This is a genomic window from Siphonobacter sp. SORGH_AS_1065 (assembly GCF_030818595.1).
Taxonomy (GTDB): domain Bacteria; phylum Bacteroidota; class Bacteroidia; order Cytophagales; family Spirosomataceae; genus Siphonobacter.
In genome coordinates, this window is the sequence record NZ_JAUTAM010000004.1 from 3,988,501 (window position 1) to 4,103,843 (window position 115,343).

General features: G+C 43.8%; 95 protein-coding genes, 7 tRNA genes and 1 pseudogene (1 of these 103 running past the window's edge). 48 read left to right on the top strand and 55 right to left on the bottom strand.

The window, feature by feature from the left end:
• Together QE390_RS17270 and QE390_RS17275 are read right to left on the bottom strand one after the other, a co-directional pair.
• A protein-coding gene (locus QE390_RS17270) for a hypothetical protein (protein WP_307143072.1) crosses the window boundary here: on the bottom strand, window positions 1-44 show its start. It extends 160 nt beyond the left edge of the window; the window shows 44 of its 204 coding nt (coding positions 1-44); it begins with the start codon at window positions 42-44; the stop codon falls past the left edge of the window.
• A 417-nt stretch (window positions 45-461) separates the two neighbouring features.
• Window positions 462-884 carry a hypothetical protein gene (locus QE390_RS17275; RefSeq protein ID WP_307143073.1) on the bottom strand — a complete coding sequence of 141 codons (423 nt, stop codon included), beginning with the start codon at window positions 882-884 and terminating at the stop codon, window positions 462-464.
• Between the two features lie 441 nt (window positions 885-1,325).
• On the opposite strand from QE390_RS17275, the gene QE390_RS17280 reads away from it, so the two are divergent.
• From QE390_RS17280 to QE390_RS17295, 4 genes are all read left to right on the top strand, one after another.
• Window positions 1,326-1,961: an XRE family transcriptional regulator gene (locus QE390_RS17280; protein ID WP_307143074.1), complete on the top strand. Its 636-nt coding sequence runs from the start codon at window positions 1,326-1,328 to the stop codon at window positions 1,959-1,961.
• A gap of 361 nt (window positions 1,962-2,322) precedes the next feature.
• Window positions 2,323-2,763 (top strand): Arm DNA-binding domain-containing protein, encoded by a 441-nt coding sequence (locus QE390_RS17285; protein ID WP_307143075.1) that lies wholly within the window; start codon window positions 2,323-2,325, stop codon window positions 2,761-2,763.
• Entirely contained in the window at window positions 2,676-3,602 is a 927-nt protein-coding gene (locus QE390_RS17290; RefSeq protein ID WP_307143076.1) for a phage integrase SAM-like domain-containing protein, read from the top strand. Before QE390_RS17285 ends, QE390_RS17290 begins: the two co-directional genes overlap by 88 nt.
• 22 nt (window positions 3,603-3,624) lie before the next feature.
• Window positions 3,625-3,879 (top strand): tyrosine-type recombinase/integrase, encoded by a 255-nt coding sequence (locus QE390_RS17295; protein WP_307143077.1) that lies wholly within the window; start codon window positions 3,625-3,627, stop codon window positions 3,877-3,879.
• A gap of 2 nt (window positions 3,880-3,881) precedes the next feature.
• Here the strand turns inward: QE390_RS17295 and QE390_RS17300 are convergent, their stop codons facing one another.
• The 3 genes from QE390_RS17300 to QE390_RS17310 form a co-directional block, all read right to left on the bottom strand.
• The gene (locus tag QE390_RS17300) at window positions 3,882-4,769 is read right to left on the bottom strand and encodes a hypothetical protein (RefSeq protein ID WP_307143078.1); all 888 of its coding nucleotides are present in this window, start codon (window positions 4,767-4,769) and stop codon (window positions 3,882-3,884) included.
• Between the two features lie 9 nt (window positions 4,770-4,778).
• On the bottom strand, window positions 4,779-4,964 hold the full coding sequence (locus tag QE390_RS17305) for a hypothetical protein (protein ID WP_307143079.1): 186 nt from the start codon (window positions 4,962-4,964) through the stop codon (window positions 4,779-4,781).
• Window positions 4,965-5,148: 184 nt separating this feature from the next.
• The gene (locus QE390_RS17310) at window positions 5,149-6,942 is read right to left on the bottom strand and encodes a restriction endonuclease (RefSeq protein ID WP_307143080.1); all 1,794 of its coding nucleotides are present in this window, start codon (window positions 6,940-6,942) and stop codon (window positions 5,149-5,151) included.
• 205 nt (window positions 6,943-7,147) lie between these two features.
• Here QE390_RS17310 and QE390_RS17315 point away from each other — a divergent pair, with 205 nt between their 5' ends.
• Window positions 7,148-7,360, top strand: a complete 213-nt coding sequence (locus tag QE390_RS17315) for a hypothetical protein (protein WP_307143081.1) — start codon at window positions 7,148-7,150, stop codon at window positions 7,358-7,360.
• A gap of 31 nt (window positions 7,361-7,391) precedes the next feature.
• Here the strand turns inward: QE390_RS17315 and QE390_RS17320 are convergent, their stop codons facing one another.
• From QE390_RS17320 to QE390_RS17360, 9 genes are all read right to left on the bottom strand, one after another.
• Window positions 7,392-8,114: a hypothetical protein gene (locus QE390_RS17320; protein ID WP_307143082.1), complete on the bottom strand. Its 723-nt coding sequence runs from the start codon at window positions 8,112-8,114 to the stop codon at window positions 7,392-7,394.
• Between the two features lie 93 nt (window positions 8,115-8,207).
• Entirely contained in the window at window positions 8,208-8,444 is a 237-nt protein-coding gene (locus QE390_RS17325; RefSeq protein ID WP_307143083.1) for a hypothetical protein, read from the bottom strand.
• 249 nt (window positions 8,445-8,693) lie between these two features.
• On the bottom strand, window positions 8,694-10,013 hold the full coding sequence (locus QE390_RS17330) for a hypothetical protein (RefSeq protein ID WP_307143084.1): 1,320 nt from the start codon (window positions 10,011-10,013) through the stop codon (window positions 8,694-8,696).
• A 31-nt stretch (window positions 10,014-10,044) separates the two neighbouring features.
• The gene (locus tag QE390_RS17335; protein WP_307143085.1) at window positions 10,045-10,956 is read right to left on the bottom strand and encodes an SHOCT domain-containing protein; all 912 of its coding nucleotides are present in this window, start codon (window positions 10,954-10,956) and stop codon (window positions 10,045-10,047) included.
• Window positions 10,957-11,182: 226 nt separating this feature from the next.
• Complete coding sequence (locus QE390_RS17340; protein ID WP_307143086.1) at window positions 11,183-11,758, bottom strand: hypothetical protein; 576 nt, start codon at window positions 11,756-11,758, stop codon at window positions 11,183-11,185.
• Window positions 11,759-11,990: 232 nt separating this feature from the next.
• Window positions 11,991-13,481 (bottom strand): ComEC/Rec2 family competence protein, encoded by a 1,491-nt coding sequence (locus tag QE390_RS17345; protein WP_307143087.1) that lies wholly within the window; start codon window positions 13,479-13,481, stop codon window positions 11,991-11,993.
• Window positions 13,482-13,577: 96 nt separating this feature from the next.
• Window positions 13,578-14,078 (bottom strand): DUF4131 domain-containing protein, encoded by a 501-nt coding sequence (locus QE390_RS17350; protein WP_307143088.1) that lies wholly within the window; start codon window positions 14,076-14,078, stop codon window positions 13,578-13,580.
• A gap of 77 nt (window positions 14,079-14,155) precedes the next feature.
• Complete coding sequence (locus QE390_RS17355; protein ID WP_307143089.1) at window positions 14,156-15,409, bottom strand: zinc metalloprotease; 1,254 nt, start codon at window positions 15,407-15,409, stop codon at window positions 14,156-14,158.
• Between the two features lie 61 nt (window positions 15,410-15,470).
• Window positions 15,471-16,439, bottom strand: coding sequence for a PhoH family protein (locus QE390_RS17360; RefSeq protein ID WP_106634775.1), 969 nt, complete (start codon window positions 16,437-16,439; stop codon window positions 15,471-15,473).
• A gap of 199 nt (window positions 16,440-16,638) precedes the next feature.
• Between QE390_RS17360 and dnaB the strand changes: the two genes are divergently transcribed.
• The gene (dnaB, locus tag QE390_RS17365) at window positions 16,639-18,246 is read left to right on the top strand and encodes a replicative DNA helicase (protein ID WP_106634774.1); all 1,608 of its coding nucleotides are present in this window, start codon (window positions 16,639-16,641) and stop codon (window positions 18,244-18,246) included.
• 59 nt (window positions 18,247-18,305) lie between these two features.
• Here dnaB and QE390_RS17370 read toward each other — a convergent pair whose 3' ends face one another.
• The 3 genes from QE390_RS17370 to rlmD all read right to left on the bottom strand — a co-directional run bounded on the left by QE390_RS17370 (window position 18,306) and on the right by rlmD (window position 21,488).
• The gene (locus tag QE390_RS17370) at window positions 18,306-18,971 is read right to left on the bottom strand and encodes an acyltransferase (RefSeq protein WP_307143090.1); all 666 of its coding nucleotides are present in this window, start codon (window positions 18,969-18,971) and stop codon (window positions 18,306-18,308) included.
• A gap of 68 nt (window positions 18,972-19,039) precedes the next feature.
• Entirely contained in the window at window positions 19,040-19,978 is a 939-nt protein-coding gene (locus QE390_RS17375; RefSeq protein ID WP_307143091.1) for a beta-1,6-N-acetylglucosaminyltransferase, read from the bottom strand.
• 91 nt (window positions 19,979-20,069) lie between these two features.
• Window positions 20,070-21,488, bottom strand: coding sequence for a 23S rRNA (uracil(1939)-C(5))-methyltransferase RlmD (gene rlmD / locus QE390_RS17380; protein WP_307143092.1), 1,419 nt, complete (start codon window positions 21,486-21,488; stop codon window positions 20,070-20,072).
• Window positions 21,489-21,604: 116 nt separating this feature from the next.
• Here rlmD and QE390_RS17385 point away from each other — a divergent pair, with 116 nt between their 5' ends.
• On the top strand, window positions 21,605-23,827 hold the full coding sequence (locus QE390_RS17385; protein WP_307143093.1) for a gliding motility-associated C-terminal domain-containing protein: 2,223 nt from the start codon (window positions 21,605-21,607) through the stop codon (window positions 23,825-23,827).
• A gap of 51 nt (window positions 23,828-23,878) precedes the next feature.
• Window positions 23,879-24,694: an SDR family oxidoreductase gene (locus QE390_RS17390; protein ID WP_307143094.1), complete on the top strand. Its 816-nt coding sequence runs from the start codon at window positions 23,879-23,881 to the stop codon at window positions 24,692-24,694.
• A gap of 4 nt (window positions 24,695-24,698) precedes the next feature.
• On the opposite strand, the gene QE390_RS17395 is transcribed toward QE390_RS17390, so the two are convergent.
• A complete protein-coding gene (locus QE390_RS17395) occupies window positions 24,699-25,385 on the bottom strand; it encodes an SH3 domain-containing protein (RefSeq protein WP_106634768.1) in 687 nt (228 codons plus the stop codon).
• 118 nt (window positions 25,386-25,503) lie between these two features.
• Between QE390_RS17395 and QE390_RS17400 the strand changes: the two genes are divergently transcribed.
• From QE390_RS17400 to QE390_RS17430, 7 genes are all read left to right on the top strand, one after another.
• Window positions 25,504-25,576: transfer RNA gene (locus QE390_RS17400), tRNA-Lys, on the top strand.
• Window positions 25,577-25,678: 102 nt separating this feature from the next.
• Window positions 25,679-25,751 (top strand) — tRNA-Lys (locus tag QE390_RS17405).
• A 53-nt stretch (window positions 25,752-25,804) separates the two neighbouring features.
• Window positions 25,805-25,877, top strand: a tRNA-Lys gene (locus tag QE390_RS17410).
• A 53-nt stretch (window positions 25,878-25,930) separates the two neighbouring features.
• Window positions 25,931-26,003, top strand: a tRNA-Lys gene (locus QE390_RS17415).
• Window positions 26,004-26,234: 231 nt separating this feature from the next.
• The gene (locus QE390_RS17420; RefSeq protein WP_307143095.1) at window positions 26,235-27,350 is read left to right on the top strand and encodes an acyltransferase; all 1,116 of its coding nucleotides are present in this window, start codon (window positions 26,235-26,237) and stop codon (window positions 27,348-27,350) included.
• 210 nt (window positions 27,351-27,560) lie between these two features.
• Window positions 27,561-28,199 (top strand): TetR/AcrR family transcriptional regulator, encoded by a 639-nt coding sequence (locus QE390_RS17425; RefSeq protein WP_106634766.1) that lies wholly within the window; start codon window positions 27,561-27,563, stop codon window positions 28,197-28,199.
• Window positions 28,200-28,214: 15 nt separating this feature from the next.
• Window positions 28,215-29,537 (top strand): AarF/ABC1/UbiB kinase family protein, encoded by a 1,323-nt coding sequence (locus tag QE390_RS17430; protein WP_307143096.1) that lies wholly within the window; start codon window positions 28,215-28,217, stop codon window positions 29,535-29,537.
• 43 nt (window positions 29,538-29,580) lie between these two features.
• Here QE390_RS17430 and QE390_RS17435 read toward each other — a convergent pair whose 3' ends face one another.
• Window positions 29,581-30,144 carry a DUF2911 domain-containing protein gene (locus tag QE390_RS17435; RefSeq protein ID WP_106634764.1) on the bottom strand — a complete coding sequence of 188 codons (564 nt, stop codon included), beginning with the start codon at window positions 30,142-30,144 and terminating at the stop codon, window positions 29,581-29,583.
• 134 nt (window positions 30,145-30,278) lie between these two features.
• Between QE390_RS17435 and QE390_RS17440 the strand changes: the two genes are divergently transcribed.
• A complete protein-coding gene (locus QE390_RS17440) occupies window positions 30,279-30,740 on the top strand; it encodes a dCMP deaminase family protein (protein WP_106634763.1) in 462 nt (153 codons plus the stop codon).
• A gap of 69 nt (window positions 30,741-30,809) precedes the next feature.
• Here QE390_RS17440 and QE390_RS17445 read toward each other — a convergent pair whose 3' ends face one another.
• Window positions 30,810-31,325, bottom strand: coding sequence for a peptidylprolyl isomerase (locus QE390_RS17445; RefSeq protein WP_106634762.1), 516 nt, complete (start codon window positions 31,323-31,325; stop codon window positions 30,810-30,812).
• A gap of 152 nt (window positions 31,326-31,477) precedes the next feature.
• Here QE390_RS17445 and QE390_RS17450 point away from each other — a divergent pair, with 152 nt between their 5' ends.
• Together QE390_RS17450 and holA are read left to right on the top strand one after the other, a co-directional pair.
• Entirely contained in the window at window positions 31,478-32,083 is a 606-nt protein-coding gene (locus QE390_RS17450; protein WP_307143097.1) for an ACP phosphodiesterase, read from the top strand.
• A 12-nt stretch (window positions 32,084-32,095) separates the two neighbouring features.
• Window positions 32,096-33,115 carry a DNA polymerase III subunit delta gene (holA, locus tag QE390_RS17455; protein ID WP_307143098.1) on the top strand — a complete coding sequence of 340 codons (1,020 nt, stop codon included), beginning with the start codon at window positions 32,096-32,098 and terminating at the stop codon, window positions 33,113-33,115.
• 356 nt (window positions 33,116-33,471) lie between these two features.
• Here holA and QE390_RS17460 read toward each other — a convergent pair.
• Window positions 33,472-33,545: transfer RNA gene (locus tag QE390_RS17460), tRNA-Met, on the bottom strand.
• A 153-nt stretch (window positions 33,546-33,698) separates the two neighbouring features.
• On the opposite strand from QE390_RS17460, the gene QE390_RS17465 reads away from it, so the two are divergent.
• The 6 genes and pseudogenes from QE390_RS17465 (at window position 33,699) to menD (ending at window position 41,235) form a co-directional block, all read left to right on the top strand.
• Window positions 33,699-34,088 carry an START-like domain-containing protein gene (locus tag QE390_RS17465; RefSeq protein WP_106634760.1) on the top strand — a complete coding sequence of 130 codons (390 nt, stop codon included), beginning with the start codon at window positions 33,699-33,701 and terminating at the stop codon, window positions 34,086-34,088.
• Window positions 34,089-34,174: 86 nt separating this feature from the next.
• Window positions 34,175-35,650, top strand: a complete 1,476-nt coding sequence (locus QE390_RS17470; RefSeq protein ID WP_307143099.1) for an LptF/LptG family permease — start codon at window positions 34,175-34,177, stop codon at window positions 35,648-35,650.
• 59 nt (window positions 35,651-35,709) lie between these two features.
• A complete protein-coding gene (rpsO, locus tag QE390_RS17475; protein ID WP_106634758.1) occupies window positions 35,710-35,985 on the top strand; it encodes a 30S ribosomal protein S15 in 276 nt (91 codons plus the stop codon).
• Between the two features lie 266 nt (window positions 35,986-36,251).
• Window positions 36,252-38,461, top strand: a pseudogene (pnp, locus tag QE390_RS17480) (polyribonucleotide nucleotidyltransferase).
• A 91-nt stretch (window positions 38,462-38,552) separates the two neighbouring features.
• Window positions 38,553-39,416, top strand: a complete 864-nt coding sequence (locus QE390_RS17485; RefSeq protein ID WP_094810398.1) for an RNA polymerase sigma factor RpoD/SigA — start codon at window positions 38,553-38,555, stop codon at window positions 39,414-39,416.
• A gap of 106 nt (window positions 39,417-39,522) precedes the next feature.
• Window positions 39,523-41,235 carry a 2-succinyl-5-enolpyruvyl-6-hydroxy-3-cyclohexene-1-carboxylic-acid synthase gene (gene menD / locus QE390_RS17490; protein ID WP_307143100.1) on the top strand — a complete coding sequence of 571 codons (1,713 nt, stop codon included), beginning with the start codon at window positions 39,523-39,525 and terminating at the stop codon, window positions 41,233-41,235.
• Window positions 41,236-41,371: 136 nt separating this feature from the next.
• Here menD and QE390_RS17495 read toward each other — a convergent pair whose 3' ends face one another.
• Window positions 41,372-42,442: a tetratricopeptide repeat protein gene (locus QE390_RS17495; protein WP_307143101.1), complete on the bottom strand. Its 1,071-nt coding sequence runs from the start codon at window positions 42,440-42,442 to the stop codon at window positions 41,372-41,374.
• A gap of 1 nt (window position 42,443) precedes the next feature.
• On the opposite strand from QE390_RS17495, the gene QE390_RS17500 reads away from it, so the two are divergent.
• The gene (locus QE390_RS17500) at window positions 42,444-42,689 is read left to right on the top strand and encodes a hypothetical protein (protein ID WP_106634755.1); all 246 of its coding nucleotides are present in this window, start codon (window positions 42,444-42,446) and stop codon (window positions 42,687-42,689) included.
• Between the two features lie 144 nt (window positions 42,690-42,833).
• Here the strand turns inward: QE390_RS17500 and QE390_RS17505 are convergent, their stop codons facing one another.
• Window positions 42,834-44,651 carry a M61 family metallopeptidase gene (locus tag QE390_RS17505; RefSeq protein ID WP_307143102.1) on the bottom strand — a complete coding sequence of 606 codons (1,818 nt, stop codon included), beginning with the start codon at window positions 44,649-44,651 and terminating at the stop codon, window positions 42,834-42,836.
• Window positions 44,652-44,868: 217 nt separating this feature from the next.
• On the opposite strand from QE390_RS17505, the gene QE390_RS17510 reads away from it, so the two are divergent.
• From QE390_RS17510 to QE390_RS17530, 5 genes are all read left to right on the top strand, one after another.
• The gene (locus QE390_RS17510) at window positions 44,869-47,883 is read left to right on the top strand and encodes a tetratricopeptide repeat protein (protein ID WP_307143103.1); all 3,015 of its coding nucleotides are present in this window, start codon (window positions 44,869-44,871) and stop codon (window positions 47,881-47,883) included.
• A gap of 27 nt (window positions 47,884-47,910) precedes the next feature.
• Window positions 47,911-49,608, top strand: coding sequence for a TonB-dependent receptor (locus QE390_RS17515; RefSeq protein WP_307143104.1), 1,698 nt, complete (start codon window positions 47,911-47,913; stop codon window positions 49,606-49,608).
• A gap of 600 nt (window positions 49,609-50,208) precedes the next feature.
• Entirely contained in the window at window positions 50,209-51,303 is a 1,095-nt protein-coding gene (locus tag QE390_RS17520) for an SPOR domain-containing protein (RefSeq protein ID WP_307143105.1), read from the top strand.
• Window positions 51,304-51,430: 127 nt separating this feature from the next.
• Entirely contained in the window at window positions 51,431-52,369 is a 939-nt protein-coding gene (locus tag QE390_RS17525; protein WP_307143106.1) for a hypothetical protein, read from the top strand.
• A gap of 53 nt (window positions 52,370-52,422) precedes the next feature.
• Window positions 52,423-53,715: a folylpolyglutamate synthase/dihydrofolate synthase family protein gene (locus QE390_RS17530; RefSeq protein WP_307143107.1), complete on the top strand. Its 1,293-nt coding sequence runs from the start codon at window positions 52,423-52,425 to the stop codon at window positions 53,713-53,715.
• Between the two features lie 59 nt (window positions 53,716-53,774).
• Here QE390_RS17530 and gap read toward each other — a convergent pair whose 3' ends face one another.
• Complete coding sequence (gene gap / locus QE390_RS17535; protein WP_106634749.1) at window positions 53,775-54,773, bottom strand: type I glyceraldehyde-3-phosphate dehydrogenase; 999 nt, start codon at window positions 54,771-54,773, stop codon at window positions 53,775-53,777.
• A gap of 766 nt (window positions 54,774-55,539) precedes the next feature.
• On the opposite strand from gap, the gene QE390_RS17540 reads away from it, so the two are divergent.
• The 3 genes from QE390_RS17540 (at window position 55,540) to QE390_RS17550 (ending at window position 58,402) form a co-directional block, all read left to right on the top strand.
• Window positions 55,540-56,358: a 2,3,4,5-tetrahydropyridine-2,6-dicarboxylate N-succinyltransferase gene (locus QE390_RS17540; protein WP_307143108.1), complete on the top strand. Its 819-nt coding sequence runs from the start codon at window positions 55,540-55,542 to the stop codon at window positions 56,356-56,358.
• A gap of 309 nt (window positions 56,359-56,667) precedes the next feature.
• Window positions 56,668-57,099 (top strand): helix-turn-helix transcriptional regulator, encoded by a 432-nt coding sequence (locus QE390_RS17545; RefSeq protein WP_307143109.1) that lies wholly within the window; start codon window positions 56,668-56,670, stop codon window positions 57,097-57,099.
• 832 nt (window positions 57,100-57,931) lie between these two features.
• Complete coding sequence (locus tag QE390_RS17550) at window positions 57,932-58,402, top strand: nucleoside triphosphate pyrophosphohydrolase family protein (RefSeq protein ID WP_106634746.1); 471 nt, start codon at window positions 57,932-57,934, stop codon at window positions 58,400-58,402.
• 46 nt (window positions 58,403-58,448) lie between these two features.
• Here the strand turns inward: QE390_RS17550 and QE390_RS17555 are convergent, their stop codons facing one another.
• From QE390_RS17555 to QE390_RS17570, 4 genes are all read right to left on the bottom strand, one after another.
• Window positions 58,449-59,024 (bottom strand): dihydrofolate reductase family protein, encoded by a 576-nt coding sequence (locus QE390_RS17555; RefSeq protein WP_307143110.1) that lies wholly within the window; start codon window positions 59,022-59,024, stop codon window positions 58,449-58,451.
• A 280-nt stretch (window positions 59,025-59,304) separates the two neighbouring features.
• Entirely contained in the window at window positions 59,305-60,777 is a 1,473-nt protein-coding gene (locus QE390_RS17560; RefSeq protein ID WP_106634744.1) for a lipopolysaccharide assembly protein LapB, read from the bottom strand.
• A 167-nt stretch (window positions 60,778-60,944) separates the two neighbouring features.
• A complete protein-coding gene (gene gyrA / locus QE390_RS17565; protein WP_106634743.1) occupies window positions 60,945-63,590 on the bottom strand; it encodes a DNA gyrase subunit A in 2,646 nt (881 codons plus the stop codon).
• A gap of 259 nt (window positions 63,591-63,849) precedes the next feature.
• Complete coding sequence (locus QE390_RS17570) at window positions 63,850-64,134, bottom strand: hypothetical protein (protein WP_307143111.1); 285 nt, start codon at window positions 64,132-64,134, stop codon at window positions 63,850-63,852.
• Between the two features lie 154 nt (window positions 64,135-64,288).
• Between QE390_RS17570 and QE390_RS17575 the strand changes: the two genes are divergently transcribed.
• Complete coding sequence (locus QE390_RS17575; RefSeq protein ID WP_307143112.1) at window positions 64,289-65,197, top strand: cation diffusion facilitator family transporter; 909 nt, start codon at window positions 64,289-64,291, stop codon at window positions 65,195-65,197.
• On the opposite strand, the gene QE390_RS17580 is transcribed toward QE390_RS17575, so the two are convergent.
• Window positions 65,194-66,453 carry a GAF domain-containing sensor histidine kinase gene (locus tag QE390_RS17580; protein WP_307143113.1) on the bottom strand — a complete coding sequence of 420 codons (1,260 nt, stop codon included), beginning with the start codon at window positions 66,451-66,453 and terminating at the stop codon, window positions 65,194-65,196. The genes QE390_RS17575 and QE390_RS17580 overlap by 4 nt on opposite strands.
• A gap of 765 nt (window positions 66,454-67,218) precedes the next feature.
• Here QE390_RS17580 and QE390_RS17585 point away from each other — a divergent pair.
• Entirely contained in the window at window positions 67,219-67,827 is a 609-nt protein-coding gene (locus tag QE390_RS17585; protein WP_307143114.1) for an acyloxyacyl hydrolase, read from the top strand.
• A gap of 101 nt (window positions 67,828-67,928) precedes the next feature.
• Here the strand turns inward: QE390_RS17585 and QE390_RS17590 are convergent.
• Window positions 67,929-68,001 (bottom strand) — tRNA-Thr (locus QE390_RS17590).
• A gap of 193 nt (window positions 68,002-68,194) precedes the next feature.
• On the bottom strand, window positions 68,195-70,306 hold the full coding sequence (locus QE390_RS17595) for a DUF349 domain-containing protein (RefSeq protein WP_307143115.1): 2,112 nt from the start codon (window positions 70,304-70,306) through the stop codon (window positions 68,195-68,197).
• A gap of 178 nt (window positions 70,307-70,484) precedes the next feature.
• On the opposite strand from QE390_RS17595, the gene pdxH reads away from it, so the two are divergent.
• Complete coding sequence (pdxH, locus tag QE390_RS17600; protein WP_307143116.1) at window positions 70,485-71,138, top strand: pyridoxamine 5'-phosphate oxidase; 654 nt, start codon at window positions 70,485-70,487, stop codon at window positions 71,136-71,138.
• Window positions 71,139-71,202: 64 nt separating this feature from the next.
• Here pdxH and QE390_RS17605 read toward each other — a convergent pair whose 3' ends face one another.
• A complete protein-coding gene (locus tag QE390_RS17605) occupies window positions 71,203-72,330 on the bottom strand; it encodes a glycosyltransferase family 1 protein (protein WP_307143117.1) in 1,128 nt (375 codons plus the stop codon).
• A gap of 179 nt (window positions 72,331-72,509) precedes the next feature.
• On the opposite strand from QE390_RS17605, the gene ygiD reads away from it, so the two are divergent.
• Window positions 72,510-73,340, top strand: coding sequence for a 4,5-DOPA dioxygenase extradiol (gene ygiD, locus QE390_RS17610; RefSeq protein WP_307143118.1), 831 nt, complete (start codon window positions 72,510-72,512; stop codon window positions 73,338-73,340).
• Window positions 73,341-73,447: 107 nt separating this feature from the next.
• On the opposite strand, the gene bshB1 is transcribed toward ygiD, so the two are convergent.
• The 7 genes from bshB1 to QE390_RS17645 form a co-directional block, all read right to left on the bottom strand.
• Window positions 73,448-74,167: a bacillithiol biosynthesis deacetylase BshB1 gene (bshB1, locus tag QE390_RS17615; protein WP_307143119.1), complete on the bottom strand. Its 720-nt coding sequence runs from the start codon at window positions 74,165-74,167 to the stop codon at window positions 73,448-73,450.
• Complete coding sequence (locus QE390_RS17620; RefSeq protein WP_307143120.1) at window positions 74,167-75,264, bottom strand: peptidoglycan DD-metalloendopeptidase family protein; 1,098 nt, start codon at window positions 75,262-75,264, stop codon at window positions 74,167-74,169. The genes bshB1 and QE390_RS17620 overlap by 1 nt, the downstream gene beginning before the upstream one ends.
• Before the next feature lie 161 nt (window positions 75,265-75,425).
• The gene (locus tag QE390_RS17625) at window positions 75,426-76,502 is read right to left on the bottom strand and encodes a peptidoglycan DD-metalloendopeptidase family protein (RefSeq protein ID WP_307143121.1); all 1,077 of its coding nucleotides are present in this window, start codon (window positions 76,500-76,502) and stop codon (window positions 75,426-75,428) included.
• Between the two features lie 149 nt (window positions 76,503-76,651).
• Entirely contained in the window at window positions 76,652-77,626 is a 975-nt protein-coding gene (gene trxB / locus QE390_RS17630; protein WP_106634731.1) for a thioredoxin-disulfide reductase, read from the bottom strand.
• 286 nt (window positions 77,627-77,912) lie between these two features.
• Window positions 77,913-79,895 (bottom strand): OmpA family protein, encoded by a 1,983-nt coding sequence (locus QE390_RS17635; RefSeq protein ID WP_307143122.1) that lies wholly within the window; start codon window positions 79,893-79,895, stop codon window positions 77,913-77,915.
• 5 nt (window positions 79,896-79,900) lie between these two features.
• On the bottom strand, window positions 79,901-80,527 hold the full coding sequence (locus QE390_RS17640) for a 7-carboxy-7-deazaguanine synthase QueE (protein WP_307143123.1): 627 nt from the start codon (window positions 80,525-80,527) through the stop codon (window positions 79,901-79,903).
• Window positions 80,528-80,592: 65 nt separating this feature from the next.
• A complete protein-coding gene (locus tag QE390_RS17645; RefSeq protein WP_307143124.1) occupies window positions 80,593-81,657 on the bottom strand; it encodes an FUSC family protein in 1,065 nt (354 codons plus the stop codon).
• A 166-nt stretch (window positions 81,658-81,823) separates the two neighbouring features.
• Here QE390_RS17645 and QE390_RS17650 point away from each other — a divergent pair, with 166 nt between their 5' ends.
• Window positions 81,824-82,747 (top strand): glycoside hydrolase family 43 protein, encoded by a 924-nt coding sequence (locus tag QE390_RS17650; RefSeq protein WP_307143125.1) that lies wholly within the window; start codon window positions 81,824-81,826, stop codon window positions 82,745-82,747.
• A 633-nt stretch (window positions 82,748-83,380) separates the two neighbouring features.
• Here QE390_RS17650 and QE390_RS17655 read toward each other — a convergent pair.
• The 3 genes from QE390_RS17655 to QE390_RS17665 form a co-directional block, all read right to left on the bottom strand.
• Window positions 83,381-84,124, bottom strand: coding sequence for a class I SAM-dependent methyltransferase (locus QE390_RS17655; protein ID WP_307143126.1), 744 nt, complete (start codon window positions 84,122-84,124; stop codon window positions 83,381-83,383).
• 283 nt (window positions 84,125-84,407) lie between these two features.
• Window positions 84,408-86,681, bottom strand: a complete 2,274-nt coding sequence (locus tag QE390_RS17660) for an NADP-dependent malic enzyme (RefSeq protein ID WP_307143127.1) — start codon at window positions 86,679-86,681, stop codon at window positions 84,408-84,410.
• Window positions 86,682-87,074: 393 nt separating this feature from the next.
• A complete protein-coding gene (locus QE390_RS17665; RefSeq protein WP_106634724.1) occupies window positions 87,075-88,355 on the bottom strand; it encodes a citrate synthase in 1,281 nt (426 codons plus the stop codon).
• Between the two features lie 192 nt (window positions 88,356-88,547).
• Here QE390_RS17665 and pepT point away from each other — a divergent pair, with 192 nt between their 5' ends.
• Entirely contained in the window at window positions 88,548-89,801 is a 1,254-nt protein-coding gene (pepT, locus tag QE390_RS17670; protein WP_307143128.1) for a peptidase T, read from the top strand.
• Window positions 89,802-90,050: 249 nt separating this feature from the next.
• A complete protein-coding gene (locus QE390_RS17675; protein ID WP_307143129.1) occupies window positions 90,051-90,884 on the top strand; it encodes a DUF3298 and DUF4163 domain-containing protein in 834 nt (277 codons plus the stop codon).
• Window positions 90,885-90,928: 44 nt separating this feature from the next.
• Here QE390_RS17675 and miaA read toward each other — a convergent pair whose 3' ends face one another.
• The 3 genes from miaA to QE390_RS17690 are packed head-to-tail and all read right to left on the bottom strand — an operon-like array spanning window position 90,929 to window position 93,362.
• On the bottom strand, window positions 90,929-91,849 hold the full coding sequence (gene miaA / locus QE390_RS17680; protein WP_307143130.1) for a tRNA (adenosine(37)-N6)-dimethylallyltransferase MiaA: 921 nt from the start codon (window positions 91,847-91,849) through the stop codon (window positions 90,929-90,931).
• 1 nt (window position 91,850) lies between these two features.
• Entirely contained in the window at window positions 91,851-92,687 is an 837-nt protein-coding gene (locus QE390_RS17685; RefSeq protein ID WP_307143131.1) for a hypothetical protein, read from the bottom strand.
• Window positions 92,688-92,744: 57 nt separating this feature from the next.
• Window positions 92,745-93,362, bottom strand: a complete 618-nt coding sequence (locus QE390_RS17690) for an LEA type 2 family protein (RefSeq protein WP_106634719.1) — start codon at window positions 93,360-93,362, stop codon at window positions 92,745-92,747.
• An 848-nt stretch (window positions 93,363-94,210) separates the two neighbouring features.
• Here QE390_RS17690 and QE390_RS17695 point away from each other — a divergent pair.
• The 3 genes from QE390_RS17695 (at window position 94,211) to QE390_RS17705 (ending at window position 97,052) form a co-directional block, all read left to right on the top strand.
• Complete coding sequence (locus QE390_RS17695; protein WP_106634718.1) at window positions 94,211-94,867, top strand: SatD family protein; 657 nt, start codon at window positions 94,211-94,213, stop codon at window positions 94,865-94,867.
• A gap of 63 nt (window positions 94,868-94,930) precedes the next feature.
• Window positions 94,931-95,668 (top strand): DUF3307 domain-containing protein, encoded by a 738-nt coding sequence (locus QE390_RS17700; protein WP_307143132.1) that lies wholly within the window; start codon window positions 94,931-94,933, stop codon window positions 95,666-95,668.
• A gap of 823 nt (window positions 95,669-96,491) precedes the next feature.
• Window positions 96,492-97,052 carry a TonB-dependent receptor plug domain-containing protein gene (locus QE390_RS17705; RefSeq protein ID WP_307143133.1) on the top strand — a complete coding sequence of 187 codons (561 nt, stop codon included), beginning with the start codon at window positions 96,492-96,494 and terminating at the stop codon, window positions 97,050-97,052.
• A 4-nt stretch (window positions 97,053-97,056) separates the two neighbouring features.
• On the opposite strand, the gene QE390_RS17710 is transcribed toward QE390_RS17705, so the two are convergent.
• Window positions 97,057-97,770 (bottom strand): NUDIX domain-containing protein, encoded by a 714-nt coding sequence (locus tag QE390_RS17710; protein WP_307143134.1) that lies wholly within the window; start codon window positions 97,768-97,770, stop codon window positions 97,057-97,059.
• 207 nt (window positions 97,771-97,977) lie between these two features.
• On the opposite strand from QE390_RS17710, the gene QE390_RS17715 reads away from it, so the two are divergent.
• Window positions 97,978-100,797, top strand: a complete 2,820-nt coding sequence (locus tag QE390_RS17715) for a PQQ-dependent sugar dehydrogenase (RefSeq protein WP_307143135.1) — start codon at window positions 97,978-97,980, stop codon at window positions 100,795-100,797.
• A gap of 77 nt (window positions 100,798-100,874) precedes the next feature.
• Window positions 100,875-101,468: an HD domain-containing protein gene (locus QE390_RS17720; protein WP_307143136.1), complete on the top strand. Its 594-nt coding sequence runs from the start codon at window positions 100,875-100,877 to the stop codon at window positions 101,466-101,468.
• 200 nt (window positions 101,469-101,668) lie between these two features.
• On the opposite strand, the gene QE390_RS17725 is transcribed toward QE390_RS17720, so the two are convergent.
• Window positions 101,669-102,205, bottom strand: coding sequence for a pyridoxamine 5'-phosphate oxidase family protein (locus tag QE390_RS17725; RefSeq protein ID WP_106634714.1), 537 nt, complete (start codon window positions 102,203-102,205; stop codon window positions 101,669-101,671).
• Between the two features lie 910 nt (window positions 102,206-103,115).
• On the opposite strand from QE390_RS17725, the gene QE390_RS17730 reads away from it, so the two are divergent.
• Window positions 103,116-103,550, top strand: a complete 435-nt coding sequence (locus tag QE390_RS17730) for a hypothetical protein (protein WP_307143137.1) — start codon at window positions 103,116-103,118, stop codon at window positions 103,548-103,550.
• 376 nt (window positions 103,551-103,926) lie between these two features.
• On the opposite strand, the gene QE390_RS17735 is transcribed toward QE390_RS17730, so the two are convergent.
• The 6 genes from QE390_RS17735 to QE390_RS17760 all read right to left on the bottom strand — a co-directional run bounded on the left by QE390_RS17735 (window position 103,927) and on the right by QE390_RS17760 (window position 112,727).
• Window positions 103,927-105,480 (bottom strand): carbohydrate-binding domain-containing protein, encoded by a 1,554-nt coding sequence (locus QE390_RS17735; protein WP_307143138.1) that lies wholly within the window; start codon window positions 105,478-105,480, stop codon window positions 103,927-103,929.
• A 117-nt stretch (window positions 105,481-105,597) separates the two neighbouring features.
• Window positions 105,598-106,227 carry a class I SAM-dependent methyltransferase gene (locus QE390_RS17740; protein ID WP_307143139.1) on the bottom strand — a complete coding sequence of 210 codons (630 nt, stop codon included), beginning with the start codon at window positions 106,225-106,227 and terminating at the stop codon, window positions 105,598-105,600.
• A 2-nt stretch (window positions 106,228-106,229) separates the two neighbouring features.
• Entirely contained in the window at window positions 106,230-106,748 is a 519-nt protein-coding gene (locus QE390_RS17745) for a DUF4269 domain-containing protein (RefSeq protein WP_307143140.1), read from the bottom strand.
• A 101-nt stretch (window positions 106,749-106,849) separates the two neighbouring features.
• On the bottom strand, window positions 106,850-108,340 hold the full coding sequence (locus QE390_RS17750; protein WP_106634709.1) for a RagB/SusD family nutrient uptake outer membrane protein: 1,491 nt from the start codon (window positions 108,338-108,340) through the stop codon (window positions 106,850-106,852).
• 27 nt (window positions 108,341-108,367) lie between these two features.
• Complete coding sequence (locus QE390_RS17755) at window positions 108,368-111,547, bottom strand: TonB-dependent receptor (protein WP_307143141.1); 3,180 nt, start codon at window positions 111,545-111,547, stop codon at window positions 108,368-108,370.
• Between the two features lie 808 nt (window positions 111,548-112,355).
• A complete protein-coding gene (locus QE390_RS17760) occupies window positions 112,356-112,727 on the bottom strand; it encodes a helix-turn-helix domain-containing protein (RefSeq protein WP_307143142.1) in 372 nt (123 codons plus the stop codon).
• 80 nt (window positions 112,728-112,807) lie between these two features.
• Here QE390_RS17760 and QE390_RS17765 point away from each other — a divergent pair, with 80 nt between their 5' ends.
• Window positions 112,808-113,698 (top strand): NAD(P)H-binding protein, encoded by an 891-nt coding sequence (locus QE390_RS17765; protein ID WP_307143143.1) that lies wholly within the window; start codon window positions 112,808-112,810, stop codon window positions 113,696-113,698.
• 324 nt (window positions 113,699-114,022) lie between these two features.
• Here QE390_RS17765 and QE390_RS17770 read toward each other — a convergent pair whose 3' ends face one another.
• Entirely contained in the window at window positions 114,023-114,370 is a 348-nt protein-coding gene (locus QE390_RS17770) for a VOC family protein (protein WP_307143144.1), read from the bottom strand.
• An 87-nt stretch (window positions 114,371-114,457) separates the two neighbouring features.
• On the bottom strand, window positions 114,458-114,871 hold the full coding sequence (locus tag QE390_RS17775) for a DUF6157 family protein (protein WP_307143145.1): 414 nt from the start codon (window positions 114,869-114,871) through the stop codon (window positions 114,458-114,460).
• Between the two features lie 260 nt (window positions 114,872-115,131).
• Between QE390_RS17775 and QE390_RS17780 the strand changes: the two genes are divergently transcribed.
• Window positions 115,132-115,204 (top strand) — tRNA-Met (locus tag QE390_RS17780).
• Window positions 115,205-115,343: the final 139 nt, after the last annotated feature.

The following is a 115,343-nucleotide window of genomic DNA, read 5'->3' on the forward strand; positions in this document are numbered from 1 at the left end:
ATTACTGCATCGCCTGGGAAGGCGACAAAGGTGGGAAAGCTCATTTGAGTAGTACGTTAAAGAGTAAGGGGTAAAATAGATTATGGAGCGGGGAAGAAATTAGCGGCGGTTACGGCCTTTGTATCCTCGATAACGAGATCGAACAACGGGCTTCGGCTTTTTATTCTTGAATAGTGCAGACAAAAAAACCGTTAAGACAGCCATTAATAAATACATGATAATCAGTAATTTAAGACAAGTTGATTGACTTTAATTCAGAATGAAATAGCTTATGTAGAAAGACTATTTCTTCAGGGTTAACAGGGGTTCTTCTACCGTTAAGCGTGTTATCTGCCGTTGCTTTGCTCAAACAGAATTTTGCCATGTATGCCCTGATAATCCGCGATTTAAATTTCCGATGGTTGGAAAGTGTTTTACTTCGCCATAGTACCACAAGCTCTTGAATAGTAGCCATGTGACGGTTATTTATATACGTAAGGGTTTTTAGCCAGGTAAGCTTCTAGTTTTTTAGGGTTGATAAAATCCCGGATAACTAGGTTTTTTAACAGTATGCTTATGAATTCCTCAGAGCTATCAAAGCTTTGCAGGTAGAGCAGGTTGATCTTACTGTTATAGGTGGCTTGTACTTCTGGTTGTTCGTCAAATTTTACTAATAAATGAATAGTGTCCCAGGCTGCCGTAGGGGGTACTAACTTAGCGTAGCTTGAGGCAATTTGCTCTTTGTTCGGAGTCTCTAGGCCAGTCTTATCATAGATTGAAGCGGAAAGGACTTTATACGAACTATAGGTCGAAAATCCCAAAAGCTTCAAGGCTTTAATTACCTGTTCCTGAAGGATTTCATTATCAATGGTAACGGGCGTTCTAGTTGATTGTAAGGCTTCCATACGATTGAGCTTAATTATTAGGTTTCAAAAGTTTTTGACGACTCGAAATCGGTCTTTTTCTCTTCACTTTCTCAGGGGTCAATTTTTGAAGGGCTAAAACGACCCGCCTGGTTTTATCTAATCCACCCCGGTCGGCTTTCACATAACAGAGTATGTCGGTAGTAATTCCGGGATCTATGGATCTGACTTCTTTTCGCCAGTCTCGGCCCAGTCTATGGACTAAGGAATGAAATTCAGTTCGCCAGTAATCGACAGAAAAATATTCATCCCTTATATGAACCGTTGTATTGCTCATACAGCTACTCATGGGAAAATGGTTTGATTTTGGATTGTATTGTGTAATATTTACAGTGTAATTAGTACACTGTAATCGTTACACATTTCAAAAGTATAATCTGTATTTATACAAAGCAACAATTTTTATAAAAAAAATAATTTTAAATGTACAATCTGGCTAGCCGCATCAAGGACAAGCGGAAACAAAAAGGCTTAAATCAGGATGAACTGGCAAGTTTTTTAGGAAAAAAAGGAAAGCAAGTCATATCAAATTGGGAGTCTGGCAGAGCAGAGCCAAGTTTATCAGACATTTACAGATTAGCCGAAATTTTAGACACTACGCCGGGGTACTTAGTTGACGGTATAATCATAAATGATACTCCCATTCCTTCAGATGATACCGCAATCGCTTACTGGGCCAATGTTGATGTAACTGGCGGGATGGTGCAAATCGAAAATAGCTCAGAGTCAAGACCTACGGGCTATATCCATATACCAGGCTTCGAGGACTGCGAACACGCAGTACCCCACTTTGGGGATTCGATGAGTCCGTTTATTAATGGGGGTGATATAGTGCTTCTAAAGAAGTTCGAAAATTGGATGGACTATGTACCCTACGGAGAAACTTTCCTAGTAATAACCAATAGCTACAGAACAGTAAAGTATGTAAGAAAAGCGACTAGTCCAGACAAGTTTCTATTAGTTCCCCACAATGCGGCTTTCGATGCTTTTGAAATTCCAAAATCTGAAATTCTTCATATGTACCTGGTCAAAGGATCGGTACAGCGTAAACTACTCTAAATGGTCGAAAAACTACAAAAGCTAATTTAATATAGCTAAAAACGCTGACAGCTGCATTTTCGAAATGTCTCAAAAATGTCAGTGAAAAAGTGCCCATATTCAATGAATTCTAGGTTTAGGGCTTAAAACTTAAGAGTTCGAGTCTCCCCAACGTCACTCTCGTGAGGGGTAAAACCCGAGATAAACCCGATAAATCGGCTGTAAAAGCTGGGTTATCGGGTTTTCTGCGTTTAGGCCCCCTGCTGAATTTCGGATATAAACCCGGTATTATCCATGCATAGACCACACCCGCCGCCACACCCCGAAACCCTTCGCTGGTCGCTCCCGACCACACCCGAATTCAACCTCAAATTCTTACCTAATGAATATTCAATTTAAACTCCGCACGGACAAAGCTGAAAACGCTGATGGATGCCTTATTTACCTCATGTTTTATTATGCCAGTAATCGCTATACGTACTCGACTCAGTGCCGTTCAAAAGTGGGCGACTGGGATCCTGCCAAAAACCTTCCCAAAAAGAAACATCCATATTATGAGCAGGTAAAATCCCGGATTGAAACCATACAGGAACGCACGAAGCGATTGTTCTTTTTGCGAAGTCCTTTTGGTGTGCCCACCCCTGAGCAGCTACGTAAGCACCTTGATACTATAGACGTCTATGAGCTGGCTCAGCTTCGCTCCCAGTTTGTCGAGTATCCCGGCATGTTAGCTATTTGCGGGAATTTATTACGCTTCATTTATTGGATGTTACCCAGCTTACCTCTGAGCAATACCAGGCTTTTGAAAAATCGCTACGCTTAACCCATGAACATGATCATGTCGAATCATTGCTGGCTAATACCCAAACTTTACTCGAAGGGGTAGAAGAGCTGTTGGCCATTCAGGTGCCCTGTCTGCATGATAAGCCGGGACTTGATTTCTTTGCTGAGTATAAGCTGAGTATAACCGGGTTCATGGCTGACGGCATTCAGATGGGAAAGAAGGAAGGAACCATGAGGCCGTACCGGGCTTTGCTACTTCACCTGACTAACTTTGAAAACTTTGAACCGGGTAGACTCAAGATAGAAGCATATACAGCTCCGATGCATCAGGAGTTTCTTCGATACCTGATAAGCATGCGGGATTACCATCCCAATTATATTTCTGGTATCTGTAAAAACCTGACGGCTTATTTTAACTGGTGCATTCGACAAGGCTATAAGCTTCATAAAGAACATGCGAAGATTTCTCAGAAATACATCGAGCCGCCCCGCTGCGTGTTAACCATGGATGAGGTGATTCAGATCATGTCCGTCAACGTGTCCAAATACAATGAATACATTCGTTCATTAAGTGTGGAAAATAGGCTAGGGGTGCCTTCCTGGAAAACGGTGGAGCGAAGCCGGGATAGTTTCGCGTTTGCTTGCTTTACGAGATTACGCTACTGTGATCTTTTTCGCCTGGCCGAAAATCACATTTTGGCAGGCAAGGAGTACGACATTATTATTCTGCACCCAACGAAAGCAGTCACGACCCGCTCGATCAAAATTAAAAAGGTAGTCATTCCGATTACTGAGATTCCTCAAACTATACGAGAGAAGTACAAGGGCAAACACTCAACCATTCTACCCGTGCCAGCGGCTACTTACAGGTACCTTTGAGACCATTGAGTACGAGCGAAATGTGCCTAGCATTGTAGAGGTACCCAAAGCAGAAGCGATCAGCTCACACGTGGCTCGACATACCTTTGCAACTCTGCTTTCGGGACTGAATATTCCGCAAAAATTCATTCAGGATACGCTGGGGCATTCAGACCAAAGGCAGACAGCTATTTATACGCACTACGTAGAGAGTGAAGCTTCTAGACAAATTGTCCAGGCAATTAAAAAGATTGCTTCGAGTGATTTGAAAGATTTAATTCCTGGAGAAGCCTCGTAATTCTATATTGCTTTAATATCTGAAGGATTGACAATCGTTTCAGTAGTTGATACCTCTTGCTCTACTACATAATAGGTAATATTCATATTAATGATTTGGCTATACGGTATGGAAAGGAGTTTTCCTGGTATTTCATGATATTCTGATTCTAACTCTTCTGCTAAATAATCATCCTTCTCATCTTCGTCAGTAGTACTTATTTCATTCTCTAAAAGTACTCGAGAAGGCTTAGGTACCACCGTAGCGATTTTAACAAATTTTCTCTGAGCTGCCCTTAGATGTAAAGTCTTTAGGCCGCCATCCTGCTCTAGGTCAAAATCATATAAGGCCCCTGTATAGATAACATTGCCACCTTCTACTTTTGTCAATATATCTACGATTACAAATCGAATAAGTTCAGCATTAGAAATTCCGAATATGTCCTCACCGTCTTTAAATTCAACAACTTCTCCTTTTAATAGATAAAACCATTTATTGTCATATCGAAACCACTTCCATTTTCTATCTAATTTAAGCCATCTAACCAACTCGCGTGATCCCCAGCCTAAAAGAGCTCCTGTCAGAATCATAGATAAATGGTAGATGAGTATCCGCCAGAGTGATTCTTCAATTACTTTGAAGCATTCTTTAACAACATTGTCGTCTTTAGGGCCAATAAGAAGCAATCCAATAGTATTTAAATCTACAGGATGTGTATCTGAGCAGAGATTATTTATAAGAATAGCAATAGCCTGAGCTGTTATCCCAGGAACAATAGAGCGGAAAATTTGATCAGAGATTGTCAGTCTACTGTATCGATGAGAAAAAGCACCTGAGTGGTATGCTCTAAAAAAAGTAAGTCCTGGTGCTACAATAAGCAGAACCAGGACAGTTGCAAACAAGAAATTCATTAATGAAAGTTATTTCTTGAATGCTTTTGATGAACTATAGCTACCAGATGATCTATATACTTGAGTTTTGCCGTCCACTGTAACAGCAACACCTTTATTGGCTTCTCTTGCACGAATCACGGTACTAATCAATTTGTTTGCAGATGCATCATTCCTAAGGACTTTTGCAATCTCTTTAGAAAGGGGAGCTTTCATACCTTTCAACATTTTAAAGGTGGAGTACCCTCAGCCCCTCTATCTCTCTTCACTTGGTACATTGTTACTAAAGTAACACTCATCTATGTCACTTTAGTAACAACATAAAAAAATATTTTTTGTTTATATAGCGTGTTAAATTATTAAAATACTGATCTTCAATATATTGATAATTTACGTATGCTTATCTCCGTTCATTTAGGTACTTAGCTTCTGCAAGGTCAATTCGAGCTTTTTGGCCATGTTTTTCTAAAAGAAAAAGAAGATTACTACCACTGATGAGAGTAATAGGTTTATTCTTGGCAAACTCAATGGAATCGGGCCCGTAGTCAGCTGTAGTGACTAGAATACCCTTATTTGCCCCTTCGTTCAAAACGGTACCGTATAAATCTCTTACTGCCGAAACGCCAACAGTATTGGTATAACGCTTTGCCTGGATAACAATCTTGCCGCCTCTAATAGGGTCAGGGTCAAAAGCGACAGCATCTACACCACCATCTTTACTGGCCCTGGTAACTTTCACCTCTCCACCGTCTGAGCTAAATTCTTTCTCGAATAGTTCACGAATGAGATGTTCAAAGTCTTCCCACTTCATGGCCGCTAGATTAAAACCCTCATCTAACTGAGAGGAAACCTCATAAGAAGCGACAAATCGTTTGTCTTCCTTATTAAGTTGAAGAAGAGGCTTGATAGCAGGAATGCCCGCTAATTTACTGCCACTTACGCCCTTAAGATTTTTAAAGCATAGTTTCGGATCAACACGGCTTAAGTCAATGGCCATGAACTCGTCCTTATGAGTCTGTAAAGACACAATGCAACTGTTTACATTATTACCAGTAGCCTTATTAATGGCATTTACCCAGCCATTAAAGACAATAGTGTAAAGGGCGTCTGCTTTATCGGCTTCGAAAAGTTCGTGAATTGTTCGAAGAGTGATGTTATAAACTGTTGTATCATAGAGCTTTTCATATTGACTATCCGGCATAAAGGATTCTTTGAATTCGCTTTTCGTTGTAATGTACTTTAATTCAGTTAGTCGTGGTAAAGCGTCTGGGGCTGGAAGGACATATTCTACAATCAGAAGCTTCGTCTCAGGATTGTATTCTAAGTCAAAGTCTTTGGAAAACAGATCAAAGTATTCAGAATTATTAAGTACAAGTTCACAGTACTCAATAACAGATACCGGGTCCTTACTAAGATAAAGCTTCTCCAGATGGTCAATGTTATCATTATAAGCGTTCTGCTTTTCATAGAACGCATCCATTTCATTATTCCACTCGTCTTCAGCTTTTTGAGCTTTCTTTTCAATAGATTGAATCTTTTTTTCGTAGGATTCTATCGAACGTTGATGAGCCTGTTCGATTACTTGATTATTATCTTCTACTTCCTTGACCTTAACTTTCCATTGCTTTACAGCTGCATTAAAGAAATATTCAGCCTGCTGCTGTTTTTTTTCTCTGGAAGATTTAATAAGCTTATCAAAAAAGGAAAGAGTAGGCTGGTAATTAGCGGAACTGGGCATTTCAGGTAAAGATGAAAGCTCAGGTTTCACAGGATGTTGTATTTTGCCTTTCTGGATTAAAATTGAAGCTTTAGGATTGGTTACACTAAAAACTTTTCGGTCTTTTAATGCATTCCAATCCACTGTATCATCTACATCTAAGGTATATTTTAGGATATTTTCTGTTCTATATAGATTAAGCTTAGCTTCTTTCGTGACTTCATCCGCATGCTGAGAACCGAAATACTTCTCAGTTGCCTTTTTAATTTTGGCATCGGTTCTAGCCCATTGCTGATCCCATTTTTCGAATTGAGCTTCAATCTTATTATCAAGAATCATATCGTCTTTATCTTTTAAAACCCGATAGGTTCTCAAGCCTAAGTGTTGAATTTCAGCTATATAGATGGTATCATAGCTGCGATTGTAATCTTCAGAATAATTGATCTCGTGAAGGTGTGAGTAGTCTTCTTCTTCCATTACATGAATTTATTAAGGTGTGTTATATGAGAATTACTGAATTATATCACTAAAAAATACTTCAAATTTTTGAAGTAAAAACATAGACAAAGTGTAAAAATATTAAACAATTTATTGACATAGATCATAGTAATGGTTAAGTTTACAGTCATACTAGTAAAGAGAGCATTGACCTATACCACTTAATAACTCCGTAACGTCCGCTATGAATAACATTGACACCGCTTGCCAGGAGCAACTCACCCAATTACTTGACATTCAGAAGCCAGAAGACTGGCACAATGATATCCGATCTGCCCTTACGCGTGCTTTAGCCATGCCTGATACTAGTCTTTCTATGGAAGAGCGAAAGAATCAGAACGACCGCCTTATCTCATTGATGTGCTCAGGCTGTAAGTACAAGCAGTTGCATTCATAGTGAGATTTGGGAGCCGCCACTCCTTTTCAACTTAATTTAGCCTAATAACACTTAATGAAACACCTTGGCTATAGCTATTAAATGATATCGTAGATACATTGGCAGAAATGCAAAACATGGCTAGGTCAATAAGTGAGTTAGCTTGTAAGGACACAATGAGTTCCCCACTTAAACGAGGTATTTTAGATATATCATCAGATGTTCCAGATCTAGTGATAGCATTGTAATTAACCCTAACGGCTACGTATACGCCTGGATAATCTATTGATGTAGGATTGAAATGATATTTAATTAAGTAAGTACCCGCCTTAGTAACCTTTAGTTGATTCATTGCAGGTGTAATAGTAATATCTGGCGATAACGCTAGTGTATCATACGTTATTACTAGCGTTTTACTAACTAGCCTGCCTTGTAAGGGATATAATACATAAGAAGCGGGTGATCTTCTGATGACTTGAGCATATGAGCTACTTGGCAAATCAGACTTCTTTATCATCTTTTCCCAGCTCGTACCATCGAACGTATAAAAGCCAGGATCGTTATCGGTTTGATAGATCATCAGACCTGGTTTCGCCGCTGGCTTGCCGGGACTGCCAGGGCGGTTGGCCTGCGTTACTCTGGGAATGAGTAGTCCTTTGTCAGGCGAGCTGATATCTAGTTGAGCACTGGGATCAGGTGTTTCGGTACCGATGCCTACCTGAGCATAGGTGTAAAAGGTGCAGAGGAAGAGTAGAAGGGTGTAGAGTTGTTTCATACGGTAAGTAGATGGATGAATGTATGTGCAACGCAATACAGGAACATATCTAACATTAGTTGAGGTACCGGTTCGTTAATAGCAGTTAGAACCTCACTTCAACATTTTATCAATCTTCAAACGATTTCTGGGCCAGGACAATTGGTAAGACTCATTGGCTATGTTGATTTCGATAGGATTGTTTCCTTGCAATTCCGCTCTCATCTCTTTTTCCTTTTTAGGGATCATGGAGGCCAACTCTAAAGCAAACTCAGGATGGCTGTTAGCGAATTTTAAAATATGCTCTTGGATAAATAGGTACTGAACCAGGTAACATTCAATACGGGTCATAATTATTATTTGTGTGGGTTGTGTGTACTGAACTTTGGAGGGCTTACGATTATCCTGGCAGGCGGTTTGATTCCTCAATCATGCTGTTGTGGCTAAGATACCTAGGTTTCTAGGGTGATTAGCCCAGTAACTCATATAATAATAAGCCCTTTAGCAAAAAAGTAATTTATAATTAAACATAGGTTCATTTCTAGATCGATAGTTACCTAACCATAACTGTAAAAACTGCAAAGGTTACTTTCAATAACCTTAAGCTTCTTCAATTTCATTGAGCCTGGGTGGTTCTATATTACTCGAATTTGAGAAAGTAGATTTTAATTCATCAATACCGCCCTTAGCAAATTTGATAAATGACTCTTTGAGGCCAGGAATTTGATTTAATGCAGCTTGGAAAGAATTTGATGAAAAGAATTCATGCCATGGACTTCCATAAGTATCATACTCAACTAATCTAAGAGGAGCTTCTTCTAAACGGGTTAATGCAGAATTGAATAGCCTTGCTTCAAAAGCAGGGTCAAGACGAGCTGCTTCTGCCTTATATCCTTCATATGCACGGGCAACTGAAGCTTTAAAAGCATAATCTTCTGAAAGCCTAAATCTATGATTAATTTGTTTTGTAGCAATCCATGCAAACCATAATGGAGCTCCTACACTTAAAACTGATAATATTATATGCATTGTAATTATGCTCCATTGAGGATTCGGATTTTTTAATGATTCAGATAATAATGTGATTCTATTGCTTCCTAACACAGATCCAGTTCCTAAAGCAATTATTAACATTAAAACCCATCCCCACATTGAGTAATTTGAAGACTTTGCTCTTTCTGTAAATGCCGCTGCTAATCCTTTGGTGGTAGTTATTTTATAGGCTTCTTCACACTGATCAACAATTTTGCTTGCAGCATCTCTGCTTTTTTCTACTGAATCTTTGGCCAAATTGGTAGCCTCCAAAGACTCTTTAAGCTTTACTTGATTACCAATGGCATCAGTAAGTATTGAAGAAATTTGTAGCCTAGCTTCTTTTAAAGCTTCTAGGTCTATAGGTAGAGATTCAGCGGCAGTATGGGCTTCATTTATAATTTGAATTTGACTTTCTAATACTTCTTTTCTAAGAATAACTTGATCTAGGTCAGCTTCAATCGATCTTAATCTTCGAGCAATATCTTTTGGAAGAGCTTTTGATTCTCTTATAACATCCCATGAAATGGAAGGATTTATTTTTTGTGTTAGCCGCTCAATGGTATTTAAAATAGCTGGGACAGAATCGTGGGCATATCCATTAAATAAATATTGAACAGTACTATCTATAAGGTTACTGATAAGAAAAGTGAATCTTTCTATTTCTGAATCAGTAAAATTTTTAAGCAGATCAGGATTGTCTACAATCGTAGTTCTTAATATTAATGGAACCTCAATCAAATCAATGACACATATTGCAGGGCAGTTCCATCCGTACAAAGTATTAAAAGAAGTATTTTCACTAATCCTATTATTTATCGCTGCTTCCCTTATGCTTTGAGCTAATAAACTAAGTTGTTCGATAAATTTAGTATGAAAGTCTGTCATTTTTGCTATTAGGAGATTTGATACAAAAGCTTCAATTTGATACTTTACAAGAAATCACAGTTCCTGTGGTTAAACTTAAATTTCCTTCAGCATAGCCAATCTCTAATGCCCCAAAGCTATTCTTGCCTCTAAACTTTGTTGTAACGTAGATGTATCCATTCTTAATTTCGTACACGGTATTTTCGTGATCGAAACTATCAGGATCCTTTAATTGTGATTTGATAGCTCTTTCCCAGTCTCTATTTCTGCCTGTTTTGAAATACTTACTAGCTAAAGCTCTGTCCATTGCTTTGCCTAAAATCTCTTCACGTTTTGCCTGTAGCTCGATATACTCTTTTTTATTGCCAAGGTTCTTGATTACCTGTTTGATAAAATAGGCATTGATATGGCTGTTTTTGAAGAACTTAGGTTTCTGACCTCTCTTGAGAGAATCGATGGTAGGCTTCCGAAGACTAATGATAGTTTTCTGAAGATGTTCTTCTCCTGTAGCCCTTAGAAGGGTATCTCTAACTAGTCCTAATCGGCCTAACTTATCTTTATGTTCACTATTTTTTATTATTGAATCTGCGTATAGCTTAGCTTTAAGAATTTCATCTTTGTTTACTAATTCAGCAACGTAACTTACATGTCCAGGCTCTGACTGCTTTACTTCATTTCGTTTATTATCCTCCTTAGAAGCTGTGTATATGATATACGATACTATCCCTATAGATAGAGAGAAGAATATAATCGTTGCTACCGTACCTGAACTACTACCAGAATCTTTTGAAGGTAATGGATGCTGTTGAACAGGAGGTATAGGTGTTACTGGGGGCAGAGTCTCAGTTGACGGTGTATTCCCAAGAATTAACTCCTTCTGCTTCTGAAACTCTTGATCGGTAAGCATACCCTGCTCTTTGAGCCGGGCAAGACGCTCTAATGCATCTAGCTGTTCACTAGACATGGGGACGGACAGTTATAAGGTTCGTTAAGGTGGTACTGGGTGTATATAATCTTCAATACTATAAGGTTATCAAAATATTCCAAAACGGTTCATCTAATTTTAAAGAAATAGCGTATTTGTACGTGGGTAAGAATACTTAGTTTGTGCTTTTATTACTTGCCTTACAGTAGAAGCCCTCAAAATAATTAATTTTTTCGTAGCTGGTAAATCAGGTAACCTATTTACTTTAATTAATAACGGGTTTAAAGTCTTTGGTAAAAATGTAGTTTACGGTATCAAGCTTGTTATGATCGCCGAGGGTGGCTTTTAGGAAAGTTTTGGTTTTAAAATACTTTCTTTCCGTATGTTTTCTCAAAGCTATTCGTGCTTTTATGACGGAATCTCTTTTAATAATGGCTACTAGCGAATCTTTATATTGCGTAGCTTCATTTATATGTTTCTGGGCGTCTTCTCTGGAAATATCTGATAAAGAACCCTTACCAAACGTTTCTAAGTATAGGTTGGCTTGGGATGATTCTGTTTGGGCAAGTTCAATGGTTGATTCAAGCAGACTTTTGTAATCTTCATAATCCTGATAGTTGGTAGTCAGCCGCATAGAGTCAAGGTAGTTATCGCTAACTTCTTCAAAGTCTACGGTTTTGAGTTCATAGATCGTACATGGGTAGTTACCTTTAAAAGCAAGATCTTCGAGATGTTTTCTTAAGGATAAATCAAGTTTTTCACAAGTTTCCTCTTTGGTGAGCTCATGGTTACATGAGAAAATAGAGAGCAGGAATACTGCAAACAATACATGTTTGAGCATAAGAATTCAAATAGTTAAATGTACGTAGGCGGTACATGGGTATATGCGTCTTCAATACTAAAAGCTTATCAACTAAATACAAAACCCTTTATCTAAATCCCCTTATTTTGGGTGTTTATACGTGAGAAATAATACTTAGATTCATGCTTTTAATAGAGTAAGTCTGTAGGTTTTAAACCTATTTTTTTAGAAAACTTTAGGTGTCTGAATGGAGCCATCTTTTGAGATGGTTTTACATTCCTTCATAACCGTATACAAAAGCCCCTGAGGTTCGAATATCATAACAGGGAATACGTAATCTTCTGCAAGTTTCTATCCATCGTTTGGTAACGCTTTTGCTGTTCGTTACGTCCAGTACCACTTGTTTCATCGAAGTCTGTTTTAACCAGTCGCCTGGGTAACGAATTGCATTATTGGTGAGGAGTAAAATATCGAACGATTGGTTGATGGAAAACGAAGTATAGGTAGGAATTTCTTTATGCAGCCAAACGATACTTCTGGATTGCCACTCAATGTAATTCCCGTAAGGAATGGGACGGACATGAGTCGGCGTTATGCCTGCTTCTTTGGAGCGTATATCATGATTAATCCAGAAAGGCACCAGATGTAAGGATTGAGTTCTGGTATCGCCATATAAAGCTGAATCAGCCAGTAGGTGTAGCTTTCTGCCTTTGATCAGACTAATAGCGGTATGCTTTTTAAGGTGGTGAATGCAGATAATCTGCTGTTGTCGATGTTGCGTAAAGGCATATACCTTGCTAAACGAAAATAGAATGACGAGCCCCAATCCGCCCCATAAATAGGCTTTTTGCCTTTTTAGAAAAAGCAGCAAAATCATCAGGATAACTCCGTAAATGATTACCAATTGCATAGGGGTGATCAGCAGATTATTCCATAAAGCTCCGGGTAGATGCTCGGTTGCTTTCACTACTACGTTTAAGCCACCGAAGGATAATTTTAATACATACAACAGAAAGTCACTGAGAACCGGAACGCTGGCGAAAATCAGATAGGCCATACCTACGATTAACCCCAGACTGGAAAAGGCCATTACCAACGGATTGACCACTAGAAAATACGTAGGAAACTGATGAAAGTAATAAACCGCCAGCGGATAAGTCACCACCTGTGCGGCCACGGCTCCGCAGGATAAACTCCAAAGTTCGGCCTCCAAGGGGTTATCAAATTTCCAGAGCCAATGCAGCTTGGGATAGAGGTACATGATTCCTGCTACGGAAAGGTATGAAAGCTGAAAGCCCATTTGAAACAAGCTGTAAGGGCTGAAAAGCAGAATGAGAAAAGCGGAAAAGGCCAGGGTATTAAACGCATTTCGGCTGAGTCGAAAGGTATCACTCCAGACAAAGACACTCAGCATAATGGCCGATCGTAGCACTGGGCCAGATAAACCCGTTACCAAAGCGTATCCCCAGAGGAACGAAGTAACTATACTGGCAAAGAGCCACTTTTGGTGACTAGATCCTTTTCGCAGGGGTGTTAGTAACCAACTTAACACCAGAAAAAGGATACCTACGTGCATCCCGGAAACGGAAAGCGTATGAATGGCACCGGCAGCGGAATAAGCCCGGAGCAACTCATGGTCAAGTTCTTCCCGAACGCCCAATAACATGGCAGCCGCTACGGCGTATTCCTGTCTTGAGGGCAGTTTCTCTGCCAGTAGGGATGATGCTTTATCATTGATCGTGTAGGCTAAATTGAGTAACACCGAAGGGGGATGGTTACCAAGCTGGGCAAAATCAAAGGCGTGTACATATTGCTGATGGTAAATGCCCTGGTAACCCAGATAAGCCTGATAATTAAATTAATCGGGATTAGAAGGTGGTTCGACTAACTCCGGTCTTTTGCGAATGACCCATACGTCGCCATACCGGGGCTTACGCGTAACGGTCCGGTCGATAAACAGAAGTATTTTTCCCTGAGTTTCCCGCCATTCATGCCGAACCTTTACGGCATTGATTTCCGCAATAACTCGGTAGGTGCTGGGCTTTTTCTCAACGGCAGAGGACAAAACCGCCCGGTAGGCTATAACAGAATCCTGAAGAGGTGTAAAATGGTTGATCGCAAGTTTTTCATCGGAGGTGTGAGTAATCAATCCTCCTAAACCCATGAAGAATACCGTTCCCGCCAGGCCGCCAAGCCATTTGATTCCGACGGGAGTAAACTGAAGCCCCAGGAATGCGATCAACGCCGTTCCTGAAATGATCAGAAAAGTTTGAAAGGAAAAGTGCCCCCAATGGTAGAGTAGAATACCCGCAGAGAGGGCTATTACATACCTTAAAAAAGGAAATAGATTCCAACGCATGAAGTCATTTTTTAGGCTTCAAAGTTGAAATCTATTTTCACGAATCCTTGCTAAAACTGAGTATAATTAGCTAATGGTTAAGGGACCGCAATGCGATGGCTCGCTTTCTCGGATTCCGTCGCAAAGGTTAAAATGTAGGTACCTGGGGTTAATTGCCCGACCGGGATTGAGTAACTACTGCTGGGCTGATTGTTTGCTTCTGAATGAAACAAAGTATATCCCTGCGTATTAGTGAGTTGATACTTGACCGAATGTAATCCCTGAAAAGTAGCGTCAAAATAAAGTATCTTATTCTGAATTGGGTTCGAGTAAACCTTCAGTTGTAGCGTTGAGGTTTCTTCGAGCGAATTATTGGCATTAACCAACTGTTTTCGGCGGGGACTTAACTCTAAAACGGCCCGCACCCGATCTTTCTGATCCTGTGTAAAAACATTCATACAAGCATCGGGCGAATAATCAAGGTAATTCTCAATCATATTTCGCGTAGTCTGTCCTGAAACGCAGTTAGAGTAGCGGTCGTTACAAAAGCGGGTACTGTTAGCAGATTCCGTGGGGGGAGTGTCATCGCAGTAATCAGTACCGCAATATTCATCGCCCCAGGTGTGAATCAACCCCAGCCAGTGGCCTATTTCGTGGGTAACCGTTCGACCCAACGCGTAAGATTGATCAGCCAAATCTCCAGTGGAACCAAAGTATTGGTGAGCCACGAAAATGCCATCCGTGTGAGCATAATCCTGAAAGTAAGAACTTAAGCCGGGAACCGAGGTGGAAGCTGGAAATTGTCCATAACCCAGGTACGAATAAATGTCGGGTAAGACCCAGATATTCAGGTAACGGTCAGAAGGCCAGTAGCTTGTGGCACTAACTGTTTCCAAATCCGTATCAATCGAATAAATGGATTTGTTTCGATACCGACGAGTGATTCCCGTGGTTGCATTGCCGTTAGGGTCCCGATTGGCAAGGTAGAATTCGATCTCCATGTCAGCACCTACGGCATTGGTATTATAGCCATTCGTACCTTCTTTCCGGCGATAATCTTCATTCAGCACCCGGATTTGCGACTCAATTTGCTCCACCGAAATATTCGCGTTTCCGCGTCCGCCAATGGTTAATGAATCAGGATTGTTATGGATCACATGAACGACCACGGGAATGCGAATAATTTTCTCAGCGGTACGGCCACCCCGGTTTTTTTTATTCTGGATGTAATGCCGAATCGAATCTTCGAAAATCTGCCGGGAGATGGTTGCGTTTTTTACCTTTAAAACCTGCTGTTGATACACCGGAGAAAACGCACAATCCCGGATGCGTTGAGCCCAGCTGGTACTCATGCATAAAAGTCCAAGCAAAAAGCCGCTGAGGAGCGGCTTTTTGCAAAGAATACTGGAGTGACTATCTTTTTGATTCATGAGGAGCTTCGGCCTTTTCGTAGGCTTCAATGATCAATCGCACCAATTTGTGACGTAACACATCACGTCCGTCTAACTGAACAAAACCAATTTCGGGAACATCCTTTAAAATGGTTAAAGCCTCACTCAAACCAGATTTCATCTTGGTTGGTAAATCCACCTGAGTGCGGTCCCCGGTAATAATGGTCTTGGAGTTTGGACCCATCCGCGTCAGAAACATCTTTAGCTGCATGGTCGTCGTGTTCTGAGCTTCGTCCAGCAGAATAAAGGCATTATTGAGCGTTCGTCCCCGCATATACGCCAGCGGGGCGATTTCGATGGTTCGGTTTTCGATGTATAATTTCAGCTTTTCGGCTGGAATCATGTCGTCCAGAGCATCGTAAATCGGGCGTAAGTAAGGATCAATTTTCTCTTTCAGATCGCCGGGCAGGAAGCCAAGATTTTCGCCAGCTTCCACGGCGGGGCGAGTAATGATGATTTTTCTTACTTCCTTATTTTTCAGAGCTTTAACTGCAATGGCAACGGCCGTATAGGTTTTCCCGGTACCCGCCGGACCCACCGCAAATACAATGTCGTGTTTAGCAACTGCATCAACCATGGCCAGTTGGTTGGCCGTTTTCATACGGATCACAATGCCTTTGTTCCCGTACAGAAAAACGTCATCATCGGTTGGCGTCTGTGGAACAGAGCCTTCCTCTTCGGTATGGCCGAGGTAATTCTTTACGTTATCAGAAGTGATTTTACCGAACCGTAAATAATGCTGTTGTAGAGATTCTAAAATTTCTGTAATTCGACTGATTTCAGCGGAGGTACCCCGAATGGTAATTTCATTACCTCTTGAAATAATCTTACTCATCGGGAAAGCCGCAGAAAGCTCCCGGATATTCGTATTCTCGACGCCTAAAAAGTCAACTAGTGAAACCTCGTCGAGGGTAATGGTCTTTTCTATCAAACTATACAGAGGTTTTGTGAAAATTTCTTTGACTAAAGTAATGATTTGCTACTGGTTTTCCGAAAGCTTGTCTATTTTTTTTTCAGGTTTGAGCCCTGGGATTCGGGTTTATTTTCAGTATCAGCCATTTAGCAAATTTCTGAAAAAAATGAGCTTATTCCCTGTGAAATGAGCGTCATTTTTGCGTAACATTGTACCTATGGATGACAAACGACGAAACATAACTGCAAGAAAACCAACAACTTCGGTAGGAGGGCTCGCCACTAGTAATCGTTGGCTCGATACGGGACTTGGAAAGATCCCCCCCCAGTCGGTTGATCTGGAAGAAGCGGTTTTGGGGGCGGTAATGCTGGAAAGAGACGCATTAACCAATGTGGTGGATATCCTGAAACCAGAGAGTTTCTATCGCGAAGCTCATCAAAAAATATTTTCGGCGGTTCTAACGCTTTTCAATAATTCGGAACCTGTTGACTTATTAACCGTTACGCAACGCCTGCGAAATGATGGCACGCTGGAATTTACGGGTGGTTCGGCTTATCTGGCCGAGTTAACCAGCCGAATCAGTTCCGCCGCTAACGTAGAGTCGTATGCTCGTAAAATTGCTGAAAATTCAATCAAACGCGATTTGATTACTTCTTCCAATGAAGTACTGAAGATGGCGTATGAAGATACCACGGACGTTTTTAACCTTCTGGATAAGGCCGAGCAGGATTTATTCCGAATTTCAGAATCGAATATTCGTAAGAATTTTTCGGATATGAATGCGGTGGTGAAACAAGCTCTGGAAGAACTCGAAGCAAAGAAACACTTACGCGATGGTCTGACGGGCGTGGCTTCGGGCTTTACGGCTCTGGATCGGGTAACGGGGGGCTGGCAAAAGTCCGAATTGGTGATTATTGCGGCTCGTCCTGCCATGGGTAAGACCGCCTTTATTCTTTCCGCGTGTCGAAATGCGGCGGTGGACTGGAATCAGGCCGTAGCCGTATTCTCGCTGGAGATGTCTTCGGTTCAATTAGTAAACCGTCTGATTTCGGCGGAGGCAGAAATTGAAAGTGAGAAAATCAAAAAGGGAAGTCTGGCCAACCACGAGTGGGCTCAGTTACACGCCCGAATTGGGAAGCTCAACTCGGCTCCAATTTTCATTGATGACACCCCGGCCTTATCCATTCTAGAACTTCGGGCAAAGTGTCGTCGATTAAAGCAGCAGCACGATATTCAGTTGGTGGTTATTGACTACCTGCAACTAATGCAGGGCGATAGCTCGAAAGGCGGCGGAAACCGGGAGCAGGAAATTGCCTCGATTTCGCGAGCTTTAAAAAACCTGGCGAAAGAATTGAACGTACCCGTGATTGCCCTGTCCCAGTTGAGCCGGGCCGTAGAAACGCGGGGTGGAGAGAAAAAACCACAGCTTTCGGATTTACGGGAATCGGGTTCGATTGAGCAGGATGCGGATATGGTAATGTTCCTGTATCGCCCTGAATACTACGGTATTACCCAAGACGAAAACGGACAGCCAACGACGGGCGTAGGGGAAGTAATCATTGCGAAAAACCGTTCGGGTTCTACCGAGACGGTGCCGCTTCGCTTTATTAATAAATTTACCAAATTCGCTGATTTAGGTGGAGGAGATTTCTCCATGATGGATGCTCCGCGTTTCAGTCCAGCGGATAACAGCGAGACGATTGGGTCCTTCGAAAATCAGGCTCCTGCCAGGACCTTTGGTAGTAAAGTAAATCAGCAAAGTCAAACCCCACCTCCGGGTGAGTTTGGCAGCTTCAGTACGGGGATGGGTGACGTACCATTCTAGGTATGGCTGAAACAATGCATAATAAAAAAGGAACTCGAATCAATCGGGTTCCTTTTTTATTAAACCTCCCAGCGGACATTTTCTTTTAAGATCCGTACAGGACTTCCCCCAAAAATAGCTTTGGTTCCTTCCAACGGCTTCGTGACAAGGCTTCCTGCCGCTATGATAGAGTCATTCGATACTGTGCTTCCTTTGAGAATGGTAGAGCGGCAGCCAATCCATACGTTATCTCCCACACGAATGGGTTTAGGATAGTTAATGACTTCGCCTTGACTATTTTTTATGGTGTGCAAATCCGTATCCATCATTAGGATCTCCCAGGAAAGTACACAATTCGCACCGAATTCAATTTTACGATAACAGATGAGGGACGTCTCTGCCGTGATCGTAAAATTATCCCCAAAGATCAGAGTGCCGTCGTCGCCAACCGAAATTTTAGAACCATGGCCAATATTGCACGCTCCCTTAAAAACAACATTCCCGGAAACTTGCCAGATTGAACGTGATTTTTGTTTATCAAATATGCCAATTTCACCATAACCAATCTTAATCTTACCCGGCCAAAGATGGCCTTCAATGGAAACTTGCCCGGCTAAGTGATTGAAATGTACTTGAGGAGCCACGTAAATGGGAAAACGTATGGCTTGTTTAAACGGGAAATACTTAAAGTTGAACCGAATGGTTTGTAGGTTGATGTTAGATAGAATGTTAAGATACCTCTTCATAAATGATACTTAATCTTTCAAGGTCAGCATTGACTTACAAGTATACTTTACGAATTTTAAATGTTGATTTATTTTAACAAATGTTTATCAACCAAAAGTAATAATTCTTTAGACTTGACTTCATCAAATTTCCTTCCAAACAAGGCATGAACATGACTTTCCTTTAAGGCCGTAAAGTCCTCTTCTACCAGGGTTTTGGGTAAGATGACATTAGGAGTGTGCCAGTCGGTGTAGAATAACCCTAACCAGTTTAACCCATCGGTATTTTTTTCATAGTCAAAATATAAATCATTTGCATAAGGAGAGGTTTTTACCAAAGTCGGTAAGAACATTTCATCGGGGCAATACATGAATTTATAGAAACGAATCAGCTTCTGAATAGCAACCTCGGTGAATAAGTACTTAACGAATGCATGAGTTAATCCAACCCAGGTTGGGCCCTGGTATAAGTGAATGTTTTCAGGGATTCTTCTGCGTAGGGGATGCTTGTTTAAATACTTCCTTACCTGATAAAAGAAAAATTGATTACTGTGCTTGCCCCGAGGGTTTAAGAAGTCGTTATTAATGAAATGATAATGGTTAAATCGGTCACTAAACCGACGATCAGTAGTCGGATAAATGCAACCCTGTACAGGAATAAAAATGCGTTTTTCCTGTACTAAAAAAGATCTAATGTATTCAGGAGGTTTGATGGGATAGTCTGAACCACTAAGTAAAATGTACTGGTCAAATGCTCCATACTGATACGCCGCCCGGAGTAATTCAACCTCCGCTAATACAGTTCCTATGCCTACCCAGAAAATGGACTTACGATCGCTTATCCAGTGAATATTTTCGGTAGTCATTACTTCGTTCTGAAACAGTTCTATCGATTGTTTGCGATCTACATGAATAAAAAAATGATCATCGCTATGTTCCAATTGCTTAATGAGCCGGGCCAGGTGAGAAGGCTGATGATGAGCAATAATCAAGTAGGCTATTCGAGGTAGAGACTGCTTGCGTTCCATCGAAAGAGAGTTTAGAAAGCTGGGCTGGCGGCATAAAAAAAAGGCTCAAAAAATTGAGCCTTCTCTAAACTATCGGGTAACCTTCTCTGATCTATTGTGCTTTCTTCTCCAGCCACATCACATTCTCTACGTGATGGGTATGCGGGAACATGTCAACGGGTTGAACTGCTTTCACCTCGTATAATTCCGATAACATCGCTACGTCGCGGGCCTGGGTGGCAGGGTTACAGCTCACATAGACAATCCGCTGGGGAGCGGCGGCAATGATTGCTTCAACCACATCTGCGTCCATACCGGCCCGTGGAGGATCAGTAATGATGACGTCGGGTTTGCCATGTTCAAAGAAAAACTCAGCCCGAAGGAGTTTTTTCATGTCTCCGGCGAAGAAACTGGTATTCGAAATACCATTGATTTCTGAATTAACCTTAGCGTCTTCTACGGCTGAGGGAACGTATTCAATGCCAACTACATGAGCAGCCTGACGAGCTACGAAGTTGGCAATCGTGCCCGTTCCGGTGTATAAATCGTACACTAGCTCATCGCCTTTCAGTTGAGCATAGTCACGGGTAATCTTGTATAGCGTATAAGCCTGATCGGAATTGGTCTGATAGAAAGATTTCGGACCCACCCGGTAAATCAGGCCTTCCATTTGTTCTTCGATGTAAGGCGTTCCTGATACGTGAATCACGTCCTGATCCTGAAACGTATCGTTTACCTTTTCGTTTACCACCACATGAAGCGAAGAAATCATCGGAAACGTTTCCTGTAGGTAACGGGTCAGTTCGTTAATCGCTTCCCACTGAGGTTCGCCAAACTGAACAATCACCATAACCTGACCCGTACTGGCCGTACGAATAACGACGTTCCGAATAAAGCCCTGGTGCTTAATAAGATCATAGAACGTCCAGTCCCGCTCTTCAGCGTAAGCCTTAATCGCCAGTCGAATGGCGTTAGAAGGCTCTGGTTGTAGATGACATTTTTCAATGTCGAGGATACGGTCGAAACGCTTGGGAATATGAAAACCAGCGGCCCGCCGTTCCAGCGTATCGCCCGAAGCTATTTCGGCGTCGGTATACCAGCGGTTTGACGAAAAAGTAAACTCCAGTTTATTACGGTAACCATACTCCTGAGCAGAGCCAATAATGGGAAGAATGCCCGGATGAGGAACTTTAGCCAGCCGATCCAGCGAATCCCGTACCTGACGGGTTTTAAAATCAAGCTGAGTTTCGTATTGAATGTGCTGCCATTTACAGCCTCCACAAGTGCCAAAATGCTGACAACGAGGCTCCTGTCTTACGTTCGAAAACTCATGTACAGCAATGGCCCGGCCTTCTCTAAAGCTATTTTTGGTTTTGAAAATGCGGACATCTACCAGATCACCGGGGGCCACTTCACCCTCAATAAAAATCACCTGACCATCATTCCGGGCCAGACACTTACCTTCTGCGGCAAAATCTTCAACCCGTAAATTTTCCAGAATTACGGGTGTTTTCTGTTTGTTCTTTCTCATTGACTTTACAAAATTAGATAATTTCTACAGGTCAATCGCTATTTAATGCGTACTCGTCGGGGATTCTTTGTTAAATCGTTCATAAAGAGTAATTTCAGAGCGGAACCGAATCTTCTATGGCAAAACTTTACCTGACTTTATTACTACTTTTCAGTACCCTTGCCGCCTGGGCGACGCACATCGTTGGTGGAGAGCTTCAGGTCGAATCATTGCGAGCCAGTTTATACGGGGGGACGCACCGCATTTACCTGAATCTTTACTTTGATGACATTAATGGAAATCGCGGAGCGGATGATCCCAGTGTCACGATCTCCATTTTTCGAAAAAAGGACAACGCCCGGATGTCGGACCTGGTCATGCCGAGGTTAACGGATGAAATTATTCCGTACAGCAACCCGCTGTGTAGCACTTCAGCCGCCTCTTTGCGAACCCGTTTGATTCGATACGGGTCAGAAGTGATTTTTCGTCAGGAAGTGTTCAATGACCCCGATGGGTATTACCTGGTTTGGGAAAGATGTTGCCGCAATAACATTATTAATAATATCGTCAGCCCTAGTAGTGCCGGAACCGCATTTTATCTGGAAATGCCTGCTCTTTACCAGAATAACCGGGTTTTTGTAAATTCTTCTCCTCGTTTCGAAACCGTTAAGGGGGATTTTATTTGCATTAATAAACCTTTCACTTTCGACTTTAGTGCTACCGATGCCGACGGTGATAGCTTATCCTATTCGCTGGTAACACCCCTGAACGGGTATAGCACCGCGGCTCAGCCTGCACCTTTGGCCAGAGGCAGTTCGGCCTATCCGGCTGTAAGTTGGGGGGCGGGTTACTCGGCAACGAATGCCATTCCCGGCAATCCTCCTTTAGCCATTGATCGTCGAACGGGTCGGCTTTCGGTAACGGCTACGCAACTGGGGTTGTATGTGTTTTCAGTGATGGTGGAAGAGTTTCGGGCTGGCAAACGAATTGGTCTGGTGCGACGGGATTTTCAGCTCAAAGTCATTGACTGCCCGATGAGTGCCCCGCCACAGGTGATGGCTCGAGAAGCAGGAAAACGTAACTTTTACCGAGCCGGAGAGACCATCGAAATGGCCGTGGGTCAGGAGCGTTGCCTTGACTTATTTTTTACGGATCAGGACGCGAATTCTCGTCTGAATCTGAAAGTCAATCCTTTGTATCCAACGCCACTGGATTTTAAGCTCGACCTTTCTCAGGTAACGATTACCCATGCAGGGGACACGGCCAAAGCACGGATTTGTCTGGCAGAGTGTGCCGAAAGTTTTGAAGGTCGGCCGCTGCGGTTTCAGGTGATTGCCAGTGATGAAAGTTGTCCATTACCGCAGCATGATACTTTAACCATCAGCGTTTTTGTCCGACCAAGACCGAATCTGCCACCTCAAATTTCTACGACACTGGCTAACAATCGGGCGACGATTGCGATGGGTACGCCCTTACAATTCAATATTGATGGTCTTGATCTGGATCCCGATAGCATTCGTCTTGAAGCCCGAGGCAGAGGGTTTACTCTGGCCAGTGTAGGGATGACTTTTACTCCTTCCAGCGGCTTGGGAAAAGCCCGATCTCCTTTTCAGTGGACTCCCGTTTGTAGTGCCGTTCGAAATGAACCCTATATCGTGGACTTTTACGTCATTGACCTCCGTTGTGGTCGGAATCGCCGGGATTCGGTCAGTGTGGAACTGAAAGCCACGGGCAGACCCAGTCAAAGGCCACGGGTTGAAACTACACTTGCCGGTAATACCGCTACTGTCTTGCTGGAAGGAACCACCGGGCAACCCGTTCGTTTTATGGTTAATGCCGAGGATCCTGATAATGATCCGATTACACTGACGGGGAACGGGCGGGGCTTTACGCTGGCTTCTGCCGGCATGAGCTGGCAAAATCGATCGGGTACGGGTAACGCCAGCGGTCCTTTCGAGTGGATACCTACGTGTGCGTTAATGGAAGGGTTACCCGAAAAAACGTTTGTGATTGACTTTGTAACGGAAGATAACTCCTGTAACCCCAATCGATTCGATACCATAAAAGTGGAGTTAACCATTCGCGACCGTATGGTGGACTATACGTTTACTCCGCCAAACGTGTTTACGCCGAACGATGATGGGAAAAATGATTACTTCTCCATTGACGATTTACCGTTGGATAACTGCCTTGAACAATTTGAATTCGTGGAAATTTATAACCGCTGGGGAAAGCAGATCTTTCGGGATACCAAACCAACCTTTCGGTGGACCGGAGAAAATACCTCAACGGGACAGTTTTATTACCTGATTAAGTACAGCAAACGGCAATTCAAAGGGGTTGTGAACCTCCTTCGATGACTCGATGGAAAAAATCACGTACTTTGAGTGCTTTAATGAATAACCATTACAATGAAAGATAAGGTAGTATTAATCACGGGCGGTTCGTCGGGGATTGGCAAGGCGTTGGCTCTGGAATTTGGCCGGCAGGGTAGTAAAGTCGTGATTACGGGACGGGACGAGAAGAAACTGGCTGAGGTTAATCAGGAATTAAGTCGGGCAGGTATTGATTATCTAAGTCTGGTGGCGGATGTGAGTATTGCCGAAGATAATGACCGTATGATTCAGGAAATTATCAGCAAATACGGTCGACTGGATGTACTTATTAATAACGCGGGAATTTCCATGCGGGCCATGTTTGAAGACATGGACCCGGAAGTAATTCGGAAGGTAATGGATATTAACTTCTTCGGAAGTGTATACGCAACCAAAGCCTCACTGCCCTACATCAAGGTAGCCAAAGGCAGCATTGTCGGAATTTCCTCTATTGCAGGTTACCGGGGTTTACCCGTTCGTTGTGGCTATTCGGCGTCTAAATTTGCTTTAAATGGCTTTTTAGAAGCCTTACGCACGGAACTTTTACACACGGGCGTGCATGTACTAACGGCTTCGCCTGGATTTACGGCGTCCAATATTCGGGTAGCTTCACTCGGCAAGGATGGAAAAAGCATGGGCGAAACCATGCGAGATGAGGAAAAAATGATGTCAGCGGAAGAGGTAGCCGTCCATATTTACAAAGCCGTTGTGAATCGTAAACGCGAATTGATTCTGACCTCTCAGGGAAAGCTCACCGTCTTTCTTAATAAGCTATTCCCCAAGTTTATGGACAAAATGGTGTATAATACACTGGCCAAAGAAGATAACTCGCCCTTACGAAATCGATCTTAGAGAATTACCGGACAATCCACACATCCGCAGATTTCACGTAAACGAGCTGATTCTCCCACAAGACCTGATACCAGATATCAGACTTTCCTACGACTTTCAATCGGTGGCCTTCTTTTACCATCTCAGTAGGAGGGGCCGCCGCCGAAGGATCTGAACGAAGAATAGAATTCTGTTTTCGGATGATAACCTGTCGGTAACGTCCGGGAAGATTGACGAGTAGGGTAATGGCTAACCAGTACAGAAAAAACAGAGCTTTATACCTAAAAGCAATGTACTGATGCTTGATCCTTTTAATCAGCAGGATAATAAAAACATATAAGCCCACGCTAAGCAAAAGGCCGATGAGGTAACCGGAATACTGTTTGAATAACAAAACCAGCAGATTAAAATCGTCGAGTTCGTACCCTTTCCAGCCCTGATCACGGGCAATTTCATTCATTTTTCTTAGTACCCTTTCGTCAGGAATCTGTTCGTAGTACAAATTCAGATAATACTGAACGTGCAACCAGTCTTTTTTTTGCTCGTAGAGGTACGCAAGTTTGAGAAAAATAGCGGGAGAAATGCGGTTGGAAACTTTCAGGACATCCTCGTAAGCGAGGGTAGCTTTCGAAAAATTGTGAATTTTAAACAAAGAATCGGCCTGCTGAATCTTGGCCGTGACGTTCTGAGCAACAGCGTTTCCGAGGCTCAAAACGAAAAAAAGATAAAGAAATTGTAAAAATTTAACTCTTAACACTTGCGTTCGGCTTCTGATAACACTACTTTTGCACTCGCAAAAACGGAAAGGCTTTCTGTCAAGCAAAGATAATGATTCTGTAGCTCAGCTGGTAGAGCAATACACTTTTAATGTATGGGTCCTGGGTTCGAATCCCAGCGGAATCACAAGTAAAGAAAAGTACGAATCAGAGTTTTTTAAGTTCCCATCAGACTTGCCTTAACTCATTATTTCAACTTAGATTTACCGCATCATCAGCAAATTAGTACGATTCTGTAGCTCAGCTGGTAGAGCAATACACTTTTAATGTATGGGTCCTGGGTTCGAATCCCAGCGGAATCACAAAATAAGTTTAGCGATCCTGTCGCTTCAGTACACCAGAAATTACGAGTATCGATTCTGTAGCTCAGCTGGTAGAGCAATACACTTTTAATGTATGGGTCCTGGGTTCGAATCCCAGCGGAATCACAAATAAGTTTAGCGATTCTATCGCTTCAGTACACCAGAAATTTACGAGTATCGATTCTGTAGCTCAGCTGGTAGAGCAATACACTTTTAATGTATGGGTCCTGGGTTCGAATCCCAGCGGAATCACTTCAAGAAACATCCTAAACCAGGATGTTTTTTTTATGGCTTCAGGTTAAATCAGTGATACTCTTGCCTGTATAACGAGATTTCAATAACCTCGGTAAAACCGGAGCCAAGCATCTTTCCTAATACAAAGTCCCTCAAATCATTAAAGAATACCTGAAATTTCGTGCAAATAGGTAATTATTTGTGCGAAGTATAGTTTTTCATACGAAACTCTAAACCTGAAATTTATCAATGATTACTAGTAGTGAACGTTCGGCAAAGCCGCATTATCCTATATTGGATGGATTACGCGGCGTGGCAGCCCTTATCGTCGTTACCTTTCACCTGACGGAGCCCTTAGGGACCGGGCATTTGGATATCCTTGTGAACCACGGCTACTTAGCCGTTGATTTTTTCTTTCTGTTGTCAGGCTTTGTTATGGGTTACGCGTACGATGACCGATGGCATACCATGACCGTCGGTTCGTTTTTTAAGCGTCGCCTCATACGGCTTCAACCCATGGTCATATTGGGAATGACGCTTGGAGCTATCGGATTCTACTATACAGATTCAACGATCTGGCCATTGATTCACACCGTTCCTTGGTGGAAAATGTTGCTGGTCATGCTCATGGGGTACACGATTCTACCCGTTCCGTTATCCCTTGACATACGGGGCTGGCAGGAAATGCATCCGCTCAACAGTGTAGGCTGGTCGCTGTTCTTTGAATACATTGCCAACATCCTCTACGCGGTCGGCATACGGAAATTCTCGACTGTTGCCCTCAGTATACTGGTAGGTATCGCAGCCCTGGCCCTGGCTCATTTGGCTATTACTAGTCCCAGCGGAGACGTCAGCGGTGGCTGGACCCTGAATGCGGAGCAGGTACGGATAGGAATTACCCGGACGATGTATCCGTTTTTTGCCGGATTACTGCTGTCACGCATCGCCAGGCCCACTCGCGTAAAACGTGCCTTTTTATGGTGCAGCCTCTTGGTCGCTCTTGTATTATACATGCCACGCATAGGCGGTGCTGAGCATCTGTGGCTAAATGGCATGTATGAATCAGTCTGTATAATCTTCATTTTTCCCCTCATCGTTTATTTGGGAGCCAGCGGTGTGGTGCATACGAAGATGGAGTATCGACTGTGTAAATTCCTGGGGGATATATCCTATCCGCTTTATCTGGTTCATTACCCACTCGTTTATTTTTACGTAGCCTGGATCAGTAATCATAAAGGCGTAACGCTCGCCCAAGCCTGGCCTTATGCTTTATTAATACTGATCGGTAGTGTTGCCTTGGCCTACGTAAGCTTGAAATGGTATGATGAGCCGGTTCGTGCATGGTTAAGAAAAAAACTGGGGTGAGAGAACGTATAGTAAAATTAGAAGAGGCACGCGAAAGCGTGCCTCTTTGTTGGGTTCCCTTACCGTTCATCCTTCTCCTGTATTACTCTTTCGCATTCATTTGTTATTTGCCGGAAAAATATCTAGTAAATCCTGCAACGATTCTCTAAAATTTGAGAACTACCGTAAGTCGTTTTACGTTTTATCAATCAGATATCTTTCCCGCAACATATGGCAGCTTCGTTAACCAAGATTAAAGATTCGTATATCGACTATCTCTTAGAACACGGTCAACAACCACCGACCGTTTTTGCTTTTGCCAAGAAACTCAAAATCAAGGAAGCGGATTTTTACGAGTATTATAATTCCTTCGAACAAATTGAAAGCAGTATCTGGCTGGGCTTTTTCGAAGATACATTGGCTCGCCTCCGTAATGATGAGGTATATGAAACGTATTCCGTTCGGGAGAAGTTACTGGCCTTTTATTATACCTGGATCGAAACGCTGACGAACAATCGGAGTTTCGTCATTCGTAGTGTGCAGGAAGCCCGCAAGCACCGTTCGCTTCGCACGCCTTCGACATTGGCAGAATTCAAGTATCAGTTTGAAAAGTTCGTCAAAGATCTGATGGCTGAGGGGCGGGAGAGTCGTGAAGTACAGTCTCGTCGCATCATTGAAAATAAATACCCGGATGCGTTCTGGCTCCAGACGCTCTGGTTACTGGATTTTTGGAGCAAGGACACATCCAAAGGTTTCGAGAAAACGGATACGGCTATTGAAAAAGCCGTTAATATGGCCTTCGATCTGCTGGGAGCTTCCGCTCTGGACTCGGCACTGGATCTGGCCAAGTTCGTGTATCAAAATCGCTAAGTATCCTCTATTAGTATGAAATCACAGCAATCCATCCCCACATCTAAAGTAGCCCGGGCCACGCAGTTTGTTAAAACGGGCGTTAAAATTGGCGGGAACTATTTAAAGCATAATGTCAAGAAACTGGTGAATCCTGATCTGAGTCGGGATGAACTGCACGAAGATAACGCCGTTGACATCTACGAATCCCTGAGTCAGTTGAAGGGCTCTGCCTTAAAGGTAGCTCAAATGCTGTCCATGGATCGGAATCTACTACCGAAGCAGTATTCCCAGCGTTTCCAGTTATCGCAATATTCGGCACCTCCGTTGTCGGCTCCGCTGGTGACGAAGACCTTTCAGAAGCTTTTCGGAAAGTCACCTAAGCAACTATACGATACCTTTGAAATGGAAGCTACCGCGGCGGCCTCGATTGGTCAAGTACATAAAGCCACGAAAGATGGCAAAAATCTGGCCGTAAAAGTGCAGTATCCCGGGGTGGCGGATAGCATCAGTTCAGATTTAAAAATGGTAAAACCAATGGCGAAAACGCTTTTTGGTTTGAACGAGAAAGACGTAGATCGCTACACGGCTGAAGTAGAACTTCGCTTGCTGGAAGAAACGGATTACGAGCTGGAATTACGCCGGGGAAAGGAAATTACTCAAGCCTGTGCTCACATTGAAGGATTAATTTTCCCGCAATATTATCCAGAGCTTTCGGCTCGACGGATTCTGACGATGGATTGGCTGGAAGGAAAACACCTGAGTGAATTTCTGGAGACCAACCCCAGTCAGGAAGTGCGGAACCGCATCGGACAGACGCTTTGGGATTTTTATGATTACCAGATTCACACCCTCAAACAGGTTCATGCCGATCCGCACCCCGGTAACTTCCTGCTTCGTCCCGACGGCACTACGGGAGTGATTGACTTTGGTTGTATCAAGGACATTCCGCAGTATTATTACGAAAATTACTTCGCCCTGATTAACCCCGATACCGTGGCAGATCAGAAAAAGACGGAGACGATTTTCTATAACCTAGAATTCTTATATCCGGGTGATTCCGACCATGAGAAAGAATTGTTCTCAGGACTTTTCGTTCAGATGATTCATCTGCTGGGTCGTCCCTTTAAAGAGGAAACGTTTGATTTTGGGGATGATGCCTACTTCGAAGAGGTATACGCCTTTGCCGATAAGCTGCAACGCATTGAGGAAATCCGTAATTCCAAGGTAGCTCGGGGTAGTCAGCATGGATTATATGTGAACCGAACGTATTTCGGTTTGTATTCCATTCTGAATGAATTAAAAGCCCAGGTCAAGACAAACCGACCGGATTGGTTACGTCCTCAAGCTAAAGCCTAATCATAAAAAAGACCTTTCTTTAGAAAGGTCTTTTTTATGGGGATTACTTGGCAAAAGCCATCGGAATCTGAACTTTTACATCATCCCACATTAACTGGAGCGTCGCTCCTTCGCTGGTTTCTTCAAACTTGAAGGTGAGGGCTTCGTAAATCTGATTATTCTTAATCGCGGGAACATCTACACGAACGTAATCATGTTCAGGCTTGTAATTAAAAGCTCCCCATTGCCCCAGGTCGGTGTTCAGGATAATGGTCCATGAATTCTGATTAGGAATGCTGAATAAAGTATAAGTGCCTGAGCGAACGGGAACACCCGCAATTTTAAGGTCTTTCGTAAGGGTCAGTTCGGTCGCTTCGTTGGCTCCTGTTCGCCACAGTTTACCATAAGGTTCAAGCTTCCCAAAAATCTCCCGACCTTTTCGCATGGGTTGGCCATAGGTTAGTTTCAGGTAACAATTTTCGGTTTTATACTGAGCCATAGCCACGGGGCTGGGGCGTAATTGGGGTTGTACTAATTCAACGGTAGGTGTTGACTGGGTGGAGTCGGCCTGAGCCTGAACTTTACCCGCAAACAGACTAAGCAGAACGAGCAAATGAAATAATTTCATAGTTTAAGTAAGCGTACGTCGTTTTAATGTCGGAACTTTCGGCAAAAGTTAACGAACAAAAACAACGAAATAAGATACCTTTCGAGAGATTATCTCCCATTTCCGCTTATTTGATCTGATTGTCAGCGTAATTCATGAAACCCCATTTCGACGATATTTTTATGGAACTGGCCATTAATCTGGCCAAACGATCCCACTGCATCAAAGCTCAGGTTGGTGCCGTATTAACGAAAGACACCCGTATTATTTCCATTGGTTATAACGGCCCCCCTGCTGGAACTCACAACTGCGACGAAGAATTTCCCGAAGTAGGCTGTCCCAGGGATTCCAAAGGAAGTTGTTCGCTGGCTCTGCACGCCGAACAGAATGCCATTCTTTACGCGGCCAAACTGGGAGCCAGTATTGAGGGAGCCACGATTTACGTAACCCTTTCGCCCTGCATCGCCTGTGCCCGTATTATTTATTCCATGGGCATTACCCGCGTGGTTTTTAAGGACTCTTATGCGAAGTATAAAGGCATTGGCGTTGACGAAGGCGTCGAGTTTCTGCGAAAGTTTGGGGTTACCGTAGAAGAATATGTACCAACGATGGCCTGATCAATAAAAAACAGCAACGAATCAATTCGTTGCTGTTTTTTATAATGGGAAGCTTAAGTAGAGCTCATCTTAGTGATGAACGCCGCCTTCACCGTGTACGTGACCGTGGCTTAATTCCGTAGGAGTAGCTTCACGAACGTCAAGGATTTTACCTTTGAAATGTAATTGCATTTCAGCCAGCGGGTGATTGAAATCCATCCAAACGGCATCGTTCGTAATTTCTACGATACGGCCATTCATTTGTTGACCTTCTTCGTTGGTCATGGGTAACACGTTACCAACCTGAAGTAAGTCCTGGTCGATTTCGCCGTTAACGCTAAATACATCAAGTGGTAAATCAACCACCGCTTCGGGATCACGCTGACCGTAGCCTTCGTCGGGAGAGATGGAGAAGTCAAAAGTGTCACCTGGTTTCAAACCTTCCAGGCTGGTTTCAAATCGTTCGGGATATCCACTCAGACCATGGATGTAACCCATTGGTTCTTCTTCGCCAATGGCTTCTACCAATTCAAAGTCTGCTTCATCCGGGCCTTTGATTGATAAGTCGTACGTTAAAAGAACTACTTTGTTTTTTGTAATTTCCATGAGCTTTGTTTTTTGCAAACGTACCAATCATACGCCGGCTTGAGAAATAAGACAGTTGAAAAGATTAAAAGGTCGAATGGATTTAAACTGAACCTTGTTGGTTAAATAACCATTCCAATATAAAGTGGATCGGACTAAATTTCTATTTACCCATGAATTTTCTGGCACATACTGTACTTTCGGGGCGTAATCAAGACGTGCAGGTCGGTAATTTGCTGGGTGAATTCGTGAAGGGCCGCCTGGAAAATTATCATCCCGAAGGCATTTCTCAGGATATGCTGGTAGGGGTAAGGCTTCATCGAATCATCGATGATTTTACGGACCATCATCCGGTTACTCGCCGCAGCAAAGACCGTCTCGTGGAGGAATACGGGTTATTATCAGGCATTTTGGTGGATATGTTCTATGATTATGTATTAGCCCGGGAATGGAAGACATACGGGACCGGACCTCTGACCGCCTACGCTCAGGACTTCTACCAGGCCGTTTTACGACACCAGGCCGTATTACCCGAGGTCATGCAAAGCACCGTTCGTTCGCTGACCAGCCGGGACTGGTTTACCGGGTATGCCACTTTGGCGGGGATTGAATGGTCCCTGAAAGGAATTGGTGTACGCTTTCCGCCAGCGGCGGGTATCGAACGCAGCATCGGACAACTGGCCGATGAATACGAATTTTTTAAAACCGATTTTGAAGAGTTCTGGCCCGATCTACAGCAGCGGTGCCAGCAGTTCTTACAGGAATCGAATCATTTATAATTGAGTAATCCTATGCCCCAGACGTTTGACGCGATTTGGAAAGACGTAAAGAAAAATCAGTTTGCACCCATTTATCTTCTGGCCGGGGACGAACCCTTCTACATTGATCAGCTTGCTAGTTACCTGGAAGAAAATGCCCTTTCTCCTTCAGCCCGCGATTTCAATCAGTTTGTTCTGTATGGAAAAGATACGAGCATTGCGACTTTATTAGGTCATGCCAAACGTTACCCCATGCTTTCCGACCGACAGCTAGTGATAGTCAAGGAAGCTCAGGACATGCAGGGGCTTGATTCCAAAGATACCGTACGTTTTCTGGAAGATTACATTGTTAATCCGCTGGATTCTACCATCCTGGTGCTATGCTTCAAAAGTACCGTGGACGAACGCAAGGCCTGGGTAAAGGCAGCCGATAAAAAAGGCGTCTACTTTTCTTCTAAAAAGCTGTATGACAATAAGATACCGGATTGGATTGCCGCGTATTGTCACGACAAAGGAGTGAAGATTAGCCCAAAGGCGTTACAAATGTTAACGGAGTTTATCGGTAATGATCTTAAACGAATTGCCAATGAACTGGAGAAGATTATCCTGAACTTGAAAGCGGACGAATCCATCCAGGCCGAGACCGTAGAACGCTTTGTAGGCGTAAGTCGGGAGTATAACAATTTCGAATTACAGAAAGCCCTTATTCAGCGAAATACCGAACGAGCCAATCGCATTGCGTATCACTTCGCAAAGAACCCGAAGGATAACCCCATTCAGCCCACCTTAATCATCCTTTATAATTTTTTTAGCAAGCTGTTACTCGTACATTCCATTGCTGACAAAAGCGAACGGAATCTGGCTTCTGAGCTGGGAGTTAACCCCTTTTTTGTGAAAGATTACCTGGCGGGTGTACGCAACTACAGCCTGGACAAAACAGCTCAGGTGATTAAATATCTGAGACAGGCGGATGCGTATGCCAAAGGGGTAGACGGAGGTACAATTACCGATGAAATTATCCTTAAAGAATTAATTTTCAAGATTTTGCACTAGAGATTCTAAATTTCTGCTTAAAAGTACATAAAAGTAACATCCTCCCAGTTGGGGAGGTATTTGTGACAGACAGTCAATATGGCAGAATACGTTTCTTGTTTTTTGTCCTGATTTGTGAATCAGTCATTTTCAGCTATTTAGGTGAATAGATGGACAAAAATGGAACCATATAGGTTCAAAAATCCATGCCGAACGAAGTTGAGGATTATTGAGTAGCAGAGGGAACAAAACTGGCTCATTCCGACACGGAAAGGAGTCGTTTAGCAAATACTTAGCAAGACTAGCAGTAGCAGGAAAGCACGAATCGAAAGGGTATAAATGCAAAAACGCAGGCCGAAAGCCTGCGTTTTATTTTGTAGCGGGGACGAGAATCGAACTCGTGACCTCCGGGTTATGAATCCGACGCTCTAACCATCTGAGCTACCCCGCCGTTATTTTGTGGTGCAAAAGTATGTGATTTTTCAGCGAAAAGCTATACCTTGTGAAAAAAAAATCGAGAATTCTTTCAATGACCCGTTTGAGTAATTGAATATTTTATTGATTTTGAGTAATTTAACTGGAGGCGTCATTGACGAAAAAAATTATGACTAAGTACAAATTTGTTACCGAATACGAACTCCGGGCTTCTCCCAAGATGCTCTTTTCTTATATCAGCACTGCTTCTGGCCTTCAGCAATGGTTTGCTAATAAAGTAAACGTGGGCTCCAATCAGTCTATGATTTTTGAGTGGGATGGCGAAAACCACCCTGCCAAGATCACTTCGATACGCCAGAATAAAAGTATCAAGTATGATTTCTTACCTGAGCCCGGTGAAACCGAAGGCAACTATATGGAATTTCGTCTCGAACAAAGTGACCTTACCAATTCTACATTCCTGAAAATTACGGATTACTCGGATAACAACGATGAGGAAGACCTCCAGGCTCTTTGGGATGGATTAATTGATAGTTTGCGGGAAGTAGTAGGGGGATAAATGTTAGGAGTTGTTAAATCTGGCTACTGCAAGAGATGATTCCTTCATTTCTTGGTTATACTTGAGCCCGATTGACAGAATCTGCCATGAGAAAATTAGATAAATTAGTGTTAAAGGCTTTTTGGGGGCCTTTCATTGTAACTTTTGCCGTTACTGAATTTATTTTTTTAACCCGTTTCATTCTTCTTTATTTCGACGAAATCGCCGGTCGCGACGTAGGCTTGGATGTCTATGGGCGTCTGTTTTTCTTTTTCAGCTTAATGGTCGTTCCGGTTTCCATGCCGCTGGCGGTGCTCTTGTCTTCGCTGATGTGTTTTGGTAACCTGGGCGAATTCTCAGAGTTAACGGCTGTAAAAAGTGCGGGCATTTCTCTGGGCCGGGTTATTCGGCCCGTGGCGGTGGTTATGGTGTTTATTACCGGATTCATACTCTGGTTTAATAACACGGTTCAACCCTGGGCAAATTTGAAGGGCTATAGTCTGCTTTGGGACATTAAGACAACGAAAGCAACGCTAAGTTTCAAAGAAGGTGTTTTTAATAATGACCTGCCCGGCTATAGTATTAAAGTTTCCAAGAACTACGAAAATGGTTCGCTGAAAAATGTATTGATCTATGATCATGCGGAGAGTAATGGCAACCGGCACGTGACGATAGCTGATTCTGCCCGAACGTACACGATTCTGGATGGAGGGTATCTGGTTTTTGAGTTATTTAATGCCACCGACTATGTAGAAGATGTGGATAAGTCTTCTGGCGATGGAAATACCACTGACTTTGCCAAAAACGCTTTCAAGCATACCAAAAAATACATCAATATGCGTTCGTTTCAAATGACGAAAACGGACGAGGACCAATTTAAAAACCACGCCATCATGAAGTCCATAGGTCAGCTTTCGATGGACGGGGATTCGCTGAAAAATAATTACGAGCTGGCGATTAAAGGTCTGGTCTCCATGGCAAGGCAGTATTATTCTTACCACCTGCAACCGCTTAGTGAAACAGCCCAAAAAATGCCTAACCGCTGGGTTGATTCTCTGATTACGGCGAGAGAAAAGTTACCGCTGGTCAAAAGCACGGATATTACAGCCAGTGCGTTAAGCTCGGCCAAGTCCCGGTTGACTTCCATTGAAACGGATGATTTGCTGATGTATGACCGCCGTAAGAATATTTACAAAAACGAGCTGGAGTGGAATCACAAATTCACAACCGCGATATCCTGTCTGGTTATGTTTTTGATTGGGGCTCCGCTGGGTTCCATTATCAAAAAGGGTGGATTCGGTTTACCCGTTCTGGTGGCCATAGTCTTTTTCATTCTGATGTATGTATTAACAATTCAGGGTGATAAATACGCCAAGGAAGGAACCATGTGGGTGCCTTTGGCCGCCTGGATGTCCAATCTGGTGCTGTTTGGTTTTGGTATTTATTTCCTGATGAAGGCCTTGAATGATTCCCGGTTGTTTGAAGCTGACGTATATAGCATTGCTTTCAACCGTTTGAAAGAAAAAGTGATGAACTGGAAGTCGCAGACCACATTATTTAAGAAAAAAAGCAGAGCAGTATAGTGTTTTTTCGTTTAAATCGTTGTATTTTTGCGATTCACCATTAATATTAGCTGCATCACATGTATCTGACTGCCGACAAGAAAAAAGAAATTTTTGAATCGCAGGGGCATGCCAAGTCAGCAACCGACACAGGTTCGGCTGAATCGCAAATTGCTCTGTTTACGTACCGGATTAGCTCTTTAACGAGCCACTTGAAAGTACACAAAAAAGATTACGCTACTCAAGCAGGTCTTTTGAAATTAGTAGGTAAACGCCGTCGTCTACTCGACTATCTGCACAAAAAAGATATCAATCGTTACCGTGCAATTATTGCAGAATTAGGTCTCCGTAAATAATCGGATGATTGTCAAGTCAGGGAATTCCTTTTGTGGATTCCCTGACTTGTTTTGCGTTTGTCCTGAAATTTATTTTCGACAAACAGATTACTTCCCGTGCTTTTTTTACTCTAATAGAATAAAGACTGCACAGGAGTAAAAATACAGTAAACCAGAAACGCATTTTCTGGTTAACCTCTTGAAAGCGGTTCCTCCTCTAGGATGAGCTACACAGCGGTCCCTCGCTTAGTGGAGAGCGGTCTCAAAAGCGGTCTAAACGAAAAAATATGAACGTTGTAACTAAAAAAATTACCCTTCCCGATGGTCGTTTTATTACCATTGAGACAGGGAAACTGGCTAAACAAGCCGACGGCTCAGTCGTAGTTCGCATGGGCGATACGATGTTACTGGCCACGGCAGTAGCCGCTGCAGATGCACGTCCGGGCACCGATTTCTTACCTTTATCGGTTGACTATCAGGAAAAATTTGCATCTGCTGGTAAAATCCCAGGAAGTTTTCAGCGTCGGGAAGGTCGCCTTTCTGATTACGAAATTCTGGTAAGCCGTCTGGTAGACCGAGCTTTACGTCCCACCTTTCCCGGAGATTTTCACGCAGATGTTCAGGTGAACATCATGATGATCTCCGCAGATCCAGAAGTATTGCCTGATGCCCTGGCCGGTTTAGCCGCATCAGCTGCTTTAATGGTATCTGACATTCCTTTCAATGGTCCCATTTCAGAAGTACGGGTAGCAAAAATTGACGGATTGTATTTGATCAATCCGCCTACCTCTATGCTGGATCGTGCTGAACTGGATCTGATCGTTGCTGGAAATAGCAATGATATTTTGATGGTAGAAGGAGAGTGCAACGAAGTATCGGAAGAAGATATGTTAACGGCACTCAAAACAGCTCATGAAGCGATCAAAGCTCAGTGTGCGATTCAGAAAGAATTAGAAGCAGAAGTAGGGAAAACAGTGAAACGTACGTACAGTCACGAAACGCACGATCCCGAACTGAAGAAGTCATTATATAATGCTTATTACGATAAGGTTTATGCCGTTGCCGCTCAAGGTAATGCGAACAAAACCATTCGTAAAGAAGGATTCAAGGCGGTTCGTCAGGAATATCTGGATAGCTTACCCGAAGATCATACCATTGACCTTTCGCTGGTAGGAACGTATTTCCACGATATTGAGAAAGATGCCGCCCGTAATCTGGTCTTAAACGAGCGTCGCCGTTTGGATGGTCGTCAGTTAGACGAGATTCGTCCGATCTGGTGTGAAGTGGATTACCTGCCCCGTGCCCATGGTTCGGCTGTGTTCACCCGCGGAGAAACGCAGTCGATCACGACGGCAACGCTGGGAACCAAGATGGACGAACAGATTGTGGACCAGGCTTTATTTTCCGGTTACAATAAATTCATGTTGCACTATAACTTCCCTGGATTTTCTACCGGAGAAGTGAAGCCCAACCGTGGACCTGGACGCCGTGAAGTAGGGCATGGTAACCTGGCCATGCGTGCCATTAAGAAAGTAATGCCAGCAGATGCTGAAAATCCATATACGATTCGTGTCGTTTCGGATATTCTGGAATCTAATGGTTCTTCTTCTATGGCAACGGTTTGTGCCGGTACGCTGGCACTGATGGATGCCGGCGTAAAAATTAAAGCACCAGTTTCAGGAATTGCGATGGGATTAATCTCTGACCCTGAGACGGGTAAGTACGCCGTGTTATCCGACATCCTGGGTGATGAAGATCACTTAGGTGATATGGACTTTAAGGTAACGGGTACCGAAAAAGGAATCACGGCCTGCCAGATGGATATGAAAATTGATGGCTTAGCGTATGAAGTGGTGGCAGAAGCATTACTTCAGGCAAAAGCGGGTCGTCTGCATATCCTGAACGAAATGAAAAAGGCTATTGCCGAAGTTCGTCCGGATCTTAAACCTCATGCTCCACGTGCCTTCATCATTGAGATTCCTCAGGAATTCATTGGTGCAGTGATTGGACCTGGTGGTAAAGTTGTCCAGGGGAAATTCAGAAAACTACGGGAGCTACCATCGCCATCGAAGAAAAAGACAGTAAAGGTTTCGTTAGCATTTTTGCTACCAATAAAGAAGCCATGGATGCTGCGGTTGGTCGCGTGAAAGGAATCGTAACTGTTCCTGAAGTAGGTGAAGTGTATACGGGTAAAGTAAAAACGGTTACTGATTTTGGAGCTTTCGTAGAATTTTTACCAGGACGTGATGGCCTGTTACATATTTCTGAAATCTCATGGGATCGTTTGCCCGCCATGAAAGGTGTTCTGGAAGTAGGTGAAGAAGTTCAGGTGAAACTGATTGAAGTAGATCAGAAAACCGGAAAATTCCGTTTATCTCGTCGGGTGTTGTTACCCAAACCCGAAGGTTATCAGGAACGTCCCGAAAGACCCGAACGTAGCGACCGCCCCGAACGCAGTGACCGGGGAAATTCTGAGAATCGTCGCCCCCGCAATTAATTTTTGTAGGACAAGCTTCCATTCCTGAATTTTTTTTCTACGATTTCATGTTACATAATCATCAGCAACCCATAGCAAATTCTGATGCCAGATGAGACAGCTAAAAATTTCTAAGCAGATCACTAACCGGGAAAGCCAATCTCTTGATAAATACCTTCAGGAAATTGGTAAAGTGGATTTGCTCACCCCGGACGAGGAGGTAGAACTGGCTCGAAGAATTCGTGAAGGTGACCAATTAGCGTTAGAGCGACTGACTAAAGCAAACTTACGTTTCGTAGTGTCAGTAGCTAAACAATATCAGAACCAGGGTCTTTCTCTGGGTGACTTAATCAACGAAGGTAACTTAGGTTTGATCAAAGCCGCTCAGCGTTTCGATGAGACTCGCGGTTTTAAATTCATCTCATACGCTGTATGGTGGATTCGTCAGTCTATTCTTCAGGCTTTGGCCGAACAGTCTCGTATTGTTCGTCTGCCCCTGAACCGGGTAGGTTCCCTGAACAAAATTTCTAAAACGTTCTCTGAACTGGAGCAACGTTTTGAGCGGGAACCTTCTCCCGAAGAGCTAGCCGAAGTACTGGAAATTTCCGCCGGCGAAGTAGTAGACACCCTGAAAATCTCAGGTCGTCACGTTTCAATGGATGCTCCTTTCGTACAGGGAGAAGAAAACTCCTTACTTGACGTTCTTGAAAATGACGGTGAAGACAAACCTGATTCAGGATTAGTGAATGAGTCTCTTCGTAAAGAGGTACAACGGGCCTTGTCTACGTTAACTCAACGCGAAGCAGATGTCATCACCCTTTATTTCGGTCTGGATGGTAACCATGCCATGACACTGGAAGAGATTGGTGAGAAATTTAACCTGACTCGTGAACGTGTTCGCCAGATTAAAGAAAAAGCCATTCGCCGTTTACGCCATACTTCACGGAGTAAAGCGTTAAAAACGTATTTAGGATAATTTTTCAAGTCCAGAAAAATAAAAAAAGCCTCCACTTCGGGGGCTTTTTTTATAGAATTTATTTTTAAGTACTTCGGACCTCCGTCCGCTTACGATATAATCTATTATGATTTTGCAACCGCTATTGGATCTGGCAGAATTATGCGTACGTCGCGGCATAACCCAGGCAGTCATTTCGCCCGGCTCTCGGTCTGCTGCTTTGACGTTAGCTTTTGCCCGGCATCCTTCTATTGAAACAAAAGTGATTCCCGACGAACGAGCGGCGGCCTATATAGCCCTGGGTATGGCACAACAATTGAATAAACCCGTTGTACTTATCTGTACTTCTGGAACCGCAGCTCTGAATTTTGCTCCGGCTGTCGCCGAAGCCTACTTTCTGGGAGTGCCCTTGCTAGTACTCACTGCCGACCGCCCCCCCGAATGGATTTATCAGCAGGATGGACAAATGATTCATCAGGATTCGGTGTATGGAAAACACGTCAAGGAGTCTATTTCATTACCAGCAGATTATACCCATTCGGATAGTTTGTGGTTTATCGAACGAAGTGTAAATCAGGCCATTCACACGGCGGAAGAAGATCCGAAGGGACCGGTTCATTTGAATGTGCCCATCCGCGAACCCTTCTATCCGAAAGCGGATGAATCGTACACCTATGGTTCACCTAAGGTGATTCTGCATTCAAGGGGTAAAACTCAGTTACCAGTAGAAACCTGGGAAGAGTTACTTCAAAAAATTGAATCCACTGATCGGGTTTTGATTTTAGCGGGTCAGCAGGTGATTTCCCGCGAGTTACTGGAAACACTTCGCCAAATCAAAGAGGAGTTAGGTATACCCGTAGTAGGGGAGGTGCTCTCCAATCTTCACGGAAATTTCATTACCCATCCCGATTTTTTTCTGGCTTCTACCCATACGGATTTACTGGAAGAGCTACAGCCGGACCTGGTCATTTCTTTTGGAGATGCATTCGTTTCCAAAAATCTGAAGTTATATCTCCGAAAACATAAACCGAAAAATCATTACCACATTACTTCCCGACGGGAACTGATTGATCCCTTCCAGACTTTAACGCATCAGCTTGCAGTTGATAAAGAGCTATTTTTTAAAGAGTTACTGGAAACGCTGGACTTACGGGCATTCCGAAATGGTGACGATGAAATCGAAACAGAATACCTGGCTCACTGGGAAAAGGCCGAACAAAAATCACTTCAGGCTATTCGTTCAAATTTTCGGTTGACGGAAGCTTTCGTAGAATTCAAAGCTATCGATGAAGTGATGGCGGTAATGCCAGCTCATTCCCAGTTACATCTGGCCAATAGCATGTCGGTTCGATACGCCAATTTTATTGGGCATGAGAAAAACATTACCGTTTTTTCAAACCGTGGAACCAGTGGCATTGATGGATGTTTAAGTACGGCTGTCGGAGCCGCGTTGACAACCGATCAGTTGGTTTTTGTACTAATTGGAGACGTAGCCTTTTTCTATGATCGAAATGCTTTATGGCATCCCCATGTACCGGCTAACCTTCGGATTGTCTTAATCAATAATTCAGGTGGTAGTATTTTCCGAATGATTGAAGGACCTCGTCAGCAACCTGAACTGGAGACCTTCTTTGAAACGCGTCATCAGACTTCCGCCCAAAACACCGCTCAGGATGCTGGACTGAATTACGAGTACGTGACTAGCTACGAAGAACTCGAAAAAGCTCTTCCTTCGTTCATTTTAGAGGATGAAAATGCTAAACTCCTGGAAATCAGTAGTAATGTTGAGATGAATCAAAATTACTTTGACCATTTTAAGACCCTTATGAAAGCACTTTAGGTCTCTTGTAAGTCCTTTGAAATGAGTAGTTTATGGTGAGTATTACGTCAGTCTTTTGATCAATAATGCCTTCTGAGAATTGGATAGAGGAACAAAGCTCGATATAGTGCCCGTTCCGTTCAATTCTCAGAACGTATTATCGGCAGGTTTTAGCCGCTTCCAATGCTTTTTTCTCATGCAAAGCAGCCCCTTTTTGCCAGGATTTACACTTTTCAGCCGATTGACCCAGTAACTCGTACGTTTTTCCAAAGTAATAATTGATTTCATCTACCGAAGGGTCCAACTTTTCGGCTTTTTGTAATTCTTGCAGGGCTTTTGCAGCATCGGATTTCTTCAGGTAATAGATACCCAGGTTACGATAAGCCCAGGCATTATTTTCCTCAAGCCGGAGAGAGCGATCTAGTTCAGCCTTGCCCTCTTCCAGTCGATTAAGTTCCAGCAAAGCAAAAGCCCGGTTGTTAACGGAGTAGGCGAGAAGTTTGCCTTCCGTAATTTTTACGGCCAGATCGGCCCATTTCAAACCTTCCTGCGGATTTCCGAGCATGGTACTAACCATAGCCAGGTTATTAACCGAACTAGGCTCATTGGGTTTATACTGCAATACTTTTTTGAAATCTTCCTGAGCCTTGGCGTATTCTTTCCGAAGTACATAGATCCACCCTCGGAAGGCGTAGGTAGTGTAATCGGATGGGCGTAATTGAGCGGCTTTATCAAAAGATGAAAAAGCTAAATCTTCCTGACCCGTCATGTATTGGGCGTTACCTAATAAAGCCCAGGCCGAAGACGAATCGGGTATCAGTTTTACGGCTTCTTCCAGGTCTTTTCGAGCAGGGGCATATTGGCCTTCCAGCGAAAAAAGATTACCCCGATTTTGATACGTGCTTCCAAGTTTAGGATTGATTTTCAGGGAGTTGTTTAAATCCCTCAGGGCTTTTTCCGTATCACCCTGTTGCAAGTAGGAGAGGCCCCGGTTGGTCAATGCTTCTGAAAAATCTTCTTTTTTCTTGATGGCTTCTGTATAAAAACGAATGGCTTGCGGGTAATCCTGTTTCAGTAACTGGTCGTTGCCGCGAAGGAAAAATTGGTATGCTTCCTGTTCACGCTGGTTTCCACAACTGACAAAAAAAACTAGGAAAAGTAGGGATAGTAATCGCATATTCGTACTGGAAATGGCTCGTTGCCATGTATTCACATTATTCGCATTCATTATGAAAGTCATTGGAGAAGTACCGCATCCTTCCTGTAAAATCACCCTGTATGCCTGGAACAATCGCTACATTGTTAAAGTTGAAGCCGGTTATTTTGAGCAGACGTATAAAATTAATGAGTATGATATTACAAGTGAGGATGATTTAAAAGAAATGTTGAATGGTCCTTTTTTGGACAAAGTGATGCGTCGTTTCGAAGAAATGGCCAAAGATTGGGGCGAAGCCGTGGACGAATTAGATGATTAAAAAACGTAGACAAATACCGTAACGCCTTGAAAATCAGATTTAGTATTTACTAACTAAATAATACTAAATGTATTTTGGACTTAGTCAGGTTTTTTAATCAGCATAGATCCAGCAGATTTTATGATCCTTTTGGCGAATAATCGCTTACGCCCAAACCCAGGTTTCAAATAGATTTTGCTGTTCCTTACTCGGGTTAGCATCCCTGACAATGACGTATTTTTTCAAGGGAGAAGTGCTTAGTTTGACATCAAACGTTCGAATCAAACCACTTCTCCTTACTTCGAAAAGTAATTCATCATTGGGCTTCTGAGTTAGAATAAACCGATTCAAATCAGTGAGTGGTTGGCCGTTTACACTGACCAGTTCATCGCCTGCATTCAGACCAGCCCGATAGGCCGGAGAGTCTTTGATGATGGATGATACCACATTTTTGCCGGGAGCTACGTTTGCTCCGAGAAAAGCTGTTGTGAAGGGCTGAATCTCGTTCGCAAGGGAACAACCTACGTACGCCAGGTATTTGTTAAAATTCAAAGCTTTCGTTCCCCAGATGTAATCGCTGAAAAAGGAGTCAAAACTTACTCCGGCTATGTGCTCGATGGCAGACTGAATTTCTTCTTCACTGAAGCCTCGGTTTTGTTCCAGGTAATACGTCGTATACAAGTAACGCATCACATCGTCAAGGGAGCGGCTCCCCTGGGTGGCGTGAAGAATTTCAAGGTTCAACAACGTGGCCACAGCGGCCCCCTTCACGTAGTAAGAACTCTGGCTATTGATCGCATTCTCGTTAGGACGGTAGTACTTGATCCAGGCATCCCAACTGGCATCCGTCAGTGACTGGATTCGGGTGCCGGGTGTGTTAGCCACGTAACTGAAATCGCTCGCCACATCAGCCAGGTATTTTTCGACACTACTCAGTTTCGCCCGACGGAGGATGTGATTATCGTACATGCTGGTGAAGCCTTCCGCAACCCACAGCAGATGCGTATAATTTTCATTCTCGTAATCGAAAGGTCCCAGCTCAATGGGACGGATTCGTTTTACATTCCACAGGTGAAAATACTCGTGAGCGACCAGCCCCAGAAAGTTTGCGTATGAAACATCCTGGCTATACGTATTTCGGTTAGCCTGCAAAGTCGTGCAATGTAAATGCTCAAGCCCGCCCAGTCCACCATTGGTGTGTTGAACGATAAACAGATAGTGCGAGCAGGGATGTTGCCCAACGACAGTTAAGGCCGCCTCACAAATGCGTTTGTAATCGCTTAAGAGTTGCTCTTCATCTACGGGAGCGTGAGAGCCAACCATGGCAATCTGATGGGGAATTCCACAGGCTTCAAAATGCAGAGTACGGTGCGTACCAATCTGGAAAGGCGAATCAACCAGCAAATCGAAATGATCTGCCCGATAGGTATGAGGATCCCATTCGACGGCGGGGAGGGCCGTCGATACTGATTTCCAGTCAGAAAAGGGCTTTATGGTAACGTAATGCGGTAAATGAACGAAGGGTTCGGCGTATAAAAAGGTAGCCGCCCCGGTTAGGTAGGCTTGTTGATCGTCGAGAAAATTAGTGCGAACGGTTAACTCGTTGGCGTATAACTGGTAATGGACTTTTAAGTGTTTGGTACAAGAACTGAGCGGAATCCGCCAGACATTTTTTCTAATCTTTCGGGCCACCGTTGGCTGGTGATCCGTCCATGCTTCTAAGCGGTCAACGTTTTTGGAATACTCACGAATCAGATAGGAACCGGGTGTCCAGACGGGCATTTTTAAATCAATATAACCCTGGTGCTGGAGGTCCGGCTGGTTTACATCTGAAATTTGCATTTCGACCTCAACACAGTGCGTAGCTGGCTCAGGCATCGAAATGGTGTACTGTATATGGGTTTGACTCATGGAATCAGGCACAAAAACGAAACCGCAAAGGAAGAACACGATAAAAACGAAAACAACGAGTCGTTGAATCATATCGGTTTTGTATTTCTTTGCGTTTAAACCGTGAAAATAGTCTATGGAAATGAAGACACCGCCCTTTATTTGTCTTTTTTTGTAGCATTTTGTAATAAACCCTCACAAAACCCTCTGGTTTGTGGTTATTGCAGTGGTTGTTCTATGCCATTGGCCTCTTTTTTCATAGATTTTTATAAGTATTAAGTTCTGAATGATCCTAAATCAGCCTCTCTCTATGCGTACACGCCGCTTGTCCCTCTTGGGGTCGTGCTTACTTTCGATGTATTCCGGGCAAGCTTTGTTAGCTCAGAATACATTAAATTATACCTCGCCGGATACGTATTATCGTTCAGGAATTGAGTTTATTGAAAAGAAAAATTACGCATCTGCCCGTCAGGAATTCCAGCGATTTCTGGATACGAATAAGGGCTTACTGGCCAGTAATGATTTGAATGCCGTCAATGCGGAGTATTACATCGCTATGTCGGCTTTGTATCTGAATCAGCCTGAAGCCGAAATTCTTTCGGAGCGGTTTGTGAAAAACCATGGCGATCACCCGGCAGCCAAGCAGTTGTATGCGGATCTGGGTAACTATTATTATAACAATGGTGATTACGCCCGGGCCATTCCTTACCTGGAGAAAGCCAGTGGGATGGAAGCGACCTTCAAGCTGGGGATGGCTCAGTATTACACCCAGAATTATCCGGCAGCCCTGACTTCGCTGGATGTCGTGAAGCAAAGCAGTACGGAGTTTGCTACCGCAGCTAGCTATTATGCCGGAGTGATTCGTTTCAAGAATGAAGATTATGCCGGTGCCGTCCTCGACTTTCGCCGGATTGAAAACTCCAAGGAGTTTGGGAATGAAGCCCCCGGCTGGATTGCTCATTCCTATTATCGCCAGCGGCAATACGATTCCCTGATTTCTTACGCAGAGCCCATTTTACGGAAGGGAAATAAATCGGGTAAGAAATTGGACGACCTGTCGTTGCTAACGGCTGATGTGTACTTCCAGAAAGGCAATTACGCCAAAGCCTCCGAATATTATAAGATGCATACTAATTTCCGGGGTGGGAAGTTACCCGCACCGGCGGCCTATCGGTATGGGTATTCCCTGTATCGCCAGAACGATTTTAACGGAGCCATTAACACCTTCAAGCCGCTGGCGGCCAATAGAGATACCCTCGGACAGTATTCCTCTTATTACATGGGGATTAGTTATCTGAATACGGATAATCTACAGTATTCCTTGGCTGCGTTGGATCAGGCCCGTCGCCTGAACTTTAATAAATCGGTTCAGGAAGACGCCGCGTTCAATCACGCAAAAGTTCAACTGGATTTGGGAAATGGGAATGAATCCGTGAAGGAGTTCGATCAGTTCATCCAGACGTATCCCAACAGTGCGTACCTGAATGAAAGCAAAGAATTACGGGGTGAAGGCTTATTACTTTCCAATAACTACGCTCTGATTCTGGATTATCTCGATAAAGAACGCAACCTGAGCCCGAAACAACGGAATCAATACCAGCAGGCAGCCTATAACATTGGCATAAACGCCTATAATGCCGAGCAGTTTGACCGGGCCATCGCAGCTTTTGACAAATCCCTAAAATACAATGATAACCGCGATCTGGCGGTAGCGGCTCGTTTCTGGAAAGCAGAAGCAACTTCAGCCCAGCAGAAATACGCCGAAGTCATTCCTCAGTATACCCAGCTTATTGCCAGCAGTGAGCAGTCCCGAATAGTGCCGGATTATAAAATTCGGAGTCGTTACGGCTTGGGTTATGCCTATTACAACACCCGGGAATACGATAAAGCATCCACGCAATTCAAGGCTTATACTGATGCGGTGCGTGGACTACCTTCGGCGGATCGCAGTAACTACGAGGATGCCATGATCCGATTGGCCGATACGTATCTGGTGGCGAAACGTTATGATGAGGCTACCAAGATTTACGATCAGGTTGCAGTTACGGGGAAATCAGATAAGGATAATGCCCTTTATAATAAAGGAATTTCCCTGCTCTATACCGATAAATACGCCGAAGCCCGGACTACGCTGAATCAGTTACTGAATCAGTATCCTAATTCGCCCTATGTAGATGATGCCATTTTTCAGTTAGGTATGGTGGAACTGAATCAGCAGAATTACCAGGGAGCCGTAGCCCAGTTTACAAAACTGATTAAACAGCAGCCTCAAAGTCCTATCCTGCACGCAGCTTATCTGCAACGAGCCATTGCCTACAGTAACATGAAGCGTTACGACGAGGCCATTGCCGATTATCAGGTAATCCTGAGTAAATACGCAGCGTCCAAAAGTGCAGAATCAGCCCTGATTGGTGTACAAGATGCCCTGAATTCCGCAGGTCGTCCCGAAGAATTCTCTACTATTATTAAGGGATACGAGCAAAGTAACCCGAATGGCGAATCGCTGGAGAAAGTGAAATACGAAGCCGCCAAGAACTTATACTTCGGTGAGAAATACGCTCAAGCGATTGAAGCATTCCAGAGTTACATTCAACAATATCCGAAGAGTGCTTCTACCCCCGAAGGCGTGTATTACCTGGCTGATTCCTATTTCCGGACGGAAGACCGCACGAATGCGTTACGGTATTACTATCAGGTAATTCGCGAAAACAAAACCCAGTTTGTCAATCGGGCAGCTCAGCGGGCTGCGGAACTGGAGTACCAAAACGAAAACTACCGGGCCGCCGCTAATAACTACCAGACTTTACTTCGCACGTCCAGTAACAAGAAAGATCAGGTAGCGGGTCAGCTGGGGTTGATGGAAACGTACTTCAAGGGTAATAAACTGGATTCTTCGCTGGTGTATGCAAAAGAAGTCATCAATGGTGGTAATGCAGTATTAGGAGCCCAAAACCGGGCCCAGCTGTTCGCCGGAAAAATTGCTCTGGCGAAAGGCGATTCCAAAAAAGCCATCGAAGAATTTGAGAAGACTGCTAAACTCGCCAAGGATTCCTACGGAGCGGAGGCAATTTATAACGTCGCTCAGATCCTGTATAAAGAGAAGAAATGCAAAGAATCACGCGATAAGATTATCAATGAACTCAAGGAGCAATATACCGATCAGTTGTGGATTGACCGGGGCTTCCTGCTACTGTCCGATGTCTATGTGTGTCTGAATGAAGCATTTCAGGCGAAGGCTCTGCTCAATACCATTATCGAGGGAGCTGAGAATAAAGAAGTAGTAGAAGAAGCTCGTAAAAAATTAGCTGCTCTGGGAAATAAGTAATCCATTCAACTGAAGATCTGTCCAAACATGAGTCATAATCGCACCATTCGAACCTTCCTTCAATCCCTGGGTTTTGTGGGTTTATTGGGAAGTAGTGTCACCAGCTTTGCCCAAAACCGAAATCCAGGTGAAGGAGAAATCCAGACCGGGGAAATTGATATCGTTCGTGAACGTAAAATCAACCTGACTACCCAAAACCGCAATTTCGAGAAAATACCGGCCAGTCAATCGGCCCGGCCTGATCGACAGCCACTCAAGTATCAGTTCACCGATCAGAAGCTACTCATTGCTCCGCCTCAGTTTAATCCAGCAGTAACCGAAATGCCCAAATCGCAGAATGATGGTTCGCTGTTTAATTCCGAAGTCAAGGTTGGAGCTGGTAACTATGGTCGCTTCTTACTAGAGGCTAATGTCAATTCCCGCAATGACCTGCCTTACGGACTGAGCATAAAGGGATTACACAATTCCACGGCTACGGGTCCGGTGGATGGTCGTAACTCCGGTACCAGTCACCAGTTGATTCAGGTCGATGGACGTTACAGTGGAGGTAGCATGAAGCTGACGGGTAGTCTCGGGTATGACCGTAATCAGTATTACTTCTACGGATACAGCCGGGCTATTGAAATGCCCAAACGAGAAGATATCAAGCAGGTACTCAATAACTTCAACGTCGGCATTGGCATTGAAAATACGAAGAAAGATGCGGTCATTGATTACTCCATTAAAACAAAACTGCGTTCCTTAAGTACGTTCACGCAGGCGAATGAATACGATTGGGGTACGAACCTGAAAGCGACTTTTCCGATTACGAAAAACTTTTTTGCTCACCTGGCCGGAGATGCTTACCTAACCCAGCGGAATGATTCGCTGACCAACAGCCGGAACCTGTTCCGCATCAAGCCGACCTTCCAGTATCGGACCGATCGGTTTAGCGTGCTGGCGGGTATTAACGTTGTTAATGAAACGGATAATCTCAACGCCCTGTCGAAACCCACACATGCTTATCCGGTAGTCGAACTGGATTTGATGCCTGTAGAGGATATTCACGTGTTTGCGGGGTATCAGGGAGACATTCACCGGAATACGCTGGCCAGCCTGACTGATGAGAATCCTTACCTGGCTCCAAACGTACGCTTGTTGAATACGGAAAAAGTGCACGATTTCTACATTGGAACGAAAGGGCTGATTCAGGGAGGCTTTAGTTATGAAGCTAAAGTATCTTTTGGCCGGTACCGCAATCTGTATCTGTTTAATAATTCCGGTAGTGACTCCACTCGTTTCTCCGTGTTGTACGATCAGCCGCAGGATAATGGTTTCTCGAATGTCATTAACGTGTCGGGCCAACTAAACTACCAGCATGAAGACATCTGGCGTTCGTTCCTGAAATTTGATGTGTATGGGTATGACCTCAAGCAGATTGATTTTGCCTACCATCGTCCGACGTTCACGGCTACCTGGAGTAACACAGTAACCTTCAGCAAGAAATTAATCGTCGGAACGGATTTCTACGTTATTACCGGTTTGAAAGGCCGAAATCTGAATTCAGGAGTCGTAAGAACGCTGGCTCCCATCATTGACCTGAACCTGCGAACCACCTACCTGATTACCGACCGCATTTCTGCTTTTGTAAGTGTCAATAACATTGTAGGAAAGAACTTTGAACGCTTTCAGTATTATAAACAACAGGGCGTTAACTTCCTGGCAGGCGTATCCTACCAATTCTAAATCATTGCTGTTGCTTTAAATTAGGCCCGCTGTTTCAGCGGGCTTTTTTTATGTATAGAGAATGTTAGGAAGATAATCGGGAATTTCTCTCTATTTGTTCATCCTTACCGTCTTAACGTAATCTGTCATTCAGAGCGAAGCGAAGAACCTTACTTAGGATAACGACTTATTTCTAACAGGCAAACTAATAATGTACAATCGTTGGATCTGATCTTTGATGACGAATAATCAAAGTATAAATGAATTTTTCTCGCGGCGTTGAGGTGGAGGTACGTTTGTTCTCTCATGATCTAGTAGGCTCGCAAAAGTGATAAGGTCCTTCGCTTTGCTCTGGATGACAGAGAGGGATACTCCAGCGAAAAGAGAGAAATTTTTTATGAAGAATGCCATGTGTAGCCCAGTCTCCAATGTCCTGTAAATAACAAGAGTTAATGAGCCCTGACTGAATAAAAACTGCATGCAGGTGAGGGCAATCTGCTAAAAACCGAAAACTCATTTGACTTTTCGTAGTTGTTATTCTACCTTTAAACTTTAAAATGATCTGAACTTCCTCAGATCTTTCATGCTCAGGTAATAACGGTTTCAACCTCACTGGATCTCATGGCTACCATTCCCGAACACGTAAGAAACTTGCTTTTTGAACAGGATTGTGTGGTAATTCCCGAATTTGGGGGATTTATCGGCAATTTTGATTCAGCAACTTTTTTATCCGATGGATCTGTTCTGCCTCCTCGTACCCGGCTGGTATTTAATGAGATGTTACAGTTTGATGATGGCTTGTTGTCCAATCATGTGTCGAAATCGGAGAATATTTCCAGGGAAGAGACCAGAAACCGTCTGAAGCAATTTGTTGAGCAGGTTAAACTGGACATTCGTAGTCAGCAACAGTATCGATTTGAGCATCTGGGAACCTTCACTCAAAACGGAGAAGGTAAACTGGTGTTTGCACCTCAGGAAAAGGTTAACTATTATGGAGAAGGGTATGGTTTAGCCTCCTTCGTTCCTGCCTACCACCGTCATTATGCGGTGAACCAAGCCACAGAAACTGCTTCGGTTGTAGAAACACTGGCGGAAGAACCGATGGAGTCGAATCTAACCGTAGTTCATTCTTCCAAACGGCTGGGCCGCTGGGTGGCCGCTGCGGTGCTCGTCGTGGTAACGGTAGTGGGAGCCTGGTATACCGGACAGAAAACAAACCTGAGTAGCATGAACCCCATGACTGCTCTGGATTTCTCCTGGTTGAATTCAAAGAAGGTTTCTCAGCCCGTAAGCGTAGTAAACGACCCAATTCATGCGAAAGTAGCTATTACTCCCAAACCTGCTCCTAAAGTTGAAGTAGTTGACGTACGCGAAACTCCTAAAGTAGAAGTTGAGGCAGCGGAAGAGAAAGTAGTAAAGAATAAGGTTAAGTTTTTAGTGACTCCATCCCGGGTGAAAACCATTGAAGGAGAAGCCGTTCCGAGTGGCTATTATGTAGTAGCTGGTAGTTTCGGAAGCGTCAAGAGTGCTCAGGTCATGAAAAAGCAATTGCTTTCAAAAGGATATAAAGTAGAATTATTACGTCCCCGGAAAGGTTTGGTTAAAGTAACGGTTAGTGACCGTCTCAACACGGCCAATGCCGCTCAGGCCATGGCTCAGAAACTGGGACCTGATTTTAATAATAATCTCTGGATTCTGAAATCCATCACTGATTAAGGAATTATTTATTCGTATGTTTGAAACCAAACCTCAGCCGGGTTTGGTTTTTTGTTACCACACTTTACGTAACAATTTACCCATTTGGTCGTTTTACAATCAATCGTTTGAATCATAAGTAACGTATATGAATAGCAGTGTGCAACTAGAACAGGAAGAACGCAGAAACCGATCGGTGGCTTTGATGGTCACGACCGGCATTTATGTTCTTTTGTTTTTGCTGTTATGGCTGGTCGGTATGTGGAAATTAACGCCACCGCCAGAACCTATGGTGGGCATTGAACTGGCCAATATCGGTTCTGGGGCCCTGGGTAGTGGAGACATTCAGACTCGTAACAAGCCCAGTAAACTGACGAATCGGGAAGAATCCAAGCCTGCCAAGGAAGAGGTAAAGGAAGAACGGGTACGCAAACCTGAGGTGAAAGAGGTAGTTCCGGTAAAAAAGGTAACTACTCCCAAGGTAGTGGAGGCTCCTTTGAAAACATCCAAAGTAGAAAGTCCGGTTAAAGTGCCCCCCAGGCCGGAGCCGAAAGAAGTAAAACCCGTAGAGACGAAAACGCCAGCTACGCCAGCGAAGACGGTTTCAAAGCCCGTTGAGCAGCCCAAAGTGGACACAAAAGGTTTGTATGGTAAAGCGAAATCCAATGGAACCAACGGCACCAGTGATAATCCCGGAGGTAACAACAACGGTCCTGCCGGAAATAAAGGGGTAGGAGATTACGGTGCTCCAGATGGAAAAGTGGATGGCCGGGGCTTGTATGGAAAAGGCTCAGGCGGCGGTGGAGGTACGGGTAACGGTTCTTCGTTAAGTATGACGGGCTGGACCTGGAGTCGCAAACCCAGTCCGCAGGGATTGAATTCGGATGGAAAGGTGGTATTCCGGATCAAGATTGACGAGAACGGTAACCTGATTTCGAAATCTGTGGTGGAAAGCACACTAAGTCCGGCTGATGTTCGTAAATGCGAGCGGGAGATTGAACGACTCGAATTCGTTCCTACCAATTCCGCTGGAAGCCGGGCGGCTCAATCCTCCGGTACGATCACTTTCGTAGTCCGCTCTCAATAGAAAACGTACTTACAATACATACGAATGCGTACTTTTGAAGTACGCATTTTTTTATGACCATGACTTATCAGGAAACCATCGAATACCTTTATCAACAGTTACCCGTGTTTCACCTCTCCGGCAAGAAAGCCTATAAACCGGGTTTCGCTAATACGGATGCATTGCTGGAGCATTTGGGAAATCCTCATCGACAATTCAAAAGCATTCATGTCGCTGGAACGAATGGGAAGGGAAGCTCTTCGCACATGCTCGCGGCTATTTTTCAGCAGGCAGGGTACAAAACGGGTCTCTACACTTCCCCGCATCTAAAAGATTACCGTGAACGTATCAAAATCAATGGACAACCTATTCAGGAACAGAAGGTTATCGATTTCGTTGAACATAACCGAATGTTTATTCAATCGGTAAACCCCTCCTTCTTTGAGCTCACCGTTGCTTTGGCGTTTCACGTATTTGCGGAAGAGCAGGTAGATATTGCCGTCATTGAAGTGGGAATGGGGGGACGATTGGATTCAACAAATGTAATCCTGCCCGAACTGTCCCTGATTACGAATATTGGCTGGGATCACGCTGATGTATTAGGCGATACCCTGCCCAAAATTGCGGCTGAAAAAGCGGGTATTATTAAGCCTCAGGTTCCGGTGGTCATCAGCGAGCGTCAGGTAGAAATTGATGAAGTGTTTATCACTAAAGCAGCATCAACCACAAGTCCTATTCTGTTTGCTTCTGATGAATTGCAGGTTGTTTCCGAACAGCTAATCAAAGGAAAAAGGCAGCTAAGTATTCAGGGTAGAGATGGGTTGATTGATCTGGAATTAGATTTAACGGGCACGTATCAATCTAAAAACGTTCTGGGTGTGCTCCAGGCTGTTGAAGTATTACGTGAGCAGGGATACGATTTGCCAGAGCAGGTAGTAAAAGAAGCATTACAAAATGTGATAGGGCTGACCGGACTGAAAGGACGATGGCAGTTAATTCAGGAAAAACCCCGGGTGTATGGGGACACCGGGCATAATGAAGCCGGCATTAAAGAAGTTTTAAAAACGGTTGCATCCTACACCTACCATCAGTTATGGTTTATCCTGGGGTTTGTAGCGGATAAAGATTTGTCGAAAATTCTTCCCCTCTATCCTAAAGAAGCAAAGTATGTATTCTGCCAATCTTCTACGCCACGAGCGTTGGCTGCAGAAAAATTAACAGAACTGGCTCAGGCTTATGGATTAGAAGGAACGTGGTTTGTAAATGTCAATGAAGCATTGGATGAGGTATTATCCCAGGCAAATGAAGACGATTTGGTGGTAATAGGAGGCAGTACGTTTGTCGTGGCGGAGGTAGACCAGCTATAAAAAGTAAAAAGCTCCTGAATATCCATTCAGGAGCTTTTTAGTGCTAGGGTAATCTGTAATTACAGATTAGCTACTTTAGCTACCAGGTCAGCAACGCGGCTTGAGTAGCCGGCTTCGTTATCATACCAACCTACGATTTTCACTAAGTTACCTTGGCTAGAAGTTAATTCTGAGTCGAAGATACAAGAGTGAGTATCGCCTACGATATCGGCAGAAACGATAGGATCAGTAGCATAGAATAAGTAACCTTTCATCGGTCCATCAGCAGCAGCTTTGATTGCAGCGTTGATTTCTTCAGCAGTGGCTTCTTTCTTCAATACCAAAGTAAGATCCGTTACAGAACCTGTAGGTGTAGGAACGCGTAAAGCAGAACCATCTAATTTACCTTTTAGGCTAGGTAATACCAGACCGATGGCCTTCGCAGCACCCGTAGTACTAGGAATGATCGACAGAGCCGCCGCACGAGCACGACGTAAATCGCTGTGAGGAGCATCTTGCAGATTCTGATCAGCAGTATATGCGTGAACAGTAGTCATGTATCCTTTCTCAATACCGAATGTATCTTCAATTACTTTAGCCATAGGAGCCAAGCAGTTGGTAGTACAAGAGGCATTAGAGATGATTTTGTCATCAGCAGTTAAGATGTCATCGTTAACACCTAATACTACTGTTTTAACATTACCCTTGGCAGGAGCGGAGATGATTACCTTCTTAGCTCCGGCAGTTAAGTGTTGTCCAGCACCAGCTTCATCAACAAAACGGCCAGTAGACTCAATAACTACGTCAATATTTAAATCACCCCAGGGAAGTAACTTAGGATCACGCTCAGCATAAGCGTGGATTTTGCTGCCATTTACAGTGATGCTTTCTGAATCAGACTCTACTGTACCAGCAAATTTACCGTGAATTGAATCGTATTTAAGGAGGTGAGCTAAGGTTGCATTATCTGTTAAATCATTGATAGCAACAATCTCAACGTTTTCTTTCTCTAATAGACGACGGAAGGAGAGCCGTCCAATGCGACCGAACCCGTTGATTGCGACACGAACTTTTGCCATGTGAAAATAGATTAATGGTTTTCGATGCAATATTAATTAATATAATACGAATTCCCTATCACCTATAGAGAGTAATAATTTAGCAATTAACTAGCTACTAAAATTAGTAACACTGATCAATTAGTATTTTAGTAAATTAGTTTTAGTATTTAAACATTGCTAAATATATTATTAATCATGCTGTTTGTTACTAAAGAGTATTGTCATTATTTAATTGCCTAGAAAATAGGGGAATCCCTAATATATAAGTATAAGCCAAAACAGTATTCATAGATTATCCTACAATAGATTAATCATGGAATGGCATATATGATATGAGTAAAGGAATAAGTAGAAAACAATGTGGAATAACCAAAATAGAAAGGCATATCATATCGATAAACTAATCACAGCACTATATCCTTCATTTATCTATCAGATTCTTTGCTAAGGACCAACACCATAGTATAATAGAAATTGCTGGCATTACATTTTTTACAGTTATCTATAAATCAATAAATACTCCAATAGAATACACAATAGTAGACCTGTAGCTACATTTTATTATTATCTATTGAAGTCCATATAATATTCTGAATTGTATTATAAGGAACGTATAAGATTTAACTATAATACTAATATATATCTGTAAATCAATTAAATAACATCTATAATCTTAATGATATTTGAGGAGATATAATTTTATATATTGTACTTTTTAAAGTGACAAACTGTCGTATCTATTAAAGAGAGTTTCTATTTACATTTGCAGAAACCATTTTAATATATGACTGAATTACAATCAACGATTGAAAAGATCTGGGAAGATCGTCAACTGCTAAATACGGACTCTGCTAAAGAAGCTATTCGTTCTGTAGTAGAAGCCGTAGACAAAGGCACGCTTCGTGTAGCAGAACCTCTTGCTAATGGAGAATGGAAAGTTAATGAATGGGTAAAAAAAGCAATCGTTCTTTATTTCCCTTTACAGAGCATGCAAGTACAGGAAGTAGGCATCTTCGAGTACCATGATAAAATGAAATTGAAGACGGGTTACGAACAGTTAGGTGTTCGGGTCGTTCCTCCAGCCGTGGCTCGCTATGGAGCTTACCTTTCTAAAGGCGTTATTTTAATGCCATCTTACGTGAACATCGGAGCCTATATTGATAGCGGTACTATGGTTGACACCTGGGCAACCGTTGGAAGTTGTGCTCAAATTGGTAAAGACGTTCACTTAAGTGGTGGCGTCGGAATTGGGGGTGTTCTTGAACCACCTCAGGCAGCACCCGTTATTATAGAAGACGGTGCTTTCATTGGCTCTCGTTGTATTGTCGTAGAAGGGGCCAGAATTGGCAAAAAAGCCGTTTTGGGTGCTGGAGTAGTAATTACGGGCAGTTCAAAAGTGATTGATGTTACTGGGGAGACACCTGTTGAATACACCGGATTTGTGCCTGAAAACTGCGTAGTTATCCCAGGCAGCTATACCAAACATTTCCCTGCTGGCGACTATCAGGTTCCTTGTGCTTTAATTATTGGCAAGCGTAAAGAGAGTACGGATCTGAAGACTTCATTGAATCAGGCTCTGCGTGAAAACAACGTAGCTGTGTAGTGATTTCTATAACATTAACTCAGTAAAAAGGGTAGGGGAACAATCTCCTATCCTTTTTTATACCCTTCTAATGAATATCTGATCTGTTAACTTCCATAAACTTTTAAAGCACAATTGTAATTTACATTCGTAAATAATACTGATGATCAACAGATTATGCACAATAAACCTGTTCACAATAATAAATTTACAAAAGTATTTTATTATTTACATTGATGAATTTATAAATGTTTCTATCCGTCATTGGTTAATTCACAAAAGTAAAATACATTTGTAACATGCTAGTGTTTACAATACGATATAGCCACTATGACTGATAAAGAAAAAGTAATTTACCTGCTAGAATCCAACGACTTAACTGCTGCACAATTTGCAGACTCTATTGGCATTCCAAGATCCAGCATTTCTCATATACTTTCAGGCCGAAATCGGCTCAGCATGGATATTGCTCGCAAAATCGTGAAGCAATTCCCTGAAATCACCTATGAATGGCTTTGTGATGAAAATCCGACAGTCATTAAATCAAATGGCTTTTCGCACCCTAAAGCCGCTTATAGTCAGCCCGTTGTTAACGAAATGCAGCCTCAGGTTAAGTCCTCAGATTTCGCTAGAAAAAATGGAGTAGGACAAAGACCCGATCTGGCGTATTCTCAGGCTCATGAAAAAGCCTCTTTTGAGAATAAACACGTCGTTAAAATGATTGTCTTCTATTCCGATCAAACCTGGCAGGAGGTTTTTTAATAAGTAAGCATAATGATTCTTTTTACACATTTATATTCCCCCATATATGAATGAATAATCATTCAAAAACGTACTTGAGTGCATACTAGGTTGGGTCATGAGGCTACGCTTCAACGATCATTTTGAGAATAGTTTGATCGGACTCGGTGGCAGGATTTAGATACCCTGATTCGATCCTTCCTACTAACCGTCTCTTTACAGTTACTATTTTTCATACCATTAAGATGTTCCCCAATCACTTTGCCGATGGCCGATTCACAAGATTCATAGGGCAACGAAAAAGCATATAGGCAATTCTTACGAAAGACCATTGCATCGCTTACGTTTCAAATATAGGGCAAGACGGCTACATCTTTAATTGCTATCGGGATTCCTCCGGGACACACATCCATTCAAAGGAAGATAAAGCCTTAGAGAAAAGAATATATGGTTAACTCGGACAGCAAGGATTTCAAAAACGAAAAGGCCAACTGCGGCGTTCCTTCATAAACCATTTCAGTCTCAGCATTCTACTAATCCGAATAACAATCCCTGGTATAACGCTGGCAATCGTTGAGGCTTCACTACCAACTAATTATTGAGAAGGAGACCTATAAGGACCTATTTTTCAACTATTTATTAATATTCTAAAAGTTAATGTTTCACGTGGATATTAATTTGTTCATTGTGAAAGAGTTAGCTACCAGTCGGGCGTGAAACAAAACTCTGTGGTAGAATTAACCTTTAAAAGGGCGGGAGTGAGGCTTATATTTGCTTAGATTTTGTATCCTGAGCTGGGATTCTTCTACGTGTTTTTTCTTTCTATTAAACATAAAGTACGTTATTATACACTATGGATCAACTTAATTCTCTTCAACAAGTAGCTGAATTTCATCATACTTTTCATGCTCCAGTCTTATCTGATCCACAAATACCCAGTGAGAACAGATCGAAATTACGGTATGCTTTACTGGCGGAAGAACTGAAGGAATTTCAGGAAGCGGTGGAAGCAAATGATTTGATTGGCGTAGCGGACGCTCTCTGTGACCTTCAATATGTTCTGTCTGGAGCGGTGCTTGAATTTGGTCTGGGAGAGAAGTTTGTTGACCTATTCAACGAGGTGCATCGTTCTAATATGAGCAAAGCCTGCTCTACTGAGGCCGAAGCACAGGCCACGGTTGCCTTCTATCTGGCGAAAGATGGCACGGAGGCGTCCTATCATGAAGACAACGGTAAATGGCTCGTATATCGCAAATCTGACCATAAAACGCTCAAATCGGTCAACTATTCACCGGCGGATTTGGCATCTATTTTACAATCGTAGTCCAGAGCAGGCTTCGGAGCTCTTCACGAAGCCTGCTCTCCAAAAATTAACTTGTATAAATAGGCTGGTATTTTAAAAAGACCAACCCAGACTTAAAAGATTGCGTTTCCAGTAGCTCTAATTCCAGATGCTTCATTTCTTCGGAAAAGAGCCGTTTGCCTTTGCCCAGAATAACGGGACATACCCGCAACTGAATTTCATCGATCAATTCTGCTCGTAACAGCGATTGTGCCAGTGAAAGGCTTCCCCAAAGCACCATGTCCAGTCCAGGCTTATTTTTAAGCCGTGTGACTTCTTCAACAGCATTTCTGTTGACAATTCTGGCATCGTTCCATTTTCCCCAGGGAACATGATCTACCATGCGTGAGAATACAATCTTCGGTGTTTCATTTAATTTGTCAGCTATGGTTTCAACCTCAGTGGTTACCGTTGGCCAATACTCCACGAACATGCGATACGTTCGGGAGCCCAACAGGATGGCATCGATGGTGCCCATGAAATCCAGCACATCATCCTCGGATTCTTCGTTGTACTCAGGCTTATTAAAGAAATCCGTCTGACCGTTTTCATCAGCCGCAAAACCGTCCAGTGAAATCCATTCCTGTAGAATTAATTTTCTCATTTTGATTTGATGGTTGATTCATTGTAATCTGCTAAATTATTGATCCATCTATAATCAGTATAGGGATGAAATACATTTCATAGCTTCGTAAATCCGTACTATTACCCCTGTAAATCAGACATTTATATATGTTATATAATTTATATTATGTTAAGTAATTAAATCCAATATCCACCCTACATGAAGTTTTTGAGAATTCTATGGCTGTAGCTAAATCCACAAAAAAAGTCTCTGCGAGAATCTCGCAGAGACTTTTTTATACTAAACTAACTCAAATTTGCTACTGTAACGCTGCAAGTTTTGAATCGTAAGCGTCTGTTTTCTCTAACGTCTTAAGAATGGTATACGTTTGAGACAAGTTGTTTTTCAAAGCTTCTTCCTGCTTCAATGACCATGCTTTTTCAAAGTATGGTAATGACTGCTTGAATTTAGCTACCGTTTCCTGTTCAACCGCTTTACCTTCTTTGTTATAGGTGTTCATGTCCATCGCGTCTACTTTGCTTTTCACCATAACACCTTCGTTGAAATAATAAACGCCCATGTTATAGTTGGCATCGTAGTTGTTAGGCTCGATCTGAAGAACTTTCTCGTAGCCAGCCTTAGCCGCACTTTTTTCCTCTTCCAGTTTTTTCGTCAGTTCAGCAACTTTCGCCTGAGCTTCGGCTGCTTTACCAGAATTCTGCTGATCAGAAGCAGCCTTTGCCTGAGTCGCTGAAGCTAAAGCAGTCTTCGCTGATTCGAATTTAGATTTTACTTCACCCAACTGACGCTTTAATTCTTTGTCCGTTGGTTTTTTCTTCAGAGCAGCCGTCAAACGAGTTACCTCATCCTGATACAGTTTCACATCCGCTTCAGCCGTTTTTACTGCTTTGTCAGCGTCTCCGCCTTTTCTGGCTTCTGATGCATACTTTTTCAGTTCTTCCTGCGTATTCTGTGCGGCATTGTCATACAGAATGGCCAGGTTAACGATGTTCTGCGTGTTGTTGGGATCTTTCTCAACTAACGCCTTCAAATCATCGATCGCTTTGTGCGTATTACCTGATTGCAGATAAATGTTGATCTTTTCGTTTTTAAGATCCTTGCTGTCGGGGTTAACCGCAATCCCTTTATCTAAGACTTTGACCGCCTCATCATCGTTCTTTTCAGTACGATAGATGTTAGACAAAGTGTAAAAAATAACGGGATCTTTACCACCCAATTCCAGGTACTTGCCAAAGCCTTCCTTAGCCGTGGCATTATCGCCCGTTTGTTGAGCCACAATACCCGTAAACATAGCGGCCGTGGTATCCTTAGGATCTACGACCATCGCTGTCTTGAGAAGTTTCAGAGCGTCAGGAAAATTCTTGTTTTGATATTTTGCATTTCCCTGTCCAATCAAGCCATAGTAAAGACGAACTTTATCCTTCGAATCCGGTGCCTGAGTGATTGCTTTCTGGGCATCTTTCGCAGTACTACCCTGTTTTCCATCTTTCGTGTCCAGCTCCACTGCTTTTTTGTAAGCATCGTAAGCAGCCAGCGAAGACATGGAATCAAGACCCGCTAATTTCTGATCTGTTGAGAGAGCTTCATAAACCTGGCCTTTCACTAACCACGTCTTTGGTTTTGCTCCTGACTTGGCATCCTGAACTGCTTTATCGATCTCCTCCTTTGCCTTGTCGAGCTTTCCGCTTTCTAACGCTGCCAAAGCACTGTTCTGGCCATAAGCGGATGCTGATAACAGGCCTAATAAGGCCGGAAGAATGAGTTTATTCATTGTACTACTATTTTGGTTTAGTTACTATGCGAAGTAAGTACTTTTCCTGATATACGGAAAACGTACTTTTAATTGATTTGTTTGACAAGACTTTATTTCTGTAGTCTTTTAATCGTAAACAAAAAAGAAAGCCTTGAAGACTTTAAAAATCTTCAAGGCTTAAAAAATCATGCCTCAGCGGGTGCTTCAGGCGGCGTAGTAGGCTGTTCCCCCTCCTGCCCTGTCACCTCCAGCAGCTCTTCATTCTCAATCTTGGTAATGGATGAAATCTCATCCCCATTACGTAAACTGATCAGTCGAACACCCTGCGTATTTCGTCCCATTACCCGTAGATCGGCTACGGCAAAACGAATCGCAATTCCTGAGCGATTAATGATCATTAAATCATCATTATCAGTCACTTGCTTAATAGCCACCAGCTTACCGGTTTTATCGGTTACTTTCAGCGTAGTAACGCCTTTGGCACCCCGGTTCGTCAGGCGATAATCTTCAATGTCGGAACGTTTTCCGTAGCCCTGTTCCGATACAACGAGTAACTGAGCCGTCGCGGGATCCACCACACAAACCATTCCAATCACTTTTTCATCATCTGCCAATTCGACACCCTTGACACCCGTGGCAGTCCGGCCCATCGGACGAACTTTACCTTCGTTGAAACGAACCGCACGACCCGCATCTACTGCAATGATAATTTCGTTGTTACCATTCGTCAGAGCTACGTCCAGCAGGCGATCACCTTCATTAATATTTACAGCAATGATCCCATTCTGACGTGGACGCGAGTAAGCTTCCAGCGAAGTTTTCTTCACCGTTCCCTGTTCCGTACACATCACAATGAAGTTATTGTTTACGTAATCAGGGTCCGTCAGCGTCTTCACGTTAATCACGGCACGAATGTGATCGCCGGATTCGATGTTTAGCAAGTTTTGAATCGGACGACCTTTTGCCGTCTTATTTCCTTCAGGAACGTTGAATACCCGTAACCAGAAGCATTTGCCCGTATCCGTAAAGAACAACAGGTAATTGTGCATAGTGGCCGTGAAGAGGTGTTCGGTGAAATCGTCATCTTTTGTTTTCACTCCCCTCGCTCCTACGCCGCCGCGGCTTTGGGTGCGGTATTCAGCCAATGGCGTCCGTTTGATGTATCCTTGTGAAGAAACGGTAATCAGCATTTCTTCATCGGCAATCATATCTTCAATCGATAACTCGTCGTCCGCGTGAGAAATCTGCGTCCGCCGATCGTCACCGTAACGGGCTTTTAATTCCGCTAAATCATCCTTAATGATTTGATACTGACGTTCGGTACGAGCCAGGATATCTTCCAGATCAGCAATGAGTTTCATTAACTCATTGTATTCTTCCATGATTTTATCCCGCTCCAGACCCGTCAGACGTTGCAGACGCATTTCCAGAATCGCTTTCGCCTGAGCTTCACTCAGAATCAGTTCGGAACCTTCTTCGTTTTTGAAGGTATCGACGATCTGTAACGAACGATTCGGGTTTTCCAGAAACTTCTTGCGTTGATCTGGCGTCATGAACGAACCATTCATCAAACCAGCCTTCGCCACTTCCGGGTCACGTGAGCCACGAATCAGAGCAATCACGGCATCGAGGTGATCCAGAGCGACCAGCAAGCCTTCCAGAATGTGAGCCCGTTTGCGGGCTTCGCGTAAGTCATACCGCGTCCGACGCACAATTACATCCAGACGGTGCTCAACGTAATAGCGAATCATGTCCTTCAGATTCAGCGTCATCGGGCGACCTTTAACCAGAGCCACGTTGTTTACGCTGAATGCCGTTTGAAGGGGCGTATGTTTATACAAGTTATTCAGGACCACATTAGGAACGGCATCGCGTTTGAGTTCGATAACCAAACGAATACCTTCCCGGTTGGAGCTTTCATCCCGAATAGCGGAGATGCCTTCGAGTTTCTTGTCTTCAACCAGTTCAGCAATTTTCTCCTGAAGTGTCGCCTTATTCACCTGATAAGGCATGTCGGTAATAACGATCTGGTCCTTACCCGTTTTAGTCTGCTCGAATGTAGCATTCGCCCGTACCACCACGCGACCACGACCCGTTTCAAAGGCATTCTTGATACCCGTCAAACCGTAGATCGTCCCGCCCGTGGGGAAATCAGGACCTTTGATATGCTGCATTAACTCAGGAATCGTAATGTCCGCATTATCCAGATACGCGGCAATACCATCCACTACCTCCGTCAGGTTATGAGGAGCCATGTTGGTGGCCATACCCACCGCAATACCCGCCGAACCGTTCAGCAACAAGTTGGGTAATTTTGCGGGCATAACCGTTGGCTCCTTCAGCGAATCATCAAAGTTGTTCTGAAAGTCAACGGTTTCTTTACCTAAATCGGCCAGTAATTCTTCAGCAATACGCTTCAGACGAGCCTCCGTGTAACGCATGGCTGCGGGAGAATCGCCGTCAATCGAACCAAAGTTACCCTGACCGTCCACTAAGGGGTAACGCAGGGACCAGTCCTGGGCCATACGTACCATGGTATCATAAACGGAAGAATCACCGTGGGGGTGATACTTACCTAACACTTCTCCAACGATACGGGCTGACTTCTTATATCCGCGGTTGTAGTTAACGCCCAACTCGTCCATTCCAAACAAAACCCGACGGTGAACGGGCTTCAGACCGTCACGCACATCAGGCAAGGCACGCGATACGATAACCGACATCGAATAGTCGATGTAGGCTCCACGCATTTCGTCCTCGATGTTAATGGGAATGATATTTCCAGAGTTACTATTGTCTTCGGGCAGATGGTCTTCTGTAGTTTCAGCCATTTTAAATCAATTGCAGAATTTCCCGATTTACGAGGGAATCATTATTATTAGAAGTACCAAAAATACTGATTTTTTACCGTTTTTTCAAAGATTTTCCCAAGAAAAGGACACCTAACTTTGCCAACGGATTATTGGATTTTGCGGTTACTCCCTACGAACGGAACAGAAAAGCACTCATACTCAGTCAGCCAGAAATTCATTCGGCTTTTGACGTGAATAGGAGTGCTTTAACGGGGCTTTAGACCTTACCCGTACGGCTTTATACTTTTTCCCAGGGTAATAGCTTTTTGAATTTTTTCCTGGTCTTCGGATCTTTGTTATCCCGGTAGAGCGATTTTTCTTCGGCCTCTCCCCTACGATTTTTCATTTTCCAGGCAAACCCATGCGTAGGACTGGAAAAGATAGAGCTTCCCCGATAAATTCTTCCTTCGTGACGATGTTCCATTTTGACGTGACAGCTTTTCATGGGACACTTCGGAGCCCAGCAGGAACTCATCAGTACGGTAAGAATCAGGCTAAAAGCCAGCGTAAGTATTGATTTCATAAAGTAAACAGACTGTTTTATGGAAACGATCATTCGGACTTTATCAGTGCATGAACGATTATTTATCAATGAATTGGTTATTGATTCCCTGTTGCATGACTTGCCGGGCTACTTTTGAGCCCAGCTTATACGCCCGTTGAAAACGTTTATTCCTATGGCTCACTCCCACGCTCACGATCATTCCCATGCTCCTGCCGAAGTAAATCGTGCTTTTGTCATTGGCATCATTCTCAATACCACCTTTGTTATCGTTGAAGCCGCCGCTGGTTTTTATACCGATTCGCTGGCCTTACTCACCGACGCCGGACATAACCTAAGTGATGTAGCCAGCTTATTGCTGGCCATGCTTGCGTTTCGTCTCGCCAAATCCAAACCGACCGAACGTTTTACCTATGGCTATCAGAAAAGCACCGTTCTGGTTTCTCTGGCCAATGCTGTGTTATTACTCGTAGTCATGGGTGGCATTGGGTATGAGGCCTTCAACCGATTATGGTCCACTCACGTTGTGGCAGGAGACACCATAGCCTTGATCGCTGGTATCGGTATTGGAATTAACGCATTTACAGCGTTATTATTCTTTCGACAGAAAGAGCACGATCTCAATGTCAAAGGGGCTTATCTCCACCTGCTGGCCGATGCCTTGGTATCCGCAGCGGTAGTGGCAGCAGGCATCGCTATGCCGCTAACGGGCTGGTACTGGCTTGATCCTGTTCTCGGGATCATCGTCGCCCTGGTAGTGGTCTGGAGCACCTGGTCTTTGCTTCAGGATAGTCTAATTCTGTCGCTCGACGGCGTTCCGGCCACTTTATCTACGCAATCCATCAAAGAGCAGATTCTTCAATACCCTTCCGTCCTTGACGTGCATCACATTCACATTTGGGCGATGAGTACCACAGAAAACGCATTAACCGCCCATTTGGTTATTCCTTCGCATTTGAGTTCTGCCGAAATCTTTAAGCTAAAGCATGAGATCCGCCATACCCTCGAACACCTCTCCATACAGCATGCCACCCTGGAAACGGAAACGCCAGACGACCCCTGCCTGGATACACACCATCATTAATACAGCAAAAAGTCGATGGCAAATCTGAAGCAAGTGCCCTTACCCGGACTGCTTTCCACCTGTATTTGGCTTTTGTATTGCAACAGAATCAAGCGTACAATGGATAAGCCCAGGCCCGAACCCTGGTACAGTCGGCTGGTTTCAGGGGTGGCCTGGGTAAATTCTTCGAAAAGATGGTCCAGAAACTCGGAGGGCATACCGATGCCGGTATCGGCTACTTCAAACTGAGTCGTTACCCATTTTTCCGTAATCTGCGTAGCAAAGACACGTAAGGATACCTGACCTTTCTCCGTGAATTTTATGGCATTTGAAATCAGGTTGTTCAATACCTGCACCAGTCGTCCCGGATCTCCGTAGATGGTTTGAGGAATACTGCCGTCCACCTTCAGATTCAACTCAATGGCTTTACCCCGGGCTGAAGGCTGATAGGCATCAATCACCCGATGCACCACTTTCTTTAAATCGAAAGGAATTTTTTCCAGCACGACTTTTCCGGCTTCCAGTTTACTATAAGCCAAAATATCGTCGAGTAGCGTATGAAGCGTCTGAGATGAAAACTGTAGAATATCGACCAGTTCTTTCGATTCTTCATTCAAATCTTCCATCAATAACAGATCACAGGCACCAATGATGGGATTCAAAGAGTTTCGGATTTCGTGACTCATGGTCGATAAAAAACGGGCTTTGTCTTCCCTGGCCAACTCCGCCTGGCTTTTGGCCAGTTGCAGGCTTTTATTAAGTTCGGCCAACTCATTTCTGGCTTTGATATTTTCCAGACTGGAACGCCGAAGTTCGAACAGCCACACCACCTGAGCCGCCAGATCCTGTAGAGCTTCCACTTGAAACTGGCTCAATTGTTTGGGTCTCTGATCGAACACACATAAGGTTCCGATGGCCTGACCTCTGGGGGAAACCAGCGGCACGCCGGCGTAGAACCGCACGTGAGGGTCTCCCGTAACAAAAGGGCTATTCGAAAAGCGGACATCCAATACCGAATCTTCCACAATCAACGGGTGCGAAGGTTCCTGTATGGTATAATTACAGAATGCTATTTCTCTGGGAATTTCGTCGATATCAACGCCTATTTTAGACTTTAACCATTGCCGATTTTGATCAATCAAGGTTACTAAACTGATAGGCGTATCGCAAATAGCAGAAGCCAGTCGGGTAATGGCATCATAAGCAATCTCGGGTGGAGTGTCTAAAATCTGATACTCATTTAAATCCTTCAAACGCGATTGTTCACTCAAAATCATAGCTTTATAACGTATTTCAACGAGCGTAAATACTTATTTAATTAAATACTCATTTACTGAATAACTGCAATCGTTATACTCCATTACTTATTTACGTAAATAGGTATTTAATGAAAAGCCACCCCTATTTAAACATTTAAGTAATTACTCATGCAAGTAAACTAAATCTATAGTTCCCGGTTTGGTTTAAACCGCTCGATAACTCTGCTACTTTTCTACACTGAGTCCACACTTGAGCCTGAAAAGTTCTGGTTATCGCATGAACGCTGGAGCATTTGAAAAATACGATCCAGCTCTTTTCTTCAAACCTAATTTATTTTCATAGGGTTTAACTCACATGGTTGTTTTGGGGAGTATTTACCAAAACCTCCTGTTGACTGATTCGGGCCAGTAACCTTTTTCTCCTTTCAGAAACTTGATAGCGGTGTGAAGGCCGATTTCTCATTACGGCACACCTATCAAACAAAACGCCTAAAGATAATCAGATTTTAACACTACGTGATTCTTAAAAAAATCGATCACCATGAACGAAGTGCTACAAAATTATAAACGTATAGTATAAATAGTTATCTAAATAGTGATATAAAATAAATCTTTAAAAATAATCTTTTCGCTGATTTGCATCTTCTCTAATATTTATGAACTTTTGGTAAGATCTTTTTATAGTCCCCAGCATGCTATTTTATCCACTTCGGTGATGATAAGATAAATAAAACCTTGTTCTTTAGCACCGGTCTCCGTGTTTACAAATGAAGATACTTTTTTATGAAACTTTCCGCCAGAAAGGTTGCCTCGGTGTTGCTTGTCACCGCCGTTTCACATTATACGTTTGCCCAAAATGACACACGTACATTTTTTAATCATTCCGTCGCCTTCACGGTAGAACGTAGCATCAAGAGCGGCTACAAAGTCAACCAAGATTATAGTTACGTAGTTACTACACATCAGGTAGAACTCGAAAGGGCGGTCACACGTAATTCAGACGAGCAGGTTTCTTTGCATTTTCTGGTCATCCCTCAATACAATACAACTGATTTTCACGACTGGAAGTTCAAGGAAAACCGTTCGAGCTGGGAAGCAGGAATTAACGCCGGACTTAAGATTCGCGTATACCCTGGTAAGGACCATCAACGCGTGTTTTTATTTGCTTCCATCAGTAGCGGACCCCATTACATTGATCGGGCCCCTGTTCGACAAAACAATGGCTTTATCTTTAATAATAACTTTCGTTTCGGCTTTCACTTCCCCATTGCAGGGGCCTTAGGAATGGAAATAAAAGCCGGACTAAGGCATATGTCTAATTTAGGCCTTTTCCCGCCCAACCACGGCCTGGATAATGTGATGATAGGCGGTAACCTCAACTATGCCTTTTAGGCAAAGAATGGATTACGATCTTATATCCTTTTTTGGGGGAGTTATACTAAAAAATGCCCCAAACAAAAAAGCACTTAACTAGGTAGTTAAGTGCTTTTAAGAGCCCCCTATCGGGATCGAACCAATGACCTACTGATTACAAGTCAGTTGCTCTACCAGCTGAGCTAAGGAGGCTTATGTTGCTTGCGGGTATTTCATTTCCCTCAAACGTTCCGCAAAACTAGTATTTTTACGACCCTTTGTCAAGACCGTCTTTTATTTTTTTTGAAGATATTTTCTAATAATCTGGTTATCAAAACGGATTTTAACAAAAATACCCATCTGAGTAAGATGGGTATTTTTGTTACTAATGAAAGTCAATCTTCTATTAATCTTCGGCTTCCCGAACGACACGCAGCTGATGTTGCAGTTGTTCCAGATCTTTACGAGAACGTTCGATCCGTTTTTCGAAGTCAAGACGGATTTTCTCCGCGTTTTTAGAATTCGCGAAGAATGCCAGGTTGTTTTCCATTTGAGCAATTTCGTCTTCCAGCGTGCGAATCTTGCGACGAATGTCGTTTTCCTTTCCACGCAGATCTACCTGACCGCCACGACCGCGTTCCTGCTTCACTAATTCTACCTCGCTTTCCAGCACTAATTGCTCTTTTTCGTGAGCACTTAGTTTACCCATCGCTGCTACGTAGCTATTAATAGCCTTGATGTAGCGTTGCTGAATGGGCTGAATTTCTTTGCGTGGCACAAATCCGATGGCTGCCCACTGGGTTTTGAATGCGTTCAGTCGATCCACATCGGTATCTCCCGACTTCGCCTCCTGTTCAATCTGATCGCAAAGGGCTTTTTTCTGAGCCAGGTTTGCTTCAAATTCTTTCTCGATACCGGCGTTTTTATCTCGCTTGCGTTCAAAGAAGGCATCACAGGCTTTCTTGAAACGATCAAAGATCTTATCCCGCATTTTCTCGGGAACGTGACCAATGGATTTCCAGCGGCGTTGCAGTTCGATAACCGTTTGCGTAGTCTCTGCCGAGTCCTGTCCGCTTTCCAGCAAAGCCTCCACCTGTTCGCAAAGGGCCGTTTTCTGACGGAGATTCTCATCCCGCTTGGCTTCCAGCTGACGGAAGAATTCGCCTTTGTTACGGAAAAACGTTTTAATGTCTCCCCAGAACTTCTGGCTCATTTCCCGACCTTTATCACGAGGCATGGGACCTTTTACCGCATTCCATTGATCCTGAATCGCCAGAATAGCCTTCGTTTTATCATTCCACTCATTAATGGAATTCGACTGGAAGGTCGTGAATGTGGCTACCAGTGAAGCAATGTCTTCTTTTAATTTATAGATTTCCTCCGACTGCGTTTTCAAAGCTTCGTTTTGTTCCCGCTTTTTGCTGTAAAGCGTGTCCAGGGTAGCTTTGAATCTCCGCCAGAGTTCTTCGTTTACTTCTTTGGGAGCTGGGCCAATGTGTTTGAATTCTTCAAACAACTCGTTGGCATCATCAAGCATTTTTCCGCTCACTTCTTCTCCAGCCTGAACCGCCGCCGCAGTTTTCTCCACTCGCTCGATCAGTTCAATTTTAGCCTGCATATTCCGCTTGCGATCCAGCTCTTTCAATTCGAAATAAATATTCCGATTGTTGAAATAACGGTCTACCAGAGCGTGATACGTCTGCCAAAGCGTGTTGTTATGAGCCGAAGATACATTGCCTGCTGATTTCCAGTCAGTCTGAATTTGCTTGAACGTATCCCAGCTTTTCTCGCCAGCTCCGCTTTTTTCTTCGTTTTCTACGAGCTCACGAAGTTTATTCAGCAATTCCGTCTTTTTCGTGAAGTTATCTTCACGGGCTTTCTCCGCCTGTTGGAAATGACGAACACGTTCCCCGCGAATCTGACCGTATAACTGGTCGAATTTTTGAGTCAGTGCATCGGCTTTGTACGCAAACCCCTCTTCATCGCCACCTTCCTCAATAAAACGTTGCAGAGCTTCCTGACGTTCACCCGCTTTGATATGCTCGAAAACGGGCTTGGTTTCTTTCAGAATTGCGTCGGTAGCTTTCAGATCGGCAGTTCCTTCTTTTACAGCAATGAACGTGGTCTCCAGTAACGTTACCAGATCCTGTTTCGACCATTGCGTATAATCAGTGTGCGTGTGGTCACTGGCCTCGACTTCATCCGCCGACGAATCAACCACTGATTCATCAGATTCGGAAGTGGGCAGTGAAGGATCCGCCACTTCAGGTGCAGCCTCAGCGACTACTTCTGGCGTGGATTCCCATTCGGTCGTCACCGATGGTTGTGCCGGTGCTACCTCTTCCGACACGGGAGTTCCCTCAGCAGAAGTCTCTGCTGATTCAGCCGGTGTCGTTGGTTGATCTTCAGTGCCAGCGTGTGATGTCGTTTCCTGTGTAGGCAGCCCTTGCGGTGCGTTCTGTCCTGCTGTCGAATCCGTCGATTGCTCTTCAGGGGTCAGTTGGTTGTCGTCAATCATTTTGAAATCCTTTACCCATTGAATTGGAATGGCAAAAATAGAATAAATTCGGCACGCACTGTACCACTTCGTAGATTCCGCTGCAATTGAATCCGTTTTTTAGATGAAATTTAGAAAAACATGCTCGTAATCACGACTTAGTCCTTTCTTTTGTCCATGTTAAATTTGTATGAAAGCCATGCCATCATCACCTATGCTTGATTTATCCGCTCTCCGGGAAAACTATACCAAAGGCAATCTGGATGTCTCTTCGGTCTTGTCGAACCCCATAGATCAGTTTCGCATCTGGTTTCAGGAAGCAACCGTTTCTCAAGTGCCCGAACCCAACGCCATGCACTTGGCAACGGTCTCGGCCTCAGGCCAGCCTTCCGGTCGTATTGTGTTATTAAAAACCGTGGACGAACAGGGATTTGTGTGGTATACGAACTACGAAAGCAAAAAAGGCCATGAGTTAGCCGACCATCCACAGGCAGCCCTGACATTTTTCTGGGTGGAACTGGAACGCCAGGTTAGAATTGAAGGAAAAGTGGAAAAAGTTACCGAGGAAGACTCGGACGCCTACTTCGCCGTCAGACCCAGAAGCAGCCAGATTGGAGCTTGGTCATCCCCCCAAAGTCAGGTTATTACGAACCGTGAAACGCTGGAAGAAAACGAAAAGCGTTTTCAGGAGCAATTCATGAATCAGCCTGTCCCTCGACCCGCTCACTGGGGTGGGTATAGACTCATTCCTCAACGCATGGAGTTCTGGCAGGGCCGCCCTTCCCGTTTACACGATCGGCTGTTGTACACATTTACGGATAACCAATGGCAAATTGAGCGATTAGCTCCTTAATAAGTTGAGAAGAGCTGAAGGTTTCAGGGGTGATTTATAGATAGTCAATCAATCCTGAAACCTTCTATTTAAAGGATTCGTAAATCTGAATCATTTGTCGGGCGGTTCGCTCCCAGGTAAAATCCTGAGCAATCTGTTTCGCTTCTTCCACTAATCGGCTACTCCGGGCCTGATCCGTATAAAGCGTAAGAATCGATTCTGCTAATAGAGATACATCCGTTGGCTCAATACACGTGACGGACTGCCCGGCAATTTCGTGCATAACGGGTAAGTCAGAGGTGATTACGGGTACGCCCACGGCCATGGCTTCCAGCAGCGGATTTATAAAACTTTCCCGGGTAGAAGGATAAATAAAAACCTTTGCTCCCAGATATAGTCCGGGTAAATCGCTCTGCTTCACCGTTTCCAGAATACGAATACGGTTCCGCAACTCAGATTTATGTATGTGAGCCAGGCTATTTTCTACAAAAGCATTTGAAACGTTGGTAATCACCAGGCATAGTTGATCCGCTCGCTCTGCTACTCTGGCGAAAGCCTCAATTACCCGCTGGGTATTTTTCCGGGCCTCGGAGCTTCCGAAATGCAATACGTACTGATCTGGCAGGGAATAACGCTTCTGTACCGCAACCTGATTCGCTTCATGGGCCTGATGATACGCCTCGCTTACACCGTTATACACTACCTGCACCCGATTTGCCTGCACTTTCGGAAAACGATTCAGAATTCGCTGTTTTTCTTCCTCGGAAACGGTAATCACTAACTCTGCCTGATCGACCACCCGGGGAACAATCCAGCGACGGTATCGATTACTCAATTGCTGATACCGCGTTTCCGCTTTTGTCCGGTCGTGCGTATCCATGAAGTTAATGTGGTGCAGATTTAGCACCAGAGGCACCTCACGGCGTACCGGGGCCGTATTAGCCGTACTGTGCAAGACGTGAATTTTAAAGCGACGCATGTACCGGGGTAACTGCACCTGTTCCCAGTGAAGGTAATTATAACCCGGAATTTCGATGACGTGAAAATTGGAGGCTTCCTGCATACTGCTCCGATCTTCGCCGGGACGGGCAAAAATAAAGTATTCATTTCGCTGATCGAGCTTTTGCAAGGCTTGGATCAGGTTAATGGCTACGTAATCAGAGCTGTGTCTTTGGGGATCAAAAATGCGTTGAGCTTCAATTCCAATTTTCATAGATTCGTTACTGAATCGTCAGTAACCTCATTAAATGCTTCCGGCTGAATGATCTTCAAAACTAATGATTCTTAACAGGAATTAATTATTATTTTTGTATGTTAGTACATATAATGTATTAACATTATAATTCAATAGTGTGAAATCAGAAGATCATCCTTCGTTTATCATCTATTAACATGGATTTACAGGCACTAAAAAAAATAACAGATACCTACAAACAGACGCACGAAATGCCCGTCCTGTTTGTGGGACATGGTTCGCCCATGAACGGCATTGAAGATAACACCTTCAGCCAATCCTGGCGGGAACTGGGTAAACAGTTACCTCAACCCGTTGCCGTGCTGGTTGTATCGGCTCACTGGCTTACGCGGGGTACCCACGTAACCGCCATGGATCACCCCAAGACCATCCACGATTTTCGCGGTTTTCCTCAGGAGTTGCATGAAGTTGAATATCCCGTTCCCGGAAGTTTGTCCGTTGCTTTAGAAACCAGACAGCTTATTACCAGTACCGACGTTGGTTTAGATCACGACTGGGGGCTGGATCACGGTTCCTGGACGGTGGTTCGCCATATGTATCCCGAAGCGAATATTCCGGTTTTACAGTTGAGCATTGACTATAATAAACCCGCATCCTATCATTATGCCTTAGCCAAAGAACTGGCGGCTCTTCGTAAAAAGGGGGTATTAATTATGGGAAGTGGCAACATGGTTCATAACCTGCGGATGATTGCCTGGGAACACATGCATAAACCCGAATATGGGTATGACTGGACACTGTCCATGAACGAGGCGTTCAAGAAGAACATTCTGGAGCACACACACCAGAACCTCATTCATTACGAGAAGCTGGGACCAGCGGCTTCTCTCGCCATTCCAACGCCCGATCATTATTACCCGCTGCTGTATACCCTGGGTTTACAAAGCGAGAAAGATCAGGTACAGTTTTTCAATGATAAGGCCGTAGGTGGCTCCTTAACCATGACTTCGGTTGTATTTTCAAGATAAGTAAATACGTAAAACAGTAGTTACGTATTCTAGCAATTACTGTTTTACGTATTTACTCAAATAAAAAGTCCTCATTTTCAGAATCATAGAAAATGAGGACTTTTTATTTACAGTAATGCGAAGAGATCTTTCGTTCCGATTTGTCGGTAATTGGTGAATCCTTCTCCGAATTCAGCACCGATCTGATGGCCCGCTTCCCGCCAGCGTGATACCAGAAAATCGAAGAACTCTTTACTGGAAATATACGAGGCCGGTTCGGTGTTCTCGGGGTCGTAGAACTGACTGCGATAGGCTTTCACACTTTCGAGTTTCTTCTCCCAAAACTCTGAAATGTCAACAACCACATCGGGCTTGATGTAACGATCCTGGATGTAATGAAACACCTGTTTGGGTCGCCAGGGTAACTGCGGGGTGCCATCTGGCTCGAAGGTTTCAATGCGACGGAGGCCACTCAGGAAGTTAGCCGATTCCGCCAGAGCAGCCCCTTTTCCGTGATCCGGGTGACGATCATCAATGGCATTGGCAATTAATAAATCCGGCTGGTAGCGACGAATCACTTCTACGACCTTCAACTGATGGGCTTCATCGTTTACAAAAAAGCCATCCCGGAAGCCCAGGTTTTCGCGAGCCGAGAGACCCAGAATTTCGGCAGCGTTGGCAGCTTCCTGAAGACGTAACTCCGGCGTTCCTCTGGTTCCTAATTCTCCACGGGTAAAATCTACAATTCCTACTTTCTTCCCCTGAGCAACTGCGGCAGCCATGGTACCTCCGCAGGACATCTCCGCGTCATCGGGATGAGCAGCCAGAACCAGTATGTCTAATTTCATTAGCGTATGCGTAATTTTTGTCCAATTTGTAATCGGCTTGTGCGTAATCCATTTAACTCTTTAATCCGGCCAATGGATATACCCGAACGACGTGATATTTCATCCAGAGTATCCCCTTTCCGTACGGTATACCAATCGGTTTCCCGGTATTCTACTTCTTCTTCCGCTTCGTCAGCATCTCCTTCCGGCTCGTTCTTGGTTTCTTCAAACTTACGCCCGGTCACGTAAGCAAACACTTTAGGCGTGAGGATGTACTGGCTAAAGCGTATCACATTCTCAGGAAAGGCAAAAATCTCCAGTGGGTTAAAGGGATGACCTTCGTACCGCAACTCGAAATGAAGGTGTGGCCCACTACTTCGACCCGTGCTTCCACCTAACCCAATCAGTTCGCCCGCTTTTACCTGCTGTTTGGGCTTCACCAATTGTTTGGATAAATGCCCATAAACCGTTTCCAGCCCATTGTAATGCCGGACGACGATGTAACGACCAAATCCCCGGCCTTCGAAGCTTACCACCCGAACCTGGCCATCAAAAGCGGCCCGAACCTGATCGCCCGTATTTAGATTCAAATCCACGCCTTTGTGCCAGCGAATTTTCCGCCAGCCGAAAATCGACGTAGGTTGTCCTTTCTCAAGCGGTGCCGACCAATACTGCTGACGAGTGGTGTCATAGAGTTGAATGTTAATTGACTCGTCAAAGTTCCGTATGTCGTAGCCATAGGGATTTACATGGTGCTCGTCCCACACTCTAAAGTGCTCACTTACTTTTGCCCAGGTGTCAGAATTATAAGGACGAATTTCCTGAAAAGTTTCTACAATAAACTGATCCGTTTCCAGCTGAGACGCATGCATGGTATCAACTGCACTGCGTACGAACGGATTAGGTAACTTCAATGGCTCAAATTGCTCGTAGGACCGTAAGAGTAATACGGGATCTTCTTCCAGCGTCGATTTTTTCGTTACCGGCTTGGGAGGAATCTTACTTTTGATGGTGGGGGTATTCTTAAAAACACCCCGTTCCTGAGCCTGGACGGGCGTTGTAGCGAAGTAAGTAGCTAGAAAGAAAACGGCGGTACATAAATAGTGGGAATAAGACATGAATACCAGGTAACAAATAAGGAGGCAGGCTGTGCCTGTCTCTTACTAATAATTGAGCCAATAAGAACGGATTTACGAAGGCTGGGTTTAATGAGGAAGCAAATAAAACGAGTAACCACCGCAGACGATGCAGCCTGCGGTGGTTAGCGTATACTCATTCCTTATTTTACCCGGAGTTTTTTACCAATACTCAGGTTACTGTTACGCAACCCATTCAGACGTTTCAGTTGGGTAATGGTGATGCCGGAACGGTGAGCGATTTCGGATAAGGTGTCTCCTTTCCGAACGCGATACCATCGAATCTGACGGTGTTGTTTCGATTTCTCCCCCGTGTTATATTCATACTGAACGCGGTTGCTTCCGCCGCCCCGCAGGTGGTCCCACACCTTGGAAGTGAGCAGGTAATGATCGGATTTGATTACATTTTCGGGGAATTTATAAATCTCCAGCGGATTAAAGGGATTACCCTCGTAGCGTACTTCGTAGTGCAAGTGCGGTCCCGTACTCCGGCCCGTGCTTCCCCCCAGACCAATTTTTTCCCCGGCCTTAACGAACTGCCCTGATTGAACCAATTGAGCTGATAAGTGGCCATATAACGTTTCTAAACCGTTATAATGTCGGATAACGATATAACGACCGTACCCGCCTCCATCAAAACTGACTACCCTAACCTGCCCATCGAAAGCGGCAAACACATCCTCTCCGGTATCCAGATCAAGATCAGCTCCCGTATGCCAGCGGCCCCAACGACGGCCAAACTGGGAGGTTAACACGCCTTTTTGGAGCGGTGCCGACCAGAGTTGGCTTTTGGCCTCATCATATAGGAGTAGATCGATAGGTTCGTCGAAATCCAGTGGATTGATGTTATAGGGATCAATGGTATTGGGATCCCAGATGGAGAAGTAGCGGTGGGTCGTTACCCAAACCCCGGAAGAATCATCATAGACCTGATCTTCGGTTTCCGTCGGAATTTTCTCCGTTTTATCGTCTACCCGCGTGGTGTCCATATTACTGGTCACGGGGTTTACGGCTTTCTTGGGTTCAAACTGTTCCGAAAAGCGAAGACTCGGCGTAGCTTCCTGCTGAAGCTCAAACTCATTCACTTTTTTCTTATCTGTCGACTTAGGCTTAATACTGGGGGCCTTTTTAAACAGACCTTTTTCCTGTTGAGCAAAGCTTTCCGTGGTGGCGAACACGCAGATGCTACAGAAAAAAAGAGCGGTTACTAATTTCATCATGTGTTTCAGTACACCTAAAAAGTATCCATTCAGACGTATTGAATGGATCGATATGTCCATCCCAAAAAGAAGCGGAGCTTTTCAGGAGGGTTTGGCTCCGAAAGCCCCGCTTCTATTCCGTTAGAGTACGGTAAGGGAGTTATGTTCAATTAATTTTCCAAAATTTCTGGAGTAATGACCACTGGGGCTTCCATTTCAGCCAGCCAGCGTTCAGCGTCCAGAGCAGCCATACATCCCGTACCTGCTGCCGTGATCGCCTGACGGTATACATTATCCTGAGCATCACCACAGGCAAATACGCCTGCTACATTCGTTCTGCTACTACCGGGAACGGTTTTAATGTATCCTGTAGTATCCATGGTGATATAATCCTTGAAAATATCGGTGTTAGGCTTGTGTCCAATCGCTACGAAGAAGCCCGTTACGCATAAATCCTGCGTTTCTCCCGTAATTACGTTTTTCACCCGAGCCCCTGTTAATCCCGTTTCATCACCTAATAACTCTTCCGTTTCGGTGTTCCACAGGATTTCGAGGTTAGGTAATGATTTTACGCGGGTCTGCATGATCTGCGAAGCACGTAACTCATCCCGACGCACCAGCAGGTATACCTTCTTGCATAATTTGGCGAGATAGCTTGCCTCTTCAGCAGCGGTATCACCCCCACCGACAACCACTACTTCCTGACCCCGATAGAAGAACCCATCACAAACAGCACAGGCCGAAACGCCGCGACCATTGTAGATATCTTCACCGGCTAAACCCAGCCATTTGGCAGACGCTCCCGTAGAGATGATGATGGCATCAGCACAGATTTCGTGCGTTTCATCAATCCATACTTTCTTGGAGGTTGGGTCCGAGAAATCAACTTTGGTAGCTAAGCCGTAACGGATTTCCGTGCCGAAACGACGAGCCTGTTTCTCCAGATCCTGCATCATTTCAGGACCCGTTACACCTTCGGGGTAGCCAGGAAAGTTATCGACTTCCGTAGTAGTAGTCAACTGACCACCGGGTTGAGGACCTGTATATAAAACGGGATTAAGTCCCGCACGTGAGGCGTAGATAGCGGCTGTGTACCCCGCAGGGCCTGAGCCGATAATTAGGCAATGGATATGTTCTGCTGACATAAAAAATGGGAAATGATACTTCCTTTGCAACAACGTTGCTAACACAAAAATTGCCAATTCATGCCGGAAAGGCAAGATTTTTTTGAGACTTACTGAAAATCAGAGTGTAGCATTGGGAGTTTTGCGTTTGGGATTTAGAGTTTTGTCAGAAATCTCCCCTACTTAAATGCCTTTATCTGAGTATCGGCCCTAAACTACATCTCGGAATAATTCCCTAGTTATTGACAGCCCGAGGAAAATTTTGAACCAGTATTAACTCAAAACACTAAACCCTCCACTCCCAACGCTAAAGTATTTTCACCTCAATCCGCCGATTGAGTGCCCGGCTTTCTTCGTCGGTGTTGGAGACTACGGGTTGCGTTTCTCCGTAGCCTACGGCTTTGATACGGTGGGCGGAGATCCCCTGACTGGTCAGGTAATCCGTTACGGAACGGGCCCGTTTCAGGGATAACTCTTTGTTATTTTTGTCTTCTCCTATGTCATCGGTATGGCCTGAGATTTCGATAGAGACGGACGGATTTTCGTTCAGCAGTTTTACGAGCTTCTCCAGCTCTGCCTGTGACTTTTCCTTGATTTCCCATTTACCCGAATCGAAAAAGACATTTTTGAGGATTTCGTGCTGATCTTTTCGGATGGCTTCCAGAGCGATATTCAACACTTTATCCGCACTGGTTCCCGAAAAATCAAAGGAAAGACTCTTATACAAGTACCCCGGACGATTCACAAAGACGGCGTATTCGTTTCCTGAGGTTAAAACCACGGCATATTCCCCCGTGCGGTTATCGCTACGGAGAACGGCTTCTTTTTCTTTGGTTTTCAGATTTATCACTTCCAGAGCCGCTACCAAAGGTTTCTTGGTAGTTGCATCGACGATGGATCCCTTGAGCACATGAGCCCGCTTGAAACGGGAGGCCAACGTTTCAGGGACATCTAGCTCCCATAAACGCGACTGCCGATGATCCGTCTCGATGCGATCCTCCTGGGAATAATAGCCCTTCCGACCATCGGCTGTGATGTAAAGAGCCACCTGATCTTCATGATTGTTCAGCGGATACCCCAGATTTTCGGGTTTTGAAAAAGTTTTCCCGTCAAATTCGGTTAACCAGAGATCAAATCCCCCCAGGCCCGTGTATCCATCGGAAGCAAAAAACAGCGATGTACCATTGGCATGCAGGAAGGGAGACACTTCATCTTCGGTGGTATTAATAGCCGGCCCGGCATTAACCGAAGGCATCCAGCGACCGAGTGAATCCTTTTTACTCATCCAGATATCTCGCTTGCCTAGGCCCCCGGGACGATCGGAAACGAAGAAGATGACCCGTCCATCGGGCGATAAGGTAGGTTGAGACTCCCAGGCAGCGGAGTTAATCTGCGGCCCCAGGTTTTCGGGTTCCGTCCATTGATCGCCATTTCGATAGGTAATGTATAAATCACAATTCCCATATCCCCGACGCAGGCGACTCTGGCAAACGGTAAAGACTAGCGTCCGGCCATCCGCTGAAATGCTGGAAGTTCCTTCGTTTTCATCGGTATTAATCATCCCGGAAACCGCCCTAGGCTTCGTCCAGCCGAGTTCTTCGGTATACGAAGAAATGTAGAGATTTTCATCCCCATTGGGTTGTTCAATTCCGGTAAAGAAAAGGTGTTGCCGATCGGCAGTTAAGACTGGGAAATACTGAGAATCAAAAGCATTAATAACGTCGGGGAGCTTTTTGACCTGTACGGTAAGCGGGTGTTTGACTGCCTCCTGAGAGAAGCGGCAGACATCCAGCATTCGCTGAGCACGCTTCAGACTTATTTTCAGAATCGGACTCGGCTTGGTAATGGATTTCTGCACCTCCAGGTATTTCTCCAGCAATGGAGCTGCCTGAGCGTAGTTCCCGGTTTTCAGGTAATAAGCCCCTAGCCATAAAAAGGCAGGCTGCACTTCCGGCGAGTCAGGCTTGAGCGTAACGGCTTTCTGGTAATACTTCGCCGATTCTTCCAGATTCCGGTCATATTCGAAAAGCTGAGCCAGTCTGAAATAAGCCTCGCCATAATTTTCGTCCCGCTCGACGGCCTTCTGAAATTCCTTGCGAGCCGCCCCCATATCCCGATTAGACAAGGCCTTTTGCCCTTTCTCGTAAGCATCCCGGGCTCTTTTGTCCTGAGCAAATGAAGTTTGGTACCCCAGCGTGAACAGGGCCAGCACTGCGGCTGCTTTGAAACATCTTCGGGCCTGCATGGGCTCCGTAAAAAAATTCCGAACTAAGGTACCTTTTTCAAACATACGGCTTAGGGTATATTCATGTATTTATGCGTTTGTAACGAAACCCGCCACTTCGGATTGTCTTTTACGTACGCAATGATTTGGGGAAGCATCATTTCATGCCTGCTCCATTCCGGCTGTAACAGAAGCTGACAGTCAGTCTGTAACTTCGCTGCGTGTTCTTCCGCAAACTCAAAATCGGACTTATTATAGATAATTACCTTCAATTCATTCGCTTTCGAATAAATGTCTGGATGCGGCTCCTTGAATTTCTTGGGTGAAAAACAAATCCAGTCCCAACTTCCCGACACCGCATATACGCCGGAGGTTTCAATATTGGTCTGAAAACCGACTTGCTGTAAGGCCGCTGTCAAATCCGTTAAATCGTGCATTAAGGGCTCTCCACCCGTAATTACTGCCAATCGTCCTGGATGCTGAAGGGCTCCTTTCACAATGGCTTCAATCGTAAATTGAGGATGCAGGCTGGCATCCCAGCTTTCCTTCACATCACACCAGTGGCAGCCTACCTCACAGCCACCTAGGCGGATGAAGTAAGCGGCTTTTCCGTTATGATATCCCTCGCCCTGAAGCGTATAAAAGGATTCCATCACAGGTAATTGAACAGGCTGGGGAGCAATAAGCACTTCTGACATATCTCGTTATAATCTTTTCACAAAGATAATTCAACGGCAATTGCATCCGGTAAAGTTCCAGAGCTTTAGCTGACACTTTGTTGTTTTTTGCGTTGCCAGAACAACACATACGAGCTTAAAAATACCAGTAACCCGCCCGCTAATGTAAACAGCGTTCGCTCCACGCCAACCTGAAACGTGTTCGTCGATTGTCGGCCAATCAACAGAATAATATAAATCGTCAGGAAAATACAGGCTATTGGATAATTATGCTTGACAATCAGCAGAAAGGTAAACATACAGAGGATGAGTAAAGGCATCCCTAGTAGCGGATCTGGGTGAAGGGCCAATAGGAAGCTCCCGATGATGCTCCCGATAAAGGTGCCCAGCACTCTCCCACCTACTCGCTTGAGCGTATCCAGATGGTTATCCTGTAACACGATTACCACCGTTAACGGAATCCAGTACGCGTGCAGTGAATGCGTATAATTCACAATCCAGACACTTAATATCAACAGAAACATCAGCCGAAAGGTGTAACGCCAGAGATCAGGCTTTACTGAAGAAATCAGCGTCAGATCGACCGGGTTGGCCCGAGGGCGTTTCCGGGCCCGGCGACTTTTCAGTCGCATGACGGGAGACTTTTTATCAAAAGCCTGGGGGTATACAAACCAGAGAAACGCTTGCAGGCCGATGCCCAGAATTCCACTGAATAAGACCGCCAATAATGCTTTTTCATCCGCTTTCGTCGCCAGGGTTACGAAATACAAGGCCGATGCGGGGGCATTGATACTCCTCCAGTCCTCTGGAAAGAAATGTCGCCAGTACGTCAAAGCTACGGATAATAAGAGCACGCCGAAGACGACATTGATGGTATGAAAAGAGCTGAAGATTCCCCAGGCCGTCGTCCCGATCAGGATGAGCAAAACGTAAGCCAGCATTTGCAGACGCTCCCTGTACGAACCCTTAGCCCGGACGCTCATGAGGCATTGCATCACCATTACCATGAATCCGGCGAAGGGACCAAAGTAAGAAATCTGAGCTAATACCAGCCCTACAAATACCCCAAGGGTGGGTAAGGCAGCTCCTTCCAGATCGCTTCGGGTAAAGTTTTTCAATAACTTAATTTGAGGTCTATGTAGTAAATTCATTCTTTCCATATGCGATTAATGCACTAACAATCAGACACTAGTAAATACTCAATTACTTAAATGATCTTTATAGTAAATCAGTATTTGATTATTTCAGTAATTACTCATCACCTATTTTTATTGAAAACCGATAACTTGTCGAGTCTAATTTTTTTTCCTTCTTTTCATGCGTAAATTCTTATTCCCAGTCTTTTTTCTGGCGAGCCTGATTTGTTCGGCTCAGAAACAGGTGTATCTGTTTTCTTACTTCACGGATAACGGTCAGGACGGTTTACATTATGCCTCCAGTACCGATGGTCTTCACTGGTCGGCCTTGCGTCAGGGAGCTTCTTACCTCAGCCCTGAAGTAGGCAAAGACAAGCTCATGCGGGACCCTTGTATCATTCGGGGAGCTGATGGGCAATTTCACATGGTCTGGACGTCCGGCTGGCACGATCAGATTATTGGCTATAGTTCTTCCAAAGATTTAAAAAACTGGTCACCTCAACAAGCTATTCCGGTCATGGAGCATGAACCCACCGCTAAGAACAGTTGGGCCCCCGAAGTCTTCTACGACGATCAGCAAAAGCAGTACCTCATCTTCTGGGCTACAACCATTCCGGGAAGACATGCGGACATAGCCGATTCTGAACACGAAAAAGGACTAAACCACCGCATCTATTACGTCACGACCAAAGACTTCAAAAAATTCAGCAAAACGAAGCTATTCTTTAATCCCAGCTTCAGTGCCATTGACGCAAGCTTGCTGAAAAAAGGAAAATGGTATTACATGTTCGTGAAAAACGAGAATCCGAAACCAGCGGAAAAAAACATACGGATTACCAAGTCAAGGAAAGCGGAAGGGCCTTATCCCGTTGAGGTTTCGGCTCCGATTACGGGTAAGTACTGGGCAGAAGGCCCAACGGCGGTAGAAATTGGCGATTACGTCTACGTGTATTTCGACAAATACATCGACCATACGTACGGTGCCCTCCGTTCGAAGGACATGGAACACTGGGAAGATGTGTCTGACCAGGTGAAATTTCCCAAAGGCATTCGTCACGGAACAGTCTTAACGATTACTGAAGCTGAATTTAATGCGATCAAGTAATTAAAGATTGCCTAAAGTCACTACTTGCCTGCCGCTTTTTGCTAGTAGTAATGAATTGACCGATTTCCAGCTTATGCTGCCAGCGAAAAAGCTGGCCGGGCCACGCTGGAAGCGACGAAGAAATAAGTACTGCCTCTCGTGGGAGATACTTTTGGACTGCCGCTGTCAGCTTTTTTGCTGGCAGCGGTGGAGAAATGACCGATGGTGTATGCTTCGTAATTTCTCGCTTCTTAAAAATGTATTAGCCTTTCCATTCTTAATCGGTGAAAGCTTCAGAAGCTATGTTTTTTTAAGATCAAGTAATATTACCGCCGCTGGCAGCATTGATTTAGTGCTAATTCAAACTTACTTCCTGACATGAGTCCCGTCATTAGCAATAGTTCTAACTGATTATTCATACAAAAAGCAATTGAAGATTGTCTAAAATCACTCCATCCCTACCGCTACCAGCTTTTTTCGCTGGAAGGGAAGCGAGTCATTGCTGCCAGCGAAAAAGCGGGCCGGGCCACGCTGGCAGCGGTAGATAAATAACTCAAGCAGGCTCTTAGAAAAATACAAAATCCCCGAAGCAATTTCGGGGATTTTTTGTTGGGTTGTGTATGATTCTGACCGAAGAACTATTGAACCATCAGGCTATAGATTATTAATCCCAATCCGCAGAAAAACCGGGAAGATTACCTCTTGTCGCGTATCCACATCCCAAAGCGGACTGATTTGCTTGATTAACTCCGGCACGGGGTCTTCGCCTTCGTTGGCTTCCTTGTATCCCTGCACACTCGACCAGGAGCTGAAATAGCCCGCCAGATCTTCTAGCGTCCAGTCTTTTACCATTTCAAAATCCGGAGCCTGAATTTCGCGGTAAGGAAAGGAAATCCGGCTATACTTCTCTTTTATATGATGCCGCTCGGGTGCCCAATAAGGGCCGACAACATTTTCATAAAATTCCAGAATCAGGGGATCAATGTCTGGGGAGATTTCTAAGAGCTCGTACCCCCACACCGCAATGACACCTTCAGGTTTCAGTACCCGTTTGGCTTCCTGGTGAAATGCTTCAAAATCGAACCAGTGAAAAGCCTGAGCCACGGTTATTAAATCAAAGTAATCATTCGGGAAGGGCGTCTCTTCTGCACGACTGATTTCATAGTGAACCTTCTGAGCCGGGGTTGCCTGACTCAGTTGTCTTTCACTAATATCTGTCGCATTGACCTGCTCGAAATATTCGGCCAGTTTAACGGCCACTTGTCCGTTACCCGTAGCACAATCCCATGCCTTTTCCTTCGTGGGAACCTGCTGTAAAATGAAGTCATATAACTCCTGTGGATACGTAGGCCGATACTTGGCGTAGGCTTCTGATTGCTGGGAAAACAAATCTTTCATAACATCAAGGTGGTTTAAGGCACTGATTAACTGTTCTTTACAAATGTGTATTTACTTAAATAATGCTTTATTAAAATAAGTAATTGATAATTTACGTAAATCATTACTTAATCATATCCCCTTATACTTAAATAATCATTTGCTTATTTAATAAAATACACACTTAAACAAATACTCATTTCATTACAAGTTCTTGCTCGCGAAATAGACTTACTTTTATGTATAAAAAATTCCCGCCACGGAAAAACCGGACGGGAACTTTCAACGAGATTCCTAATGTATTTTACCGGATTTCCTGAGCCTGCGTAACTGCAATGGCCACCATATTTACGATCTCCCGAACGGAACTACCCAACTGCAATACGTGCACGGGTTTCTTCAATCCTAAAAGAACAGGGCCGATGTATTCCAGATCCCCTACTTCTTTCAGTAAGTTATAGGCAATGTTAGCGGCGGACAGGTTAGGGAAAATTAACACATTGGCTCCCTCTTCCGCTAAATCAGAGAAAGGATACTGTTGCTTCACCAGATCGGTATTAAAGGCCAGGTGAGCCTGCATTTCGCCTTCTACTACCCAATCGGGATGCTTTCCACGGAGGATGGCTGTAGCTTTCCGCATTTTTTCAGCGTCTTCACCGTCAGCCGTACCGAAGTTAGAGTAGGTTAACAGAGCGATTCTGGGTTTAACACCCATGCTTTCTACTGAATTCGCCGTTAATTCCGTGATCTCAACGAGTTCCTCAACCGTCGGATTGAAGTTAACCGTCGTATCAGAAAGGAATAAGGGTCCTTTTTTCGTTAACAGGATGTACATACCGCACACCTTACTGATGCCTTCCCGGCGACCAATGATCTGCAAGGAAGGACGAATGGTATCGGGGTAGTTACGCGTCAGACCCGAGATCAGACAGTCGGCCTTGCCCGTCTCTACCATCATCGCACCGAAATACGTCCGACGAAGCATAAATTGCTGGGCATCAGCGGGACTAATTCCCCGGCGTTTGCGTTTTTCGTAGAAAGCCGAAGCAAATTCATCCGCCAGCGATTTGGCCTCCTCCGAACGAGGATCAATAATCTGAATGCCTTCCAGTTCCAGACGGTCTTCCTTGATGAGCTGGCGAATTTTAGTCTGGTTACCCAATAAAATAGGCTCGCAAATGCCTTCGTCCCATACTTGCTGAACAGCTTTCAATACCGCCTGACTTTCGGCATCGGCAAAAACTACTTTCTTAGGATCTTTTTTCGCCTTGTTGACGATGGCACGGGTCAATTGGTTATCCTGACCTAAGCGTTTCGCTAATACCTGCTCGTAAGCTTCCCAGTCTTCAATGGGCTGGGTTGCTAAGCCTGACTCCATCGCTGCTTTCGCTACTGCGGGAGCTACTTTGGTTAATAAACGAGGATCCATCGGCTTGGGAATGATATAATTCCGGCCAAAAGACAGGTTTTTCTCGTTGTAAGCAATCGTTACAATATCGGGGACGGGTTCTTTAGTTAATTCGGCAAGAGCATACGTAGCGGCCATTTTCATGGCTTCATTAATGCCCGTAGCCCGCACGTCGAGAGCTCCCCGGAAGATATAGGGGAAACCTAATACGTTATTAACCTGATTGGGGTAATCACTACGTCCCGTCGCCATAATAATGTCAGGACGAGCCGCAGTGGCGTCTTCGTAAGAGATTTCAGGCGAAGGGTTAGCCATGGCAAAAACGATGGGGTTATCCCCCATGCTCCGCACCATATCCTGCGAAAGGACATTGGCCGCACTTAATCCAATGAAAACGTCGGCACCTTTGACCGCATCTACCATAGAAATGGATTTCTCTACGGCAAATTCACGCTGAATATCAAAGATGTTATCGCGTTCCAGACAGATCGTACCGTCTTTATCGAACATCGTGATGTTTTCCTTACGGGCTCCCAGATTCACGTACATTTTTGTACAGGAAATGGCCGCCGCTCCGGCTCCACTAATCACGAATCTTACCTCGCTGATTTTCTTTCCAACGATTTCCAGAGCATTTAACAGAGCAGCACCGGAGATAATCGCCGTTCCGTGCTGGTCATCGTGCATGACGGGAATCTTCAGTTCCTTCCGCAGACGATCTTCAATTTCGAAACACTCGGGAGCCTTAATATCTTCGAGGTTCACACCGCCGAAGGTCGGCTCAAGGATTTTTACCGTCCGAACAAATTCATCGACGTTTTTTGTATTCAGCTCAATATCAAAGACGTCGATGTCTGAATAAATCTTGAAAAGTACACCTTTGCCTTCCATAACGGGCTTACCCGCCTCTGGACCAATATCTCCCAGTCCCAGTACAGCCGTACCGTTGGAAATGACCGCTACTAGGTTACCCTTGGCGGTGTATGTATATACGTCTTCAGGATTTTGAGCAATAGCGAGACAGGGTTCTGCAACACCGGGCGAATAAGCTAGTGAGAGGTCGCGTTGAGTGGCTGTTTCTTTCGTAGTAACCACTTCGATCTTTCCAGGACGGCCTTTGGAGTGGTAATCCAAAGCATCCTGACGGCGAAGATTTTTTTTCTCTTCCATGCATGCATTAGTTTTTAGAAGCACGTCTTCCAATCCCTGGAAAACGCTTCAGAAGTACGATAGGCCACTAAGGTAGTGCATTTAGGCCGAGGCTGGTGTCAAAATTTAGCATTCTTTATTGCCTCCAGAAGCCCCTAATGAATCGTTTCATTCTCCTCTTCCAAAAGATTCTGATCTTTCAATTTACCATTTCACAACAAATCCAAACATCCTTCGGTCAGGTTTGAAAGAAACGTTCTAATATTTTGAGTACGGTACATTCATCTTTTCCGCTCACTACCTAACAAAGAAGGCCTCCCCGAACCGAGGAAGCCTTTCCCATAAAAGCCATGAAAAAGTAAAGGCAAAAAAAATGTGGGAACAAGCCCACATTTTTGAATAGCAGTTCGGTGACTATCGGTTTTCGATAGGAACGAATTCGCGAAGCGTAGCACCCGTATAAATCTGACGAGGACGACCAATAGGTTCTTTCGCCGCACGCATTTCTTTCCACTGAGCAATCCAGCCGGGCAGACGTCCGATGGCGAACATAACGGTAAACATGTTCGTTGGGATGCCTAAAGCACGATAGATGATACCTGAATAGAAATCTACGTTGGGGTATAACTTGCGAGCAACGAAGTATTCGTCGTTCAAAGCAGCTTCTTCCAGTCCTTTTGCGATTTCCAGAACGGGATCATTCACGCCCAGTTTCGCCAGTACTTCGTCGGCTGCTTTCTTAATGATTTTCGCCCGGGGATCGAAGTTTTTGTACACACGGTGACCAAAACCGAACAAACGGAAGCCCGTTGTTTTCGCGTTTTTAGCCATATCAATGTATTTGCTAACGTCTCCGCCGTCGGCTTTGATCGCTTCGAGCATTTCGATTACTTCCTGGTTAGCACCGCCGTGCAGAGGCCCCCAGAGAGCACTGATACCCGCCGAAATCGAAGAGTACAGGTTGGCTTGAGAAGAACCGACCAGACGTACCGTCGAAGTCGAACAGTTTTGTTCGTGATCGGCGTGGAGGATCAACAGCGTGTTCAGGGCTGAAGCAACCACGGGATCGACTTCGTATTTCTCAACGGGCAGCGAGAACATCATGTGTAAAAAGTTTGAACAGTAGTCCAAATCATTTTTAGGATAGTTCATCGGGTGGCCCATCGCCCGTTTATAGCTCCAGCTGGCAATTGTAGGCAACTTCGCCAGTAAGCGAATGATATGACGGTCAGAATTGTCTTTTCCTTCGTACGAGTCTGGATAGAAGGCACTCAGGGAGCTTACCAGCGAGGAAAGCGTCGCCATAGGGTGCGAATTCACGGGAAATCCTTCAAAGATCGTACGTACGCCTTCGTTTACGATCGTGTGGCGACGAATCGCTCCTTCGAATTCAGCGTATTGCTCAGTAGTGGGAAGCTCTCCATAAATAAGCAAATAAGCGACTTCAAGGAAAGTCGCTTTCGCTGCTAAATCTTCGATACTATAGCCACGGTAGTTCAGAATACCCTTCTCACCGTCCAGAAAAGTGATTGCACTTTTCGTAGCACCAGTGTTTTTGTACCCAGAATCAATCGTGATGTATCCCGATTCATCGCGAAGTTTGTTAATATCGAGGGCTTTTTCAGCCTCCGTCCCTACTACGATGGGAAGTTGATACTTTTTACCTTCAACGGACAGTTCTGCAAAATCAGACATAAAGCAAAAATTTATTTGGCAATGGCCATGCTAAGGAGAGGCATCGTTTTGATGACAGCGAAAATACACAAAAACCCTTCACACGGCACAAAAATAAATTTGAATGACGTAAAAAAGCGGCCTCCATTCCGCAAAAAAACTTGCTAATTTGCTATATAATTTTGTACAAATCCCTTATTCTATTGACTATCAATGATTTCAGCGAATTATAATTTTACCGTCACCGATCGCTTTTTACGTTATGTTCAGGTCGATACGCAATCCGATCCGCATTCAAAAACCTCTCCTTCTACTGAAAAACAGAAAGATTTAAGCCGAATACTCGTTCAGGAGCTTCTGGAAATGGGTATTACGGATGCTGAACTGGATGCATTCGGGTACGTCTATGCGACGTTACCAGCTACCTCCGGCAAAACGAATATTCCGGTGATCTGCTTCTGTTCGCACGTGGATACCTCGCCCGACTGCTCCGGGGCCGGTGTCAAACCCCTGGTTCACAAAAATTACGATGGCTCCGATGTGATTCTGCCCGATGACCCCACGCAGGTGATTCGCCAGAAAGATCACCCCGACCTGGCCGCTCAGATTGGGAATGATTTGATTACTGCCTCTGGAACTACTTTGTTGGGAGCTGATAACAAAGCCGGTGTGGCTGAAATTATGGATGCGGTTCATTACCTCATTACGCATCCCGAAATTGAACACGGCGTTATTAAGATCCTCTTCACGCCTGATGAAGAAGTAGGACGTGGTACAGAACACGTAAATCTGGAGAAACTCGGTGCTCACTTCGGCTATACCATTGACGGCGAAACGCTGGGTTCGCTGGAAGACGAGACCTTCTCTGCCGACGCCGTTCACCTTCGCATTCAGGGAGTTAGTCAGCACCCCGGTTTTGCCAAAGGACGCATGGAAAGTGCCATCAAGATTGCCGGAGACATTCTGGCTGCTTTACCTAAAGATCGCCTTTCGCCCGAAACGACGGAAGCGATGGAAGGCTTTGTTCATCCGACTTTCATGAATGGAACGGTTGAAGAAGCCGAACTGGAGTTCATCATCCGTGATTTTTCGGAAGCAGGCCTGCACGAAAAGGAAGCCTTTCTGAAAGAGATTACCAATCAGGTATTAACGCATTATCCAAATTCCAGCATTGACTTCAAGGTTATGGAGCAGTACCGGAACATGAAAGAGGTACTCGATCAGCATCCACAGGTGGCTCAATATGCTCTGGAAGCTATTGAACGCAGCGGTATTGTGGCGAAGCAAATGAGCATTCGCGGAGGTACCGACGGTTCCCGACTTTCCTTCATGGGCTTGCCTTGCCCCAATATTTTTGCAGGCGAGCACGCTTTTCACTCCCGTCAGGAATGGGTAACGCGTCAGGACATGGAAAAAGCCGTGGAAGTCATCGTGAATCTGGCTCAAATCTGGGCCGAAAAGTCATAATTATTCGTTTGAGCTGGGTAATTCGGAAGTTCTGGTTACTTTCACACCTCACCGAAGGCAAGGGTTAACCTTACTTCCGAATGTTAGCTCCAAACGTACTGAAATGGCTTTATGGCACGACCTTCTTACGGTTAACGATCCATTTACCACCATTTCTATTGAACAACAAACAGCCCCAAACGTAACTAGAGCCTTTTCTGGTCATCCTTCTGCCCATTCAAGCCGTTCTCAGTCCCATTCATGAACACTATGAAGAAAGTAACCCTCTTATTCCCCGCCTTACTTCTATTGGCGTCCTGTGAGTCCAAACAATCGGAACAGTCCTCTGCCAAAGGTTCGGACGCCCCCGCCTATGAAATCAAAGGCGATTCCGTTCAAAGTCAGTTATGCGTACGTCCCGACTCTTTGTGTGCGAAAGCCAGCTTCACGTATCCGGTTTTTGAAGGAAACAAAGCTCTGACCGACAGCATTATTCGGGCCAGTGTGGCGGCCTCGGGTTACCTGGACGGAGAGAGCAGTACGGAAGAAATGAAGAAAGCCCGCCCGAATACCGTCGTGAAGGACTTTGTGGCAGGCTTCGACGACTTTATTACCGATCAGCGGAAACGTTTTCCGAATGAACCCATTTTAGGCGGAGCCTGGGCGAGTGAAGTAAAGACTGAGGTAATCCGACAAACGCCTCAGTTGACTGTCCTTTCGATTTTCAGCTACAATTACTCCGGCGGTGCTCATCCCGTTACGTTTACGCAATACGCTAACTTCACTACGAACGGACATCGGATTAATCTTTCCGAATTATTTAAGCCGGGTTACGAGAAGACTCTTTCGACGGTAGCCGAGAAAATTTTCCGTAAACAGGAAGGATTAAAAGACGGGGATGCCTACGGAGATCGTTACTTTTTTACGGGGAATGCCTTTGCTTTAAATGATAATTTCAGCATCCAGAAAGAGGGCTTATTATTCCGCTATAATGCGATGGAAATCAAGTCATACGCTGAAGGTCCAACGGAAATTATGATTCCTTACGCAGAGCTGAAAAGCATTATTAAAAGCGATGGATTATTGAGTAATCCAGTGCAATAATTGGATACCATTACCTTTATAAAAAACGGCGAATGATTTCAGGTTCATTCGCCGTTTTCTTTGATAAGCGTTCGAGCAGTCATTAGATTTTCGTCAGGCGAACCCTCCAGCCAATGCATAGTTAAGCCATCCCGTTCCATTTTTCGGAAGAAGGTCATCTGCCGTTTAGCGTACTGATGAATGGCTACGTTCAATCGTTCAAAGAGTAACGCATACGTCCATTTTCCTTCCAGATATTCCGTTATGAACTTGTATTCCAGACCATAATACATCAGTCGGTCCGCAGGTATGCCGCGATTCAATAAAGCCTCTACTTCTTCAATCATTCCGTTTTCTAATCGTTCCCGTAAACGTTTGGTAATACGATCCCGACGGATTTCAACGGGTGGATTTAAGCCTATCACCAGAGGTTTTAACGTTAGTTCAGGGCGAGCTTCCAACGCATTATTTTGCAGGTATTCCGCAATTTCAATGGCTCGTATCGTTCGTTTCCGCGTAGAAAGATCTGCCACCGCATGAAACGCGGAATGCAGACGAGAAAAGCGACTTTGTAATTCTGCATCCGTCAGGGTATCCAATTCCGTTCTTAGCTTAAAGTCATTCGGAATGGTTGTATACTGATGGTTTTTAAGCACTGCTTCCAGGTATAAACCCGTCCCTCCACACAACACGGGTCTTTTTTGACGATCCTTGATTTCAATAAACTTTTCTCGAAAATCTCGTTGAAATTCCGCTAGATTATAAGCGGTACCGGCGTCAACCAGGTCAATTAAATGGTAGGGTACATTTTCATATTCGGACAGATCTTTCCCTGTCCCAATCGTCATATCCCGGTATACCTGCCGGGAATCGACGCTTATAATCTCTCCATTAAATTCTTTCGCTAACTGCACCGCCAGACGGGTTTTACCCGAAGCCGTCGGCCCAAGAATAACGAAGGGCTGAAGCGTTTGTAACTCGCTCATATTAACTTAAAAACTTGATGTACTTGTAATTACCGGAATTATATACTTCCCTGAATTCTCCCGAAAAATCCTTTTTAAGTCGATGTGGGTAATGCCTGATATTCGTTTTTAAATCCAGCCAGAACTCCTGTGGCAGTGTTGTTCCTACACGCTTAAAACCGAGCCGTTCATAACTTTTCCCGGTTGACCAATCCCGGTCAGCGTAGGTCATTAAATCCTGCACGGGATGTTCACGCAAAAAGGCTTTGATCAATTTATCCAGTCCGCCCACAACCGTATGATTCAGCACATTAGAAAACCGAATTAATTCTCCTGAATAGTAGTTTTCTCCCCGACCAGGCATGAAACGTACAGGGCCGAAGCCAGCCACGGCCACACAGTCATTAACGATGGCGGGGTCATTTAAAAAAGGCTCGTTTTGTGGCCCATTTTTTAAAAATAAGCCGTAGCGATAGGGACATTTAGCCGAATCCTGTAAGTGGTTCTTTTTCAAAAACTCTTTAAAGAAATCAGATTCTATCGGTTTTATAAACGTCAGCCGCCCCGGAATTCGGGCCGATTTTCCAAGTAAAGACTTCAGCCGGCTTTTCACAATGGAAGGTTGATTCTCCCACACATCCTGCCATAATTGAATCACTTGCCAACCCCGTTTTTCGTAAAAGTCTAATTCTTGTAAAAGTACAATTTTATCCGTTTCTACTTTGAGAGCTATAGCCAATTGACGGGTTTCATTTTCATACCGGCCTTCACCCGCTTTTACCCAGTCCTCTCCCTCCATTTCCTCCCAGAGGAATTGTTCAAACGTCTCGCGAAATATCGTGTCCTGTAATGAAGTCATTTGGTAAAACAAAAGGGCGGAGCCATGCCCCACCCTTTCTTTTCTCTAGGGGTAATCTTATCTTCCTATCAGAATTTTGTTGGTCACTTCCTGGTCGATGGTAATGTAACCCGGATAGTTTACCCGAGCTCCCCCTAAAGAAAGCGTAGGCTTGATCTTGATGGTTAACTTACTAGCCTTGGCTGATTTGTTACCCGCCAGATTCTGTACAAACTGAATGAACGAATCCCGCGTTTTGGCATCAGAAAGCAATTGATAGGCGTTTGTCGACACTCGGATGGGAACCTGCGTTTTAGAGCCCGGAGCGACCGAAATACGCTCATTAATGAACCCAGTGGCAATCTCCTGCCCCGTTAGCAGCACTTTATACTCCAATTGATTGATTCCGGCGGCCCTACCCGTTGGATTCTGGATATTCAGGTTTACCCGGGCATCTAAAGGCACATTTTGACGCAGCAAAGCCGCTCCTAACTGTGGAAATTTCAGCGGATTAAGGGCTTCGAAGTTTTTGAACTCCCGAATGTCTACACCAGCCAGATAAATGCTATCTGCGGAGGTTACATCGTAGCGACAATCGCCCAGAGCTTTCGCTTCCGCAATTTGTTTGTTTACACCGCAACGGCTCAGCGTACCTGCTGCCAGCAGAAGCGAACCCCATAAGATTATTTTTTTCATGGATTTGGGAAATGCCTTTTTATGCAACAAAAATATTCTAAAAAACTGAGCCCATATCTATACTTAAACTATTGACCACTTTAAAATACACAATAATTAATATATTCAATAATTACATAATACATCTATTAATAAATTATTTGTATTCAATAGTATTTATCTAATCAATCATTATTGACTACAGCCTTTTACTACATACCCAGCTACCGCAAAAATCTTTTCTATTCACTTTCCATCCCTTATTACATTCTACTGACCTGATAGATATCTGAAACACTTTATTATGTAATGCCAACAATTATTTATTATCCAACCTACCCACATACGAATAGAAAAAGTCTCTAGGTTATCCGTAATGGCTTTTAACCCTCTTCTTGAATCATTCGTTTATTTCCCTTAGAAGCGGGCCATGGCGTTTAAAAAGCAAATTATAGAGGGACCATTTCCTGCTCTCTTTTATCATTCTGGATGAAGAACCTCATCAACACATGCAGTAACGGTTGAATTGATCAGCTCTTCTTTAATTTCGTCCCATTCCCACGGAAGATCTCTCGCTTCATTCGAAATGAGAGGTAGGAATATTAAGCCTACTCTCCTGAGAGAAGCAAAGGATCGTCTTCCGGTTTTTAATTAGTAAAGACTTCAAAAGTCATGATTCGCATCAGGGCCGACGATTGTAGTTTTACACAATCTCTTCGCATAACCAGACTGCTCAGGGCAATGGCAATGAGCAGTCAATTTTCTAGTACAACCTAAAATATAATATTTTATAAGTTAATTAGCTTATAATTTTATAATATTAGAGAAATAACTTATATTCGGATGTTATCAGATAAATAGCTTATAAAATGAAAGTATTTGCTGTACTCACAGGCGACATTGTGGATTCTACGAAGCTAGTGATTCCAGAAAGAAAAGTCCTGATGAAGAATCTTGACTATCTCTTTACACGTCTGGAAGCGAAGAACGAATTACAATTGAAGATTCCATTTGAAGTATTCAGAGGAGATAGTTTTCAAGGGTTACTGGATACGCCAGCCGAGGCTTTACGAGTAGCCCTGCTTATTCGCTCCTACCTGAAAAGCGATTTTTATTCTGGACAGAATCTGGATGCCCGAATTGGCATTGGAATCGGTACAGTAGCCTATAAATCGCCTAAATTGTCTGAGTCAGATGGCGAGGCCTTTCATTACTCAGGGCGTCTTTTAGATGGGATGAAGAAGCATCCTAACCGTATAGAAATTCAGTCTTCCTGGCCCGCCCTGGATGCAGAAATCAATACGGGACTCGTATTACTCGAAACCATTACCAGTAAGTGGACCGCAGCCCAGGCTGATATTATGTATTTAAAGCTATTGGGTCACACCGAAGTGAACATTTCTGCAACGCTGGGTATAACGCAGTCGGCAGTGAACCAGCGGTCGAATGCCGCTTCCTGGAATGCCGTTGATTTGTTCGTCAAAAGATTTTATACAGTTGTTTTACAGTGCATTAATTCAAAATAAATTGAATGCAACATTTATTATACATCAATTACTGTATAATAAACATATTGACTACAATAAAATATGTACACCACCTCTCAACTGCTCATTATACTAAAACTATTGATTGCTCATATTCTGGGAGACTTCTTCCTACAGAGCCATGCATGGGTAAAAAATAAAGAACAACGTAGTTATAAATCACCTTATCTCTATGCTCATGCGGGTTTACATTTTTTATTGACCTGGCTATTTTTGAATAGCTGGAATCAGTGGATCGTTGCTTTAGTCATAGCCATTTTGCATTTGTGCATTGACATCTGGAAGCTGGAGGCCGACCGACGTTCGCAGGCCAAAGTTCGGAACTTTCTACTCGATCAGGTAGCTCATGTGGTCGTACTCATTTTGGCTTGGCTTTATCTCATCGATCGGAATCTGACCTATCTGTGGAGTAACTTACTTTCCGATGTAGATAGCTTGATCGTAATGGTAACTTTTTTACTGGGGACCTTCCCCGTTTCTATTCTTATCAACATGGCTACTCGGCGATGGCAGGATCAACTCAACCTGCATAGTACCGGTGGCCTGGATCGAGCGGGTATGTGGATTGGGCTTGTGGAACGCATCATCATCATTGTTCTGATTTTTGCCAATCACTATGATGCCATCGGCTTTTTGATTGCGGCGAAATCGTTACTACGATTCAGTGAGGAAAAACAGGCTACCCCCAAATCAGAGTACGTGTTAATCGGTACCCTATTAAGTTACGGGGCAGCAATTGCCTTGGCGTCAGCCGCTGAGGTTTTGATAGAGCGTTTCTAACTGACCCTTTACCCATTCATACGATTCTCAGAGCATTATGATTAGCTACCTGCAAAGGGTATTTTATAACTAAATGAATTTAATATATAATTATTCCAATTAAAATACTCTAAAAGGCTAAGATGTTACGCATCTTTCCGCATTTTAGAAGGAAATTTCAGACGAAATCTTGGTTTTGTACAATTTAAAACGGCAGTTTCCACTGCCGTTTTTCTGTTTCTAACGAAGCTTGGCAAGTGGATTTTGATGCTTATCCCTCAGCCTATTTGATCCTTGATAAAAGGTATACCCCATTTAACCATTCATGAATTCTGAAGAAACTTAATGATGGCTATTCCTTGGTTAGAAAGACTCCCAATCATGAACTATTTATTTAGTTAACAGATTAGTTAGAATCGTCTCAATCTTCTCGAAAAGCTTCGCTTCCTCCTCTTAATACAGAAAAGTATAAATCCAGTAATTCTCTTTGAAGATTTTCTCTATCTATCAAATCAGATCTCTTAATTAAAAAATCAATTGCCCGATTGTGCCCTACGGCTCCTTCCCTAGATTCCTTATTTATCTACCATTCAAGAGCTGATTCCTGACTAATGACTCCTGGTTAATTATTAATTTAAGTATTTAAGTATATCCTTATTATTCACTTTTTAAATCTTAGTATTTTACTTAAAGTAACCGTACTTGGTGTTTGAATAGATCCCATATATCCCTCTCAAATCTTAATGAAAGTTAAAAGTCTAACTTATTCCGAATATTTCGGAATAATCAACTATATTTCGGATGTAATCGGATTATCATTTATCTCACTTATACCTTGTCACTTATGAAAAACAGCAAAATCCTAATTCTCTCTGCTACTCTACTGTCATTATTAGGGGCGAGTAGCTGTAGTAAACGCTCTGAAGTTGTTCCTACTTCTCAAGAAAAAGTTATCAAAATCGGCGAAACCACCAGTCTTTCTTCGAAAGGAAATAGGATAAAAATTAATGGATTGGATAAAAATGTAGTTATCCTGGTCAATGACAAAGTTTGGTCTAAAGAAAAATTAGAAAAAGATTTAACTACTGATCAAATTAGTTCAGTTGAAGTTTTCAAAAAAACTCCTGATAATTTCATTCAGAAGAATTTTGGGGATGATCCCGAAATTCTCAGCAAAGCAAAAAATGGAGTTCTACATATTACAACTAAGGATCAAGTTAAAATCAAGTCCTCGGGTAAAACGCCAATCATTCTTGTCAATGGCAAAGAAGTAACCCAAGATCAAATGAATGCTATTGACCCTAATACCATTGAAAAAGTAAATGTTTTAAAGGGCGAACAAGCTTTAAGCCAATACGGTGAAAAAGCAAAAGATGGCGTTGTTGTGATTACTTTAAAAAAGTAGCCGATCAGTAAAACTTATCTTCATCCTCTGTTTTTTGAAATCGATACAGGTAAGGTGCTTTATGAGCCTTACCTGTATATTTTTTTTCAATACGTTCCAGAATTTCAAGACTCAGCATTTTTCGCTGAAAGTTGGTCCGCAGCAACGTTTTTCCTAAAATTGTTTCGTAAGCTTTTTGTAATTCAGCGATGGTAAATATTTCGGGTAATAAATTAAAAACCAGCCACTTTTGGTCTAACTGCAATCGCAAAGTTTCCAGAGCTTTTTTTACCATCAGGCTATGGTCCATCATGAGAGAAGGTAACTCGTTAATGTCAATCCAATCACAGGAATCAGAAATTTCATCTGTGGTGAGAACGACTTTTGAAAAATCAACCAAGGCATAAAAGCCAACGGAGATAAAACGTTTTTCTAACCACTCGGGAACGTCCCGTTTATTTGCTTCCGCCCACTCCCTTTGCATCTTTACCTCTCCCCTTTCCCGCTGACCAAACGTGTAAAATTGTTCGAGATATACTTCGGTCAATCCGGTTCTTTCCATTAATACCCGCTGAGCCGCCTCGTTCAAATCTTCATCCTGCCGGATAAATCCGCCCGGTAAAGCAAAAAAATCCGAGTTTTTAAAACGCAAAACCAGCACTTTTAACTGACTGGCATGAAAGCCAAAGATGACACAGTCGAGCGAAAGTTGAGGAATGTAAGGATTTTCTAAACTCATAATCTCTCTAATAAACGCCTTTTTATACAATTTTTTCAAGAATACGTCTAAAAGATTGGATAATGAAATTTCTAGACCGATTATTGTATCCTGATGATACAATAAGTGATTTTCATATTGATCTGAGAATAATTAGTATCAATAACCCGATGAAAACGCTCATTAAAATCCGATAAACCTAGTATAAAATTTCAACGAATCACGCACATGAAGCGAAAACGAACCTATCAGCGGATCGCCTTGTTAGGTCCATTGGCTATGGCCATTGGGTTAGCCTCATTTATTTCGAGGGATCAGGTCCCTCAGGAAAAACCGGATGAAAGTCGGTTCACTCCCGTAGTTGTGGCAGAGGACCTCGACGAACCCATGTCTTTTGAAGTATTGAAAGATGGCTCTGCGTATATCATAGAACGTAAGGGAGCTGTGAAGCGATACAACCCAGCAACGAAATCGGTAGATCTGCTTGGCACACTCGAAGTGAATACCAAGTATACCAGTGCAGAAGGGAAAGTTTCAGAGGCTGAAGAAGGGCTGATGGGAATGACACTGGATCCCAACTTTACGAAAAATCACTGGATCTATTTGTTCTACGCCCACCCTACCGAACACAAGCATTTGCTTACTCGCTGGATAGTCGAAGAGGATGGTTTGAAAGAGGGTTCAGAAAAAGTCATGCTGGAAATTCCAACGCAACGCGAAGTCTGCTGTCACACCGGTGGTGGCATGACCTGGGATAAAGCGGGTAACCTTTTTCTGACCGTGGGTAATAATACGGGAAATCAGAAAGCGGCCCAAACCGACGAGCGTCCGGGTCGGGCCAGTTGGGATGATCAGGGACATGCGGGTAACACGAATGACCTTCGCGGAAAAATCCTTCGCATTCACCCCGAGGCCAATGGAACATACACCATTCCCGAAGGAAACTTATTCCCAAAAGGCACGGCTAAAACACGTCCCGAAATTTACTCGATGGGGCACCGAAATCCCTGGAGAATTTCTATCGACAGTAAAACGGGTTATATCTACTGGGGTGAAGTTGGTCCAGATGCAACGGAGGATTCAGAAATTGGACCTCGCGGTTATGACGAATTGAACCAGGCCCGCAAGCCAGGTAACTTCGGCTGGCCCTGGTTTGTAGGTGATAATCAGGCCTTTCCGGTTTACGATTATGCCGCTAACAAACCTCTTGAGAAAAAAGACCCCAATCATCCAGTCAATAACTCTCCCAATAATACGGGCTTAACCGAGTTACCTCCGGTTGCTCCAAACTTCATTTACTATCCTTACGGGGTTTCGGAAAAATTCCCACTGGTGGGAACGGGTTCCCGAAGTGCAACGGGTGGACAGGTATATCGGCAGGCTGATTTCAAAGGAGCCAAACGCCCCTGGCCCGCTTACTACGAAGGTAAATGGATCGTTACTGATTTTTCCCGTGGATGGATTATGGCCATTACTATGAATGAGGCTGGAGACTATCAATCCATGGAGCGGGTGCTGCCCAGTTACCCTCCTATCGAACCCATTGATATGAAGTTTGGACCCGACGGAGATTTATACGTACTGGAATACGGTAGCAACTGGTTCCGGAAAAGCGATAACTCCAAACTGGTTCGTATCGAATATAATAGCGGAAACCGTAAACCCATTGTTCAGGCTTCGGCTAGTAAAAAAGGGGGCACCGTTCCTTTGAAGTTAACACTCTCGGCGGATGGCACTAAAGATTATGACGGTGATGCTCTCAAGTATCAGTGGAAAGTAACGGCTCCGGGTAGTACGCCTAAAGTTTTCAACACGGCCAATCCCGCCTTAACCCTTGATAAGGCCGGAGTTTATACGGCGTCATTAACCGTAACGGACTCCAAAGGAGCCGCCAACACGAAGTCGGTAAAAATTATTGCGGGTAATGAGCCCCCCGCAGTGAACATTGCACTGACCGGAAACAAAACATTCTTCTTCCCCAACAAAGCCATTGAGTATACGGTGAATGTAGAGGATAAAGAAGATGGCAATTTGGCCAGCGGCAAAATTCCTGCCGACCGGGTGGCTTTGAGTATTGACTATACTTCGGAGGGTTTTGATTACGCAGAAGTAATTCAGGGACAACGGACTGTCGATGCGAACACGCAATACGCGGTAGCTCAGACTCTTATCAGTCAGAGTGACTGCAAAGTTTGCCATCAGATTAATAGCAAGTCGGTAGGTCCAAGCTTCACCGATATTGCAACCAAGTACAAAGGTAATGGTGGAGTCAAAGCTCAGTTGGTTCAGAAAATTCGGAACGGTGGTGTTGGCGTTTGGGGCGAAGTAGCCATGCCTGGCCACCCCGCCATGTCCGTTGCGGATGCCAATTTGCTGGTTGATTATATTCTGAACGTGACGACCAAGAAATTCAGTACCTTACCCATGCAGGGAAAAATCACACCTACCATTCCCGAAGGAGATAATGAAAAGGGCTCCGTTCTGGTTCGGGTAGCGTATACTGATCGGGGTAATAATCTGAATGCCAAGGCTATTCCCTCTCAAACGTCTGAACAACTCATCGTTTTGCGTAGTCCTGAAATGAATGCTTCTTCAGCCGATGCCGTGAAAGGTGCGGAATTGAAAGCGAGAGGTATGGGCAAAGGGATCAATGTTATTCCTTACGCAAACTCAGTAGTTACGTATAAAAACATTGACCTTACGGGCGTGAAGAAAATGGATCTGGGAATCACCGTTCAGGATCGGGAAGGTAATGTGGGTGGTACCGTCGAAATTCATACAGACTCTCCTTCGGGTCCACTCATTGGTGAAGCGAAACTGAAAAAAGACGCTCCCGTTGATATTGAAAAGTACATGGCGGAACTGGAGTCTGGCGATTCTACAAAAGTGGCAGCGGCGAAAAAACGGAATCCTTTTTATCGTCCACCCGTTCGGGTAAAACTGAAAGAGACCAATGGAATCAAGGATTTGTATTTGGTCTTCAAGAACGAGGAGGCCAAAGCAATCCAGCCGTTGATGACTTTTTCAAGTCTCCGATTTTTAGACTAGTCATCTGACCATCCCCTCAGCAAAAAGCTCTGTCATGCGTGCATGGCAGAGCTTTTTGTTTAAGGAATATTTTCTAGATGGTTCTACTTTTTTATAAACTACCCAAAGAAGAAATCATGGAAATACTGGAAGCCATTACCGACTTTGCCCGAAAAGCCCACGAAGGCCAACGCCGAAAATTTGTTGATGAACCCTATCTAAATCATTTAGTTCGGGTTAGTGAAATTTGTAAAGAGGTTACATCCGAGTTACCCATCATCGCAGCCGCCCTTTTGCATGACCTGCTGGAAGATACGGAAGTTACCTCCGAAGAATTGTCTGCATTTTTGTCACAGCGGTTCAGCCCGGAGGAAACCCGCCAGACGTTAAAATGGGTACACGAACTAACGGATGTATATACGCACGCCGACTATCCCAAGTGGAATCGCGACAAACGAAAAACCAAAGAAGCCGAACGTTTAGGAAAAATAAGTGCGACGGCTCAGACTATCAAATATGCTGATATTCTGGACAATAGTCTGGATATTATGAAGTCAGGCTCAGGATTTGCTCCGAGGTATTTGATCGAAGCAAAGATGAATCTGGAAAAAATGAATCGGGGAAATAAAGAGCTCTATAAAAAAGCGAAAGAGGCGGTGTCAGAAGGGTTGCGAAAAGTTAGAGGTAGGTAATATCATTTGATTTTTCGTAACGCCCTCAAAAGAGCCCTTAAACTACTCTTTTCTTATCGCTTTGAAAAACGGTACTGAATGGCTCGCTGCTTCTTGGGTTAAGTCAAACGCATCAGTATATCTTATACCTAAGTAATTAGTTTCATTCGTTTAGGAAAGAAAACCCGAAATCGGGAATTTCCTTCCTAATAGATAATGAGTTAAGGTTGTATTTTTCCTTCGATTGAATCGTCCAGCGTTTTGCCTACCAAAGCTCCGGCGACGGTTTTAATAAAGGCAACGGCATTACCGTGTTTATTATCCCAATAATATCCTTCTGTCGGATCTACTCTAATAGCCGTAATGCGAGGATCGTCCTCACCTTCTGTAAACCAGGTTTTTAGAATGGGTTCCCAGAGTTCTTTGATGGTAGCTTTGTCTTTTGAAATGGTAGCATTTCCATACAAACTTAAAAAGTCAGAATATGAAGACCCCTGAAATAACAACTGAACTTTGTGGTCAGTCTGAATCTCCGCATTTTTATGACTGTCGTCCGCACTTAAAAACCAGAGGCTTCCATCCTCTTCTATCTTCTGCACAGACATGGGCCGAACGTGCAAAGGCTCGTTGGTTTGAATGTCCGTAATGAAGAAGCAGGTTTTATTTTTATCAACTAACTCCTTAATTTTCTCACTGGCTTCCGCTCCGATGAGGTTTTCTCTATTCTTTTCGGGTTGTTGCTGATTAATGCTGTCCATGATTTATTCTAGTTATACGTTTATTACTTCTATAAGTATAAAGATTGTTCCACCCTTACTAGAGTCTCAGATTTTAGGCATCACTGTCGCTTTCAACTATTGATCTTGAACTATCATTTATTGATAGATATTTACACTAATACTTACTTAAAAACCCTAATTAATAGCTTATCAAGTATCCATAAAATCCTTTTAAAATAGGAATCATATTAACTTTATAGTACTACAATAACTCCTATTTCTCGTTATTCTATATCCTTTTTATCTAACTATTCTTAAATACAATAATTATTCAAATCATATTATGAAGAGAGCTAATTTACTTTATGAGCTATAGGCTATCGCATTAGTTAATGAAAATTATTACTTCTTAAAAACTGTATGAAATAAAGAGGCTGCCTTTTCCTCGGGTTAAGATGACTCCGATCTGTCACCCAGAGCGAAGCGAAGGACCTTTTTGACTTTGCGAACGCATCTGGATTATCATTTAACAAATTCCCGCAGTCGCTCGGCTCTAGCCGAGTGACTAAATGGCTAGAGGCCTCAGGCCGGTAGAATGCAAACCCTTGGCTAGTCAGAAAACGATTTTCCTAAACGAAACATATTTGCTAACACTGGAGAGGCCTACCAAACTATTGTGTCACTCAACTCTAGCCAAGCGACGGTGAGGAGCTAACTTAATAACCCCAAATCCGTCCCATGGCTACCGAAGGTCTCTTCGTTCGAGATGACTGTGGGGGGTAACTACTGGTGCGAGATTTCATCTCGTTGCTAAGATGATGGCAGGTTCCACCTACCCCGCCAGTATTCAAGCCTATCCTCTCGAAATTCAGTAACACGGTATAATGATGAATCGGCACGATCCTTTATCTCGTAGATATTTAAAGCTCAACTTCTAATCATTTGACTTATGAAATACTTCGTGCTTGCTCTGGTACTGATTTGGGGAAGTTATAATCATACTGATGCTCAGCAAGTAGCCAACTATTCTACGGGTACACCTGGTCATGATACTTATGAAGAATTTTCTTTCTGGGCAAGAAATAATCAACGATCCACTATTGATTATACCTACGGAGCGAACCGGAAAAGTTTGCGATTAACGTATTTGGGGAAAGGGAAGCTTCCGCACTCCTTTCAGGTAAAATTTCCGAATCAGTTAGTTTTGACTCTTATCCCAAACGGGAATACCTTACTAGTTAAAGATTCCAAAGGAACGTACAACAAGGTATTTACCTGGAAATATGAAGGTCCGGTCGATGGCATTGGTACTTTCTGCACTCCCTGTGCCAAAGATGAAGCGGCTGCCATGAAGATTATAAATCGCTATTATATTCAGAAATAATTTACTTTAAAAGCAAGGTTTCATTCCTACTCTAATCAACGGAAGATTACCATTTTAGAGAATGAATAAATTTATAATTACTTAATTTTAAAATGAATTTTACCACCTTCTCTCTTAATACAGAGAGTAAATTTTATAGCATATAAAAATAAAACCCCATCCTTTATGAATATATGATTTGAATTAAATCCAGCAATAAGGTTAATAAAATTCAACTGAATTTTCGTGCATTATTATAACTAAACAAACCGTTATTAGAATCATATGAATTTAGTTACCTCATGGTATTCATACATTTTTAACGTTATCTATCACACCAAAAATCCCTTGTTATTATTTTTGAAGTAATAACAAGGGATTTTCACCATAAGAAAAACTACCGACCACCCGGCCCGGTACTTCCACCCACGCTAGTTACCAAACTACTCATGGTGAAGGTCGAAACCTCGGTTCCTTTTTGATAGGTTCCGCTCGTGTAAAGTCCATTCAAGTTCGTGCCACCTGTTACGCTTCCGCCGGTATATATTTTATAACTTTGAGCATTTTTGAGTTTAGGACTTGAAAACATCATCGTTGCGTACGTCCGGGGAATCTGGAAAGTCAATGCCTCTACTCCATCAGTTGATTCAATATGTATAAGTTGATTCAGAGTACCCCCGCCTACTATTACAGCAGCCTGGGTACTTACGGAAGCTGTTGGCATACTCGTGGCTCCACCAATCCCCACCAGAATACCTCCGGTGATTTTAAAAGTGTTGCGATCACAGTCAAACCCTTCCTCGGGTGAACCAGCCCCAACCGATATAATTTTACCTCCCGTCACCGTTAGCTTTCCATTTGAATCAATCCCATCGTTCGATGTACTATATACGTACAAATTTCCTCCGTTGATGTAAATGAATGTTCCTGCATTGATCCCATCATCAGACGTTTTGATGGTAAACTCCCCGTTATTAATGGTTAGTACACTTTTACTTTCAATTCCCTCGCCGGCGGAAGAGTTGATCACAAAGGTTCCTCCGTTAATGGTCAGGTAAGGGTCAATCGTGGTATCGGTATCATAGCTGGCCGCGATTCCTTTGTCGGCTACGTTAATCGTAAATGTTCCGTCATTAATAACGATATATCCTTCCTCACACTGAATGCCATCCCCAGCGGTTGTCATGGTAAGCGTTCCGCCATCAGCAATGAATGCGTCGTTGGTATGAATTCCGTCAGACGCCGCCGAAGGAATGATAATTGTGCCACTAATCACCCGAACATAGTCATCACTGCAAATGGCGTGTTTATAGTTTCCCTTGATAGTTACACTCCCATTTCCACTAAAAATTAATTGGCCTTCACTAAAAAAAGTGGCTTTCCTGTCTTCCGTATCACTGGCCGTATACGTTACTCCGTCAGTCAGGCTATTGGTGGTATTATCCGCCAGAACAATAAAAGCCCGTTTGCTCGACTGAATGTTAATGGCCGGACCATCATTATTCGTCAGATTAACCCCATTTAGGGTTAACTTGAATTTTTTGTCACTATATACTTTTAATGAGCCATTTGTCGAAGTACCACTAATGACGTAGGCAACTTCCGAAACGGTTGAGTTTACCACTACATCTCCGTTACTTTCGGTAACCGTAACTCCCTTCCCGGCCAGGGGGTTATCAACCGTAATGGTGTTGCCGTAGGTAATGGTAACCGTAGAAGTAAACGTAGCATTAGCTAGTAAATCATCAGGGTTTTCGGCCTTGCCCGTGTTTCCTTCAATGGCCGTCGAGATCGTTGAAACACTATCAATGGAAACGCTGGCCCCCTTAGAAGCATCCTCTACTGTTTCATTATCCTTCGAACAGGAGGCCAGCATTAGCAGGCTTATTAAGATCAGGATTAACTGGCCCCGAAAGGCTAAAGGTGTGTTTTCCCGGTTGGAATACTTCATTGGCTAAACTGTTTATTGGCGTTCATATTGGCAGTAATTCACCCGAAAGTCGGGGAATACTTACCTTTACGCAGCCCAAAACCATTGCGTGGCAAAACAGTCAGCGAAGAAGCCTTTTTAACTAATCCGTTTGAAAAGGAAGGTCAAAATCCGGGGGATACCCGTTCGATCATCATCATCGAAATACTCATTTAGGCTGACTATCTCAAAACCATGATTGCTGGCCGCCTGGGTAAATTCAGAAATATGGTGCGTGAAACAAGTTACCACCTGCGTCCCCTCGGCGGTTTCAAACCGGGCTTTTGATCCTGAATATTGCTTGAACGGGTGTAATTCACCTATGTATAAGTACCCGCCTTTCGTAAGAGCATGGGCTAATTTTTCAAAAATCAGATCCAGATTTTCGATGTGTTCCAGAACCAGACTAAACGTAACCAGCTCATTCGGCTGCTTAATAAAATTCCAGTCTTCCGTTAAATCGGCCTGATAAAATTCTACTTTGTCGGAAGTAACTTTGGTCTTTGCCTGAGCCAGCATTTCCTCCGAAAAATCGACTGAGGTTAAATGCTTCGTTTTTTCAACCAGCCATTCGGTGTTTTTTCCCGTACCGCAGCCGAGTTCTAAAATGGAGTTGAAAGAAAAATCGCATAACGTTTCCCGTAAAGATAACGCTTCGAGGTCACGGGTTTTATTCTCGTTGGTATCGTACTGAATCGACCAATGGTTGTAAGCTTCTTTAACATTCATGACTATTCAAATTTTAATAATTCCTGGTAAGGATTACCTTCCAAAGCTAATAGTTTTGCAAAAGCTGGTTCGGTTTTTATGCCTTGTTTTTTTAATGTAATGATTTCCTGACGAAAGTCTTCACCCCGCTCCTGGAGGATTTTGTACTCAATAATCATATGCCGATAACCCAGTTGCTGACGCGTCGGTATGTGCTGACCAAAGACTTCGAGTTCAAAGCTATCGATCCGAAAACTGGCGACAACCGCTTCACTTTCCAATCGGTTATTATCCCAGATTTTGAAGTCTTTTTCGGATTGAAAAAGCCGGGTAACGGTTTCTCTAAATTCCTGTTGTTCGGTAAAGCAACAAATCACATCCAGATCGCTATTTTCAATATCAATTGCCAGGGGAATGGTACCCACCAGCAAGGGATCATAAGCCGACAATTTCTCAAAAATCTGGTATGTACTTAAAACCTGATACGCTTTCTTTTGTCGATTATTCCCACTTTTCAGGTATTCAATCGTTTCAAAATTCATAGGCAGCCGAGCTATGCTGCAAAGCTACGGGATTCTTAAAAACAAAAACAGGTTGCCCGTTACCGAACAACCTGTTTTCATACTTTCGAAATAAATACTCCTTATTGGGGATTTTGAACAACCACTCCGTTTGAGTTATTGATTTCATCCTGAGGAATCAGGAATTGCCATCTGATATCGTTGGCAGGAACATCAAATACGCCGTTGTTATACGAAGCATTGTGGTTACCTCCGTTACGATTCAGAGGGGAAGCCGTACGCTTCAAATCGTAAAAACGGAAGCCTTCACCCCAAAGTTCAGCCCGACGTTGGGTCATGATTTCATCAATCAGATCAGCACCCGTTTTCGTTGACTTCACGTACTGAGGATCACGGTTTACAGCCAAAGTGTATAGGGCATCCGCAGCACCTGCGTTATTACCTGCCCGAGCTAATGCTTCTGCTTCAATCAGGTACATCTCAGCCGCCCGCATGTAAGGCACATCCCCAATACTTAAGGTAGGGTCTGCTACACGGAATTTTCTGGACTGATACGCGAAACGCTGGAAGTTAGACGCGGGTAAGGGGAAATCCGTGGTGTTTTTTCCGGTCGGATCCCATAACTGCTTACGGATATCGGTCGATGCAATTTTAGTATACAACGCAGAGTTGATCAACTTGGGAGTTGAGCGAATTGCTGTTGAGTTAAAATTGATGGACATGTACGCAAAGAACGAATAGAAGTAATTCGTTTGGTCCGCTACAATACGTGAACCCCACATCCACTCTGGGTTTTCGTAGTTGTTGAAACCACCCAGATACTGAGCATTGCTCATCAAGGTATAACCCGATCTGGCTTCTTTAGCAAACTGAGCTGCCGTAGCGTAATCCTGCTGAGCTAAAGCAATACGAGCTTTGATACCTTTGGCGATATTAATGTTAAAGTGAGACTTGTTAGGTCGGCTATATCCATCAAAAAGAGTGATGGCATCATTAATATCCGTATTGATCTGAGCGTACACCTGAGCAACCGTACTTCGGGGAGTAGGTTCAGTTTTTGGCTCTAATACCAAAGGAACGGCTAAGCTGCTGTTTGCTCCACCCGCTACGTAACGCTCTCCGAACAGTTGAACCATTTGGAAGTAAGCCCAGCTACGGTACGTCAAAGCTTCCGCTTTAATTGCTTTCTTATCAGCATCCGTTCCTTCCGTTTTATCCACATTCGCAATAATCATATTGGCGTTACGGATAATTACGAAATAGAACGTATAGTTATAAAAGTTGATAGAGCTGGAAGGGTTCCGGTGAGAAATCCAGCGGTATTCACTTAATAACCAGCTATTAGAAGCATTAGGGAATACCATGTCATCTCCCATGGCTTCCATGTATAACATGTTCCCGGACTGTCCACCCTGAGACTGAGTACTAAAGATTTGGGAATACATCAAACGGTGGATACCATTGACCGCAGCCCATGCATTTTTAGTAGTGGTAAAAACCCCTTCCGTAGCGATCTGATCGGTGGGAGCTGTTTCCAGAAAATCTTTATCACAAGAAGTAAGGGACCCTGCTAACATCAATCCCAGTACTCCTCTTTTCAGTATATTTTTCATTTTTAAATGCTAAATTTTAAGAACTGACTAGAAACCAAGTCTTGCACCGATTGAAAGTACACGGTTGAAGTTATAGGTGTTATCAACGGTACCGTTGAATGATCCTGTCACGTTCATACCCTTTCTAGCAGAGAATAAACCTAAATTTTCTCCTGAAGCGTACACACTTGCCGTTTTCGCTCCGATGCTGGTTAACCAGGTAGCAGGAATAGCATAGCTAAGGGTTACGTTGTTCAGTTGCAGATACGAAGCATCCGTTAAGTAACGTGTACTGGCACCAGTCAAGTTGGCAATGTTTCCATTATCAAAGCGGGGAACATTTGTTACGTCACCCGGATTCTGCCAGCGTTTCAGTGCGTCTACGTGCATGGCCGTTCCGTAAGTACCTCCGTGCATCAGTGACGCATAACCACCATCGTAAACTTTACCACCCACCTGATACGTAAATACTAAGCTCAGGGTTAAACCTTTATAAGAAAGGTTATGATTCATAGAACCGTAGAACTTAGGAATAGACGAGAAACCGGTGTAACGATAGTTCGCTTCTGAGATAACAGTAGTCAATGTATCACTTCCTACAACTTTAGCATTGGCTGTCATCATATTGGTTTTGTAACGAGACTGACCCGTTTCTGAATCTACACCAGCAAATTCACGCATGTAGAAATCATAAATCGAGTGGCCTACGCTATATCCCTTCGTTCCTGATTGAATCAGTCGCTGCGTTTCAGGCATTTTCGTGATTTGGTTTTTAAACGTAGTTACGTTCAAAGTTGCCGAATACTTGAAGTCCTGATTTCTAACGATATCACCCGTTAACTGGAACTCAAAACCACGGTTGTACAGGTTACCAATATTCCGGTTCACGGAGAAACCTCCACTGGTGGTACCACCGTTTGATAAGGGCAGAGGTACACTGAAGATCAATCCATCCGTTACACGGTTGAAGAATTCAACACTACCTGAAAGGCGGTTTTTGAATAAGCTAAAGTCAACGCCCAAATCAAAGTTCTTACCCGTTTCCCAGGTTAACTGACTGTTGGCAATCGTCGCCTGCGTAATGCCAGGTTCAGCAACGTTGTTCACAGCCAGGTTATACAGGGCCTGGTAAGGATATAAACCAAGCGTAGAACCTAAGTTGTCATTACCAACAACCCCGTAAGAAGCTCTCAGTTTTAACATTTCAACCCAGTTCACACCTTTCAGAAAATCTTCTTTCTCGATGTTGTAAGCTCCACCTACAGACCAGAAGCTAGCCCAACGTACATCACGAGCGAACTTAGAGTTACCATCCCGACGAATCGAAGCATTCAGAATGTACTTCTTATCGAAATCGTAGCTGGCACGAGCAAAGTAACTTTCAATACCGTAGTTATCTTCATAAGAAGAAGCATTCAATACCGTAGCAAAGTTAGGTAACTCCGTAATGCCGTTTACGATAATACCTGAACGAGCACTCACCAGATAGTTATACTTGTAAGAGTAACTTTCGTGACCACCCAGGATATTCAGGTTATGCTTACCAAACGATTTATCGTATTCCAGTAATTGGTTGAACGTCGTTGCAGTGGTGCGGTACATATAATGATACGCACGACCCGCAGGAGCTCCGTCACCAATAATAGGGTTATCAAACGTACGACGGTGTCTGTCCTGTAAGTCAAAGCTCAGATTAGAAGTAGCTTTGAAGCCGGGGAACAGATTAAACGTAACGTAGGTACGACCGCCCACTACTCCGACAACATCCTGACGATTATTCAGTTGGTTTTCCCAGATAGCATGACGACCGCTTGAGTAAGGACGGCTATCACCTTGGTCATAAATCCGGTTACCGTTGGCGTCCAGCGTGTAATCACCCGTGGTAGCATCGTGCTTGTATACAGGATAGATAGGACCAATGAAACGGGTAAAGTAGAACGGGTTAACGAATGAAGTTCCTCCGTCAGGAGCAGCATCAATGTTCGCACGGCTGTAGCTACCATTTAAGTTAAAGCCTGTTTTGAACCATTTCATCGGTTGAGTATTCACACTTACTCGACCCGTGAAACGCTCGAAATCAGATTTCAACAGGTAACCTTCCTCTTTCGTATACCCAATCGAACCAAAGTAATCTGACTTGTCACTACCACCATCATAAGAAAGGTTGTAGTTCCGACGACTCTTGCCACCCTGTTGAACCGCTTTTTCCCAGTTCAGATCTTCGGGATATAACAATTGTGCATTAGGGTTCAATACACCATTCGCATCTACGATTGCATTGTTTGCCACGTTGAATGGGTTGTATTTCAGCAGATCGTAAACACCCGTATAGTTACGGTTATTGTAGGTAGTCAATTGACCCGCCGCGATTTGTCCGGCAATGTCACGGGGAATGGCTAATGACCCATACTGAAGGGTATTCCGCTGTACTTCCCACATTAAAGGATAATACTGCTGAGCACTTACTCTTTCGTATTCGGGAAGACCACGAGAAATAGCACCTACCGATGCATTGAAATTCAGATTACTACGGTTGCTTTTTCCTTTTTTCGTAGTGATCATCACTACCCCGTTCGATCCTCTTGAACCGTAAATGGCTGTAGTAGAAGCATCCTTTAACACGCTGATCGACTCAATGTCATCAGGGTTGATGTTTGAAGTATTACCCGTGTAAGGTACACCATCTACTACATATAGAGGTTCGTTGGAAGCTGAAATAGAGCCAAATCCACGAATCCGAATGGACGGAGCAGAACCAGGAGCTCCACCCGACTGGATCGTTTGCAGACCAGGAGCTGCACCCACCAGCGAGTTCAGGGCGTTAGAAACGGGACGGTTTTTGATTGCATCTGCATTAATCTGAGCGGATGCACCTACGTGCGTTTCTTTACTTACCGTACCGTACCCCACAACCATTACCTCGTTCAGAATTTTTGAGTCTTCCTTAAGGATAACGTTTACGTTAGTTTTGTTGGTTACGTCAACCTCTGTTGTTAAATAACCAATGTAACTAATTACTAACGTTTTTGAACCTTGTGGAACGATTACGGAGAATTGACCATTGGAATTGGTGACCGTTCCACGAGAGGTGCCTTTCACAGAAACACTCACGCCGGGTAGTGGCGTATTGGAATCCGATGAAGTAACAACCCCCTTCACTGTAGTCTGAGCATACAGATAACTTCCCGCTAAGAAGAGCAGCAGGAAACTCAATAGAGATTTACCCATGAATGAAGTGTGTTTTGATAAAAATAATGATTAAGGATAGGAAACAACTTTTAAAAGTAATATGACCACTTAATAAAAAAAAGTTGAATACGACTTTCTAATAAATTTCTAATAATTATCCTATTTTAATATAAGGTTAAGTTAGATTAATGCAATATTAAACAGAATAAACCATGGTGTATATTCGGCCAAGTCCCTTTTGGCACCAGGAATATTTCGTCGAACGTACGCTTTCAGGAAAGATTATTATACCCTCTGGGGGCTTAGCTATTTCACTAAATTGTCCTATACCGGGTTTATTCTTCACTCTTCCTTTGATGGCCCTTTCGGCTGAAGGCTTCTAAACTTTTTAAATAGTAGTTAGTTAACTATGCTTAAATCTAAAATAAGTACATACCCTAAAACTTATGATTATTAATTAAGTATAAAACAGAATTATATTTCGTGATACATCTATTATACAAAATATAGCCAAGCAGCACTAATACCAATAAATATATTGCATACTCAGAGCCCGAATGTATGCATTGCTGAGAGTCTGAATTGGTAGGACTCCAGTCAAAGTATTACTATCTCTCTCTCCAAAGTCCTTTAGATCAATTCAGTTGTTTTCATTAAGACATACTAAACTTCCTCACCCAAACCTAACCAGCTTGAAGTACCAATCCGCTAAGAAAGTAGTCCGTCCAGAGAGGGAATAGTCAATAAAAAGAAAGGTAGAAACCAACTCCCCTACCCTTCCTAATCTATCATTAGTGCTCGGGTAGACCATTTGCGGAATAAGGCTATACGCTTTCTTGTAAACTGCTCAACCTTCTGTGATCTGCTGCCTTTTTTTATCCCGATAAGCCCAGGCGGCCATCGCATTAATCACATCCTCTAGTTCTCGCCCGGCATCTGTTAATGTATAGGTAACGACCGGTGGAACAACGGGTTGAGCTTCCCGGATCAATAGCTTGTCTGCTTCCAATTGCTTCAGGTGTTGAATGAGCATTTTTTCGGTAATGTGCGGCATCGCCTTCCGAATCTCGCTGTAACGTTTGCTTCCGCTTAATAAGTGATACAAAATGATGGGCTTCCAATGGCCGCCAATCTTTTGCATTACATACGTAACCGGACATTCCTGCAAAACAATTTCCCGATTGGCATGATAAGTCGAAGCTTCTTTGATCTGTGTCATAGGTACATACTTTAGGGTAAGTACTTGTAAAAAAGTAAGTACAAAAATACCTTTGCCTCAACAAAAAACAAAAAACAATCATGAAATACTTGATTACAGGTTCTCTGGGAAACATTAGCTCCCCGCTCACTCAAACATTAGTTCAGGCTGGTCAGGACGTAACCGTTATTAGCAGCAATGCCGACAAAAAATCAGCTATCGAGGCTCTTGGGGCCAAGGCTGCCATTGGTTCGGTAGCCGACGAAGCTTTTCTAACCCAGGCTTTCCAGCAGGCTGATGCGGTTTACCTGATGATTCCGAATGATTTTTCGAAACCTGATTACCCAACGTTCCAGCGAAAAATTGCTGATTTGTACGTGAAAGCTCTTTCCAACAGTTCCATTCAATACGTAGTATTGTTAAGCAGTATCGGTGCTCACTTGCGAAAAGGGGCAGGCCCAATTGACGGGCTGGCTTATCTCGAAGAAAAACTACAGGAACTGACGGACCTTAATATTCAGGTGCTCCGCCCTTCGTATTTCTATTATAACCTTTTCAGCCTCGCCGGCTTAATTAAAAATGCAGGTATTGCGGGTAACAACTTTGGTAATACGGAGGAAAAACTGGTATTAACCCATACTTATGATATTGCCGATGTTGCGGCTGAAGAGTTACTGAAACATGATTTCGAGGGTTATCACATTCGTTACATTGCCAGTGACGAACGCCATCCGAGTGAAATCGCGGCAGTATTGGGTCAGTCAGTTGGAAAAGAAAATACCCCCTGGGTTCCCTTTACCGATGAACAATCGCGGGAAGGCATGTTGGCTGCTGGCGTTCCGCCCGTTTTCACCGAACTATACGTAGACATGGGTAAGGCCATTCGGGAAGGAAAACTTCAGGAAGATTACTGGAAGAACCGTCCGGTATTAGGAAAAGTTAAACTGGAAGATTTCGCCCAAGAATTTGCCGGGGCTTACCAGCAGGGATAAGATTAATCAAGGTCCTTACGAGCGATACGAATGCTTGTCATTGGGAGTCCGTGAGGTCTGTAGGATATACATTACTGCAACCTTACTGACTCCTTTTATTATTTTCTAACGAAATCCCTACCTGTCATTTTGAACAAAGAGAGACTTGAGCATTTGAGATCTCCTTCCCTGGTGGAAAGTACATCGAAACACCAGCTAGTTGTTTATTTTCGCAATAACGGCATACGATATACGTAATAATAAATTAGAAGACTTTGTCAATAGGCACTGTCAACTGTTGGTATGAAGCGTAGAGCCATTACTACTCCTTTCGACTTCATTGCCTCAGCTCTCTTGCCCAAAAGTCAGGAGGTTATGATCGGGATCTAGTAATGAAAACTCTTTTTGTCCCCAGGGTTTGGTTTCCAGGGGCATGCACTTAACTTTCTTCGCTAAAAGATATTCATACCATTCCTGAATCGTGTCGGTTCGAATATATACCTGACCATAGTTTTCAGTGGGATCTAAGGCTTTGAATTCAAAAAAGTGAATTTGCACAAGATCTTTCTCCAGCATCAGGTACCCATCATAATCCATTTTTCCGACTGAAGTGAAACCTAGAAGGTCAATGTAAAACTCCTTGGTAACGGCTTTGTCACGCATGGGAAGTTTAGGGTGTACAGTCGTAAGCATAGCGTTGCATTTAGATTTTTAGAATCATAAGTATTTACTTAAATACCACCTGGCTTATCAGTAAATACTTAACTATTTTTAGTGTTCTTACTTCGTGGCTTTCATTGCCTTCACCTTTTTAATTTTTTCATCGGAAACCAGTTGTTCGTATTCGGGTGATTCCAGGCCGTATACAGCCATTTTCCCTTCCTTATTACTATGTACGCCAAAACCATAGGTTTTAGTCAAGGGAGATGCCCGAAAACAAGGCTGACCTTTTGAGAAAAACTGTTCGCGGGCGGCTGAATAGTCAGCTTCTGCAATGGCATTCCTCTCAGCATATATCTGAAAAAGTACATCGTCCGAAGTATATTGATACGGATGTCCGGCAATTAGCTCGTATTGCAGATACGCAACCGTCTTTTTACCATTTTTACAAGGCGGCACCGTTCCCTGACTGGCTTTGGTGTCTTCCGCCACTTCAATGAAGGTATCGAAATAATTAGTACTATGAGTTTTCATGCCTGATTTCTGAAAGTTTCATACACAAGTGTCAAGCTAATGTATTGATTTTTCGCCTGTACTTTCATTCATCAAAAGCATTTTCCCTCCGAATCTTTGCAGAGGCAATATCCCCTATTATGTCCAAATTAGCTCATTGATCAAAAGACTCATTCACTTATTTCAACAAATAATGCACTAATAATCAATAGTTTATCAATAAATATAAAATAAGATGGTATAATTTATAAAAAAGTTTGTATCTTTGTATCAACAAACACCGCGGGATGGAGCAGTTGGCAGCTCGTTGGGCTCATAACCCAAAGGTCACAGGTTCGAGTCCTGTTCCCGCTACTCAGTAAAAAGGCAGTTACATGAAAATGTGACTGCCTTTTTTGATGCTTCTTTTTTAACCTGACACTCGTTCAATAATCGAAGCACGAAAATCAGTATATTAGTAACTGAATCCTTCTTCCCTTTTATTAGCTCAGTC

Bases quoted from the DNA above. Each gene is read 5' to 3' on its own strand.
- QE390_RS17275 (WP_307143073.1), bottom strand. From the start codon at position 884: ATGGAAGCCTTACAATCAACTAGAACGCCCGTTACCATTGATAATGAA.
- QE390_RS17280 (WP_307143074.1), top strand. From the start codon at position 1,326: ATGTACAATCTGGCTAGCCGCATCAAGGACAAGCGGAAACAAAAAGGC.
- QE390_RS17285 (WP_307143075.1), top strand. From the start codon at position 2,323: ATGAATATTCAATTTAAACTCCGCACGGACAAAGCTGAAAACGCTGAT.
- QE390_RS17300 (WP_307143078.1), bottom strand. From the start codon at position 4,769: ATGAATTTCTTGTTTGCAACTGTCCTGGTTCTGCTTATTGTAGCACCA.
- QE390_RS17305 (WP_307143079.1), bottom strand. From the start codon at position 4,964: ATGAAAGCTCCCCTTTCTAAAGAGATTGCAAAAGTCCTTAGGAATGAT.
- QE390_RS17310 (WP_307143080.1), bottom strand. From the start codon at position 6,942: ATGGAAGAAGAAGACTACTCACACCTTCACGAGATCAATTATTCTGAA.
- QE390_RS17315 (WP_307143081.1), top strand. From the start codon at position 7,148: ATGAATAACATTGACACCGCTTGCCAGGAGCAACTCACCCAATTACTT.
- QE390_RS17320 (WP_307143082.1), bottom strand. From the start codon at position 8,114: ATGAAACAACTCTACACCCTTCTACTCTTCCTCTGCACCTTTTACACC.
- QE390_RS17325 (WP_307143083.1), bottom strand. From the start codon at position 8,444: ATGACCCGTATTGAATGTTACCTGGTTCAGTACCTATTTATCCAAGAG.
- QE390_RS17330 (WP_307143084.1), bottom strand. From the start codon at position 10,013: ATGACAGACTTTCATACTAAATTTATCGAACAACTTAGTTTATTAGCT.
- QE390_RS17335 (WP_307143085.1), bottom strand. From the start codon at position 10,956: ATGTCTAGTGAACAGCTAGATGCATTAGAGCGTCTTGCCCGGCTCAAA.
- QE390_RS17340 (WP_307143086.1), bottom strand. From the start codon at position 11,758: ATGCTCAAACATGTATTGTTTGCAGTATTCCTGCTCTCTATTTTCTCA.
- QE390_RS17350 (WP_307143088.1), bottom strand. From the start codon at position 14,078: ATGCGTTGGAATCTATTTCCTTTTTTAAGGTATGTAATAGCCCTCTCT.
- QE390_RS17355 (WP_307143089.1), bottom strand. From the start codon at position 15,409: ATGAGTACCAGCTGGGCTCAACGCATCCGGGATTGTGCGTTTTCTCCG.
- dnaB (WP_106634774.1), top strand. From the start codon at position 16,639: ATGGATGACAAACGACGAAACATAACTGCAAGAAAACCAACAACTTCG.
- QE390_RS17370 (WP_307143090.1), bottom strand. From the start codon at position 18,971: ATGAAGAGGTATCTTAACATTCTATCTAACATCAACCTACAAACCATT.
- QE390_RS17375 (WP_307143091.1), bottom strand. From the start codon at position 19,978: ATGGAACGCAAGCAGTCTCTACCTCGAATAGCCTACTTGATTATTGCT.
- rlmD (WP_307143092.1), bottom strand. From the start codon at position 21,488: ATGAGAAAGAACAAACAGAAAACACCCGTAATTCTGGAAAATTTACGG.
- QE390_RS17385 (WP_307143093.1), top strand. From the start codon at position 21,605: ATGGCAAAACTTTACCTGACTTTATTACTACTTTTCAGTACCCTTGCC.
- QE390_RS17390 (WP_307143094.1), top strand. From the start codon at position 23,879: ATGAAAGATAAGGTAGTATTAATCACGGGCGGTTCGTCGGGGATTGGC.
- QE390_RS17420 (WP_307143095.1), top strand. From the start codon at position 26,235: ATGATTACTAGTAGTGAACGTTCGGCAAAGCCGCATTATCCTATATTG.
- QE390_RS17425 (WP_106634766.1), top strand. From the start codon at position 27,561: ATGGCAGCTTCGTTAACCAAGATTAAAGATTCGTATATCGACTATCTC.
- QE390_RS17430 (WP_307143096.1), top strand. From the start codon at position 28,215: ATGAAATCACAGCAATCCATCCCCACATCTAAAGTAGCCCGGGCCACG.
- QE390_RS17435 (WP_106634764.1), bottom strand. From the start codon at position 30,144: ATGAAATTATTTCATTTGCTCGTTCTGCTTAGTCTGTTTGCGGGTAAA.
- QE390_RS17440 (WP_106634763.1), top strand. From the start codon at position 30,279: ATGAAACCCCATTTCGACGATATTTTTATGGAACTGGCCATTAATCTG.
- QE390_RS17445 (WP_106634762.1), bottom strand. From the start codon at position 31,325: ATGGAAATTACAAAAAACAAAGTAGTTCTTTTAACGTACGACTTATCA.
- QE390_RS17450 (WP_307143097.1), top strand. From the start codon at position 31,478: ATGAATTTTCTGGCACATACTGTACTTTCGGGGCGTAATCAAGACGTG.
- holA (WP_307143098.1), top strand. From the start codon at position 32,096: ATGCCCCAGACGTTTGACGCGATTTGGAAAGACGTAAAGAAAAATCAG.
- QE390_RS17465 (WP_106634760.1), top strand. From the start codon at position 33,699: ATGACTAAGTACAAATTTGTTACCGAATACGAACTCCGGGCTTCTCCC.
- QE390_RS17470 (WP_307143099.1), top strand. From the start codon at position 34,175: ATGAGAAAATTAGATAAATTAGTGTTAAAGGCTTTTTGGGGGCCTTTC.
- rpsO (WP_106634758.1), top strand. From the start codon at position 35,710: ATGTATCTGACTGCCGACAAGAAAAAAGAAATTTTTGAATCGCAGGGG.
- QE390_RS17485 (WP_094810398.1), top strand. From the start codon at position 38,553: ATGAGACAGCTAAAAATTTCTAAGCAGATCACTAACCGGGAAAGCCAA.
- menD (WP_307143100.1), top strand. From the start codon at position 39,523: ATGATTTTGCAACCGCTATTGGATCTGGCAGAATTATGCGTACGTCGC.
- QE390_RS17495 (WP_307143101.1), bottom strand. From the start codon at position 42,442: ATGAATGCGAATAATGTGAATACATGGCAACGAGCCATTTCCAGTACG.
- QE390_RS17500 (WP_106634755.1), top strand. From the start codon at position 42,444: ATGAAAGTCATTGGAGAAGTACCGCATCCTTCCTGTAAAATCACCCTG.
- QE390_RS17505 (WP_307143102.1), bottom strand. From the start codon at position 44,651: ATGATTCAACGACTCGTTGTTTTCGTTTTTATCGTGTTCTTCCTTTGC.
- QE390_RS17510 (WP_307143103.1), top strand. From the start codon at position 44,869: ATGCGTACACGCCGCTTGTCCCTCTTGGGGTCGTGCTTACTTTCGATG.
- QE390_RS17515 (WP_307143104.1), top strand. From the start codon at position 47,911: ATGAGTCATAATCGCACCATTCGAACCTTCCTTCAATCCCTGGGTTTT.
- QE390_RS17520 (WP_307143105.1), top strand. From the start codon at position 50,209: ATGGCTACCATTCCCGAACACGTAAGAAACTTGCTTTTTGAACAGGAT.
- QE390_RS17525 (WP_307143106.1), top strand. From the start codon at position 51,431: ATGAATAGCAGTGTGCAACTAGAACAGGAAGAACGCAGAAACCGATCG.
- QE390_RS17530 (WP_307143107.1), top strand. From the start codon at position 52,423: ATGACCATGACTTATCAGGAAACCATCGAATACCTTTATCAACAGTTA.
- gap (WP_106634749.1), bottom strand. From the start codon at position 54,773: ATGGCAAAAGTTCGTGTCGCAATCAACGGGTTCGGTCGCATTGGACGG.
- QE390_RS17540 (WP_307143108.1), top strand. From the start codon at position 55,540: ATGACTGAATTACAATCAACGATTGAAAAGATCTGGGAAGATCGTCAA.
- QE390_RS17545 (WP_307143109.1), top strand. From the start codon at position 56,668: ATGACTGATAAAGAAAAAGTAATTTACCTGCTAGAATCCAACGACTTA.
- QE390_RS17550 (WP_106634746.1), top strand. From the start codon at position 57,932: ATGGATCAACTTAATTCTCTTCAACAAGTAGCTGAATTTCATCATACT.
- QE390_RS17555 (WP_307143110.1), bottom strand. From the start codon at position 59,024: ATGAGAAAATTAATTCTACAGGAATGGATTTCACTGGACGGTTTTGCG.
- QE390_RS17560 (WP_106634744.1), bottom strand. From the start codon at position 60,777: ATGAATAAACTCATTCTTCCGGCCTTATTAGGCCTGTTATCAGCATCC.
- gyrA (WP_106634743.1), bottom strand. From the start codon at position 63,590: ATGGCTGAAACTACAGAAGACCATCTGCCCGAAGACAATAGTAACTCT.
- QE390_RS17570 (WP_307143111.1), bottom strand. From the start codon at position 64,134: ATGAAATCAATACTTACGCTGGCTTTTAGCCTGATTCTTACCGTACTG.
- QE390_RS17575 (WP_307143112.1), top strand. From the start codon at position 64,289: ATGGCTCACTCCCACGCTCACGATCATTCCCATGCTCCTGCCGAAGTA.
- QE390_RS17580 (WP_307143113.1), bottom strand. From the start codon at position 66,453: ATGATTTTGAGTGAACAATCGCGTTTGAAGGATTTAAATGAGTATCAG.
- QE390_RS17585 (WP_307143114.1), top strand. From the start codon at position 67,219: ATGAAACTTTCCGCCAGAAAGGTTGCCTCGGTGTTGCTTGTCACCGCC.
- QE390_RS17595 (WP_307143115.1), bottom strand. From the start codon at position 70,306: ATGATTGACGACAACCAACTGACCCCTGAAGAGCAATCGACGGATTCG.
- pdxH (WP_307143116.1), top strand. From the start codon at position 70,485: ATGCCATCATCACCTATGCTTGATTTATCCGCTCTCCGGGAAAACTAT.
- QE390_RS17605 (WP_307143117.1), bottom strand. From the start codon at position 72,330: ATGAAAATTGGAATTGAAGCTCAACGCATTTTTGATCCCCAAAGACAC.
- ygiD (WP_307143118.1), top strand. From the start codon at position 72,510: ATGGATTTACAGGCACTAAAAAAAATAACAGATACCTACAAACAGACG.
- bshB1 (WP_307143119.1), bottom strand. From the start codon at position 74,167: ATGAAATTAGACATACTGGTTCTGGCTGCTCATCCCGATGACGCGGAG.
- QE390_RS17620 (WP_307143120.1), bottom strand. From the start codon at position 75,264: ATGTCTTATTCCCACTATTTATGTACCGCCGTTTTCTTTCTAGCTACT.
- QE390_RS17625 (WP_307143121.1), bottom strand. From the start codon at position 76,502: ATGATGAAATTAGTAACCGCTCTTTTTTTCTGTAGCATCTGCGTGTTC.
- trxB (WP_106634731.1), bottom strand. From the start codon at position 77,626: ATGTCAGCAGAACATATCCATTGCCTAATTATCGGCTCAGGCCCTGCG.
- QE390_RS17635 (WP_307143122.1), bottom strand. From the start codon at position 79,895: ATGTTTGAAAAAGGTACCTTAGTTCGGAATTTTTTTACGGAGCCCATG.
- QE390_RS17640 (WP_307143123.1), bottom strand. From the start codon at position 80,527: ATGTCAGAAGTGCTTATTGCTCCCCAGCCTGTTCAATTACCTGTGATG.
- QE390_RS17645 (WP_307143124.1), bottom strand. From the start codon at position 81,657: ATGAATTTACTACATAGACCTCAAATTAAGTTATTGAAAAACTTTACC.
- QE390_RS17650 (WP_307143125.1), top strand. From the start codon at position 81,824: ATGCGTAAATTCTTATTCCCAGTCTTTTTTCTGGCGAGCCTGATTTGT.
- QE390_RS17655 (WP_307143126.1), bottom strand. From the start codon at position 84,124: ATGAAAGATTTGTTTTCCCAGCAATCAGAAGCCTACGCCAAGTATCGG.
- QE390_RS17660 (WP_307143127.1), bottom strand. From the start codon at position 86,681: ATGGAAGAGAAAAAAAATCTTCGCCGTCAGGATGCTTTGGATTACCAC.
- QE390_RS17665 (WP_106634724.1), bottom strand. From the start codon at position 88,355: ATGTCTGATTTTGCAGAACTGTCCGTTGAAGGTAAAAAGTATCAACTT.
- pepT (WP_307143128.1), top strand. From the start codon at position 88,548: ATGATTTCAGCGAATTATAATTTTACCGTCACCGATCGCTTTTTACGT.
- QE390_RS17675 (WP_307143129.1), top strand. From the start codon at position 90,051: ATGAAGAAAGTAACCCTCTTATTCCCCGCCTTACTTCTATTGGCGTCC.
- miaA (WP_307143130.1), bottom strand. From the start codon at position 91,849: ATGAGCGAGTTACAAACGCTTCAGCCCTTCGTTATTCTTGGGCCGACG.
- QE390_RS17685 (WP_307143131.1), bottom strand. From the start codon at position 92,687: ATGACTTCATTACAGGACACGATATTTCGCGAGACGTTTGAACAATTC.
- QE390_RS17690 (WP_106634719.1), bottom strand. From the start codon at position 93,362: ATGAAAAAAATAATCTTATGGGGTTCGCTTCTGCTGGCAGCAGGTACG.
- QE390_RS17695 (WP_106634718.1), top strand. From the start codon at position 94,211: ATGAAAGTATTTGCTGTACTCACAGGCGACATTGTGGATTCTACGAAG.
- QE390_RS17700 (WP_307143132.1), top strand. From the start codon at position 94,931: ATGTACACCACCTCTCAACTGCTCATTATACTAAAACTATTGATTGCT.
- QE390_RS17705 (WP_307143133.1), top strand. From the start codon at position 96,492: ATGAAAAACAGCAAAATCCTAATTCTCTCTGCTACTCTACTGTCATTA.
- QE390_RS17710 (WP_307143134.1), bottom strand. From the start codon at position 97,770: ATGAGTTTAGAAAATCCTTACATTCCTCAACTTTCGCTCGACTGTGTC.
- QE390_RS17715 (WP_307143135.1), top strand. From the start codon at position 97,978: ATGAAGCGAAAACGAACCTATCAGCGGATCGCCTTGTTAGGTCCATTG.
- QE390_RS17720 (WP_307143136.1), top strand. From the start codon at position 100,875: ATGGTTCTACTTTTTTATAAACTACCCAAAGAAGAAATCATGGAAATA.
- QE390_RS17725 (WP_106634714.1), bottom strand. From the start codon at position 102,205: ATGGACAGCATTAATCAGCAACAACCCGAAAAGAATAGAGAAAACCTC.
- QE390_RS17730 (WP_307143137.1), top strand. From the start codon at position 103,116: ATGAAATACTTCGTGCTTGCTCTGGTACTGATTTGGGGAAGTTATAAT.
- QE390_RS17735 (WP_307143138.1), bottom strand. From the start codon at position 105,480: ATGAAGTATTCCAACCGGGAAAACACACCTTTAGCCTTTCGGGGCCAG.
- QE390_RS17740 (WP_307143139.1), bottom strand. From the start codon at position 106,227: ATGAATGTTAAAGAAGCTTACAACCATTGGTCGATTCAGTACGATACC.
- QE390_RS17745 (WP_307143140.1), bottom strand. From the start codon at position 106,748: ATGAATTTTGAAACGATTGAATACCTGAAAAGTGGGAATAATCGACAA.
- QE390_RS17750 (WP_106634709.1), bottom strand. From the start codon at position 108,340: ATGAAAAATATACTGAAAAGAGGAGTACTGGGATTGATGTTAGCAGGG.
- QE390_RS17755 (WP_307143141.1), bottom strand. From the start codon at position 111,547: ATGGGTAAATCTCTATTGAGTTTCCTGCTGCTCTTCTTAGCGGGAAGT.
- QE390_RS17760 (WP_307143142.1), bottom strand. From the start codon at position 112,727: ATGACACAGATCAAAGAAGCTTCGACTTATCATGCCAATCGGGAAATT.
- QE390_RS17765 (WP_307143143.1), top strand. From the start codon at position 112,808: ATGAAATACTTGATTACAGGTTCTCTGGGAAACATTAGCTCCCCGCTC.
- QE390_RS17770 (WP_307143144.1), bottom strand. From the start codon at position 114,370: ATGCTTACGACTGTACACCCTAAACTTCCCATGCGTGACAAAGCCGTT.
- QE390_RS17775 (WP_307143145.1), bottom strand. From the start codon at position 114,871: ATGAAAACTCATAGTACTAATTATTTCGATACCTTCATTGAAGTGGCG.